Origin of the sequence: Streptomyces sp. NPDC048419, from assembly GCF_043200415.1 — a bacterium.
In the GTDB taxonomy this organism is placed as follows: Bacteria; Actinomycetota; Actinomycetes; order Streptomycetales; family Streptomycetaceae; genus Streptomyces.
Genome location: NZ_JBICXT010000001.1, coordinates 171,969 through 284,860 on the forward strand (window position 1 = coordinate 171,969; position 112,892 = coordinate 284,860).

The 112,892-nt window shown below is 71.3% G+C and carries 97 protein-coding genes and 2 pseudogenes (2 of these 99 cut by a window edge); 40 read left to right on the forward strand and 59 right to left on the reverse strand.

Going from position 1 to position 112,892, the window contains the following annotated elements:
- From ACGFYN_RS00740 to ACGFYN_RS00750, 3 genes are all read right to left on the reverse strand, one after another.
- Positions 1 to 221, reverse strand: partial view of a beta-ketoacyl-ACP synthase III gene (locus ACGFYN_RS00740; RefSeq protein ID WP_393863529.1) — the 5' portion only. Its footprint begins 718 nt before the window's first position; the window shows 221 of its 939 coding nt (coding positions 1-221); the start codon lies at positions 219 to 221; its stop codon lies off the left edge, out of view.
- Positions 222 to 384: 163 nt separating this feature from the next.
- Complete coding sequence (locus tag ACGFYN_RS00745) at positions 385 to 519, reverse strand: hypothetical protein (protein WP_393863530.1); 135 nt, start codon at positions 517 to 519, stop codon at positions 385 to 387.
- Entirely contained in the window at positions 488 to 1,825 is a 1,338-nt protein-coding gene (locus tag ACGFYN_RS00750) for an OFA family MFS transporter (protein ID WP_393863531.1), read from the reverse strand. Before ACGFYN_RS00750 ends, ACGFYN_RS00745 begins: the two co-directional genes overlap by 32 nt.
- 214 nt (positions 1,826 to 2,039) lie before the next feature.
- Between ACGFYN_RS00750 and ACGFYN_RS00755 the strand changes: the two genes are divergently transcribed.
- Genes ACGFYN_RS00755 through fdhD form a run of 5 tightly spaced genes read left to right on the forward strand, consistent with a single transcriptional unit; the run spans position 2,040 to position 8,492 of the window.
- A complete protein-coding gene (locus ACGFYN_RS00755; RefSeq protein WP_393863532.1) occupies positions 2,040 to 3,011 on the forward strand; it encodes a 2-dehydropantoate 2-reductase in 972 nt (323 codons plus the stop codon).
- A 10-nt stretch (positions 3,012 to 3,021) separates the two neighbouring features.
- A complete protein-coding gene (locus ACGFYN_RS00760) occupies positions 3,022 to 4,941 on the forward strand; it encodes a molybdopterin oxidoreductase family protein (RefSeq protein WP_393863533.1) in 1,920 nt (639 codons plus the stop codon).
- A 4-nt stretch (positions 4,942 to 4,945) separates the two neighbouring features.
- Positions 4,946 to 6,778, forward strand: a complete 1,833-nt coding sequence (locus ACGFYN_RS00765; RefSeq protein WP_393863534.1) for an NADH-ubiquinone oxidoreductase-F iron-sulfur binding region domain-containing protein — start codon at positions 4,946 to 4,948, stop codon at positions 6,776 to 6,778.
- Positions 6,775 to 7,635, forward strand: coding sequence for a 2Fe-2S iron-sulfur cluster-binding protein (locus tag ACGFYN_RS00770; RefSeq protein ID WP_393863535.1), 861 nt, complete (start codon positions 6,775 to 6,777; stop codon positions 7,633 to 7,635). The genes ACGFYN_RS00765 and ACGFYN_RS00770 overlap by 4 nt, the downstream gene beginning before the upstream one ends.
- Before the next feature lie 8 nt (positions 7,636 to 7,643).
- A complete protein-coding gene (gene fdhD / locus ACGFYN_RS00775) occupies positions 7,644 to 8,492 on the forward strand; it encodes a formate dehydrogenase accessory sulfurtransferase FdhD (protein WP_393863536.1) in 849 nt (282 codons plus the stop codon).
- 170 nt (positions 8,493 to 8,662) lie between these two features.
- On the opposite strand, the gene ACGFYN_RS00780 is transcribed toward fdhD, so the two are convergent.
- Complete coding sequence (locus tag ACGFYN_RS00780) at positions 8,663 to 9,187, reverse strand: isochorismatase family protein (protein WP_393863537.1); 525 nt, start codon at positions 9,185 to 9,187, stop codon at positions 8,663 to 8,665.
- Positions 9,188 to 9,206: 19 nt separating this feature from the next.
- Positions 9,207 to 9,644 carry a MarR family winged helix-turn-helix transcriptional regulator gene (locus tag ACGFYN_RS00785; RefSeq protein ID WP_393864136.1) on the reverse strand — a complete coding sequence of 146 codons (438 nt, stop codon included), beginning with the start codon at positions 9,642 to 9,644 and terminating at the stop codon, positions 9,207 to 9,209.
- Between the two features lie 118 nt (positions 9,645 to 9,762).
- On the opposite strand from ACGFYN_RS00785, the gene ACGFYN_RS00790 reads away from it, so the two are divergent.
- Complete coding sequence (locus ACGFYN_RS00790; RefSeq protein ID WP_393863538.1) at positions 9,763 to 10,680, forward strand: zinc-binding alcohol dehydrogenase family protein; 918 nt, start codon at positions 9,763 to 9,765, stop codon at positions 10,678 to 10,680.
- Positions 10,681 to 10,731: 51 nt separating this feature from the next.
- On the opposite strand, the gene ACGFYN_RS00795 is transcribed toward ACGFYN_RS00790, so the two are convergent.
- A complete protein-coding gene (locus tag ACGFYN_RS00795) occupies positions 10,732 to 11,403 on the reverse strand; it encodes a GIY-YIG nuclease family protein (RefSeq protein ID WP_393863539.1) in 672 nt (223 codons plus the stop codon).
- A gap of 346 nt (positions 11,404 to 11,749) precedes the next feature.
- Here ACGFYN_RS00795 and ACGFYN_RS00800 point away from each other — a divergent pair, with 346 nt between their 5' ends.
- A complete protein-coding gene (locus ACGFYN_RS00800) occupies positions 11,750 to 13,651 on the forward strand; it encodes an exo-alpha-sialidase (protein WP_393863540.1) in 1,902 nt (633 codons plus the stop codon).
- 10 nt (positions 13,652 to 13,661) lie between these two features.
- Positions 13,662 to 14,897, forward strand: a complete 1,236-nt coding sequence (locus tag ACGFYN_RS00805) for a hypothetical protein (protein ID WP_393863541.1) — start codon at positions 13,662 to 13,664, stop codon at positions 14,895 to 14,897.
- On the opposite strand, the gene ACGFYN_RS00810 is transcribed toward ACGFYN_RS00805, so the two are convergent.
- Positions 14,833 to 15,855 carry a bile acid:sodium symporter family protein gene (locus ACGFYN_RS00810; protein ID WP_393864137.1) on the reverse strand — a complete coding sequence of 341 codons (1,023 nt, stop codon included), beginning with the start codon at positions 15,853 to 15,855 and terminating at the stop codon, positions 14,833 to 14,835. The genes ACGFYN_RS00805 and ACGFYN_RS00810 overlap by 65 nt on opposite strands.
- 188 nt (positions 15,856 to 16,043) lie before the next feature.
- Here ACGFYN_RS00810 and ACGFYN_RS00815 point away from each other — a divergent pair, with 188 nt between their 5' ends.
- The gene (locus tag ACGFYN_RS00815) at positions 16,044 to 16,913 is read left to right on the forward strand and encodes a LysR substrate-binding domain-containing protein (protein WP_393863542.1); all 870 of its coding nucleotides are present in this window, start codon (positions 16,044 to 16,046) and stop codon (positions 16,911 to 16,913) included.
- A 3-nt stretch (positions 16,914 to 16,916) separates the two neighbouring features.
- Here the strand turns inward: ACGFYN_RS00815 and ACGFYN_RS00820 are convergent, their stop codons facing one another.
- Positions 16,917 to 17,897 (reverse strand): Lrp/AsnC family transcriptional regulator, encoded by a 981-nt coding sequence (locus tag ACGFYN_RS00820; protein ID WP_393864138.1) that lies wholly within the window; start codon positions 17,895 to 17,897, stop codon positions 16,917 to 16,919.
- A gap of 112 nt (positions 17,898 to 18,009) precedes the next feature.
- Here ACGFYN_RS00820 and ACGFYN_RS00825 point away from each other — a divergent pair, with 112 nt between their 5' ends.
- Positions 18,010 to 19,509 carry an MFS transporter gene (locus ACGFYN_RS00825; RefSeq protein ID WP_393863543.1) on the forward strand — a complete coding sequence of 500 codons (1,500 nt, stop codon included), beginning with the start codon at positions 18,010 to 18,012 and terminating at the stop codon, positions 19,507 to 19,509.
- Positions 19,510 to 19,760: 251 nt separating this feature from the next.
- On the forward strand, positions 19,761 to 21,587 hold the full coding sequence (locus ACGFYN_RS00830; protein ID WP_393864139.1) for an AMP-dependent synthetase/ligase: 1,827 nt from the start codon (positions 19,761 to 19,763) through the stop codon (positions 21,585 to 21,587).
- Between the two features lie 7 nt (positions 21,588 to 21,594).
- Here the strand turns inward: ACGFYN_RS00830 and ACGFYN_RS00835 are convergent, their stop codons facing one another.
- The 7 genes and pseudogenes from ACGFYN_RS00835 to ACGFYN_RS00865 form a co-directional block, all read right to left on the reverse strand.
- A complete protein-coding gene (locus ACGFYN_RS00835) occupies positions 21,595 to 23,628 on the reverse strand; it encodes a PQQ-dependent sugar dehydrogenase (protein ID WP_393863544.1) in 2,034 nt (677 codons plus the stop codon).
- Positions 23,629 to 23,639: 11 nt separating this feature from the next.
- Positions 23,640 to 29,111 carry a glycosyl hydrolase family 28 protein gene (locus ACGFYN_RS00840; protein ID WP_393863545.1) on the reverse strand — a complete coding sequence of 1,824 codons (5,472 nt, stop codon included), beginning with the start codon at positions 29,109 to 29,111 and terminating at the stop codon, positions 23,640 to 23,642.
- A gap of 12 nt (positions 29,112 to 29,123) precedes the next feature.
- Positions 29,124 to 29,912 (reverse strand): heparin lyase I family protein, encoded by a 789-nt coding sequence (locus ACGFYN_RS00845; protein WP_393863546.1) that lies wholly within the window; start codon positions 29,910 to 29,912, stop codon positions 29,124 to 29,126.
- Positions 29,913 to 29,916: 4 nt separating this feature from the next.
- Positions 29,917 to 31,107: a glycoside hydrolase family 105 protein gene (locus ACGFYN_RS00850; RefSeq protein ID WP_393863547.1), complete on the reverse strand. Its 1,191-nt coding sequence runs from the start codon at positions 31,105 to 31,107 to the stop codon at positions 29,917 to 29,919.
- Positions 31,104 to 31,496, reverse strand: a complete 393-nt coding sequence (locus ACGFYN_RS00855; protein ID WP_393863548.1) for an SPASM domain-containing protein — start codon at positions 31,494 to 31,496, stop codon at positions 31,104 to 31,106. Before ACGFYN_RS00855 ends, ACGFYN_RS00850 begins: the two co-directional genes overlap by 4 nt.
- Positions 31,497 to 31,570: 74 nt before the next feature.
- A pseudogene (locus ACGFYN_RS00860) lies at positions 31,571 to 32,012 on the reverse strand (pyrroloquinoline quinone biosynthesis protein C); the annotation flags it as partial.
- 23 nt (positions 32,013 to 32,035) lie between these two features.
- Entirely contained in the window at positions 32,036 to 32,185 is a 150-nt protein-coding gene (locus ACGFYN_RS00865) for a hypothetical protein (RefSeq protein ID WP_393863549.1), read from the reverse strand.
- Positions 32,186 to 32,487: 302 nt separating this feature from the next.
- Between ACGFYN_RS00865 and ACGFYN_RS00870 the strand changes: the two genes are divergently transcribed.
- Positions 32,488 to 33,324, forward strand: a complete 837-nt coding sequence (locus tag ACGFYN_RS00870) for an aldo/keto reductase (protein WP_393863550.1) — start codon at positions 32,488 to 32,490, stop codon at positions 33,322 to 33,324.
- A gap of 81 nt (positions 33,325 to 33,405) precedes the next feature.
- Here ACGFYN_RS00870 and ACGFYN_RS00875 read toward each other — a convergent pair whose 3' ends face one another.
- Complete coding sequence (locus ACGFYN_RS00875; protein WP_393863551.1) at positions 33,406 to 34,017, reverse strand: hypothetical protein; 612 nt, start codon at positions 34,015 to 34,017, stop codon at positions 33,406 to 33,408.
- Positions 34,018 to 34,253: 236 nt separating this feature from the next.
- Between ACGFYN_RS00875 and ACGFYN_RS00880 the strand changes: the two genes are divergently transcribed.
- Positions 34,254 to 34,949: a glycoside hydrolase family 75 protein gene (locus ACGFYN_RS00880; RefSeq protein WP_393863552.1), complete on the forward strand. Its 696-nt coding sequence runs from the start codon at positions 34,254 to 34,256 to the stop codon at positions 34,947 to 34,949.
- A 49-nt stretch (positions 34,950 to 34,998) separates the two neighbouring features.
- On the opposite strand, the gene ACGFYN_RS00885 is transcribed toward ACGFYN_RS00880, so the two are convergent.
- Entirely contained in the window at positions 34,999 to 35,703 is a 705-nt protein-coding gene (locus ACGFYN_RS00885) for an SDR family oxidoreductase (RefSeq protein ID WP_393863553.1), read from the reverse strand.
- A 59-nt stretch (positions 35,704 to 35,762) separates the two neighbouring features.
- Positions 35,763 to 39,155, reverse strand: coding sequence for a hypothetical protein (locus ACGFYN_RS00890; protein ID WP_393863554.1), 3,393 nt, complete (start codon positions 39,153 to 39,155; stop codon positions 35,763 to 35,765).
- A gap of 112 nt (positions 39,156 to 39,267) precedes the next feature.
- Between ACGFYN_RS00890 and ACGFYN_RS00895 the strand changes: the two genes are divergently transcribed.
- Entirely contained in the window at positions 39,268 to 40,761 is a 1,494-nt protein-coding gene (locus ACGFYN_RS00895; protein ID WP_393863555.1) for a glycosyltransferase family 39 protein, read from the forward strand.
- A gap of 12 nt (positions 40,762 to 40,773) precedes the next feature.
- Here the strand turns inward: ACGFYN_RS00895 and ACGFYN_RS00900 are convergent, their stop codons facing one another.
- Positions 40,774 to 41,697 (reverse strand): class I SAM-dependent methyltransferase, encoded by a 924-nt coding sequence (locus ACGFYN_RS00900; RefSeq protein ID WP_393863556.1) that lies wholly within the window; start codon positions 41,695 to 41,697, stop codon positions 40,774 to 40,776.
- Positions 41,698 to 41,834: 137 nt separating this feature from the next.
- Here ACGFYN_RS00900 and ACGFYN_RS00905 point away from each other — a divergent pair, with 137 nt between their 5' ends.
- Entirely contained in the window at positions 41,835 to 42,605 is a 771-nt protein-coding gene (locus tag ACGFYN_RS00905; RefSeq protein ID WP_393863557.1) for a phytanoyl-CoA dioxygenase family protein, read from the forward strand.
- 26 nt (positions 42,606 to 42,631) lie between these two features.
- Here ACGFYN_RS00905 and ACGFYN_RS00910 read toward each other — a convergent pair whose 3' ends face one another.
- The gene (locus tag ACGFYN_RS00910; protein ID WP_393863558.1) at positions 42,632 to 44,362 is read right to left on the reverse strand and encodes a glycoside hydrolase family 6 protein; all 1,731 of its coding nucleotides are present in this window, start codon (positions 44,360 to 44,362) and stop codon (positions 42,632 to 42,634) included.
- Between the two features lie 28 nt (positions 44,363 to 44,390).
- Positions 44,391 to 45,866: a cellulase family glycosylhydrolase gene (locus tag ACGFYN_RS00915; RefSeq protein WP_393863559.1), complete on the reverse strand. Its 1,476-nt coding sequence runs from the start codon at positions 45,864 to 45,866 to the stop codon at positions 44,391 to 44,393.
- A gap of 275 nt (positions 45,867 to 46,141) precedes the next feature.
- Here ACGFYN_RS00915 and ACGFYN_RS00920 point away from each other — a divergent pair, with 275 nt between their 5' ends.
- The 3 genes from ACGFYN_RS00920 (at position 46,142) to ACGFYN_RS00930 (ending at position 52,217) form a co-directional block, all read left to right on the forward strand.
- A complete protein-coding gene (locus ACGFYN_RS00920) occupies positions 46,142 to 49,060 on the forward strand; it encodes a glycoside hydrolase family 48 protein (protein ID WP_393863560.1) in 2,919 nt (972 codons plus the stop codon).
- 120 nt (positions 49,061 to 49,180) lie between these two features.
- Complete coding sequence (locus ACGFYN_RS00925) at positions 49,181 to 51,841, forward strand: cellulose binding domain-containing protein (protein ID WP_393863561.1); 2,661 nt, start codon at positions 49,181 to 49,183, stop codon at positions 51,839 to 51,841.
- 100 nt (positions 51,842 to 51,941) lie between these two features.
- Positions 51,942 to 52,217: a hypothetical protein gene (locus ACGFYN_RS00930; RefSeq protein ID WP_393863562.1), complete on the forward strand. Its 276-nt coding sequence runs from the start codon at positions 51,942 to 51,944 to the stop codon at positions 52,215 to 52,217.
- Between the two features lie 50 nt (positions 52,218 to 52,267).
- Here ACGFYN_RS00930 and ACGFYN_RS00935 read toward each other — a convergent pair whose 3' ends face one another.
- Positions 52,268 to 54,145: a rhamnogalacturonan lyase gene (locus tag ACGFYN_RS00935; RefSeq protein WP_393863563.1), complete on the reverse strand. Its 1,878-nt coding sequence runs from the start codon at positions 54,143 to 54,145 to the stop codon at positions 52,268 to 52,270.
- Between the two features lie 38 nt (positions 54,146 to 54,183).
- Positions 54,184 to 55,134, reverse strand: a complete 951-nt coding sequence (locus tag ACGFYN_RS00940; protein WP_393863564.1) for a helix-turn-helix transcriptional regulator — start codon at positions 55,132 to 55,134, stop codon at positions 54,184 to 54,186.
- Between the two features lie 39 nt (positions 55,135 to 55,173).
- Between ACGFYN_RS00940 and ACGFYN_RS00945 the strand changes: the two genes are divergently transcribed.
- On the forward strand, positions 55,174 to 55,653 hold the full coding sequence (locus ACGFYN_RS00945) for a hypothetical protein (protein WP_393863565.1): 480 nt from the start codon (positions 55,174 to 55,176) through the stop codon (positions 55,651 to 55,653).
- Positions 55,650 to 56,128: pseudogene (locus ACGFYN_RS00950) on the forward strand (hypothetical protein). Before ACGFYN_RS00945 ends, ACGFYN_RS00950 begins: the two are co-directional and overlap by 4 nt.
- On the opposite strand, the gene ACGFYN_RS00955 reads toward ACGFYN_RS00950, so the two are convergent.
- Complete coding sequence (locus ACGFYN_RS00955; RefSeq protein ID WP_393863566.1) at positions 56,094 to 56,840, reverse strand: class I SAM-dependent methyltransferase; 747 nt, start codon at positions 56,838 to 56,840, stop codon at positions 56,094 to 56,096. The pseudogene ACGFYN_RS00950 and the gene ACGFYN_RS00955 overlap by 35 nt on opposite strands.
- Before the next feature lie 4 nt (positions 56,841 to 56,844).
- The gene (locus ACGFYN_RS00960; RefSeq protein ID WP_393863567.1) at positions 56,845 to 57,150 is read right to left on the reverse strand and encodes a 4a-hydroxytetrahydrobiopterin dehydratase; all 306 of its coding nucleotides are present in this window, start codon (positions 57,148 to 57,150) and stop codon (positions 56,845 to 56,847) included.
- Positions 57,151 to 57,287: 137 nt separating this feature from the next.
- Between ACGFYN_RS00960 and ACGFYN_RS00965 the strand changes: the two genes are divergently transcribed.
- Positions 57,288 to 58,118: a helix-turn-helix domain-containing protein gene (locus tag ACGFYN_RS00965; RefSeq protein WP_393863568.1), complete on the forward strand. Its 831-nt coding sequence runs from the start codon at positions 57,288 to 57,290 to the stop codon at positions 58,116 to 58,118.
- Here the strand turns inward: ACGFYN_RS00965 and ACGFYN_RS00970 are convergent.
- A complete protein-coding gene (locus tag ACGFYN_RS00970) occupies positions 58,100 to 58,525 on the reverse strand; it encodes a hypothetical protein (protein ID WP_393863569.1) in 426 nt (141 codons plus the stop codon). The genes ACGFYN_RS00965 and ACGFYN_RS00970 overlap by 19 nt on opposite strands.
- A gap of 267 nt (positions 58,526 to 58,792) precedes the next feature.
- Between ACGFYN_RS00970 and ACGFYN_RS00975 the strand changes: the two genes are divergently transcribed.
- The 6 genes from ACGFYN_RS00975 (at position 58,793) to narI (ending at position 67,147) form a co-directional block, all read left to right on the forward strand.
- On the forward strand, positions 58,793 to 59,656 hold the full coding sequence (locus tag ACGFYN_RS00975; RefSeq protein WP_393863570.1) for a helix-turn-helix domain-containing protein: 864 nt from the start codon (positions 58,793 to 58,795) through the stop codon (positions 59,654 to 59,656).
- A 53-nt stretch (positions 59,657 to 59,709) separates the two neighbouring features.
- Positions 59,710 to 60,522 carry an SAM-dependent methyltransferase gene (locus tag ACGFYN_RS00980; RefSeq protein ID WP_393863571.1) on the forward strand — a complete coding sequence of 271 codons (813 nt, stop codon included), beginning with the start codon at positions 59,710 to 59,712 and terminating at the stop codon, positions 60,520 to 60,522.
- A gap of 94 nt (positions 60,523 to 60,616) precedes the next feature.
- A complete protein-coding gene (locus ACGFYN_RS00985) occupies positions 60,617 to 64,300 on the forward strand; it encodes a nitrate reductase subunit alpha (RefSeq protein WP_393863572.1) in 3,684 nt (1,227 codons plus the stop codon).
- Positions 64,300 to 65,934 carry a nitrate reductase subunit beta gene (gene narH, locus ACGFYN_RS00990; protein ID WP_393863573.1) on the forward strand — a complete coding sequence of 545 codons (1,635 nt, stop codon included), beginning with the start codon at positions 64,300 to 64,302 and terminating at the stop codon, positions 65,932 to 65,934. The genes ACGFYN_RS00985 and narH overlap by 1 nt, the downstream gene beginning before the upstream one ends.
- Positions 65,934 to 66,428, forward strand: a complete 495-nt coding sequence (gene narJ, locus ACGFYN_RS00995; RefSeq protein WP_393863574.1) for a nitrate reductase molybdenum cofactor assembly chaperone — start codon at positions 65,934 to 65,936, stop codon at positions 66,426 to 66,428. The genes narH and narJ overlap by 1 nt, the downstream gene beginning before the upstream one ends.
- Complete coding sequence (narI, locus tag ACGFYN_RS01000; protein WP_393863575.1) at positions 66,425 to 67,147, forward strand: respiratory nitrate reductase subunit gamma; 723 nt, start codon at positions 66,425 to 66,427, stop codon at positions 67,145 to 67,147. The genes narJ and narI overlap by 4 nt, the downstream gene beginning before the upstream one ends.
- Here the strand turns inward: narI and dnaK are convergent.
- The 6 genes from dnaK to ACGFYN_RS01030 form a co-directional block, all read right to left on the reverse strand.
- The gene (gene dnaK / locus ACGFYN_RS01005; protein ID WP_393863576.1) at positions 67,144 to 69,039 is read right to left on the reverse strand and encodes a molecular chaperone DnaK; all 1,896 of its coding nucleotides are present in this window, start codon (positions 69,037 to 69,039) and stop codon (positions 67,144 to 67,146) included. The two genes, narI and dnaK, sit on opposite strands and share 4 nt — an antisense overlap.
- Before the next feature lie 108 nt (positions 69,040 to 69,147).
- The gene (locus tag ACGFYN_RS01010) at positions 69,148 to 69,573 is read right to left on the reverse strand and encodes an OsmC family protein (RefSeq protein ID WP_393863577.1); all 426 of its coding nucleotides are present in this window, start codon (positions 69,571 to 69,573) and stop codon (positions 69,148 to 69,150) included.
- A 64-nt stretch (positions 69,574 to 69,637) separates the two neighbouring features.
- A complete protein-coding gene (locus ACGFYN_RS01015; protein WP_393863578.1) occupies positions 69,638 to 71,437 on the reverse strand; it encodes a hypothetical protein in 1,800 nt (599 codons plus the stop codon).
- Positions 71,434 to 72,495, reverse strand: coding sequence for an ATP-binding protein (locus ACGFYN_RS01020; RefSeq protein ID WP_393863579.1), 1,062 nt, complete (start codon positions 72,493 to 72,495; stop codon positions 71,434 to 71,436). Before ACGFYN_RS01020 ends, ACGFYN_RS01015 begins: the two co-directional genes overlap by 4 nt.
- A gap of 93 nt (positions 72,496 to 72,588) precedes the next feature.
- Positions 72,589 to 74,613, reverse strand: coding sequence for a phage holin family protein (locus ACGFYN_RS01025; RefSeq protein WP_393863580.1), 2,025 nt, complete (start codon positions 74,611 to 74,613; stop codon positions 72,589 to 72,591).
- Between the two features lie 135 nt (positions 74,614 to 74,748).
- A complete protein-coding gene (locus ACGFYN_RS01030) occupies positions 74,749 to 75,150 on the reverse strand; it encodes a hypothetical protein (protein WP_393863581.1) in 402 nt (133 codons plus the stop codon).
- A gap of 84 nt (positions 75,151 to 75,234) precedes the next feature.
- Between ACGFYN_RS01030 and ACGFYN_RS01035 the strand changes: the two genes are divergently transcribed.
- Positions 75,235 to 76,008, forward strand: a complete 774-nt coding sequence (locus tag ACGFYN_RS01035) for an MBL fold metallo-hydrolase (RefSeq protein ID WP_393863582.1) — start codon at positions 75,235 to 75,237, stop codon at positions 76,006 to 76,008.
- Entirely contained in the window at positions 76,005 to 76,622 is a 618-nt protein-coding gene (locus tag ACGFYN_RS01040; RefSeq protein ID WP_393863583.1) for a DedA family protein, read from the forward strand. The genes ACGFYN_RS01035 and ACGFYN_RS01040 overlap by 4 nt, the downstream gene beginning before the upstream one ends.
- Before the next feature lie 72 nt (positions 76,623 to 76,694).
- On the opposite strand, the gene ACGFYN_RS01045 is transcribed toward ACGFYN_RS01040, so the two are convergent.
- From ACGFYN_RS01045 to ACGFYN_RS01060, 4 genes are all read right to left on the reverse strand, one after another.
- The gene (locus ACGFYN_RS01045) at positions 76,695 to 77,765 is read right to left on the reverse strand and encodes an MBL fold metallo-hydrolase (RefSeq protein ID WP_393863584.1); all 1,071 of its coding nucleotides are present in this window, start codon (positions 77,763 to 77,765) and stop codon (positions 76,695 to 76,697) included.
- Positions 77,762 to 79,012 carry an aminotransferase class I/II-fold pyridoxal phosphate-dependent enzyme gene (locus ACGFYN_RS01050; RefSeq protein ID WP_393863585.1) on the reverse strand — a complete coding sequence of 417 codons (1,251 nt, stop codon included), beginning with the start codon at positions 79,010 to 79,012 and terminating at the stop codon, positions 77,762 to 77,764. The genes ACGFYN_RS01045 and ACGFYN_RS01050 overlap by 4 nt, the downstream gene beginning before the upstream one ends.
- A 97-nt stretch (positions 79,013 to 79,109) precedes the next feature.
- Positions 79,110 to 79,907 (reverse strand): hypothetical protein, encoded by a 798-nt coding sequence (locus tag ACGFYN_RS01055; protein ID WP_393863586.1) that lies wholly within the window; start codon positions 79,905 to 79,907, stop codon positions 79,110 to 79,112.
- A 198-nt stretch (positions 79,908 to 80,105) separates the two neighbouring features.
- Positions 80,106 to 80,900: an RNA polymerase sigma factor SigF gene (locus ACGFYN_RS01060; protein WP_393863587.1), complete on the reverse strand. Its 795-nt coding sequence runs from the start codon at positions 80,898 to 80,900 to the stop codon at positions 80,106 to 80,108.
- 257 nt (positions 80,901 to 81,157) lie between these two features.
- Between ACGFYN_RS01060 and ACGFYN_RS01065 the strand changes: the two genes are divergently transcribed.
- The 5 genes from ACGFYN_RS01065 (at position 81,158) to ACGFYN_RS01085 (ending at position 85,280) form a co-directional block, all read left to right on the forward strand.
- Positions 81,158 to 82,948: a thiamine pyrophosphate-requiring protein gene (locus ACGFYN_RS01065; RefSeq protein WP_393863588.1), complete on the forward strand. Its 1,791-nt coding sequence runs from the start codon at positions 81,158 to 81,160 to the stop codon at positions 82,946 to 82,948.
- A gap of 289 nt (positions 82,949 to 83,237) precedes the next feature.
- A complete protein-coding gene (locus ACGFYN_RS01070; protein ID WP_393863589.1) occupies positions 83,238 to 83,636 on the forward strand; it encodes a DUF2795 domain-containing protein in 399 nt (132 codons plus the stop codon).
- Positions 83,633 to 84,082, forward strand: coding sequence for a CBS domain-containing protein (locus tag ACGFYN_RS01075; RefSeq protein ID WP_393863590.1), 450 nt, complete (start codon positions 83,633 to 83,635; stop codon positions 84,080 to 84,082). Before ACGFYN_RS01070 ends, ACGFYN_RS01075 begins: the two co-directional genes overlap by 4 nt.
- Positions 84,079 to 84,732 carry a diguanylate cyclase gene (locus ACGFYN_RS01080; protein ID WP_393863591.1) on the forward strand — a complete coding sequence of 218 codons (654 nt, stop codon included), beginning with the start codon at positions 84,079 to 84,081 and terminating at the stop codon, positions 84,730 to 84,732. The genes ACGFYN_RS01075 and ACGFYN_RS01080 overlap by 4 nt, the downstream gene beginning before the upstream one ends.
- 5 nt (positions 84,733 to 84,737) lie before the next feature.
- Positions 84,738 to 85,280, forward strand: a complete 543-nt coding sequence (locus ACGFYN_RS01085) for a type 1 glutamine amidotransferase domain-containing protein (RefSeq protein ID WP_393863592.1) — start codon at positions 84,738 to 84,740, stop codon at positions 85,278 to 85,280.
- 19 nt (positions 85,281 to 85,299) lie between these two features.
- Here ACGFYN_RS01085 and ACGFYN_RS01090 read toward each other — a convergent pair whose 3' ends face one another.
- The 3 genes from ACGFYN_RS01090 to ACGFYN_RS01100 form a co-directional block, all read right to left on the reverse strand.
- Positions 85,300 to 85,578, reverse strand: a complete 279-nt coding sequence (locus tag ACGFYN_RS01090) for a DUF6158 family protein (RefSeq protein WP_393863593.1) — start codon at positions 85,576 to 85,578, stop codon at positions 85,300 to 85,302.
- 122 nt (positions 85,579 to 85,700) lie between these two features.
- Positions 85,701 to 87,320, reverse strand: a complete 1,620-nt coding sequence (locus tag ACGFYN_RS01095; protein ID WP_393863594.1) for an ATP-binding cassette domain-containing protein — start codon at positions 87,318 to 87,320, stop codon at positions 85,701 to 85,703.
- A 42-nt stretch (positions 87,321 to 87,362) separates the two neighbouring features.
- Complete coding sequence (locus ACGFYN_RS01100) at positions 87,363 to 88,007, reverse strand: histidine phosphatase family protein (RefSeq protein WP_393863595.1); 645 nt, start codon at positions 88,005 to 88,007, stop codon at positions 87,363 to 87,365.
- A 72-nt stretch (positions 88,008 to 88,079) separates the two neighbouring features.
- Here ACGFYN_RS01100 and ACGFYN_RS01105 point away from each other — a divergent pair, with 72 nt between their 5' ends.
- Both ACGFYN_RS01105 and ACGFYN_RS01110 read left to right on the forward strand, forming a co-directional pair.
- A complete protein-coding gene (locus ACGFYN_RS01105; protein ID WP_393863596.1) occupies positions 88,080 to 89,573 on the forward strand; it encodes a bifunctional phosphatase PAP2/diacylglycerol kinase family protein in 1,494 nt (497 codons plus the stop codon).
- Positions 89,574 to 89,672: 99 nt separating this feature from the next.
- Positions 89,673 to 90,494 carry a class I SAM-dependent methyltransferase gene (locus tag ACGFYN_RS01110; protein WP_393863597.1) on the forward strand — a complete coding sequence of 274 codons (822 nt, stop codon included), beginning with the start codon at positions 89,673 to 89,675 and terminating at the stop codon, positions 90,492 to 90,494.
- A gap of 41 nt (positions 90,495 to 90,535) precedes the next feature.
- Here the strand turns inward: ACGFYN_RS01110 and ACGFYN_RS01115 are convergent, their stop codons facing one another.
- The 13 genes from ACGFYN_RS01115 to ACGFYN_RS01175 are packed head-to-tail and all read right to left on the reverse strand — an operon-like array spanning position 90,536 to position 101,257.
- The gene (locus ACGFYN_RS01115; protein WP_393863598.1) at positions 90,536 to 90,820 is read right to left on the reverse strand and encodes a gas vesicle protein K; all 285 of its coding nucleotides are present in this window, start codon (positions 90,818 to 90,820) and stop codon (positions 90,536 to 90,538) included.
- Position 90,821: 1 nt separating this feature from the next.
- Complete coding sequence (locus tag ACGFYN_RS01120; RefSeq protein WP_393863599.1) at positions 90,822 to 91,007, reverse strand: gas vesicle protein; 186 nt, start codon at positions 91,005 to 91,007, stop codon at positions 90,822 to 90,824.
- Positions 91,004 to 91,798: a GvpL/GvpF family gas vesicle protein gene (locus ACGFYN_RS01125; RefSeq protein WP_393863600.1), complete on the reverse strand. Its 795-nt coding sequence runs from the start codon at positions 91,796 to 91,798 to the stop codon at positions 91,004 to 91,006. The genes ACGFYN_RS01120 and ACGFYN_RS01125 overlap by 4 nt, the downstream gene beginning before the upstream one ends.
- Positions 91,795 to 92,145 (reverse strand): gas vesicle protein, encoded by a 351-nt coding sequence (locus ACGFYN_RS01130; RefSeq protein WP_393863601.1) that lies wholly within the window; start codon positions 92,143 to 92,145, stop codon positions 91,795 to 91,797. The genes ACGFYN_RS01125 and ACGFYN_RS01130 overlap by 4 nt, the downstream gene beginning before the upstream one ends.
- Positions 92,142 to 93,284, reverse strand: coding sequence for an SRPBCC family protein (locus ACGFYN_RS01135; protein WP_393863602.1), 1,143 nt, complete (start codon positions 93,282 to 93,284; stop codon positions 92,142 to 92,144). Before ACGFYN_RS01135 ends, ACGFYN_RS01130 begins: the two co-directional genes overlap by 4 nt.
- Entirely contained in the window at positions 93,284 to 94,087 is an 804-nt protein-coding gene (locus ACGFYN_RS01140) for a DNA primase (RefSeq protein WP_393863603.1), read from the reverse strand. Before ACGFYN_RS01140 ends, ACGFYN_RS01135 begins: the two co-directional genes overlap by 1 nt.
- The gene (locus ACGFYN_RS01145; RefSeq protein WP_393863604.1) at positions 94,084 to 94,347 is read right to left on the reverse strand and encodes a gas vesicle protein GvpG; all 264 of its coding nucleotides are present in this window, start codon (positions 94,345 to 94,347) and stop codon (positions 94,084 to 94,086) included. The genes ACGFYN_RS01140 and ACGFYN_RS01145 overlap by 4 nt, the downstream gene beginning before the upstream one ends.
- A gap of 5 nt (positions 94,348 to 94,352) precedes the next feature.
- A complete protein-coding gene (locus ACGFYN_RS01150) occupies positions 94,353 to 95,123 on the reverse strand; it encodes a GvpL/GvpF family gas vesicle protein (RefSeq protein ID WP_393863605.1) in 771 nt (256 codons plus the stop codon).
- Positions 95,120 to 95,554 (reverse strand): gas vesicle structural protein GvpA, encoded by a 435-nt coding sequence (locus tag ACGFYN_RS01155; protein WP_393863606.1) that lies wholly within the window; start codon positions 95,552 to 95,554, stop codon positions 95,120 to 95,122. Before ACGFYN_RS01155 ends, ACGFYN_RS01150 begins: the two co-directional genes overlap by 4 nt.
- Before the next feature lie 43 nt (positions 95,555 to 95,597).
- Positions 95,598 to 95,954, reverse strand: coding sequence for a gas vesicle protein (locus tag ACGFYN_RS01160; protein WP_393863607.1), 357 nt, complete (start codon positions 95,952 to 95,954; stop codon positions 95,598 to 95,600).
- Positions 95,955 to 96,000: 46 nt separating this feature from the next.
- On the reverse strand, positions 96,001 to 96,930 hold the full coding sequence (gene ligD, locus ACGFYN_RS01165) for a non-homologous end-joining DNA ligase (RefSeq protein ID WP_393863608.1): 930 nt from the start codon (positions 96,928 to 96,930) through the stop codon (positions 96,001 to 96,003).
- Entirely contained in the window at positions 96,927 to 98,774 is a 1,848-nt protein-coding gene (locus tag ACGFYN_RS01170) for a transketolase (RefSeq protein ID WP_393863609.1), read from the reverse strand. Before ACGFYN_RS01170 ends, ligD begins: the two co-directional genes overlap by 4 nt.
- The gene (locus ACGFYN_RS01175) at positions 98,771 to 101,257 is read right to left on the reverse strand and encodes an FAD-dependent oxidoreductase (protein ID WP_393863610.1); all 2,487 of its coding nucleotides are present in this window, start codon (positions 101,255 to 101,257) and stop codon (positions 98,771 to 98,773) included. The genes ACGFYN_RS01170 and ACGFYN_RS01175 overlap by 4 nt, the downstream gene beginning before the upstream one ends.
- Positions 101,258 to 101,422: 165 nt before the next feature.
- On the opposite strand from ACGFYN_RS01175, the gene ACGFYN_RS01180 reads away from it, so the two are divergent.
- Both ACGFYN_RS01180 and ACGFYN_RS01185 read left to right on the forward strand, forming a co-directional pair.
- A complete protein-coding gene (locus ACGFYN_RS01180; protein ID WP_393863611.1) occupies positions 101,423 to 102,382 on the forward strand; it encodes a TIGR03557 family F420-dependent LLM class oxidoreductase in 960 nt (319 codons plus the stop codon).
- A gap of 10 nt (positions 102,383 to 102,392) precedes the next feature.
- The gene (locus ACGFYN_RS01185; protein ID WP_393863612.1) at positions 102,393 to 103,484 is read left to right on the forward strand and encodes an enolase C-terminal domain-like protein; all 1,092 of its coding nucleotides are present in this window, start codon (positions 102,393 to 102,395) and stop codon (positions 103,482 to 103,484) included.
- Between the two features lie 77 nt (positions 103,485 to 103,561).
- Here ACGFYN_RS01185 and ACGFYN_RS01190 read toward each other — a convergent pair whose 3' ends face one another.
- Positions 103,562 to 104,599 carry an SDR family oxidoreductase gene (locus tag ACGFYN_RS01190; RefSeq protein WP_393863613.1) on the reverse strand — a complete coding sequence of 346 codons (1,038 nt, stop codon included), beginning with the start codon at positions 104,597 to 104,599 and terminating at the stop codon, positions 103,562 to 103,564.
- A 6-nt stretch (positions 104,600 to 104,605) separates the two neighbouring features.
- Positions 104,606 to 105,133, reverse strand: coding sequence for a phage holin family protein (locus ACGFYN_RS01195; RefSeq protein WP_393863614.1), 528 nt, complete (start codon positions 105,131 to 105,133; stop codon positions 104,606 to 104,608).
- A 130-nt stretch (positions 105,134 to 105,263) separates the two neighbouring features.
- On the opposite strand from ACGFYN_RS01195, the gene ACGFYN_RS01200 reads away from it, so the two are divergent.
- Positions 105,264 to 105,611 carry a VOC family protein gene (locus tag ACGFYN_RS01200; RefSeq protein WP_393863615.1) on the forward strand — a complete coding sequence of 116 codons (348 nt, stop codon included), beginning with the start codon at positions 105,264 to 105,266 and terminating at the stop codon, positions 105,609 to 105,611.
- Between the two features lie 5 nt (positions 105,612 to 105,616).
- On the opposite strand, the gene ACGFYN_RS01205 is transcribed toward ACGFYN_RS01200, so the two are convergent.
- Positions 105,617 to 107,581 (reverse strand): DUF5107 domain-containing protein, encoded by a 1,965-nt coding sequence (locus ACGFYN_RS01205; RefSeq protein ID WP_393863616.1) that lies wholly within the window; start codon positions 107,579 to 107,581, stop codon positions 105,617 to 105,619.
- Positions 107,582 to 107,762: 181 nt separating this feature from the next.
- Between ACGFYN_RS01205 and ACGFYN_RS01210 the strand changes: the two genes are divergently transcribed.
- Positions 107,763 to 108,110 (forward strand): DUF6204 family protein, encoded by a 348-nt coding sequence (locus ACGFYN_RS01210; protein WP_393863617.1) that lies wholly within the window; start codon positions 107,763 to 107,765, stop codon positions 108,108 to 108,110.
- On the opposite strand, the gene ACGFYN_RS01215 is transcribed toward ACGFYN_RS01210, so the two are convergent.
- From ACGFYN_RS01215 to ACGFYN_RS01230, 4 genes are all read right to left on the reverse strand, one after another.
- Entirely contained in the window at positions 108,082 to 108,657 is a 576-nt protein-coding gene (locus ACGFYN_RS01215) for a GNAT family N-acetyltransferase (protein WP_393863618.1), read from the reverse strand. The two genes, ACGFYN_RS01210 and ACGFYN_RS01215, sit on opposite strands and share 29 nt — an antisense overlap.
- A 20-nt stretch (positions 108,658 to 108,677) precedes the next feature.
- Positions 108,678 to 110,450, reverse strand: coding sequence for a CocE/NonD family hydrolase (locus ACGFYN_RS01220; protein ID WP_393863619.1), 1,773 nt, complete (start codon positions 110,448 to 110,450; stop codon positions 108,678 to 108,680).
- A 131-nt stretch (positions 110,451 to 110,581) separates the two neighbouring features.
- Positions 110,582 to 111,517, reverse strand: a complete 936-nt coding sequence (locus ACGFYN_RS01225) for an LD-carboxypeptidase (protein ID WP_393863620.1) — start codon at positions 111,515 to 111,517, stop codon at positions 110,582 to 110,584.
- A protein-coding gene (locus ACGFYN_RS01230) for a prolyl oligopeptidase family serine peptidase (protein ID WP_393863621.1) crosses the window boundary here: on the reverse strand, positions 111,514 to 112,892 show its 3' portion. The gene runs 613 nt beyond the window's last position; only the last 1,379 of its 1,992 coding nucleotides appear in the window; its start codon lies beyond the right edge, outside the window; the stop codon is at positions 111,514 to 111,516. Before ACGFYN_RS01230 ends, ACGFYN_RS01225 begins: the two co-directional genes overlap by 4 nt.

Here is a 112,892-nt window from a genome sequence, read left to right on the forward strand (position 1 = left end):
ATGTCGCCCGGCGTGAGGCCCGCCGCGGCGAGGGCCTTGGCGGCGGCGTGGCCGGCCAGCTCGTCGACCGGCTCGTCCGGCCCGGCGATGTGCCGCGTACGGATGCCCACCCGCGACATGATCCACTCGTCACTGGTGTCGACCATGCCCGCCAGGTCCTCGTTGGTGAGTACCCTGGCGGGCTGGTAATGGCCGACGGCGGCGATGCGTGAGCCGTTCATGCGGTGGTCCCCCTCGTTGCCTTGGGTTGCGGATCCACCAGTCTGATCAGTGACTCACGGGTACGGCGGCAGCCAAGCTGACAGGATTACGGCGTCCGGGTTGTCGGATTCTGTCAGGCTCTCGGACACCCGGACACCTGCCGAACGGTCACCCGGCGTCGTCTCACCCGGTGAACAGCTGGGTCGCCTTCTGGACGAGCTCGTAGAGGCCGTAGACGAGCGGTGCCCCCACCCACAGCCAGGAGAAGGCGATCAGCAGGCGCCGGTCAGGCGGACTCTGGCTGCTGTCGTGCGACATCGGCGGCCTCCCTCTGGGCGGGGATGTGGTGGCGGGCACTGACGGGGCGGACGAGCTCGTTGGCGACGAAGCCGACGACGAGCAGCCCGATCATGATGAGGAAGGACAGGCTGTACAGGGCGGAGCCGTGCTTGCCCGCGCTCTCCTGCCGGTCGGCGATCCAGTTCACGATCAGCGGTCCGAGGACGCCGGCCGTGGACCAGGCGGTGAGCAGCCGGCCGTGGATGGCGCCGACCTCGTAGGTGCCGAAGAGGTCCTTGAGGTAGGCGGGGACCGTGGCGAAACCGCCGCCGTAGAAGGAGAGGATCACCAGCGCGCACAGGACGAACAGCGGCTTGGAGGAGTCGCCGAACAGCGCGATCAGCGCGTACATCAGCGCGCCGACGCCCAGGTAGACGCGGTAGATGTTCTTGCGGCCGATCAGGTCGGAGGTCGAGGACCAGCCGATGCGGCCCGCCATGTTGGCGGCGGACAGCAGCGCGACGAAGCCGGCCGCGGCCGAGACCGACACGGGTGTGGAGGTGCCCGCGAAGAAGTCCGTGATCATCGGGGCGGCCTTCTCCAGGATGCCGATGCCCGCGGTCACGTTCATGCAGAGCACGAGCCACAGCAGCCAGAACTGCGGGGTCCGCACGGCGCTGCGCGCGGAGACCTGCGGGCCCTGCGGGGCGCTCGGCGCGCCCGCGGTGCCCGTGCGGTCCACGGTGCGCGGGACCCGCACCAGCAGCACGCCCAGGGACATGAACACGGCGTACGACAGCCCGAGCACCAGGAACGCCAGCGCGATCCCGGAGCTGTCGCTGCCGAACGACTCCAGCATCTGCGCCGACCACGGCGAGGCGATGAGCGCGCCGCCGCCGAAGCCCATGATCGCGATGCCGGTGGCCATGCCGGGCCGGTCCGGGAACCACTTGATCAGGGTGGAGACGGGCGAGATGTAGCCGATGCCGAGGCCGATGCCGCCGACGAAGCCGTAGCCGAAGACGATCAGCCAGTACTGCTCGGTGTAGGCACCGAGCGCGGAGAGCAGGAAGCCGGACGAGAAGCAGATCAGGGCGACGGTCATCGCCCAGCGCGGGCCCCTGCGCTCCACCAGCGTGCCGCCGAACGCGGCCGACAGGCCCAGCATGACGATGCCGAGCTGGAAGGGCAGCGCGCTCTGCGTGCCGCTGAGACCCAGCGCGGACTCGAGCGGCGGCTTGAAGACGCTCCAGGCGTAGGCCTGGCCGATGGAGAGGTGGACGGCGAGCGCGGCGGGGGGAACGAGCCAGCGGCTCCAGCCGGCGGGTGCGACGGGGGGACTCATGATCCCGAACGGTAGGCAGCCGCACGGTTGTTGAAAAGGCGACGGGTCGACCGTATGCGGTGAACGGTATGCAGGACGCGACGAACGGTCGGACCGACCGGTTTTCCAAAGCGTGCGCGAACCCTTGCTGGCCCCCGCACCATACTGTAGACAATATTCAGTCGACGAAGTTCGACAACTCCTCGGTACCCTCGACCGAACGGAGCTCCCTCGCATGAAAGTCGCAGTCCTCGGCGCCGGTGCGATCGGCGCCTACGTCGGAGCCGCGCTGCATCGCGCCGGCGCCGACGTGCATCTAGTAGCCCGTGGACCGAACTTGGCGGCCATGAGGCAGCACGGAGTACGGGTGCTGAGCCCGCGCGGAGACTTCACCGCGCGCGCCCACGCCACCGACGACCCGGCCGAGATCGGCCCCGTCGACTATGTCTTCCTCGGCCTGAAGGCCAACTCGTACGCGGCGTGCGGGCCGCTGATCGAGCCACTGCTGCACGGCACCACGGCGGTCGTCGCCGCCCAGAACGGCATCCCCTGGTGGTACTTCCACCGGCACGGCGGACCCTACGACGGCCACCGCGTCGAGAGCGTGGACCCGGACGGCGCGGTCAGTGCCGTGCTCGCGCCCGAACGGGCCGTCGGATGCGTCGTCTACGCGGCGACCGAGCTCGAAGAGCCAGGAGTCGTACGGCACTTGGAAGGCACCCGGTTCTCCATCGGCGAGCCCGACCGCAGCATGTCCAAGCGCTGCACGCAGTTCGGTGAGGCCATGGTCGCCGGCGGGCTGAAGTGCCCGGTGGAACCGGATCTGCGCAACGACATCTGGCTCAAGCTGCTCGGCAACATCTCCTTCAACCCGATCAGCGCGCTGGCCCGCGCCACCATGCGGCAGATGTGCCTGCACGGCGGCACCCGCAAGGTCATCGAGACCATGATGGCCGAGACGCTCGCCGTCGCCGAGACGCTCGGCTGCGAGGTCGGCATCTCCATCGAACGCCGGCTCGCGGGCGCCGAGAAGGTCGGCGACCACCGCACCTCCACGCTCCAGGACCTGGAACGCGGCAAGCCGCTCGAACTCGACGTACTGCTCGCCGCCGTCGTCGAGTTGGCGGAGATCACCGGCGTCGACGTGCCCACCCTGCGCACCGTGCACGCCATCTCGGACCTGCTCGCGCTGAGGAGCGCCGCATGAGGAGTCTCGTATGAGGAAGCGGCAACCGAAGACCTACACCCGACTGACCCACCCCCTCGTGCGCGACTCCCGCGACGAGCCGCTCCGGCGGGCCACCTGGGACGAGGCCCTGGACCGGGTGACGCGGGGCCTCGAGCGCAACCGCGGCGCGTTCGGCTTGTTCGCCTGCGCCCGCGCGACCAACGAGATGAACTACGTGGCCCAGAAGTTCGCGCGGGTCGTCATGGGCACCAACAACGTCGACTCCTGCAACCGCACTTGCCACGCCCCGAGCGTCGCCGGGCTGTCGGCCGCGTTCGGCTCGGGCGGCGGGACCTCCTCCTACGAGGAGATCGAGCACACGGACGTCATCGTGATGTGGGGCTCCAACGCCCGCTTCGCGCACCCGATCTTCTTCCAGCACGCGCTGAAGGGGATCAGGAACGGCGCCCGGATGTACGCCGTCGACCCGCGCCGCACCTCCACCGCGGAGTGGGCGGAGAGCTGGCTCGGCCTCAACGTCGGCACCGACATCCCGATGGCGCACGCCGTCGCCCGCGAGATCATCCACGCGGGCCTGGCCAACGAGGCGTTCATCGCGCGGGCCACCACCGGCTACGAGGAGTACAAAAAGCTCGTCGAGCCGTGGACGCTCTCGCTCGCCGAGAAGGTGACGGGCGTACCGGCCAAGGCCATCAAGGAACTGGCGCACGCCTACGCCCGCGCCGAGCGCGCCCAGTTGTGCTGGACCCTAGGCATCACCGAGCACCACAACGGCACGGACAACGTCCGCGCGCTGATCAACCTCTCGCTGCTGACCGGCCAAGTCGGCCGCTACGGCGCCGGGTTGCAGCCCCTGCGCGGCCAGAACAACGTGCAGGGCGGCGGCGACATGGGGGCGATCCCCAACCGCCTGCCCGGCTTCCAGGACATCCTCGACCCCGAGACCAGGCTGAAGTTCGAGTCGGCCTGGGACACCGTCATCGAGCCCCACTACGGGCTGAACCTGACGGAGATGTTCGAGGCGATGGAGGACGGCTCGCTCCGGGCCGTCTACTGCATCGGCGAGAACCCGGCGCAGTCGGAGGCGGACAGCGATCAGGCGATCCGCCGTATGCAGGCGCTCGACTTCCTCGTCGTCCAGGACATCTTCCTGACCAGGACCGCCGAGCTGGCGGACGTGGTGCTGCCCGCGACCGCGGGCTGGGCGGAGACCGACGGCACGACCACCAGCAGTGAGCGGCGGGTGCAGCGGGTGCGCAGGGCGGTCACCCCGCCCGGCGAGGCCCGCGAGGACGTCGACATCATGTGCGAGATCGCCGAACGCCTCGGCCACGACTGGAAGTACGCCGACTCCGAGGCCGTCTGGAACGAGCTCAGGTCCGTCTCCCCCGACCACTACGGCATGACGTACGACCGCCTGGAGGAGCACCAGGGCATCCAGTGGCCCTGCCCCAGTACCGACGCGCTCGAACCGACCTATCTGCACGGCCGGTTGTGGGAGAAGGATCCGGACCGGCGGGGAATGCCCGCGCCGTTCGGGCTCGTCCAGCACGATCCGCCGGTCGACCTCACGGACGAGGAGTACCCGCTCCGGCTGACCACCGGCCGGCGCCTGGACTCCTACAACACCGGTGTGCAGAGCGGCGGTTTCGCCTCCCCGCTGCGGCGCGGCGAGTACGTCGAGCTGAGCCCCGAGGACGCCGAGCGGTACGGGGTCGTGGTGGGCGAGGAGGTGCAGGTCTCCTCCCGGCGGGGTGCGGTCGTGGCCCCGGTGTGGGTCGAGCCGGCGCTGCGGCCCGGGCTCGCCTTCATGACCATGCACTTCCCCGACGAGGTGGACACCAACAGCCTGACGATCGAGGCCAATTGCCCGATCGCCGGCACGGCGGAGTTCAAGGCGTCGGCCATCCGGATCGAGAAGCTTCCCGTCGCGACCATCGTGAGGTGACCTGGTGGATCTGCACTTCGGCGACAGCAAGCCGACGAACGAGGAGCGGGCGGCCGTGGATGCGCTGCTCGGCCCTCCGGAGTCCTCCTGGGAGGGCGCCGCCCGCGACGAGATGAGGGCCGCCGACCTCAGGTGGGCGCGCGGCGGCCGCGAGGCCAGGGACCGGCGCGACCTGCTGCTGCCGGGGCTGCACGCGATCAACGACCGGATCGGCTGGATCGGCGAGGGCGCCCTCGACTACCTGTGCCGGCGGCTTACCGTGCCGCCGGCGGAGGCGTACGGCGTCGCCACCTTCTACGCCATGTTCTCGGTGAAGCCACGTCCGGCCACCGTCCTGCACGTCTGCACCGACCTCGCGTGCGCGGCGGCCGCCGCGTCCGCGCTGTGCGACGGCGTGGAGGCCCGGCTCGGCCCCGGCAGCGGCGTCCATGTCGAGCGCAGCCCCTGCCTCGGCCTGTGCGAGCGGGCCCCGGCGGCGCTCGCGATCAAGGCCGGGGACCCGGCGCGTACGGCGGTGTCGGCGCCCGCGACGGTCCACGAGGCCGTACTGGCCGCGAGCTCGCCGGACTCGGCGCCCGAGGAACCGGCGGCGGCGATGGCGGTGCCCCAGGCCGGGGACCCCGGCCTGACACTCCTCGGCCGCGTCGGCGTCGTGGACCCGTCGTCGCTGGACGACTACCGCTCCCACGGCGGCTACGCCGCCCTGCGCCGGGCCTTCGAGCTCGGCCCCGCCGGAGTCATCCGCGAGGTCACCGACTCCGGCCTGGTCGGGCGCGGCGGCGCCGCCTTCCCCACCGGCCGCAAATGGCAGGCCACGGCGTCGCAGCCCGACCACCCCCACTACCTGGTGTGCAACGCCGACGAGTCCGAGCCGGGTACCTTCAAGGACCGCGTGATCATGGAGGGCGACCCGTACGCGCTGGTGGAGGCGATGACGATCGCGGCGTACGCGACCGGCGCGCACCAGGGCTACCTCTATCTGCGCGGTGAGTACCCGCGCGCGCTGCGGCGCACGGAGCACGCGATCGCGCAGGCACGCGCGCGTGGCTTCCTCGGCGACGACGTCCTCGGTCAGGGCTACGCCTTCGACATCGAGATCCGGCGCGGTGCGGGCGCCTACATCTGCGGCGAGGAGACCGCCCTGTTCAACTCCATCGAGGGCTACCGGGGCGAACCGCGCTCCAAGCCGCCCTTCCCGGTGGAAAAGGGCCTGTTCGGCAGGCCGACGGTCGAGAACAACGTGGAGACGCTGGTCAACGTCCTGCCGATCCTCACCATGGGCGCTCAGGCGTACGCGGCGATCGGTACGGAGAAGTCGACCGGACCGAAGCTGTTCTGCGTCTCGGGCAGCGTGGCGCGGCCCGGCATCTACGAGCTGCCGTTCGGCGCCACGCTCGGTGAGCTGCTGGACCTGGCCGGGGTGCGCCCGGACTTGCGGGCCGTGCTCCTGGGCGGGGCCGCCGGCGGCTTCGTACGGCCCGACGAGACCGACATCCCGCTCACCTTCGAAGGCACCCGCGAGGCGGGCACCACGCTCGGCTCGGGCGTGGTGCTGGCCTTCGACGGCACCGTCCCCCTGCCCCGGCTGCTGCTGCGCATCGCGGAGTTCTTCCGCGACGAGTCCTGCGGGCAGTGCGTGCCCTGCCGGGTCGGGACCGTACGCCAGGAGGAGGCGCTGCACCGGATCGTGGAGCGCTCCGGCGCGGCCGCGGCCGACGACATCGCCCTGCTCCGGGAGGTCGGCCGCGCGATGCGGGACGCCTCGATCTGCGGTCTGGGACAGACCGCGTGGAACGCCGTGGAATCCGCCATCGACCGTCTGGGGGCGTACGAATGACCGTGACACCGCTGGGGATCCCGCGCCGGCTGCTGGAGTTCACCATCGACGGGGAGGCCGTGCGCGCGCCCGAGGGCGCGACGATCCTCGACGCCTGCCGGGCCGCCGGGAAGGACGTCCCGACCCTCTGCGAGGGCGACACGCTGCGGCCCAAGAACGCCTGCCGCGTCTGCGTCGTCGAGGTGGAGGGCGCCCGGACCCTGGTCCCGGCCTGCTCGCGCAGGGCCGAGCCGGGCATGGAGGTCAGGACCGACACGGAGCGGGCCCGCCACAGCCGCAAGATCGTCCTCGAACTCCTCGCCTCCTCGGTCGACTTGTCGACGACTCCACAAGTCGCCGAATGGATCAAGGAGTACGAGGCGAAGCCGGACCGATTCGGCCCGGACGCGGCCCGGCTCAACGAGGGACCGAAGGTCGACAACGATCTGTACGTGCGCGACTACGACAAGTGCATTCTCTGCTACAAGTGCGTGGACGCCTGCGGCGACCAGTGGCAGAACACCTTCGCGATCTCGATGTCCGGGCGCGGCTTCGACGCGCGGATCGCCGTCGAGCAGGACGCCCCGCTGACCGACTCGGCCTGCGTGTACTGCGGCAACTGCATCGAGGTCTGCCCCACCGGAGCGCTGTCGTTCAAGTCGGAGTTCGACATGCGCGCCGCGGGTACGTGGGACGAGGCGGCCCAGACGGAGACGACGACCATCTGCGCGTACTGCGGAGTGGGCTGCAACCTCACGCTCCATGTGCAGGACAATGAGATCGTCAAGGTCACCTCCCCGCACGACAACCCGGTGACCCACGGCAACCTCTGCATCAAGGGCCGCTTCGGCTACCAGCACGTACAGAACCGGGACTGAGACACGACATGGGACGAGTCACGGAACGACGCAAGGTGATCCGCATCCGGGACGGGGCGGTCTCCACCCGCCCGGACACGCTCGTCGCCGAGGAACCGCTGGAGATCAGACTGAACGGCAAGCCGCTCGCGATCACCATGCGCACCCCGGGCGACGACTTCGCCCTGGCCGCGGGTTTCCTGGTCAGCGAGGGCGTCCTGGCCGAGCAGTCGGACCTGCAGAACATCGTGTACTGCGCGGGCGCCACGGCCGACGGCTCGAACACGTACAACGTGGTGGACGTGCGGACCGCCCCGGGCGTGGCGATCCCCGACATCACGCTCGAGCGGAACGTCTACACGACCTCGTCCTGCGGCCTGTGCGGCAAGGCGAGCCTGGACGCGGTGCGTACGACTGCCCGGTGGCCGATCGCCGACACTCCCCCGGTCCGCGTCGAGCCCGAGCTGCTCGCGAGCCTCCCCGACCGGCTCCGGGCGGCCCAGCGGGTCTTCGACCGGACCGGGGGCCTGCACGCCGCGGCCCTCTTCAGCGAGGACGGCGAGCTGCTGGACATACGGGAGGACGTGGGCCGGCACAACGCGGTCGACAAGCTGGTCGGCCGCGCGCTGCAGAACGGCGACCTGCCGCTGTCCCGCGCGGTCCTGCTGGTCTCCGGCCGTGCCTCCTTCGAACTGGCCCAGAAGGCGGTCATGGCCGGCATCCCGGTCCTGGCGGCCGTCTCGGCACCGTCCTCGCTGGCCGTCGACCTGGCCGCGGAGACCGGGCTGACCCTGGTGGGATTCCTGCGGGGCAGCTCCATGAACGTGTACGCGGGCGAGGACCGCATCGCCCTGCGGACCGCGGCCGCCCAAGGGTGACCGCCTCTCCGCGACACGGCGGCGGGGCCCTGACCGGCGGGGAGCGCCCCCTGCGCCGCCGGGGCCCCGCCTCAGACCAGGGCCTGCGCCGCCTCGGCGAAGGCGGCGATCAGGGGTGAGCGACGAGCCGCCTCCCAGGCCAGGAACACCGTGCGCACGGCGTCCGCGCCTCACCCCACGAACCGCACCTCCCGCACCGTCACCACCGTCCCCAGCCGCGGAAAGTCCAGCCGCACCGACGCGTCGTGCTCGGCCGACGTGAACGCCGACATGGCGTCCTCGACGAAGACGAGGTCGTAGCCGAGGTCGCCGGCGGCGCGGGCGGTGGATTCGACGCCGAGATTGGTGGCGATGCCGCCGAACACGAGCGTGCGGACGCCGTGTTCGCGCAGCCGCTCGTCCAGGCCGGTGCTCTGGAAGCCGCCGATGGTCCGCTTCACGATCTCGAGATCGCCGTCCCGGGCCAGTCCGGCGACCAGCCCGCTGCCGGGTGGCTGCTCGGCGACGCCGGTGCGTTCGACGCGAATCAGGACGACGGTCGCGCCCGCCGCACGGAACGCGGCCGCCAACTCCTGGGCGGCGGAGAGGACTTCGGTGCCCTTGTGAGGCTCCAGCGGCAGCGCGACGATCCGGTCCATCAGATCGACGAGGACCAGGGCGGTGCGCGCGGGGTCGAGGGCGAGAGGTGCGGTCATGACGGAACGTTATCCGTCATCAGCCCTCCGTGCCCGAGATCCGGATCAACAAGCCCGTGAACTGGTCACGTTCGGCCGCCGAGAGCGGGGCGAGCAGCTCGTCGTTGGCCGCACGCGCCGCCCGCTCGCAGCGCTCGAGCAGCCGCGCGCCTTCCCCGGTGAGGGACACGGCGTTCTTGCGGCGGTCCTTCGGGTCCGGCTCGCGCACCACCAGCCCGGCGGCCTGAAGGTCGTTGAGGACGCCGACCAGGTCCTTGGGATCGAGCCGCACGCCGCGGCCGAGGTCGGCCTGGGCGACGGGCGCGAGGTCGCGGACGGCAGAGAGCACCACGTGGTGCCACATCTTCAGCCCCTCCGTGGCCAGCGCCTCGGCCACCAGGGCCCGGCCGCGGGCGGCGGCACGGCCGAGCAGCCAGCTGGGCAGGGAGCGAATCGCGGCGAGGGGCGCTTCGGACAGGGGCGCTTCAGACATGGCGACAGCCTAGCGACAAGTCGTTGGACTTCCCAATGAATGACGGATACCGTTGGGGCCCCCAACGATTTTCTCGATAGGCCCTACGAGCCGTGGAGGTGCCATGCGCCGCGTCCGCTACGAATCCCCGGGCGGCCCTCTGTTCCTGGAGGAGGCCCCGGTCCCCGAACCCGCCCCCGGTGAACTCCTCGTCCGCTGCGAGGCCGTGGGCGTCACGCTCCCCGTCGTACGCAAGGTCACCGAGGCCGCCGAGCCGATCCCGCTGGGCGGCGAGATCGCCGGGGAGGTCGTGGCCGTCGGCGCGGGCGTCAGCCGCTTCCGGACCGGCCAGCGTGTGACCGGCCTGTGCTTCGGGCACGGTTACGCCGACTTCGCGCCCCTGCACGAGGCCATGGCCTCACCCGTCCCGGACGGCGCCACGGCCGTGGACGCCATCACCCTCGTCCGCAGCGGCCTGGTCGCCCTCGGCGCCCTGACCGCGGCGCGCCCCGGTCCGGGCGAGTCCGCCCTGGTCACGGCCGCCGCGAGCGGCGTCGGCCACCTCGCCGTGCAACTGGCGAGGACCCGGGGCGCGGCCCGGGTGGTGGGCGCCGTGTCCGACCCGGACAAGGCCGATTTCGTACGCTCCCTCGGTGCCGACGAAGTGATCTCGTACGGCGACGAGGGCTGGGGCGAGCCCGTCGACTACGCCCTCGACGCCGTGGGCGGCGACCTCCTCACCCCGGCGATCGCCGCACTCGCGCCCGGCGGGCGGCTGGTGGCGTACAGCTCGGGCGGCGGGACCGTCCAGGCGTACGACCTGCTCGTGGGCGCCAAGTCGGTGATCGGCTTCCAGATGGCGCGGATCGCGCGGGGCGAACCGGAGTTGTACGAGCGATGGCGGCAGGAACTGTGGCGCCTGTTCGCCGAGGGAGCCCTGCGACCGGCGCTGCACGGCGAGTTCACCCTGGAGGAGGCGGCGCGGGCACACGCGGTGATCGAGTCACGGGGCAACCGGGGCAAGGTGGTGCTCCGGCCCTGAAATACGCATCCATGCGTCCACGTCGGCACCCCAAGGACTGCGGTCGATACGTCAGGCTTCCAGGGCGACCCAGCGCGTCTCGCGGGCGATCGACAGCACCTCGGCAGGGTTGGTGCGAAACCACTCCGTACCGACGGCAGCCGTGACCCGTCGCCCTCGGCCATCGAGGACCGAATGCAGGTAACGCTCGAGGTCGCGATGGTGATCGGTGCGAATGAGCAGAGCGCACACCGGCTTCTCGGGCACGTAACCCTGCTCCGCGACGCGGCGGGCGGCGCTGTAGGCGCTCATGCCCACCTTGCACTCCCAGTGCTCAGATCTGGCCGAGCGTGCGCGATCGCGGTACGCGGGGAGGTACCAGACGTAGACACTGCCACTCCCCCTGCCCACGGCCGCGTCGAATCCGTCTGCAGGATGCCCCAGAACGGCCTCCTGTGACGCCTCCGGGTCGGCCATCGCGCTCGCTTGCATGTAGTAGCCCTGACGGGGATGGGCCAGCACTCCCGTCGCCTTGCCTGTCCGCAGAGCCTTCTTGACCGCCCCGAGGAGGTGTCCGGGCTCCTTGAACGTTCCCCCTCGCTCCGCGTGCAGCCTCTCGAGCAGGAGAACGATCTGTCCGCGCGTCAACGGTTGATCCCCCGCGTGCTGAAGCAGCAGGTCAAGGCAGGATGCCGGGCTGAGCGGCATGCCGCGATACAGGTAGGTCTGATCCACTACTGGCATGGGTTGAACGCTAGTTGGCCCCAAGGGAGGGAACGGCCCGAACGGCGACGTTCGCTCCAAGGGGTGAAGTGGCCCCCTGCCCCGACGGCCACACCCCTCCAGATCCCCGCCGGCGATCCGGACGCCCCGATCTGCCGCAACGCCGGCGGCGCGCCCGCACCGAGTCCCGGCCCCGCGGCCGCACTCCCCGTCCTGCCGGCCGTTCTGCGGCGCCGGGAACACACCGATTGAACAAGTCAGGCGCACGGTCCTTGTGGGGCCCGGGAGACCACAACTAGCCTCAGTGACACGGACGTTGGACGTGGGATGTCCAGATGTCCAGACCTCTGAAGGGCAGGTTCGCACCATGCCGTCACGTCTTCGCGCACGTCTGAGATCAGTGGTCACCGCGGTCGCCGTCCTGGTGGGCGTGGCCGCGCTCCCGAGCCCCGCGCACGCCCAATCCCCGGCCGAGTCCCCCTTGTTCGAGCAGCAGATCATCTTCAAGGCCGCGCAGGACCCCGGCTACGCGTGCTTCCGCATACCGGCGATCGTGAAGACCGACGACGGCACGCTGCTGGCCTTCGCCGAGGGCCGCGTCCTCAACTGTGGGGACGCCTCCGACATCGACATCGTCCTCAAGCGCTCCACCGACGGCGGCCGCAGCTGGGGCCCGCTCCAGGTCGTCAGCGACGGCGGCGGCGACACGCACGGCAACCCGGCGCCGATCGTGGACCGCAGGACCGGCCGCGTCCTGCTCGCCGAGACGTACAACACCGGCCGTACGGACAGCGCCAGTTGCTCCGTCCCCTGCGACCGCACCCCGCACATGCAGTACAGCGACGACGACGGGGTCAGCTGGTCCCGGCCACGCGACCTCAGCTCCGAGATCCTGCCCGCGGACTGGAACTCCTGGTACGCCACCGGCCCCGTGCACGGCATCCAGCTCACCCGCGGCAAGCACGCCGGGCGGCTGGTCTTCGGCGTCAACACCGAGACGTGGAACGGCAGCCGGGTCACCGCCAACCACGCGGCGCTGATCGTCAGCGACGACGGCGGCGACCACTGGAAGATCGGCGCCACGGACTCCTGGCCCATCGCCGACGACGGCACCTTCCGGCAGAAGCCGTCCGAGGTGACGCTCACCGAGCGCACCGACGGCTCGGTCCTGGTCAGCGGCCGTGAGACGGACGGGACCGACCTCGGGCACCGCACCCAGGCGGTCAGCCGCGACGGCGGCAGCAGCTTCACGGCGCCCTTCCGCGCCCTGGCGGACCTCTACACGCCCCAGGTGCAGGGCTCGATGCTCCGCATCGGCGACCGCATCCTGCTGGCCTGCCCCGGCGATCCCGACCGCCGCCGGACCATGATGATCCGCTCCTCCTACGACGGCGGCCGCACCTGGGACAGCGTGGACCGCGGCACGGTCGTCACCACGGACTGGTCGGGCTACTCCGACATGGCTCGCGTCGGCCAGGACACGGTGGGGCTGATGTACGAGGGCGGCGCCGTCGACGCGCGCGACGAGATCCGCTTCGCCCGCTTCGACGAGGACTGGCTGCAACCGCGCCGCGGCCCCGATCCCACCAGCACCGACCTCGCCCGGCACGCGCGTCCCGCGGCGGTGCTCGGCGGCGCCGGGACGACGGACGGCGTGTACGGCCGGGCGCTGGAGTTCGACGGTGTCGACGACGCCGTACGACTGCCGTATCGCGAACAACTCCCGCTGGGGACTGGTGACTTCACCGCGTCGCTGTGGTTCCGCTACACGGCCACGACCGGTGAGCAGCCGCTGCTGTGGATGGGCGGGATCGGCACCACGCAGCCCCAGGTGTGGCTGCGCGGCGAGCCCGCGAGCAACCGCATCCAGGGCCTGATCACCGTCCGCAACGGCGCCGCGCCCCCGCAGTCGGCGTCCGTGCGCACGAACGGCGCCTACAACGACGGCCAGTGGCACCGTCTGACGCTGCGCCGCGAAGGGGGTACCTCCCACGCGAGCGAAGCCGAGCGTGGGGGAGGGCAGCTGACCATCGCGGTGGACGGCGTGCGGACCACGGCGGCGGACGTGCCGGGGTCGGTCAGCCGCAACTCGCCGTTCGGCGTGCACATCGGCCAGCGCATGGACAGCCGGGCCTTCTTCACCGGCGCGATCGACGACGTCCATGTGTGGGACCGGGCGCTGAGCGACGAGGAACTCGCCGGCCGCGCCGCCTCGCCGAAGGACACCGTGCTGTGGCTGCCCATGGACCATGTGAGCGGCAGCCACTAACGTCCCGTGCGTGCCCGAGGACGCACGAGCACGAAAGCGGACGGGAACCGGCCTCGGCCTGCTGCTGGCCCTGGTTCTCGGTGCCGTGCTGCTCACCGCCCTCCCGGACCACCACGGCCGGGAGGGCGGCGGCTGCGCACCGCACAAGGTCTCCTCGTGGTCCGCCGACAAGCCGCTCACCGGCGAGTTCGCCCGCTACGGCGACGACGCCACCCGCACCGACGACTGGACCGGCGGTGACGGCACCCACTCGGTGCGGCTGCCCGACGGCCGGGTGCTGTGGCTGTTCTCGGACACCTACCTCGGCCGGGTGCACGGCCCGCCCAACCCGGTCGGCGAGTCGTACGCCTGGCGGGACCGGACGGCTCCGCTGGTGCGCAACTCGGCCGTGGTGATGGACGGCAGCAACCGGCTGAGGACCACGCTCCCCACCCCGCTCTTCCCGGACCCGGCCCCGGACCAGTGGCGCTGGCCCGTCGCCGCCCGCGTCGAGCCCCGCTCCCCCGGCTCTTCCGAGAAGGTCGTCCGGGTGCTGCTGTGGGTGCGGACGGCCGGGCAGTCGCCGTGGATCTACGGGGTGCCCACCGCCACCGAGGTCGCCACCCTGTCGCTGCCCGATCTGCGGGTCGAGTCGGTCGTGAAGGTGCTCGACCAGAGCCTGGTCCAGGATCCCTCCCGGCGGGTCCTGTTCGGCACCACACTGGTCGAGAAGGACGGCTGGACGTACGTGTTCGGCGGCGACGACGGACAGGCCGCGTCCCGGCCGGCGTCGTCGGCGTACGTGGCGCGGGTGCCGCGGGGGCGGCTCGGGGAGCCGTCGGCGTGGCGGTACCGGAGCGGCTCCCGATGGGGCCTGGAACCGCGGCCGCTGCGCGGCGCCAAGGTGGGCAGCGCCTTCTCGGTGGTGCGGGTGGACGGCACGTACGTGCTGTTCACGATGGCCTCGGGCCCGGCGGCCCTGACCACCGTGACCTCGTACTGGTCCTGCTCCCCCGCCGGGCCCTGGCACGGACCGGCGAAGGGCTTCAGCCCGTCGCTGCCGACGGCCGGGGTCGCCGCGTACAACCCGCAGGCGCACCCCGCTGTGTCGAACAGCGCCTCCGGCGCGGGCGGCGGCGACGGACGGCTGGTGCTCAGCTACGACGTCAACTGGCTGGCCACGACCGGCGCCTCGGCGAGCATCAACGCCAACGTGACCCTGTACCGACCGCGGTTCGTGACGGTGCGGCTGACGCGCGCGGGGTGACCGGCGCCGCCTTGTCGTCGGCGTCGCGGGCACGGCGCTTGGCGATCACCGCGCACACCATCAGCTGCATCTGGTGGAAGAGCATCAGCGGCAGCACGGCCAGCGAGGCGTGGGCGCCGAACAGGACGCTGGCCATGGGCAGTCCGGAGGCCAGGGACTTCTTGGAGCCGGCGAACTGGATGGCGATGCGGTCCTCGCGGCCGAAGCGGAGCGCCTTCGAGCCGTACCAGGTCAGAGCCAGCATCACGGCGAGCAGCACGGCCTCCACGATCAGCAGGCCGCCGAGCCGGACCGGGCTGACCTGGTGCCAGATGCCCTTGACCATGCCCTCGCTGAACGCGGTGTAGACGACGAGCAGGATGGAGCCGCGGTCGACCAGGCCGAGGACCTTCTTGTGGCGGGCTATGAAGCCGCCGATCCAGGGGCGCAGCAGCTGCCCCGCGACGAACGGCACCAGCAGCTGGAGCACGATCTGCACGAGCGAGTCGGCGGAGAACCCGCCGGCGCTGCTGCCGAGCACGGCGGCCGCGAGCAGCGGCGTGACGACGATGCCGACGAGGGAGGAGAAGGAGCCCGCGCAGATCGCGGCGGGCACGTTGCCGCGGGCGATCGAGGTGAAGGCGATCGACGACTGGATGGTCGACGGCACGAGCGTGAGGAAGAGCAGGCCCTGGTAGAGCGGCTGGTCCAGCAGCACCGGGACGAGGCCGCGGGCGGCCAGGCCCAGCAGCGGGAAGATCAGGAACGTACAGGCGAGGACCGTGGTGTGCAGCCGCCAGTGCTTGAGCCCGTCCAGCGCCTCACGGGTGGACAGCCGGGCGCCGTACAGGAAGAACAGGAAGGCGATCGCGGCCGTGGAGGCACCCGAGGCCACGTCGGCCCCCGCCCCGCGCGCCGGGAGCAGGGCCGCGAGCCCCACCGTCCCGAGCAGTAGCAGGATGTACGGGTCGATCGGCATCCAACTCGGCCATCGCAGGCGTTTCACGGTGCTCCACTTACTGATCTCTGTGTTCTCGCTGATCTCTGTCTTCGGTCCCGGGGCCGGAGGACCCCCGTTCATCGTCCTCCTCCGGAGGCCGATCGGGAATCCGTCATACCGCTCTGACTGCCATCGCGATTCATGATGAGCGGCTACCGTTGTTCCTTATGTACGACCCCTCCCACCTGCGTACCTTCCTGGCGGTCGCCCAGACCCTGAGCTTCACCCAGGCCGCCCGGCGGCTCGGGCTGCGCCAGTCGACGGTCAGCCAGCACGTACGGCGGCTCGAGGACGCGACCGGGCGGCAGCTGTTCTCCCGGGACACCCACTCGGTGGAGCTCACCGAGGACGGCGAGGCGATGCTCGGGTTCGCGCGGCGGATCCTCGAGGTGCAGGAGCAGGCGGCGGCGTTCTTCACGGGTACCCGGCTGCGCGGCCGGCTGCGCTTCGGCGCCTCCGAGGACTTCGTGCTGACCCGCCTGCCGGAGATCCTGGAGGGCTTCCGCCACGAGCACCCCGAGGTGGACCTGGAGCTGACGGTCGAGCTGTCGGGCACGCTGCACGAGCAGCTGGCGGCCGGGAAGCTGGACCTGGTGCTGGCCAAGCGGCGGCCCGAGGACCGGCGCGGCGATCTGGTCTGGCACGACGAGCTGGTGTGGATCGGTGCGGAGCGGCTGCGTCTGGAGGCGGACCGCCCGGTGCCGCTGATCGTCTTCCCGCCGCCCGGCATCACGCGGGCCGTGGCCCTGGAGTCCCTGGAGCGCGAGGGCCGGCCCTGGCGCATCGCCTGCACCAGCGGCAGCCTGAGCGCCCTGATCGCGGCGGCCCGCGCGGGCCTGGGCGTCATGGCCCACTCCCGCGGCCTGATCCCCCCGGGCCTGGTCCGTCTCCCCGACCGCCTCGGCCTGCCCGAACTCGGCCGCGTCGACTTCGTCCTGGTCCACGGCCACCGCCCCGGCACCGCCCAGGAGGCGGCGGACGCCTTGGCGGCGACGATCCTGGCGGGCGGCGACAGGTTGCAGCGCAGGCGTCCGTAAGGCTCACCGAGGCCGAGGCCGGTAGGTCAGCTGCTTCACCCGCCGCAGGAACGGCGTCGCCTCCACATGCTGGACCCCCTCCAGGCGCCCGAGCGGCCCGCTGAGGTACGCGTACAACTCCGCCGTGTTCCGCAGCACCGCCGTAGCGGTCAGATTGGTGGGTCCTGCGGTGGCGGCCGCATGGGCGATCTGGTCGTGCGTGGCGAGCGCCTCGCCGACGGAGTGCAGCGCCGCGGGCGTCGTGGTGAGCCAGAGCGCCGCGGCCACCTGGTAGCCGATGGCCTCGGAGTGGTACTCCACGTCCAGATAGACCGCGCCGGAGGCGAGCAGCGTGCCGAGGCGGCGCTTGACCGCGGACTCGGATCGGCCGGTGGCGCGCTGCAGCTCGGGGTAGCCGGCGCGTCCGTCGCGCTCCAGGACCGCGAGCAGCGGCTCGTCCTCGGGGTCGATGCGGGCGGGCCCCGGGTCGGGCACGGGGTCCGGGGTGAGTGCCTGGATCTGGTCGGGGGTGATGGCCTCGAACTTGTGCAGCCAGCCGCTCGGGCCGCCGTAGAAGCGGTGCAGCAGCTGGTGGGCGCGGATCTCCAGGACGCGCGGGGTACGCGGCAGTTTGCCGAGCAGCAGGTCGTCGCGGTCACCCGGACTGCGCGGCCGGGTGCCGAGGACGATCTCGGTGCCGCCGGAGGCGAGCCCGACCCAGTTGGTGTCGGGCCGTTTGGCCAGCGCCTCCGCGATGGTCTGGGCACTGTCCGGGACGCAGCGCAGCCGCAGCGTCCACTGGTCCTGCCCGAGGGCGTCGGCGTCCCGCACCGCGACGACCCTGAGGCCGCCCTGTGCGCACAGCCGCCGGTAGCGGCGGGCGACGGTCTGGTCGGAGACGCCGAGCACGGCGGCGAGCCTGCTGAAGGAGGCCCGGCCGTTGACCTCCAGCGCGTTCAGCAGCTGCAGGTCGAGCTGGTCGAAGACGTCGGATTCCATCTGCATCACGGCTGCTCCTGTCGAATTCCGTCGGCAGGCGGCTCCGTGCCACTGCGATCGGCCGCTCGAGGCCCATCGTACGGAGCGTAAGGACCAGAACCGACAGGGAGTTGAGGACATGCGTACATGGGGGACGCTCACGGCCGTGTGCCTGGGCACGTTCATGTTGTTGCTGGACGTGACGATCGCGGTGGTCGCACTGCCGGACATGGCCAGGGCGCTGGACGCGTCGCTGAGCGATCTGCAGTGGGTGATGGACGGGTACGCGCTGGCGCTGGCCGCGCTGCTGCTCGGCATAGGCGCCGCGGCCGACATCCTGGGACGGCGGCGGGTGCACGTCGTGGGCGTGGTGGTGTTCGCGGGCGCCTCGCTCATGTGCGGTCTCGCGAGCGGGCCGGGGATGCTGGTCGCCTCGCGCGCGGTGCAGGGTCTCGGCGCGGCGGCGATGTTCGCGACCACGCTGCCGCTGCTCGGCTCCGTCTACCAGGGCAGGCAGCGGTCAGTCGCACTCGGCGTGTGGGGCGCGGTCAGCGGCGCGGCGGCGGCGGTGGGCCCGGTGGTCGGCGGGCTGCTGACCGACGGCCCGGGCTGGCGGTGGATCTTCTACGTCAATCTGCCGGTGAGCGTGGTCGCGGTGTGGCTGACCCTGAAGGTCGTGCCGGAGTCGCACGGCTCGCGCGAGCGGCGCGTGGACTGGGCGGGCACGGTGACGTTCGCCGCGTTCGCGGGCGCGCTGACGTACGGGGCCGTGCGGTCCGGACAGCACGGCTGGGGCGAGACGGGCACGCTGCTCACGTTCGCGGCCGCCGTCGTGGCCCTGGTGTGCTTCCTGGTGGTCGAGCGGCGCGGCAGCGACCCGCTGCTGGACCCTCGGCTGTTCCTCAAGCCCGCCTTCTCGGGCGTCATGGTGGGCGCGCTCGCCTTCAACGCGGCGGCGTTCAGCCTCATGGCGTACGACTCGATCTGGCTCCAGACGCTGCTCGGGATGAGCCCGGTGCGCGGCGGGCTGGTCTTCCTGTGGCTGTCGCTGTCGTCGTTCGCGGTGGCCGCGGCCGGCGGCCGGCTGCTGCACGGGGTGCCGGCGCGGATCACCGTCGGCGGCGGGCTGCTGCTGATCGGCACGGGCCAGTTCTGCATGACCGGGCTGGACGCGGGCTCGACGGCGTCCGCGCTGGTGCCGGGGCTCATCCTGATGGGCGTCGGCACGGGACTGGTCGCGCCCGGCATCGCGGGCGCCGCGCTGGCTGCCGTACCGCCGGAGCGGTCCGGGATGGCGGGCGGCGCCGTGAATACGTTCCGGCAGCTCGGGTACGCACTGGGCATCGCGATCTACGGCACGGTGGTGACGTCCCGGATGAACGACACGCTGCCGCACGACGCGGCCCACGCGCTGGCGGGCGGTGCGGCCGGTGTGCTGCGGGGATCCTTCCCCGAGCACACGTTGCGGGCGGCGTTCGCGTCCGGCCTGAACACCGCCGCGGTGGTGGCCGGGCTCACCGCGACGGTCGCCGGGGCACTGGTCGTGACGCTGGTCCGGACGCCTCGTGCCACCCGGACCGGAGTGACGAATTCCACCCCCCGTACGCTGACGGAGGAGACGGCCGCACCGCGCCGGTGAGGTCGTTGACCAGCGGTCAAGGGCGGGATTCAGGTCGTACAGATTCGGTGGAGATTACGGCGCCGAAACTTACTCAACCGTCAGCTTTCTGTCCGACCCTTCCGGATGTGAGCGCATTTTCCGGCCGCTGACCTGGCTGAGGCTGAGGGTTTCTCGCTTTTGACCCCCCTCCCGCCCTGTCTCCGGGTGGGGTAGCTTTCACGGCGCTTGCGGAGTACTGGAATACAGCGCTGAGGGAGCGGGGAGTGAGTTTGCGCGAGTTCACCAGCCCTGCGTTGACGCTGGCGCCGACAGTGGGCGGTCTGGCCGACGTGGTGTTCGAGCGTGCCCAGAAGGACCCGCTGCACATCTCGCTCGGCCGCAAGGACGACGGCGGGCAGTGGCGCGACGTGACCGCGGCCGAGTTCCGGGACGAGGTGCTGGCCCTCGCCAAGGGGCTGCTCGCCCGGGGCATCCGGTTCGGCGACCGCGTCGCCCTCATGTCCCGCACCCGCTACGAGTGGACCCTGTTCGACTTCGCGCTGTGGTCGATCGGCGCCCAGGTGGTGCCGATCTACCCCACGTCGTCGGCCGAGCAGTGCTTCTGGATGCTCTACGACGCCGAGTGCACGGCCGCGATCGTGGAGCACGAGGACCACGCGATGACGATCGCCACCGTCATCGACCGGCTGCCGCAGCTGCACCAGCTGTGGCAGCTCGACAACGATTGCCTGCACGAGCTCTACGACGCCGGCGCGCACCTCGACGACGAGCTGGTGCACCGGCACCGGCAGGCGATCACCCCGGACTCGGTCGCGACGATCATCTACACCTCGGGCACCACGGGCCGCCCGAAGGGCTGCGTGATCACCCACGGCAGCTTCATGTACGAGTCGGACACCGTCATCGAGCGCTGGGAGCCGGTGTTCCACACCAAGAAGGGCGACGAGGCGTCGACCCTTCTCTTCCTCCCGCTCGCGCACGTCTTCGGGCGCATGGTGGAGGTCGCCACCATCCGCGGCGGCGTGCGCCTGGGCCACCAGCCGCAGCTCAACGCGGCCGCCCTGCTGCCCGACCTGCAGGCGTTCCGGCCGACGTTCATCCTCGCGGTGCCCTACATCTTCGAGAAGGTCTTCAACGCCTCCCGCCGCAAGGCCGAGAAGGAGGGCAAGTCCGGGCCCTTCGAGAAGGCCGTCGACATCGCCGTGAAGTACGCGGACGCCGTCGAGGCGAAGGCCTGGGGCATCGGGCCCGGACCCTCGGCCGGTCTGCGCATGCAGCACCAGCTCTTCGACAAGCTCGTCTACTCCAAGGTGCGCGCAGCGATGGGCGGCCGGATCCGCAACGCCATGTCGGGCGGCTCCGGGATGGACCGCAGGCTGGGCCTGTTCTTCGCGGGCGCGGGCGTGCAGATCTACGAGGGCTACGGCCTCACCGAGTCGACGGCGGCCGCGACCGCGAACCCGCCCGAGCTCACCCGCTACGGCACGGTCGGCCAGCCCATCCCGGGCGTCACCGTGCACATCGCGGACGACGGCGAGATCTGGCTGCACGGCCCGAACGTCTTCGCGGGGTACCTCAACAACCCGAAGGCCACCGACGAGACCCTGCACGAGGGCTGGCTCGGCACCGGCGACCTCGGGTCCCTGGACGAGGACGGCTACCTCACCATCACCGGCCGCAAGAAGGAGATCCTCGTGACCTCCGGCGGCAAGAGCGTCTCGCCCGGTGTGCTGGAGGAGCGGGTCCGCGACCACCCGCTGGTCAACCAGTGCATCGTCGTCGGCAACGACCGCCCCTACATCGCCGCCCTGGTCACGCTCGACCAGGAGGCCGTCGAGCACTGGCTGCAGATGCGCGGCAAGCCGCAGATGGCCCCCGCCCAGCTGGTGCGCGACGCCGACCTGGAGACGGAGGTGCGGCGTGCGGTGGTCGCCGCCAACACTCTCGTCTCCCAGGCCGAGTCGATCCGCACCTTCCGGATACTGGCCCAGCCGTTCACCGAGGAACACGGTCTGCTGACCCCGTCCCTGAAGCTGAAGCGGAAGGCCATCGAGAACGCCTACGGCAACGAGGTCGAGGCCCTGTACCAGGCCTGACGGCCCGTCAGCTGATGTTCACCCGGAAGACCTTGTCCGAGCCGTCCGGCTGGTTGCCGTTGTTGTCGCAGTTGGTGGTCGACAGCCACAGCTGGTCGGCGCCCGGCACCTTGGTCACGGTCCGCAGCCGCCCGTAGGTGCCCACGTAGTACGCGGTCGGCGTGCCCACGCTCTCGTTGTCGCCGTTGATCGGGATGCGCCACAGCCGCTCACCGCGCAGGGACGCCATGTAGACGACGTTGCGCACGATGGCGATGCCGCTCGGCGAGGCCTCGTTGACGTTCCAGGTGGCCTTGGGGTTGGTCATGCCTGAGACGCTGCAGTTGCCCTCGCACGTGGGCCAGCCGTAGTTGGCGCCCGGCTTGATGAGGTTCAGCTCGTCCTTGGCGCTGTTGCCGAACTCCGCCTCCCACAGGCGGCCGTTGCGGTCGAAGGCGAGGCCCTGCGGGTTGCGGTGGCCGAGGCTGTAGACGTAGTTGCCGAACGGGTTGCCGGGGGCCGGCTTCCCGTCCGTGGTCATGCGCAGGATCTTGCCGTTGAGGGAGTTCCTGTCCTGCGCCAGGTCCGGCGTCTGGGCCTCCCCGGTGGAGACGTACAGATAGCCGTCGGGGCCGAAGGCGAGGCGGCCGCCGTTGTGGTAGCGGTTCTTCTTGATGCCCTGGAGCAGCACCTTGTAGCCGCTCAGCCCGGTCCCGTCGTACGTCATGCGCACCACGCGGTTGCCCTCGGCGGCGGTGTGCATGAAGTAGACGTAGTGGTTCGTCTCCCACTTCGGGTCGGCGGCGACGCCGAGCAGACCGCCCTCGCCGTTGGTGGTGACGGCGTTCGGGACGGTTCCCACCTGGGTCCTGGTGCCGTCCTTGGTCACCTTCCAGACCCGGAAGTCGTCCCGCTCGGTGACCAGTGCGGTCTTGCCGTCGGGCATCCAGTAGGTGCCCCACGGGATGGTCCAGCCCGAGGACAGCGTGGCGATGGAGGACGGGACGCCGCCGTCGGTGGCGCAGGCCCTGGTGGTGAAGGTGACGGTGTTGCTCGGCTCGGAGACGTTGCCGGCCGCATCTCGCGCGACGACGTTCAGGCTGTACGGGCTGTTGCAGGCGAGCCCGGTGAGCGTGGTCGACGTGCCGCCCGTGACCGTCTTGTAGACCGTGCCGCCGCTGCGCACGTCGTACGCGGTGACCGCCCTGTCGTCGGTCGAGGCGCCCCAGGAGAGCTCGGCGCTGTCAGCGCTCACGGCGGATTCGGCCAGCGTGCCCGGCCGGCTCGGCGGGGTGGTGTCCGAACTGGGCTTCGTGGTGCAGTCCACGACCGGGCTCGCCGAGGAGGTGTTGCCGGCCGCGTCCCGTGCGATGACGGTCAGGTCGTAGGTGGTGGCGGGGGCCAGACCGGTCAGCGCCTTCGAGACCGAACTGCCGGGCGCCTCACCGATCTTGTTGCCGTGCTCGTAGATGTCGTACGCCGCGACGCCCACGTCGTCCGTCGCGGCGCCCCAGGCCAGGGTGAGCCCGTCCTCACCGACGTCGGAGCAGCTGGGCTGCCCGGGGCGGGTCGGGGCCTGGGTGTCGCCCCGCGCGGTATTGACGCTGATGCGGTCCAGGTTGGGGCCTCCGTCGGCGGTGGTGGCGGTGGCCCGGATCCTGTCGGTGCCCGCCTTCAGCGGTACGTCGACGGTCTTGGTGGTCCAGGTGTTCCAGTCGGCGGTGGTCGGGAAGGACACGCCGGAGGCGACGACCGTACCGCCGACGGAGATGTCCATGGGCCGGTCGGCGGCGGTCCCGTTGGCGAACCGGAAGGTCACCGCCGAGGTGCCCGCGGCGGCCGCGTTCACCGTGAACTCCACATAGGAGCCCTTGATGTTGGTGTAGTCGACGAAGCCGCTGCCCGAGAAGCCGCTGTGGTTGGTGGCCACGGTGCCCTGCGAGATGGTGGCGTCCTCCGCCTGGTAGTCGGTGGCGGCGGCCGCGCTGCCCTGCCCCAGGCCCACGAGGGGCAGGGCGAGGGCCGCGGCGACGCCGTACGGCAGAACTCTCTTCAGCTTCATGGAGGTTCCCCTCAACCTGTGTACTGGGTGAAGACCTTGAGGTAGTCGTAGGGCTGCTGCGAGACGCCGCTGCAGGCATCGCCGTCGGTGCCGGAACCGCAGGGGCGGTCGCGGTTGACGGACCAGAAGGTGAGGCGCCCGATGTGGTGCTCGCGGGCGTAGGCGAGCATCGTTTTGAAGTCGGCGAGTCGGACGCGTTCACCGGAGTCGTCGGTCCTGCCGTTCATCGACGACAGGCCGATGTGCGCGTAGGCGGTGGCGTCGCTGTAGCCGTACGCCGCCTTGACCTTGGCCTTGAGGCCCTCCATGGCCTGTGTGGTGAGTGTGCCCATGTTGGTGCTGCCGCCGCCGAAGTCGAACGGCATGATGCACCAGATGTCGTTCGCCAGCCCGGAGTTCGCAGCCCGCTTGATCATGTCGGCGCCGGTGGAGTCGGGGCCGCCGGTGGTGGTCCCGAAGGTGATGACCGTCTTCAGGCCGGGGTTGGCGGCTTTCACGGTCTTCAGCGCGTCGACCACCCGCTGCCGCACGGTGGCGCTGGACCACTCGGTGTTCTCGATGTCGATGTCGATGACCTTGAGGCGGTAGGCGTCGATCACCTTCTGGTAGGCGCCGGCGAGCTTGGCGGCGCTGGAGCACTTCTCGCCGAGTTTCGCCCCGCTCCAGCCGCCGACGGAGACGACGACGTCACCGCCGGCGGATCTGATCGCCTTGATCGCCGATTGGTCGCTGCCGCCCGTCAGCGGGCGCGAACCGTCCCACTTCGGGTTGCAGGTGCCGTCGGAGAGGACGAAGGCCAGGGTGAACCATTTGACACCGGTCGCGGACATGACGGAGGCGGGGTTCTGCGGGCTGCCCCAGCCGAGGTACTCGTAGGGGGCGACAGCCATGCCGGGCGAAGCAGCCGCCCGCTGAGAGGAGTCGGCCCCCTTGGCGGAGTTGACCGGCGTGACCCTGATCAGCCGGGTCTCCCCCGGGCGCAGGGTCGCGCCGTATGTGCCGGCGACCGTTCCCTTGTGGGCGCCGGACCACAGGTCGGTGACGTCGCCGGATCCGGTGAAGCCGACCTGCGACCAGTTCACGCTCACCGTGGAGTTGCCGGAGGTGCCGGTGTTGAACAGCGCGACCACGTAGTCGCCGCTGCCCTCGCGCTTGCTCCAGACCTGTTTGACGCCGCTGTTCACGATCCGCTTCGCGGACACGCCGTCCTGGTCTACGCCGATCAGCCGGTCGTTGGTGAGCATCGCCTTGTCGACCGGGTCGAGACGAGTGAGGTCGGTGCCGAGCAGCAGGGGTGAGGCGGCCATCGCCCACAGAGTGAAGTGGGAGCGCCGCTGGTCGGCGGTGAGGCCCGCCTGATCGCCGTTGCCGACCTCCAGGGAGTCCAGGTCGTTCCAGCCGCCGGGTCCCGCGTACTGCTGCCAGGAGGCGGCCGAGTCGAACCGCTTGGTGACATGGGACCAGTCGGTGAGCGGATAGCCGCTGCCGTCGGGGCCCGGTCCGCAGTAGCACTCGACGTCACCCTGGGTGCGCCAACTGTTAGACAGTTTGCGCCAGTTGGCGGCATCGGCAATCGCGAGGTTGTTCGAGAGCGCGAAGTTGACGGGTCGTCCGCTCGCCCGCAGCGCCTTGTCCCAGGCCTTCACGTCGGAGATGTCCTGGCTGCCCACCCCGTCGATCTTCAGGTAGTCGACCCCCCACGAGGCGAACTGCTTCGCCCACGAGTTCACGAACTCCTGAGCTCCCGGCTTGGAGTAGTCGATGTAGTACATGCTCTTGCAGTTGTAGTTCTTCTCGGTCTTCGAGGTGTCCGCGATGTCCTTCGCGTGGTACGAGGTCCCCTCGATCGGCGTGTTCCTGGTGACGGCGTTCTTGGCGATGCCGGGCGTCACGTAGAAGCCGAACTTCAGGCCCTTGGAGTGGACGTAGTCGGCGAGCGCCTTGATGCCGCCGGGGAACTTGGCCGTGTCGACGGTCCAGCGGCCGTAGTTGTCGACGACGAAGCCGTTCGAGTCGCACTTCTGCCAGAAGTCGTCCAGGTTGACGTACACGAACCCGTGGTCCTTGAGGCCGCTCGACGCCAGCGCGTCGGCCTGGGCCTTGAGCTTCGCCTCGGTCGGCTGTCGGCGCACGAAGCTCCAGCTGCTCCAGCCCATGGCGGGGCGCAGGGACTGCCCGTTGTCCGACATGGGGGCGAAGCCCGCAGGTGTCGCGTACGACGTGCCGATCCACGCCTCGTCGATCCGCAGCCGCTTGTAGCGGGTGGTGTCGGTGGAGGCGGCCCAGGTGGTGTCGACCTCCAGACGGACGTAGCGGGCGTCGGTCGCGGTGACGTCAATGCCCTGGATTCCGCGCCGACTTGGGAGCTGCCCGGCCTTGACCGCACTCCCCCAGGTCGAACCGTCGTTGCTCAGATAGACCTTGTAGTCCTTGATCCGCGCCGACTGCTCGGTGGCCGAGCGGGCGTAGGCGACGGAGTCCTCGCGCTGGTTGAGCCCGATGTACTGGACCTTCTTGGCCGAGCCGAGGTCGAAGGTGAGGTTCACGGGCAGCGTCTTGTTGTTGTCCCAGTAGGTCAGGTGGTCGCCGTCGCCGGCGGCCGGCCCGGCGTGCCCGCCCGCGGAGGCGCTCGCGCTCACCTTGACGCCGGTGAGGATGCCCTGGCGGCCGCCGGTGGTGACCTTGAGGACCGTGTCGTACGGGTCCCAGTCGCCGAGGCCGGAAAGGGTCAGCACACCACCTGACTGCGACCACGAAACCGCCTTGCCCGTACGGAGGTTGGTGACCGAGGCGATGCGGTAGCCGTTGTCGCGGATGCGCAGGGTGGTGGTACTGGGCGGGGTCAGGACGTGGATGTACTGGAGGTTGGCGTCGCTCTTGCTGATCGTGGTGACGCCGTGCGCGCCGTCGTTCCAGAAGCCGGGCTTGAGGCCGCCGTACATGTAGCCGCCGCCCTCGGTGCCGTGCAGGGACTCCCAGATGGGGTCGAGGTAGGAGGCGGCGAAGGTGTTGAAGGAGGCCTGGTTGGAAGGAAACTTGCCGTTGACCTCAGCGGTCTCGGCCATCAGCGATTTCACCGAGGAGCCCGCGTCGGTGATCAGCCTGCCGAGAGTGAGCTTCTTGTCCACGGACGGGTCGGAGCCGTCGTACCACCAGGCTCCGGTCGAGGGCAGTTTGAAGTCGGCTTCGGTCAGGCGGGGTTGGGCCGTGTAGACCGCCTGCGGGTAGTCGTAGGCGGGCGTCATCCCCGTCTTCTGCTCGTTGCTGATCATGTCCATGATCGGCGTGTCTTCGTTGTTGTTGCTGAGCGTGTAGTTGGGGCGCTTCTGGTAGATCTGCTGATAGAGGTCGTGGCTCTCCCAGTACGCGTTGTCGTTGTCGATCCAGAAGCCGCCGAGATCGGGATAGCGGTCCATGACCTCGAAGAAGTTGTCGTAGCTGAACTGCCCGAAGCCGTCGCGGGTGGTCAGGTCGACGTTCTTGCCCTTGTGGGCGGAGTAGGCCGCCGAGTCGAGCCACTCGTGGCCGCCCTCGTCGTGCCACTGGGGGTCGTCGGTCATGTAGAGGATGACCTTCATGCCCTTGGCCTTGGCCGCGCTGATCAGTTCACCGAGGAAGTCCCGCTCGGTGGAGCAGGAGCCGGGAATCTTCGAGGGCCAGGGGCGGGCGTAGCCGAGGCGGCTGTGGAAGGTGGCGAGGACCAGGTACTGGGTGTGCAGCTTCTGCGCCTCCTTCACCCAGTAGTCCGGGGTCCAGCCGCCGTCCGTGACGTCCTTCTCCCAGGCGGAGCAGCTGGTGTGGGCCGGGTCGGTGCGCAGGCCCCAGTGCAGGAAGAGACCGCCGACGGAGTTGCGGAGGAAGTCCTGGCGCGGATTCTCCAGGTCGAGCGGCTTCACCGCGCCGGCCGCCGGCTTCACCGAACTCGCCGCCGGCTTCACCGAACCCCCCGCCGGTTCTGCCGTACCGCAGTCCTGACTGCCCGAGACCCGCAGCACACCCCCGGACGTGTTGTGACTGCCCGTCAGGCAGGCGCCGGTGGTGTCCTGGAAGCCCACGTCGAAGGGCGAGTTGCTGCCCTTCTGGGCCGTGAAGCGGGTGAAGTGGATGTCGCTCGCCGCGTTGGCGATGACCGCCGGGCGGCCGTCGTTCGCGGCGAACTTGACCGAGCTGTCGGCGAATTGGACGTCGTCGGCGTTGTGCAGGTACCAACCGTAGGCCGGGCGGGTGCCGATCGCCTTCGGGTTGTAGTCCTTCGGATCGTTGCTCGGCACTCCCGTGGACATGGTGCCGTTGCCGCCGGGGACCGTGATATTGACGTTGTTGAACGTGACGCCGCTGATGCGGTGACCGCTCTCGCCCCACAGGGTCGGGCTGAAGGAGGGGCTGTTGCCGGTCGCCGTGATGTCGTCGTACGTGATGTCGCTGATCGACCCGACGCCGGGGCTGTTTCCGCACCGTTTCCGGGTGCCGATCTTCTGCATGATCGGCGAGTGGACGTTCGTCATCGTGATGTCGCGGTAGTGGACGTCGGAGATCTTCGCGCCGTCCATGGAGACCATGCCGAGGCCGGACTTGTCGGAGCCGTCGATACGGATGTTCTCGAACTGGTAGTCCGAGAAGTCGCCGCAGGTCTCGGAGCCGAACATCAGGGCGTTGCAGCACTTCGCCGACAGATCCGAATCGCTCACCCGCACATGGCCGTTGGGGAGTTTCGCGCCGAGGGCGTAGTCGCTCTTGAAGACGAGCGCGTCGTCGTTGGCCTTGATGTTCGCGTTCGTCACAGTGACGCCGGTCGTGGAGATGACGTTCCAGCCGTCGCGATCGCTCGCGGTGTCGATGGTCAGATGGTCCGAGGTGACGTTCTTGCAGCCGTTGATCAGCGCGGCGAAGTGACCGCCCCGGCGCAGGGTGAGTCCGTCGCCGATCCGCAGCCCGTCGCAGCGCGTCAGCGAGATGATCTTGTCTGCCTCGCCGGACTTGGGATTGCCGGTGATCAGGTTGCCCGCGCCGTCGATGACGCCCTGGCCGGTGAAGCCGATGTCGGTCAGCCGGTCACCGTAGATCATCGCGTCGTGGAAGTGGCTGTGCCCGTAGTCCTGGTAGGCGTCGTACGGGTTGGCCTCGGCCTTGTCGTAGGTGTCCGCACTGGAGCCCTGGAGGGTGGCGCCCTTGTCGAGCTGGAGGGTCACATGGCTCTTCATGTGGATGGTGTTCTTGGACTTGTAGTCGCCGGCCGGAAAACGGACGATGCCGCCCCCGTCGGCCGAACTCGCCGCAGTGACGGCCTTGTTGACGGCAGGTGTGTCATTGGCGGAGCCGTCGCCCTTGGCTCCGAAGTCGCGTACGTCGAAGACGGCGGCGGCACGTGGGGCGTTGCGCGCGGGTGTTGCGACCGCAGCAGGGTGGGTGAGTCCGAGGACGACGGCCACGACGAAGAGGACGATGGCCGCGGCTCTGGACTGCGAAAGAGCGGGGGGTTTCATACGGACGGCTCCTCACACCAGCTGGTAGCCACGGAGATTCGTGAGCAGGAGGTAGGTGTCCTGCAAGGACCCGGAGGTGTCGCCGAGCGAGCGGTAGATGCCCCACTTCGGACGCACACGGTCGGCCAGGAAGGTGTCGACGCCGGTCTTCGACTTGTCGACGACGGTCGTGCCGCCGGACTTGAGGATCCAGCGGACGGAGCCCGCGGAGCCGTTGCCGACCTTGATCTGGAAGTCCACGTCGGTCCACCGGTCGTGCAGGGGGTCGAGGTCGGCGCGGCCGACGAGGGTGCCGTCGACGGGGAGTTGCAGCTCGATGGTCTGCTTGCCGTTCACCCGGCGCAGCGACTGCACGACGATCGGGGACGTGCCGCTGCCGGGCTGCTTCATCTGCATGATGTGGGTGAAGGTGGTGGTCGCTTTGAGCGAGCTCGGGATGTACATCGAGTATGTGAGCCGCCACGTCTGGCCCTGCGTCCACTTGAGGTAGTTGCTGCCGTTGCCGTTGCGCAGGCCGGTGACCTCCTGGCGCTGGCGGTCGGTCGAGGTGTCGCGGTCGACCTTGTGCATGTTGAAGCGCCAGTTGTCGCCGGTGGCGAAGATGTGCGGATGCCCGGCGGGGTGCGAGTCGGCGCGGTCGTCCTCGATGGTCTCGAAGGCGCCGAGGCCGTCACTACTCGCGGACGGGGCCCACTTCTGCTGCCAGGAGGCCGCGTGGGCGGTGGTGGCCGGCAGACCCACCGCCGCTCCCACAGCGCCTCCCAGCGCGGCGCCCAGCAGCGCCCTTCTAGACGTGCTCATGACACTAATCACCTCGCAGCTGTTCGTTCATGATCAGGAAGGCGCCCAGGCCGTGGAAGTCGTTGGTGGCCCGGGTACGGGCGACGTAGTACGCGTAGTCGCCGACGTTGGTGCCGATCGAGATGTCGGCGAGCTCGGTCCGGCCGTCGGAGCCGACCGACAGCTTCGCCAGCACGCCCTGGTAACCGCGACGGGCCACGGCCTTGTAGTGCGGGTCGAGATAGCCCTGCTGGACACCGCGCGAGAGGGCGTAGGTGAACATGCTGGAGCAGGATGTCTCGGTCCAGTCGTCGCTCCGGCCGCCCTTGTCCATCACCTGGAACCAGCGTCCGGTCGCCGGGTCCTGGTACTTCTCCAGACCGGCCGCCAACTTGCGGAAAATGGACAGGAGTTGAGGACGACGGGGCTGACTCGCCGGGATGGCGTCCAGGACGCCCACGACCGCCATCGCGTACCAGCCGACCGCGCGGCACCAGTGCTCGGGTGCGAGCCCGGTCCGCGGGTCGGCCCAACTCGCCTTCCCGGACTCGTCGTAGGCGTGCTTGAGCAGTCCGTTCGCCACCTGGAGGTGGCTGCCGTAGACGGAGAGCTGCTTCGCCGCCTCGTCGTCGGTGTACGCGCCGTCGCCGAACTCCTTGCCGTACTCGACGAGGAACGGGTTCACCATGTAGACGCCGTCCGCCCAGAGCTGGTGCGCGCGGCTGGAGTTGTCCGCGTGCCAGAAGCCGCCGTCGCCGGTGCGCGGGTAGGTGTCGAGGCGGTCGCGGATCTTCCGCGCGGCCTTGCGGTAGCGGTCCTGTCCCGTCTCGTGGTGCAGGATCACCAGCAGCCGTCCGGCCTGCATGCTGTCAAGGCTGTTGAAGGACTGGTCGATGGAGCCGTCGCTCTTCACGAAACGGTCGACGTACTGCTTGATGTAGGTGAGGTAGCGGGCGTCGTGGGTGCGCTCGTACGTGAGGTACTGGCCGTAGAGATAGAGGCCGACGGGGTAGGACCAGCCTCCGATGGTGCTCGGCGTGTAGCGGGCCATGGTGGAGTCGACGACGGCCACGGACCAGTCGGTGGCGGCCGCCGGTCGGTGCGCAACCGCGTTCGTGGCAGCGGCCGTCGGGGGTGCGGCGGCCGGCAGTGCGGCCAGGGTGGCGGTGACGGCGGCGAGGGCCGTCAGTGCCGTCCGCAGGCGTCCCGGTCTCATGTTCCTCCCTCTCGGTGGGCCTCTCGACAGGCCTCTCGGTAGGCGTACGCGGGCTCGTCGCGCGGCCCCTGCACGAGGTCGCGTACGAGGTGGTGGTCGGGGGCCCACCGGCAGGCCGGGTCGGTGCGGGCCGCGTCGTCGGTGAGCGCGTACGCCTGGCAGCGGCAGCCGCCGTGGTCGGTGGTGCGCAGGGCGCAGCCTCGGCAGGGTTCGGGCATCCAGGACTCGCCGCGGTAGGCGTCGAACGCCTTCGGCTCCCGCCAGATCAGGCCGAGTTCGTCGTCGCGCACGTTCGGCGCATCGAGGCCGGGCCGGACGGCCGCGGCCGGGCACGGCAGGGCCGTGCCGTCCAGGGCGAGGGTGAGCGAGCCCGTGCCCCGACCGCTCATGCAGGGCTTCGCGGTCTCCTCCATCCAGTCCGGCGCCACCCACGCCAACTCCGGCGACCCATCGAGGAGTTGACGTCCAGAGCCGGGCGCAGCCGGCAGAAGCTGACGTATCCGTCGACCGCGAGGCGCACGCCGGGCAGCACGAGGGAGCCGTCCCACAACTCGTCCCGGCGCAGCCCCGCCGCCTCGCCGAGCCGCAGCCGGCGCTCGATCCCGCCCTCCCCGTCGGCCGTGCCGTCGTGATCCTGGATGCGGCGCAGCCAGGACCTGCGCAGCTCGGGCCGGTCCAGCTTGGCGAGGATCAGGGCCGTCCTTGACGGGGATGTGGCGCTGGCGGTGGAAACGGTTGGCGCTCCAGCGGCGCAGCTCCTCCCGCCTCAGATCGCCGCTGTGCATGCGCAGGTTGAAGGGATGGCGGTCGTGGTGGCGCTCCACGGCGACGGCGCGCAGCCGCTCGGTGAGACGGGCTCTCGCCCGGGCGGCGGCGCCGTCGGCCCGGAGGGGCGTGACGGTCACGGGTGTGCTCGCCGCGGGGCCGGTCAGCGGTCACCGAGGGCGTAGGCGGTCCCTTCGAGCGCGGTCTCCACGACCGCATGGCCAAGGGTTTGCCAGACCTTTTCATCGGATGTCTCGTTCGGCTCCTCGACGGGCTGTTCCGTCGGAAAGGCGCGCAGAAGCGTCTCGTTCATGGGGGTGTACCTGCTTTCCTGAGAGGTGGGGGATCTCAGATGCCCAGACAGGGCGCAAGGTGTTCACATGCATGCACCGAGTTCACGAACTCGTTCGGTGGCGCGATCCAGAGTTGCGGGAGGACGGGCCGCGGTCAATGGTCCGGACCGAAGACGTCGGATGCATTTCCGGCCAATCTCGGGTACCTGTCACTGACTCATCGGTCAGTTCCGGTGGATTCTCCTGTCAGGAATGCATCACGGCCCGTGATCGTTGACGATGGGGAGTACCACCTGACGACAACCGTAAGGATCAAGAGCTCGTGAGCAGCAAGGTCCCCCCGATCATCCTCAACAACGGCGTCGAGATGCCCCAGCTGGGCTTCGGCGTCTGGCAGGTGCCGGACGACGAGGCCGAGCAGGCGGTCGCCACCGCGCTGGAGGCCGGGTACCGCAGCATCGACACAGCGGCGATCTACGGCAACGAGGAGGGCACCGGCCGGGCGATCGCCGCCGCCGGCGTCCCCCGCAAGGACATCTTCGTCACCACCAAGCTCTGGAACGGCGACCACGGGTACGACTCGACCCTGCGCGCCTTCGACACGTCGCTGCACAAGCTCGGTCTGGAGTACGTCGACCTGTACCTGATCCACTGGCCGACGCCGGCCCGGGACAAGTACGTCGACGCCTACAAGGCGTTCGAGAAGCTGCACGCCGACGGCCGCGTCCGCGCGATCGGTGTCTCCAACTTCGAGCCGGAGCACCTGCGCCGGCTGATCGACGAGACCTCGGTCGTCCCGGCGGTCGACCAGATCGAGCTGCACCCGCACCTTCAGCAGCGTGCCGCCCGCGAGTTCCACGCCGAGCAGGGCATCGCCACCGAGGCCTGGTCGCCGCTCGGCTCGGGCAAGGGCCTGCTGGAGGTTCCGGCGATCGTCGCCATCGCCCAGAAGCACGGTCGTACCCCGGCCCAGGTCGTCCTGCGCTGGCACCTCCAGCTCGGCAACATCGTGATCCCCAAGTCCGTGACGCCGTCGCGGATCAAGGAGAACATCGAGGTCTTCGACTTCAGCCTGGACACCGAGGACCTGGCGGCCATCAGCGCGCTGAACGAGGACCGGCGCCTGGGCCCCGACCCGTCCACCTTCAACGCCGGCTGACACCGGCCCGGACGAGCCTCCGCCCCGCCGCGCGACCTCCGCGCGGCGGGGCGGACGCGGTGTGTGCCGTAGTCTCCCGCTTCACTCGCCCCGTACGTCCGTGAAGACGGTCTCGAATTCCTCCAGCGAGGTCACACGGACACGCGCCTTGGCCGCGCCCTCGTGCCGGAGCGCCGCGTGCGCCCCGCGGGAGGCCGCGAGGGAGGCGCGGTCGGTGAACAGGGCGCCGACCATGCCGCGTCCGCGCTCGCGGTCGACGAGCAGGGACGTCCTGGCCAGCCCGGCGAGGTGCTCGAGAGCGGGGGCCACCGACGCACGGAACGTCTCGGCGAGCAGATCCGCGTCCGCGGGGTCGAAATCCAGCCTGCTGAGGCGCAGGCCGCCGCCCATCTCGGGCCGGCGGACCTGGTGGAAGACCACCGCCTCGTAGTTCTCGACCAGGGTCGTCCCGGCGAACGGCTCCAGCATCGCCCCGCGCCGCTCCCGCATGACCTCGTCGCTGTTGCTCCGGGCCTCCTCGGACGTCCACCAGCTGACCGCCAGCAGCTTGCCGATCGTCCGGTCCACGAAGATGCCCGACCCCCGGTAGCCGGGACGGTCCTCCAGCAGGTCCCGCCCCTGCGCGTTCAGCGCCCTCACGGCGGTGTCGATCTTCGAGGGGTCGCCGGTCGAGTACACGGTCCGGACAAACATGACGCCTCGCCTCCCAGAGTCGGGCGGTATCCGGATGGTGCGACGTCGCCAAGTCTTCTCCTGCTCCCGGGGCGCTGCAATCAGGGTGCGGACCCGTCGCCCTCGCCGGTTCACCCTTCTGACCCCAACGGCCGCTTCACACACCTTCGTTCATGGACTTGACGCGAGCATGCTCCTGGGTCCACCTTGTACGGCAACCCGGTCAGGAAACTTTCCTAACAGAAGGGTCCCCCACAGTGCGCATACGAACACTGACCCTCGCCGCGGCCTCCGGGGCCGCCCTGCTCGCCGCCGGCGTGCTTCCCGCGAACGCCTCCGGCCCCTCGGGACCGGCGTCCACCCAAGAGGGCTCGGTCAGCGCGTCCGACCTGCTCTCCAAGGTGACGTCCTGCTCCCAGATCTCCCACGGCAAGTACAAGACCGACGACGAGACCTCGGCCACGATTCCCGTGTGCGGCAAGAACGGTGCCGTGTTCTGGAAGGCCGACATGGACGTCGACTGCGACGGCCGGCGCACGTCGAAGTGCAACGAGAACACCGACCCCTGGTACCAGGACGACACGGCCTTCCATCAGTCCAACGGCAGCCCGCTGAAGGCGGATTCACTCCCGTACGTCGTCGTGCCCAGCTCCAGCAGCATCTGGAACTACTCCGGCGCCGGCATCAAGGGCGGCGGCGTGGTCGCCGTGATCTACAACAACAAGGTCGAGTACGCCGTGGTCGGCGACACCGGCCCCACGAAGATCATCGGTGAGGCCTCCTACGCCACCGCCAACGCGCTCGGCATCAACCCCGACCCCGAGAACGGCGGCGCCGACTCCGGGGTGACCTACATCCTGTTCAAGAACTCGCAGGTCTCCCCCATCGAGAGCCACAGCGCGGCCGTCACGCTGGGCGACAAGCTGGCCAAGCAGTTCCTGCAGAACAACTAGAGCCGCCCGGGGAGGGCGCAGGGCAGCCCGGCCGGCCTTCGTACGGGGGTCAGTTGGGCTGCCCGATCGGCCGTACGACGACGGTGTTGACGTCCACTCCGGCCGGCTGGCGCAGCGCCCAGACGACGGAGTCCGCGATCTGGGCGGCGGTCAGCAGCTGACCGGGCGGCAGGCTGCCGTCCCAGAACGGGGTCTCCACGCGGCCGGGCGCGATCAGCGTGACACCGATGCCGAACTCCGTCACCTGACGGCGTGTGTTCTCGGCGAGGCCGGTCACCGCCCATTTGGTCGCCCCGTAGAGGTTGCCGGGCGTGTTCACGAACCCGGCGACGCTGCCGACCAGCACGATCCGGCCGCGGGTCTCCTTGAGCGCGTCGACGGAGGCCCTGATGAGCAGCGCCGGGCCGAGGACGTTGGTCAGCACCATCTCGGTCCAGCCCGCCGGGTCGCCGTCCGCCACCGAGTCGTGGGTGGCGAACCCGGCGTTGGCGACGACCGTGTCCAGCCGCCCGTACGCCTTGAGCGTGGCGTCCACCGCCGACTGCACCTCCGCGTACTCGGCCGCGTTGCCTGCGGCCGTCAACAGCCCCTCGGGGTTGCCGAGTTCGTCGGCGAAGGCGCGCAGCCGCTCCTCCCGGCGGCCGGTGACGGCCACCCGCTCCCCCGCATCGAGCAGGTGCCGTGCGACGGCGGCGCCGATGCCGGTGGCCCCGCCGGTGATCAGCGTGACGGGCGATTCGGTGGTCGTGGACATGAGTACCCCCTGCGGTGTCGTCGGACGGAGGGAGTGAATCAGTTGGAGCATTCTCGAAGTCAAGTGCCGCAGGTGTCGCGGTACGGCACGGACGGCAGGTACTGGTGCCACTCGGCCTCGGTAGCGCCGCCTTCGGCCCGCGCGCACACCTCGGCCGCGGCCGCCTTCGGCCTCGACGGGCTGACGCGGTCCGGCAGATGGGGTGTGGCGATGTGCAACTCCCCTTGTCCCGAACCGAATCCGAGCGCGAGAACAGGGCCGTCACCAGCCGGTACGGTCGCTGCGGGCAGCCGGGTCCGGGCGGTCTCCCACACCTGCACGGTTCCGTCGCCGCCGCTCGCCGCGAGCAGCGAGCCGTCGGCGGAGAACGCCAGGGCCGACGTCACCAGCGTGGAGCCGGTCGGCCTGAGGACCGCGATCATCCGCCAGGTGCGGGCGTCCCACAGGGTGAGGCGGCCGACGGAGTCCTCTGCGGCGAGGTAGCGGGAGTCCGGGCTGAAGACACCCGTGCGGAGCAGGTCCTCGCCCTTGACTCCACCCGGACGCCCGCCGCCCGTCGCCACGTCCACCAGAGCGCCCTCGGAGGTCAGCGCGGTGCGGCCGGTGGGGTCGGCCCCGACGGTGCTGTCCCTGTTGACGACCGGGGGCTGTTGGACGGGAACGGTCCGGCCCCGTGTGTCGAAGGCGGCGTGGGCGGCCGCCTTCGCGCGCCAGGCCCGGCCCATGAGCCCGTGCAGCGACACCGTGTGCACGACGCTGGTCCGCCCCTCCTCCAGGTAGCTCAGCACGTCCGCCTCCGGGTCCAGCCGGAAGTCACCGACCGACCGGGCCGGCACCGCATAGGTCAGCAGCGGTGCGCGCGGGCTGTCGTCCACGGGGTCCGGGAGATCCGTACGCCACAGGGAGACGGAGCCGGGGGTCCAGGCCAGGGCGTACGGGCCATGGAAGACCACGTCGTTCGCGCCGTCGCCGACGGGGAGCCGCGGGCGCTCGCCGCCGGTGCGGAAGTTCCAGGTCACGACGCCCACGGAGGTGGCCGCGGCGACGGCGTCGCCGTCGGGGGTGAAGTAGACCTCCTCGCCCTGGCACAGCAGCCGTTCGGTGGAGCGGGGCGGACGGGTGGCGACCAGGCGGCCCGCCGCGAGGTCGAGGACGCGCAGCCGGGTGTCGTCCCGCCCGCACCAGGCGAGGTGACGTCCGTCCGGGCTCGGCAGGGGCAGCGGGCCGTCGTCCTCGCCGCGGTCGTAGCGATGGCGGACGCGCTGCTTGGCGACGTCCCACAGCTCCAGGATCATCCGGTCGCTGTCGTGGTCGTGTGCCTGGCGGCCGGCCAGGTAGGTGTGCCCGCCGGGCCCGAACCGGCCGCCGGAGTCCGCCCGTTCACCGGTCGCCAGCCGCCGCACGCTGCCGTCGGCGAGTCCGCGGATGAGCGTGTCGCTCCCGCCTGGGGCCTGCTGGGCGACGTACCGGCCGTCGCTGCTGACGTCGACCACGCCCTCCGACAGACCCGGGACACGCACGGAACGGATCTGCCGGTGCGAGCGCACGTCCCACTGCACGGCGCGGTCGTGCGCGACCTTGGTCAGCACCCGGCCGTCGGTGCTGAGCCAGGACGGCGCGTTGAGTGCACGGCCGCCCTCCTCGGGCTGGGTGAACGTGTCCTGCTCGCTCTGCGCGGCGGCGGTACGCAGCGCCGACCGCGTCTCCGGCAGGTCGGCGGTCCGCCAGGCGGCGAGGGCGAGCCGCATCGCGGTGCGCGGCTGCGACGGACGCAGGGTGTCCGCCAGCGCGGCGACCCGGCGGGCCTCGGACGCGTCACGCTGGCGCGCGTTGACCGCGCCCTGCCGCCAGGCGGCCGCCCCCGCGACGACGGCCAGGCACAGCAGCACGGCGAGCGCACCGGTGAGGGCGCGCAGCCGTCGTGCCGCCCGGGCCGCGGCTCGTCGGCCCTGCTCGTGAGCGGCCAGGGCGGCGGTCAGGAAGTCGCGCTCGACGCGGTTCAACTCACCTCCATCAGCTGTCAGTTCGCACTCGAAAGCCCCCAGTGCCTCCGTCAGCCGTATGCCCCGGTACAGCGCGCCCGGGTCGCGGCCCAGCTCCTCCCAGGCCAGGGCCGCGTCGGTGAGGCGCCGGTGCAGACGCAGGCGTGCGCGGTCCTCGTCGATCCAGGTGCGCAGACGCGGCCACGCGCCGAGAAGGGCCTCGTGGGCGAGGTCGACCGTGTCGCCGTCGACGGTCAACAGACGGTCCCGGACCAGGCGTTCGAGGACCCGGCCGGTGGTGGCGTCGGCGTCGAGCTCCGCGCGGCCGACGGGGCGGCGGGTGTCCTCGGTGCCGTCGCCGGGGTTGACCAGGCGGAGCAGCAGGGCGCGGACCGCGGCGGCTTCGCCGGGGGTGCACCGGGCGTAGGCGGCCTCCGCCGTGTGCGCGACGGCGCCCCGGATGCCGCCGACGGCCTCGTACGCGGCGAGGGTGAGCGTCTTGCCGGTGCGCCGCCGCCAGACCTCGCGCAGGGCGTGGGCCATCAGCGGAAGCCCGCCCGGTTCGCCGGCGACGTCCGCGACGATCCGGGAGGTCAGCGCGCGTTCGACGACGAGCCGTCGCGCGGCGGCCGGCCGGACCACCGCCTCACGCAGGCTCCGCGGCGGCATCGGCCCGACCAGCAGCGTGGCGTCCCTCAACGCCTCGGCCAGCGGCCCGTGTTCGGCACAGCGGCCGTAGAAGTCGGCGCGTACGGCGATCAGGACACGCAGCCGGGACGCGGGCCGGGTGGCGGTGAGCAACCGGTCCAGGAAGCGGGCGCGTTCGGCCGGATCGGTGCAGAGCGTGAAGACCTCTTCGAACTGGTCGACGACGAGGAGGGTGTCGCCGGGCGCCGAGTGGGGCGTGAAGAGGGCTTCGTGGGTGCGGGCGGGGTGCGGGCCCGGGGTGAGGAGACGGATGGCGGACGGGCGTAGGACCGTGTCGGGGCTCTGTCTCAGGGCGGGTATCAGCCCCGCCCGCAACAGCGACGACTTCCCGCTCCCGGAGGCGCCCACCGCCGCCGCGAACCTCGCGCGGCCCGTCAGCGCCAGGAGCTCGGCCGTCAGGTCGTCGCGGCCGTGGAAGTGCTCACCGTCGCCGGGCTCGAAGCGGGCGAGTCCCGGGTACGGGCTGTCGCCCGCGTCCTCGGCGATCCGGGACCCGGCACTCTCGGCTGCGGCTTCGCGCAGGCGCTCCGCCCATTCCTCGGGGTCGCCGCCGCACACCGTGACGTAGGCCGTGAGGACCGGCGGGCTGGGCAGCCGTTCGCCGGCCGCGGCGGCGGCCAGGGTGGGCGCCGAGTAGCCGGCGCGGCGGGCCATGTCGCGGTAGGTCGGCGTGCCCGCCTCGCCGCGCAGTTTGCGCAGTTCGTGCGCGAACCGCTGCACCGCTCCCGCACCCGGATCCAAGGGTTTCTCGCGGCGCCCCATGCGCATCTCCCCCGTCGCTCTCGGCCCTCGCCCACGCCGGCAAGCCCCCGTCGGATTGTTGGGCGGCCCGGATCGGGGCTGCCCAACAATGCCCTGGCCTCTGGACTCGTCGGTGCACACCCATCACGACGCACCGGAGCCGACCATCGTTGCCCTCGCCCAAGCAACCCGCCGAGCCCTTCCGCCGACGCGCCCGGCAGACACGCCCGCCGCCTCGCCGGCCCGCACCGTTCTCCTGCCCGCGCTCCTCTCCCTGGCTCTCGGGCTGTGGGGCGTACGGCGCGCAGGCAGCATGTGGCGGGACGAGGCGGTGACGTACGACATGGCGCGGCGGCCGCTCCCGGACCTGTGGGCGACGCTGGGCCATGCGGACGCCGTGCACGGCCTCTACTACCTGCTGCTGCACGGCCTGTTCGGAATCTGCGGCGGCCTGGACCCGCTGCTCGTGCTCCGGCTGCCCTCGGTGCTGGCGACGGCCGCGGCGACCGGGACGCTGGCGCTGCTGGCACACCGCCTGGCGGGCCCGCGCGCCGCCCTGCCGGCCGGGATCGTCTTCGCGTGGCTGCCTCCCGTACAGCGCTACGCGCAGGAGGGACGCTCGTACGCGCTGGTGTGCGCGCTCGTCGTGTGGGCGACGTACCTGCTCGTGCGCGCGGTCCGCCTGCGTTCCCGCCGGGCCTGGACCGCCTACGGCGCCGTGGCACTGACGGCATGTCTGCTGCACGAGTTCGCCGTCCTGGCGCTCGTGGCACATGTCGTCGCCCTGCCGGGACGGGCCCGCCGCACCGGGGTGCGGGTACTGACCGCGGTCTGCGCCTGTCTGGCCCCGCTCGCGGCGCTCAGCATGGGCCAGTCCGACCAGGTGGCATGGATCGGCGGGGCGGGCGCCGGCGCGTCGGCGGGCTTCGGCGCAGTGGCCGCGCTGGGCATCGCGTGCGCGGCGCTGCTCCGGCGCTCGGGCAGCCGGGACCTGCCCGCCGTGGCGCTGCCCCTCCTCGTGCTGCCCCCGCTGCTGCTTCTGCTGCTGTCCCTGGCCAAGCCGCTCTACGTGGACCGCTACGTCCTCTACGCCCAGGCCGGAACGGCACTGCTGCTGGGCACGGCTCTCGACCGGCTGCTGCTCGCGGGCGGCCGCATACGCACTACGGCACTGCTGGCCGTGGGGGCGTCCCTGCTCGCCCTGCTGCCGGTGACGTTCACCCTGCGCACGCCGCCCAGCCGCACCGACGACGTCACCGCCGTCGCCGCCGCCGTCCGTGCGGCGGGCCAGGACGCTGACGGCATCCTCTACCTGCCGTCCCGCCGCCGAGTGTGGTCACTCCCCGACCCGGCACCCTTCCGCACCCTCGACGACCTGGCCCTGGACCGCACCCCGTCCGCCTCCCACACCCTCTACGGCACGGAGGTCCCGGCCTCGGTGATCCGCGCCCGCGTCCTCGCCTCCCGGCGCGTCGTGGCCCTGCGCGACCCGGCAGGCCGGCCCGTGGACCGGACACCGCGGGAGATCGCCAAGCGGCGGGTGCTGGCCCGGCACTTCGTGGAGTGTGCGACCCGGAACGTACTGGGCGCACGGGTCACGGTGTACGCGCGTCCGGGGCGCTGCTGAACGCCCGCTCCCTCACATCGCATGGACCGCCGTGTGCACCGTGTGCGCCGCCAGCACGAACACGTCCGGGCGGTGGTGGACGCTCGCCTTGTCGTCGGGGTCGAGGAGCCGGTCGAGTGTGGCGCGGTCGGTGGCGTCGAGGTGGTCCCCGAAGCCGTCGCGGAGGCGGCCGAGGGTGTCGGCGACGTAGGCGCGCGCCCGGTCCCTGGCCGGGGCGGGCAGGTCGAGCATGAAGGTGCGGGTGCCGGTGGCCCTGAGGCCCGCGGCGGTCATCAGGGCGGGCCAGTCCTCGGCCTCGGCGACCGAGCCGGGCAGGCTCGCGCGCATCTCGGCGAACCACTCCTCCTCCAGTACGTCGAGGCGTGCCTGCAGGCCGGGGCGGCCGATGCCGATGTCGCGCGGCAGGAAGCGCGCGGGCAGTCCGCCCTCCAGGATCGCCAGTGTGCCGCCGGGCGCGAGCCGGTCGGCGAAGGCGGCGAGGGCGGCCCGCTGGTCGCCGAGGTGGTGCAGGCTGCGACTGGCCCACAGCAGATCGACCGGGTAGTCCAACTGGTCCAGCACGCCCGGGAGTTCACCCGTGACCGTGCCGAAGCGGTCCCCGAAGCCGAGCCGGTCGGCCCGTGCGCGGGCCCGTTCGAGGAGCGGCTCGGAGCCGTCCACCGCGACGACCCGCGCCCCCGGGAACGCCTCGGCGAGCAGACACGCAACGACGCCCGGCCCGCTGCCCGCGTCGACGATCAGCCCCGGCTCGGTCTGCTTGTCGGTGAGCCAGCTCATGGCCCGCTCGTACAGGGGCGCGAACAGCTCCGCCTGTGACTCCAGCAGCGGGGCCATCTCGGCCCAGTCGATGTCGGTGTGGTCGTGGTGATGTCCCCCGTGGGCGCCGTACCCCCCGGGATGTCCGTCGTTCTGTCCGTCGTGGTGTCCGTGCGCCATGGTGGCCAGCCTCTCGTCCGGGTCCGGCCAGGGTGCGCCGACGCACCCCGCATCGGCAAGCACTGTTGCCGCCACGGCAAAAAGTGGCGCCGGAAAATGGGATGCACGACGCCGGACGCGTCGCCGACGATGGCCCGATGGACGACACCCTGGTGCAGGCCTTCCTCGAGGACGGCTTCGCGAAGATCGAGGGGGCCTTCCCACCGCGTGTCGCGGAGAGCTGCGCCCGGCTGCTGTGGCAGGAGACGGGCTACGACCCGGACGACCCCGCCGGCTGGAAGGACCCCGTGGTGTGGGTGGCCGGGATGGCGCAGGGCCCGTTCGCCGCCGCCGCCAACTCCCCCGTCCTGCATGAGGCGTTCGACCTGCTGGTGGGCGAGCGCCGCTGGGAGCCGCGCTACTCGCTGGGCAGCTTCCCGCTCCGGTTCCCGCACGAGGAGGAGCCCGCCGACGCTGGCTGGCACATCGAGGGGAGCTATCTCCCCGAGGGTGCGACGCTCTGGCACACCAACCTCCGCTCGCGGGAGCGCGCCCTGCTGATGCTCTTCCTGTTCAGCGAGGTCACCGAGGCGGACGCGCCCACCCGCATCCGGGTCGGCTCGCACCTCGACGTGCCGAAGGTCCTCGAGCCGTACGGCGAGGAGGGCGCCTCCTTCATCGAGCTCGGCCCGAAGGTCGCGGCGGCCTCCGCGGACCGGCCCGTCGCCCTCGCCACCGGCCGCCCCGGGGACGTCTACCTCTGCCATCCCTTCCTGGTCCACGCCGCCCAGCCGCACCACGGTGTCCGCCCCCGCTTCATGGCCCAGCCGCCGCTGATGCCGGCGGTTCCCTACGAGCTGGAACGTGCCGACGGCGACTACTCGGCGGTGGAGTTCGCGATCCGCCGGGGCCTGACCCAGGAGGCCTGACCCCGGCGGACCGTCACATCACCGCGTCAGCCCAGAGGCGGGTACGCGTTCTGCATCAGCTGCTGGAACTGCGCCGAGAACCAGTGCCCGGACAGCGGGGCGTTCGGCAGTGCGCCCGACATGTTGTTGCCGTTGCGGGCGTTGCCCGTGTACGTCGGGTCACACATCCGGTCGAAGCCCTTGCCCTCGTCGTTCGCGATGGCGGTGCTGGAGCCGTCGGACTCACCCGGCGGCTTCATCCACACGTAGGCGTCGATCCCGGCGGCGGGAGCCGCCTGCGGGCGCTCGCCGAGGCCGGCTCCGGACTGGTTGCACCAGTTGCCGATGTGGATCCGGCGGTCGTAGCGGCCGCCGTCGACATAGGTGTCCACACTGGTCGTGGCGCCGGGTCCGGTGGGCCGGGCGCTGCCGCCCCAGCCGTTCCTGGAGGTGTCGATCAGCATGCCGATGGTGGAGTTGAAGCCGGCCGAGACCAGCTGGCTGCGGAAGGCCTGCGCGTACGACTGCTCGTCGACGTACCGGTTCCAGTCGACCCACTTCGACTGGCGCACGGACGTACCGCCCACGGTGTCGTTGACGGTGAAGTTGTTCTCCTTCAGGGCGCTGTAGTTCGCCGTGTTGGTGATGAAGCCCTGGACGTCGTCGACGGTCGCGCCCTCACTGGTGGCCGCCTGGTGGAACAGGGTGGCCGAGGGGGCGAAGTTGTCGTCCCAGCCGAGCCAGCCGTGGTGGCCTGCGTCGATGTAGTTGTAGACGTTGGGGATCGCGCCGAGCTTGGCGAGCGCGTAGCCGACGCCCTTCACGTAGTTGCCGTTGGCGAGCATCGTGTCGCACTGCGGGGTCGCCGTCGCCCGGCTGCCGGTGTTGGTGACGAGGTTGGGCAGCGAGTCGATCTCGATGGTGGTGACGATCCGCAGCGAGCTGTACTTGCTGTCGGACAGGATCGCCGCGATCGGGTCGATGAACTGCGACTTGTACTTGTCGATGTCCGTCGGGCCGAGCTCGCCGTTGGAGGCGAGGGCCGCGCAGTCACGTCCGGGCAGGTCGTAGATCACCAGCTGGACGACCTCCTCGTTGCTGCCCTTCTGCTGCAGCGCCGCGTCGAGGTGGTCGCGCAGGCCCATGCCGCCGCCCACGCCGTCGATCGCGGCGATGCGGTCGAGCCAGACGCCGGTGGGCTGGTTGGAGACGCGACTGCCGCCCGGTTCGGCGGCGGCCTTCGCGGACCATTCGGGGTTCACGTACACCTTGGCGCCGCTGTAGGGGTTGTCGACCTTGGCGCCCGGCCCTGTCGGGTCGGTCGGATCGGTCGGGTCCGTGGGATCGGTCGGGTCGGTCGGGTCGACGTTGCAGGTCACGCCGTCGAGCGTGAAGGTGGCCGGTACCGCGTTGGTGCCGCTGTAGGTGCCGTTGAAGCCGAAGCTGACCGAACCGCCCGCGCCCAGTGTGGCGTTGTAGGTCTCGTTGGCCGCGGTGACGGCGGTGCCGCTCTGGGTGATCTTCGCGTTCCAGCCGCCGGTGACCTTCTGGTTTCCGGCGTACGACCACTTCACCGCCCAACTGCTCTTGGCGGCACTGTTGTTGGTGACGGTCACGGCGGCGGTGAAGCCGGTGTCCCACTGGTTCTGCACCTTGTAGTCCACCGTGCAGGGCACGGCGGCGAGCGCGGTGTCGGAGGGGACGACGGCCACCGCGGTGCCGGCGGACGCGGCGATCAGCGCCAGGGCGGCGAGTAACGCTGTTCTGGTACGACTCATGAGTGCGGGTTTCCTGTCCTGTAGAGGATCATCCGTTCAGGGCACGCAGGTGGTCGCGCAGCCCGATGCCGTACGACGTGGGAGTGCCGTCGTAACCGGAGATGAGCGAGGGACCGGCGGAGCAGTCCCAGGTGTTCCAGGTCCAGCCGAGGTAGGAGAGCCCCCGGTCGTCGAACCACTTCATGACCTGGTCGACGAAGGAGTGCGAGCAGGTGTTCTCACCGATCTCCCCGGCCACCAGCGGCACTTGGGCCGCGACGGGGGCGAGGGTGGACTTCCAGCAGCTCTCGTTCGAGCAGGTGTTGAAGTTGTAGACGTGGTAGGCGGCGACCAGATTGCCCGTCGGATCGCTGGGCCGGTACGTCAGCCACTGGCTCAGGTCGTTCGAGTACGCGAGACCACCGGCCATCACGACGTTCTTCGCGCCGGTGCCGCGCACCGCGTCGACGATGTCCTGCATTCCGGCCACCTCGTAACCGATGCCGGGACAGGTGCCGCCGTCCTTCCAGCACTTCCAGGCGTCGGTGGTGCTCGACGTCGCCCGGTCCGGGTACGGCTCGTTGAACAGGTCGAACACGACCGCCTGGTCGGCCTTGAAGGTGTTCGCCACCGACGACCAGAACGACGGCGTGTACTGCGCGTCCGGCATCGGCTTCTGGCAGGTGGCGTGCACGTCGGAGCAGCCCGCCGAGTTGCCGGTGTACTGCCCTTGGGTCCAGTGCAGTTCGACGATCGGCGTCATGCCATGAGCCTCGACCCGGGCCACCAGGTCCTGCACCGCGTCGACGTAGGCGGCACCGCCGTACTGCGACTGGATGCCGGAAAGACCCAGCCAGCACTCCTCGTTGAGCGGAATGCGGACCACGTTCGCCTTCCAGTCGGCGATCGCCTGGATCGCGGCGTCGTCGACCGGCCCGTCGAAGATGCCACGGCCCTGTACGCACATGAACTCGCCGCCGGAGCGGTTGACGCCGAGCAGCCGGCGCGTGGCACCAGCGGCGCCCACGAGCCTGTTGCCCACGACGTGCAGGGCGGGTGCCGCGCCGCTCGCGGGCGGATCGGTGGGCGGCGGCGTCGGCTCCGAATCCACGTTGCACGTCGTCCCGTTGAGCCTGAACGACGTCGGTACGGCGTTGCTCCCCGACCCCGGCCGGGAGGCGAGGAACCCGGCGCTGACGCTCGCGCCGGTGGCGAGCGAGCCGTTGTAGCTCTCGTTCGCCGCGGTCACCGCGGTCCCGGACTGGGACCATTTGGCGTTCCAGCCCTGGGTGATCTTCTGGCCGCCTCCGAAGTCGAAGCTCAGGCTCCAACTGCTCATGGCCGCGGTGTTGTTGGTGATTTTGACGGCGGCCTGGAAGCCGGTGTCCCACTGGCCGGTGACGGAGTACTCCACCGAGCAGGCGGGCGCGGCTCCCTGCGCCGTGACGACCGGAATGGTCATGGACCCGACAAGTCCGACCGCTCCGGCGACGGCTAAAAGTACTGAACGCGGGGGGTGTCGCATGAGCGACTCCTTGCAGCTCGGGCGCGCCGTGACGGACGCGTCGACTGATGGAATCGCTCCCACTGGTGCCACTGAAGCTAGCGCCAAGTGACGGCAAAGGACAGGGGAGTTACGAAAGTTCGCTGACTTTCGCCCAACTCATCGGTGTCGAATCTTTTCGACTCTTCAAGCACCTTGACCGCTCCCGCCCCCTTCCCCACTATGGGAGCGCTCCCACTGGTTCAAGGCTTGTTGCTCCGCCCCCACTTCTCCGAGCCGCAAGGAGGAACCAGCACATGCACCCCAGAATGAGACGCAGAGCCGTGCGGCGGCTCTGGACCGCGATCGTCGCGGCCCTGGCGCTTCCGCTCACCATGCTGAGCAGTGGCACGACTCCCGCCCACGCGGCGGCACTTCAGTGCAGTGTCGACTACAAGACGAACGACTGGGGCTCCGGCTTCACCGCGGACCTGACCCTCACCAACCGCGGCACCGACGCGATCGACGGCTGGACGCTGACGTACGCCTACAGCGGCAGCCAGAAGCTCACCAACGGCTGGAACGGCACCTGGTCCCAGTCCGGGCAGTCGATCAGCGTGAAGGACGCTAGCTACAACGCGAAGATCGCCGCGGGCGCCGCCGTCTCCACCGGTGCGCAGTTCACCTACAGCGGCACCAACACGGCCCCGACCGGATTCGCGGTCAACGGCACCACCTGCGCCGGCGCGCACCAGCCGCCGGTCACCGTGCTGACCAGCCCCACCTCGGGCGCGGTCTACTCGCAGGGCGAGGCGGTGCCGCTCGCGGCCACGGCCGCGGCGGCCGACAACGCCACCGTCAGCAAGGTCGAGTTCTACGACGACACGACCCTGCTGGGCACGGACACCAGCGCGCCCTACACGTTTTCGGCCACTGGCTTGACCGTGGGCAGTCATTCGCTGGTGGCGAAGGCGTACGACAGCCTCGGCGCGTCGGCGGACTCGACACCCGTCGGAATCACGGTCGCCTCGGGCCCCGCGGTGGTCGCCTCTCCCACTCAACTGGGCGTCCAGCAGGGCAAGTCGGGCACGTACGCGGTGAAGCTGTCGACGCAGCCTTCGTCGAACGTGACCGTCACGACGGCCCGCGCGAGCGGCACCGGCGGTCTGTCGGTCACCGGCGGCGCGACGCTCACCTTCACGCCCGCCAACTGGAGCACCGCGCAGACGGTGACCGTCACCGCGGACTCCTCCGGCACCGGCTCGGCATCCTTCGAGTCGACGGCGACGGGCCACAGCAAGGCCACCGTCACCGTGACCGAGCTGGCGGCCTCGAAGGCGTACGACGCCCGCTTCCTGGACCTGTACGGGAAGATCACCAACCCGGCGAACGGCTACTTCTCGCCCGAGGGCATCCCCTACCACTCGGTCGAGACTTTGATCGTCGAGGCCCCGGACCAGGGCCACGAGACCACGTCGGAGGCCTACAGCTACCTTCTCTGGCTGCAGGCGATGTACGGCAAGGTCACCGGTGACTGGTCCAAGTTCAACGGCGCGTGGTCGCTCATGGAGAAGTACATGATCCCGACCCACGCCGACCAGCCGACCAACTCCTTCTACAACGCCTCGAAGCCGGCCACGTACGCACCCGAGCTCGACACCCCGAACGAGTACCCGGCGAAGCTCGACACGTCGGTCTCGGTCGGTTCCGACCCGATCGCCGGCGAGCTGAAGAGCGCGTACGGCACGGACGACGTGTACGGCATGCACTGGCTGCAGGACGTCGACAACGTCTACGGCTACGGCGACACCCCCGGCGGCACCTGCGAGGGCGGACCCACGTCGCAGGGACCGTCGTACCTCAACACCTTCCAGCGCGGTGCGCAGGAGTCGGTGTGGGAGACGGTGCCTCAGCCGACCTGTGACGCCTTCAAGTACGGGGGGACGAACGGGTACTTGGACCTGTTCACGGGTGACTCGTCGTACGCGAAGCAGTGGAAGTACACGGACGCCCCGGACGCCGACGCGCGTGCGGTGCAGGCCGCGTACTGGGCCGACGTATGGGCCAAGCAGCAGGGCAAGGGCAGTGACGTCTCCGCGACCGTCGGCAAGGCCGCGAAGATGGGCGACTACCTGCGCTACGCCATGTACGACAAGTACTTCAAGAAGATCGGCAACTGCGTCGGGCCGTCCACCTGCGCGGCGGGCACCGGCAAGGACGCCTCGGACTACCTGCTGTCCTGGTACTACGCCTGGGGAGGCGCGACCGACACCAGCGCGGGCTGGGCCTGGCGGATCGGCTCCAGCCATGTCCACGGCGGGTACCAGAACCCGCTCGCCGCGTACGCGCTGAGCTCGTACGCCGATCTGAAGCCCAAGTCCTCGACCGGAGCGGCGGATTGGAGCACCTCGCTCACCCGGCAGCTGGAGTTCTACCGCTGGCTGCAGTCCGACGAGGGCGCCATCGCGGGCGGTGCGACCAACAGCTGGGCGGGCCGATACGCGACCCCGCCGGCCGGCACGCCCACCTTCTACGGCATGTACTACGACCAGCAGCCCGTCTACCACGACCCGCCGTCCAACCAGTGGTTCGGCTTCCAGGCGTGGTCGATGGAGCGGGTCGCCGAGTACTACCAGCAGACGGGGAACGCGCAGGCCAAGGCGGTCCTCGACAAATGGGTCGACTGGGCGCTGTCCAAGACCACGATCAACCCGGACGGCACGTATCTGATCCCCTCGACGCTCCAGTGGTCGGGCCGGCCCGACACCTGGAACGCGTCAAGTCCCGGCCCCAACAGCGGACTTCACGTCACGGTGGCCGACTACACCAACGACGTCGGTGTGGCCGCCGCGTACGCCAAGACCCTGACGTACTACGGCGCCAAGTCCGGTGACACGGAGGCGAAGACGACCGCCAAGGCGCTGCTGGACGGCATGTGGGACCACTACCAGGACGGCCTTGGAGTCGCCGTCCCGGAGACCCGCGCCGACTACAACCGCTTCGACGACGGCGTGTACGTTCCGAGCGGTTTCAGCGGCAAGATGCCGAACGGCGACGCGATCAACTCCTCGTCGACCTTCGCCTCGCTCAGGTCCTTCTACAAGAACGACCCGGCCTGGTCGAAGATCCAGGCGTATCTCGCGGGCGGGGCGGCGCCCTCGTTCACGTATCACCGGTTCTGGGCCCAGGCGGACATCGCCCTGGCCATGGGCTCGTACGCGGAGCTTCTCGAATAGCCCCGTCGACGCTCCGCGTACACGGTCCTGACACCTGACGTCGGGGCCACAGCCGGGCGGCCCCTCCCGCACGGGGGCCGCCCGGCACTCGCGCGTCTCCCCACACGGAAGGACCCCATCGTGCGAAGAACCCGTATCCTCACGGCTGTTCTGGCGCTCGCCGCCGGGTTGCCGGCGGGCGGCGCGCCCGCTCTTGCCGTGAACGCCCCGCGGACGACCCTCGCCGCCGACACGTACACCTGGAAGAACGCCCGGATCGACGGCGGCGGCTTCGTCCCCGGGATCGTCTTCAACCGCAGCGAGAAGAACCTCGCCTACGCCCGCACCGACATCGGCGGCGCCTACCGCTGGCAGCAGTCGACGAAGACCTGGACTCCGCTGCTGGACTCGGTCGGCTGGGACGACTGGGGGCACACCGGTGTCGTCAGTCTGGCCTCCGACTCCGTGGACCCGGACAAGGTGTACGCGGCTGTGGGCACGTACACCAACAGCTGGGACCCGACGAACGGCGCCGTGCTCAGATCCGCCGACCGGGGCGGCAGTTGGCAGAAGACCGATCTGCCTTTCAAGCTCGGCGGCAACATGCCCGGGCGGGGCATGGGCGAGCGGCTGGCGATCGATCCGAACAAGGACAGCGTGCTGTATCTGGGCGCGCCGAGCGGGAAGGGACTGTGGCGGTCGACGGACTCCGGGGTGACCTGGTCGCAGGTGGCCGACTTCCCCAACGCCGGGAACTACGTGCAGGATTCGACCGACGCGAGCGGCTACGCCTCCGACAACCAGGGCATCGTGTGGGTCACCTTCGACGAGTCGACGGGGACCGCGGGTTCGGCGACGAAGACGATCTATGTCGGGGTCGCCGACAAGGACAACGCGGTGTACCGGTCGACGGACGCGGGCGCGACCTGGACGCGGCTGGCCGGGCAGCCGACCGGCTACCTGGCCCACAAGAGCGTGCTGGACGCGAAGCACGGCTACCTCTACCTCGCCTACAGCGACAAGGGCGGCCCGTACGACGGCGGCAAGGGCCAGTTGTGGCGGTACGCGACGGCGACCGGCACCTGGACGGACATCAGCCCGGTCGCGGAGGCCGACACCTCCTACGGCTTCGGCGGGCTGACGGTCGACCGGCAGCACCCGGGCACGGTGATGGCGACGGCGTACAGCTCCTGGTGGCCGGACACGCAGATCTTCCGGTCCACCGACAGCGGGGCGACCTGGACGCGGGCGTGGGACTACACGTCGTACCCCGACCGCTCGAACCGCTACACGATGGACGTCTCGTCGTCGCCGTGGCTGACCTTCGGCGCGAACCCGTCGCCGCCCGAACAGACCCCCAAACTGGGCTGGATGACCGAGTCACTGGAGATCGACCCGTTCGACTCGGACCGCATGATGTACGGGACCGGCGCGACGCTCTACGGCAGCGAGGACCTCACCAAGTGGGACAGCGGGGGTCAGTTCACCGTGCGGCCCATGGTGCAGGGGCTGGAGGAGACGGCCGTCAACGACCTCGCCGCTCCCCCGTCCGGCGGCGCCCAGCTGTTCAGCGCCCTCGGTGACATCGGCGGGTTCCGGCACACGGACCTCGCCAAGGTCCCGTCGATGATGTTCACCTCCCCCACCTTCACCACGACCACGAGCCTCGACTTCGCGGAGACCGACCCCGGCACCGTGGTCCGGGTGGGCGATCTGGACTCGGGCCCGCACATCGCGTTCTCGACCGACAACGGCGCCAACTGGTTCGCGGGGACCGACCCTTCGGGCGTCAGCGGCGGAGGCACGGTCGCGGCGGCCCCGGACGGCAGCCGGTTCGTCTGGAGCCCCGTCGGCACCGGCGTGCAGTACACCACCGGCTTCGGCTCGTCCTGGTCCGCGTCGAGCGGCATCCCCGCGGGCGCGCGGGTCGAGTCCGACCGGGTCGACCCGAAGACCTTCTACGGCTTCAAGTCCGGCAGGTTCTACGTCAGTTCGGACGGCGGCGCGACCTTCACCGCCTCCTCCGCCGGCGGACTCCCGGGCGGCGACAGCGTGCGCTTCAAGGCGCTGCCCGGCGCGAAGGGGGATGTCTGGCTCGCGGGTGGCGCTTCGGACGGCGCCTACGGCCTGTGGCACTCCACGGACGGCGGGGCGAGCTTCACCAAGCTCGCGAACGTCGAGCAGGCCGACACCATCGGCTTCGGCAAGGCGGCCACGGGAGCCTCGTACCAGACGCTCTACACCAGCGCGGAGATCGGCGGTGTCCGCGGCATCTTCCGCTCCACCGACAAGGGCGCGAGCTGGACCCGCATCAACGACGACGCCCACCGGTGGGGCTGGACGGGCGCGGCGATCACCGGCGACCCGCGGGTCTACGGGCGGGTGTACATCTCGACGAACGGGCGCGGCGTCGTCTACGGCGACACCTCCGACGCGAGCGGAGGCGACGGCGGTGGGGGCGGCGGCGATCCGGCGCCCACCGGCGCGTGCACGGTGACGTACAGGATCACCAATCAGTGGTCGGGCGGCTTCCAGGCCGACGTGCGGGTGACCAACACCGGATCGAGTGCCTGGAGCGGCTGGTCACTCGGCTGGTCCTTCGCCGACGGCCAGCAGGTCACACAGCTGTGGAACGCCGGCTACACCCAGTCGGGCGCGGCGGTGACCGCGAAGAACGTGAGCTGGAACGGCACGGTCACGGCCGGTTCGTCCGTGGGCTTCGGCTTCACGGGGAGCAGGTCGGGGGCGAACACGAAACCCTCGTCGTTCACGCTGGGCGGTCGGAGCTGCACGGTCACCTGACGACCGGGCCGTCACAGTGGGTCATCCTCGAGTTGCGGAGCGTACGGGGCGGCGTGAGGCTGATCAAGAAAGTTCTCCCCTAGCTGTCGAAAGGCCAGATATGTCGCAGCGCACCAGCAAGGTGACCCGCGCCCGCGTCGCGGCGGTCCTCGCCGCTCCCGTACTCGCTCTGACCCTTATGGCGCCGTGCGCGTCTGCGGCTACGACGACCGACACCCCCGCCGCGTGCGCGGGGACCACCCATGTGTCCCTGATGGGCCACGAGGCCTGTCTCACGCCCTCCTCGGACGACGACTCGTCCTCGTCCGACCCGGTCGGCGGTCTCCTCGGAGTCGTGACCGGTCTCCTCGGCGGGCTGCTGGGCGGTCTCCTCTGACCAGCCGGTGAGGCGGCCGTCCGCAGCCCGCGGCCGGCCGCCTCTGCGTGTCACGGGGTGTGGACCGCCGGCCTCGGCGGTGTCGCCATCCCGTCGCCGATGAAGAAGCTCGGGTGCGGCGGCTGGTTGTAGGCGGTGTTCTGCCAGGCCAGTGCCGTGCGGTACTGGGTGTCGTGCAGCAGGGTCGTGATCCTCGTGCCCGTCTCGTACGGCGTGGAGTAGATCCGCAGCGCCGTGTTGTCGCCGGTCGGCCAGACGACCTCCTCGCGCCAGTCGCCCAGGATGTCCCCGGACAGGGACGGGGTCGCCTTGGTGCCGTTGTTCGAGTGGACCCCCGAGCCGGTCAGCAGCCGGGTGTCGGCCGAGGTGCCGTACTTGTCGATGTGCGTGTCGTCGAGGAGTTCGCGCACGGTGTCGCCGTCCCACCAGGACAGGAAGTTGATGCTGCCCGGCTTGCGGCTCGCGACGACCGTGCCCTTGGGGTTGCGCACGCCGTCCGCGTGCGACGACCACGACTCGGCGCCCGCGCTGCCGGCCCAGATGTCGCCGGAGACGCCCCGGCCGTTGTCACCGTTGGCGGCCGTGGACCAGATGATCCGGCCGCTCTTCGCGTCGGCCATCCAGGAGGACGGCTTCGAGGAGTCCTCGTCGACCTTGAACTCCTCCAGGCCGGCGCGGGAGGGGTCGAGGTCACCCACGTGCATGGCGTCGCCGTGGCCGTTCTTGGTGGTCCACAGGCCGTTGCCGTTGTCGTCGACCGCCATCGAGCCGTACACGATCTCGTCCTTGCCGTCCCCGTCGACGTCCGCGACCGACAACTGGTGGTTGCCCTGGCCGTCGTACCCCTTGCCGGAGTTGGTCGAGGAGTCGGTGTCGAAGGTCCAGCGGCGGGTGAAGGCACCGCCCCGCCAGTCCCAGGCGGCGATCACCGTACGGGTGTAGTAGCCGCGGGCCGTGATCAGCGACGGACGTGAGCCGTCCAGGTACGCCGTCCCGGCGAGGAAGCGGTCCACCCGGTTGCCGTACGAGTCGCCCCAGGACGACACCGTGCCGCGCGCCGGGACGTGGTCGACGCTCTGCATCGCCTTGCCGGTCTGCCCGTTGAACATGGTCAGGTACTCGGGGCCGGAGAGCACGTATCCGCTGGAGTTGCAGTAGTCGGCCGACGAGCTGCCGATCACCGCGCCGGTGCCGTCGACGGTGCCGTCCGCGGTCTTCATGGCGACCTCGGCCTTGCCGTCGCCGTCGTAGTCGTACACCTGGAACTGCGTGTAGTGCGCGCCGGAGCGGATGTTGCGGCCCAGGTCGACGCGCCACAGCCGGGCGCCGTCGAGCTTGATCCCGTCGACGATCGTGTCGCCCGTGTAGCCGGACTGGGAGTTGTCCTTGGCGTTGGTGGGCTGCCACTTGAGGACGAAGTCGAGCTGTCCGTCGCCGTCCAGGTCGCCGACGGAGGCGTCGTTGGCCTCGTAGGTGTAGGAGACGCCGTCGGGGGTGGTGCCGCCGGCCGGGGGCGTGATCGGGACGTCCTTGTAGCCGGTGCGGAACTGGATGGCGTGTTCGGAGTCGGCCTGCTCGACGCCGTTCACGACCGCGCGGACCGTGTAGTCGGCCTGGGCGGGGGCGCCGGAGTGGAAGTAGTTCGTGGAGCCGGTGATCGGGGCGGAGTTGACCTTGGTGCCGGCCCGGTAGACGTTGAAGGAGACGTCGTTCGGGTCGGTGCCGAGCCAGCGCCAGCCGACCAGGTTGCCGCTGTCGGTGTGGACGCTGACCACGCCCCGGTCGAGCTTCTCGACCTGGCGCGACGTCGCGGCCGCGGCCGTGCCGGTCGTGGTGAGTGCGGTGAGCCCGGCGGCGATCAGGGCCGCGGCCGTGGTCACCGCCGAGAGAAGGGCTCGGCGTCTGCGGTGCCGGTGGGAGTGCTGCACGGGACGAACCTCCAGGAAGGACGGACGGGTTGCGCCCCTCAGTCGCCGCGGTTCTGCGCCGAGTTGCCGTACCTTTCGGCCAGTTCGGCCACCGTGCGCGCGATCCGCGCCCGCAGTTCCGGCGGTTCGAGGACCTCGACCGCCGACCCGAGGCGCAGGAACTCGCCATGGGCGTGCTCCACCGACTCGACGGGGACCCGGACAACGGTCCAACCGCCCTCTTCCGTACGGGTGTCGACCGCTCGCGGCAGTGTCACGCCCGGCGCGAGGCGGACGAGCGCCTCCGCGCGGTACAGCCGGTCGTGGAAGTCGCGCTGGTACGCCGTCCAGTACGCGGCCAGGTCGAACCCGTCCGGGCGCGTGAACTCCTCGTCGCCGGCGGCGAGCCGGAGGATCTGGTCGACCCGGAAGGTGCGCGGTCCGGGACCGGCGACGACGTACCAGCGGCCCGCCTTCAGCACCAGTCCGTACGGCTCCAGTCGGCGCTCGACGTCGGTGGGCTCGGCCCAGCGGCGGTAGAGGACGTCGAGCACGCGGCTGTTCCACACCGCGTCGGCGACCGCCGGCAGGAACGGCGCCTCCTCGTCGTCCGCGTACCAGCCCGGTGCGTCGAGGTGGAAGCGGCCGCTGACCCGGTCCGCATGGGCGCGCAGCTCCTGCGGCAGGGCGGCGCGCACCTTGAGCTGGGCGGCGGCCAGGACCGAGCCGAGGCCCAGCTCGGCGGCCGGGCCGGGCGCGCCGGCAAGGAAGAGGGCCTCGGCCTCGTCGGCGTTGAGGCCGGTCAGACGGGTGCGGTAGCCGTCGAGCAGCCGGTAGCCGCCGGCATGGCCCGCGTCGCCGTACAGCGGGACGCCCGCCGCGCCCAGCGCCTCCACGTCCCGGTAGACGGTGCGCACGGAGACCTCCAGCTCCTCGGCGAGCTGGGCGGCGGTCATCCGTCCGCGGGTCTGGAGGAGGAGCAGTATCGAGACGAGTCGGCCAGCCTTCACTGACACATGGTGTCAGTGAAGGCCTCCTAGCGTCACCCCATGCCCTTCACGGAGAAACTCCTGACCGTGCCGCCCCCGATCGAGGTGGCAGGCAGGCACATCAAGCGCTACCACGTCACCGCCGACCCCGCCGGGATCGCGCCGGACGTCGAGAAGGCGGCGTACGAGATCCTTCCCGAGCTGCTGCCGGCGGCGGACGGCACGCCGCCGGTGACCTTCGTCGTCGTTCACCGGGGAAACGACGACGGCGCCTACGTCAACGCCTACAGCTGGGTCTGGGACAACGTCCTGCACTACGCGAACGCGGCCGCCGGCCAGCCGGTCGTCGGCTGCCCCGACCACGACCCCACGCACTTCGTCCGGCCCGAACTGCCCTGGATCGGCTGCGTCTTCGAGCTGCCGCCGCTCCAGCACGAGCGGGACGCCTGGGTACGGCACATGCTCGTGCCCGAAGTCCCGGACCTGGACGCCTACTTGACCGACTCCCTGCCCGAAGGAATAACCGGAGAACGCCGATGAGCAGCCCGCACGACTTCGACTTCCTGCCCGGCGAGTGGCAGGTCGCCCACCGCCGCCGCACCGACTTCCTCGACCCGGACAGCGACTGGCTGGAGTTCGCGTCCACCAGCTGGTGCCGGTCGCTGTTCGACGGCACCGCGAACATCGACGAGATCGACCTGCCGCAGCTGGGCGCGAAGGGGCTGACCCTGCGGCTCTTCGACGCCGAGCGCGAGCAGTGGTCGCTGAACTGGTCCTCCAGCCGCACCGCACGCTGTTCCCGCCGGTGACCGGCCGCTTCGACGGCGACCGCGGCGAGTTCTACGGCGACGACGTGCACGACGGAAAGGACGTGCGCGTGCGGTTCGTCTGGGCGGACGTGTCCCCCGCCGCCGCGCACTGGGAGCAGGCGTTCTCCACCGACGGAGGCGCGACCTGGGTGACCAACTGGACGATGGACTTCACGCGCCCGGCTTCCGATAGGACCGCAGGCTGAAGACCGGGTCGGCGCGTGGCCGGTCCTGGTCCGGGAGCGCGGCGAGCCCGGCGGCGAACCGCTCGGTGAGCGGATCGCCGGGCGGCAGCGTGGTGAACCAGCCGCGGCCGAGGTCCGCCGCGGTGCGCCGCGGGCTGCGGCCCTGGCCGTGACCCCGGAAACCGGCCCGTCCGGCGGGGACCAGCCCGCAGGCGGCCGCGCTCGCCTCGACGAGTGGCGCGGCGTCCCGGGCCGCCCGTCGCGGGCGCCCGGCGAGCACGGCGTCGATGTCGCTGCCGACGTCGTGCGCGGCGGCCTTGTCGACGGTGGTGACGTACACCCCGCCGGGGCGCAGCACCCGGGCGCACTCGGCGACGGCACGGCGCACGGTCTGGGCGTCCTCGAGGAGGTGCAGCAGCCAGACGCTGGTGACGGCGTCGAAGGTGCCGTCGGCGAAGGGCAGCCGGCGGCTGTCGCCGAGCACGACGGCGCCGGGCAGCCGTACGGCCGCCATCCGGGCCATGCCGTAGGTCAGATCGGCGCCCGTCACCCTGAGGCCGGGACGTGCCGAGGCGAGCCTGCGGGTGACGATGCCGGTGCCGCAGGCGACGTCGAGGAGCCGGCCGGTGCCCGCGGGTATCAGACCGAGGACGGCGTCGGCGGCGGCCGCCGCGCGGGGCTCGCCGCCACGAAGGGCGTCGTAGGCGCCGGCCTCCTTGTCGTAGTCGAGCACGGTGTCACTGGGCTCCGTGGCCGGGCGCGAGCGCCTCCACCTTCTGCGCCAGCTCGAAGTCCTTCTCGGTGACGGCCCCGCCCGCGCTGTGCGTGTGCACGGACAGCGAGACGGTGTTGTATCCGAGGGTGAGGTCGGAGTGGTGGTTCAGCTCCTCCTGCACCTGCGCGATGTGCACGACCAGCGCCGTCGCCCCGAAGTGCGAGCCGAGGCGGTAGAGACGCGTGAGGCGGTCGCCGTCGAGGGACCAGCCGGGCAGCTCCGCGAGCCGTTCCTCGACATCCTTCTGCGACAGCGGTTCGACGGACATGACCTCGCTCCTTCCGGGACACCGGGTTCCCCTTCAGCCTGCCACATGCGAGTGACTACGGCCCTGGTCAGACGGGTGCCCGGCCGTCGGCGTCGTACGTATCGGTTCGGCACGCGTCCTCGACTACCGTCGTACGTATGACCACTGCCGCTACCGGATCCTCAGCCTCCGTAGTCACCCCCGCCGACAAGGGCGTCGGTCCGCTGCTGCGGGCCTGGCGGGAGCGGCGGCGGGTCAGCCAGCTGGAGCTGGCGCTGCGGGCCGACTCCTCGGCCCGGCACATCAGCTTCGTCGAGACGGGCCGCTCCCGGCCGAGCGAGGAGATGATCCTGCGTCTCGCCGAGCACCTGGACGTGCCCGTGCGTGAGCGCAACGCCCTGCTGCTGGCGGCCGGTTACGCCCCGCACTACCCCGAGACCCCGCTGGACTCCCCCGAGCTGGAGACCCTGCGCGAGGGCATGGAGCGCCTCATCCAGGGCTACGAGCCCTACCCCGCGCTGGTCGTCGACGCGATGTACCACGTGGTCGCGGCGAACCGGGGCGTGGTGATGCTGCTGGAGGGCGTCCCCGAGCACCTGCTGCGGCCGCCGCTGAACGTGATGCGGCTGACCCTGCACCCGGAGGGGCTGGCGCCGCGCATCCACAACCTGCGCGAGTGGCGCGGCCATCTGCTGGCCCAGATGGAGCGGCAGATCGCGCTGTACCGCTCCGGTCCGCTGCGTGCGCTGCACGAGGAGGTCGCGGCGTATCCGGTGCCCGAGACGGCCACGGACCGCGAACCGGCCGAGCCCGTCCCCTACTTCGCGCTGCCGATGCAGATCGAGCACGAGGGCCGGGTGCTGTCGTTCATCTCGTCGATCTCCACGTTCAACACCCCGATGGACGTGACCGTCGCCGAGCTGGCCATCGAGACGCTGCTCCCGGCCGACCCGGCGACGGTCAAGTACCTTCACTCACTGATGTCCTGACGGGCCTTGAGCGCCAGGTGCTGCAGGGCGGCGAAGCCGGCGACCGTCAGCGCCTGGAGGACGGTCCACACCGCACCGGCCGTCGTCGGCGACAGCCACAGGGCCAGGGCGAGCAGACTCAGCACCGTCCAGGCGAGGTTGGTCTCGATCACCGCCCGGACCGGCAGCGCGGCGGGCCGGGCCCGTGCGGCGAGCAGGCCCACGGCGGCGCCGTAGAGCGCGAGGACCGCGCCCAGGGCGAGCAGCAGGTCCCGGTCGACGCCGAGGAACCGGCCGAGCGGCCCCGAAGCGGCAAGGTAGGCAAGGCCGTTCACGCCCGTGACCATCGCGTCGAGCGTGAGGAAGCGGCGCAGTGCGGCGTGCGGGTCACTGGTGCGCGCGAGCGCGGTGAGCTGGGTCGCGGACATGGCGTGTCACCCTCCGTCGGGGTCGTGTTGCGGCAGGCGGGACCGGGTCGCGGAGCCGAGTGAGCCGGCCCGGAACCCGGTGTCACAACGTTCCCGCGCCCGGCCGAGGGGGTCGATTACCCCGGGGGTAATGCCCGGTGCGCCCGGGGAGTGGTGATCCCGCGGAGGGTCCGCGTGGCGAACGACTCGTCACCGACCCCGTGAGAAGGTCACCGGAACATGGCACACTGCTTCGCGCAGACTTGGGTGCGTATGGGGAGGCGTGGCGTGAGTGAGCGGCGTCCCGCGCCCACCGTGGGCCAGGTTGTGCTCGGCAAGCGTCTGCAGGAGCTGCGGGAGGCGGCCCGGCTCAAGCGGGAAGAGGCGGCGCGCGTCCTGCGGGTGGCCCCCGCGACCGTCCGGCGCATGGAGATGGCCGAGGTCGCGCTGAAGATCCCGTACGTGCAGGTGCTGCTGGATACGTACGGCGTCCCGGACGACGAGGCGGCCGCGTTCGTCGCCCTCGCCGAGGATGCGAACCAGCCGGGCTGGTGGCAGCGGTTCCACGACGTGCTGCCGGACTGGTTCAGCCTGTATGTGAGCCTGGAGGGCGCCGCCACCCTGATCCGCTCCTACGAGCCGCACTTCGTGCCCGGGCTGCTGCAGACCGAGGACTACGCGCGTGCCGTGCTGGAGGCGGGCACCATAGGGCAGACGGGGCCGGAGACCATCGAGCGCCATGTGTCCCTGCGGATGACCCGGCAGCAGCTCCTGGAGAGACCGGACCCGCCCCACCTGTGGGTGATCATGGACGAAACGGTCCTGCGGCGCCCGGTGAGCATCCGCGGCGAGGTGATGCGCGAACAGCTCGACAAACTGCTGGAGCTGGCCGAGCGGGACCGGGTGACCCTGCAGCTGGCCGAGTTCAAGGACGGCCCCCACCCGGGGACGTACGCGCCCTTCACGCTGTTCCGCTTCGGCGAGCCCGAGCTGCCCGACATGGTCTTCACCGAGTACCTGACCGGAGCCCTCTACCTCGACTCGCGCACGGAGGTCTCCGCGCATCTGGAGGTCCTCGACCACATGACGGCGCGCGCCGCGTCCGCCCAGCGCACCAGAAAGATCCTGCGGGAGTTCCGCGAGAACTTCTGAGCAGTGCACGGCACCTTGTCCATCCCCTGCCCCCCATGAGGAGAAGACACCGCATGCCCGGATCCGACGCCTTGCCGCAGATCGACACCAGCCGTCCGCACCCCGCCCGCGTCTACGACTGGTGGCTGGGCGGCAAGGACAACTACCCGGTGGACGAGGAGCTGGCCCGCAAGATCCTCACCCTGGACAACACCGCGGTACGCGGGGCGCGGGCCAACAGAAGGTTCATGCACCGGGCCGTGCGCACCGTCGCCGAGGCGGGCGTACGCCAGTTCCTGGACATCGGCACGGGCATCCCCACCGAGCCCAACCTGCACCGGATCGCGCAGGACGTGGCACCGGAGTCCCTGGTGGTGTACGCGGACAACGACCCGATCGTGCTGCGGCACGCGCAGGCGCTGCTGCGCGGCACGGCGGAGGGCTCCACGGACTACGTGCACGCGGACGTGCGGGACGTCGGCACCCTGCTGGCGCGGGCCGCGGAGTCCCTGGACTTCACACGGCCCGTCTCGCTGTCGCTGGTCGCGCTCACCCACTACCTGGGCGGCGAGGCCGACGGCGACGACGTCCACGGCCTGCTGCGCGAGTACGTCGCGGCCCTCGCCCCGGGCAGCCACCTGATCCTGTCGCAGGTCACCCCCGACCTCAATCCGGAGGCCGTCGCGAAGGCGGCGGCCGCCTTCAAGGCCGGCGGCACCCCCTTCTTCCCGCGCTCGATCGTCGAGTTCCAGCGCTTCTTCGAGGGGCTGGAACTGCTCGGTCCCGGTGTGATCCCGGTGACCGGCTGGCGTCCGGAGGCCGAGGACGTGGCGGCCCAGACGGAGGGTGTCGTGCCCGTCTACGCGGGGGTCGCCCGCAAGCCCTGACACCGTCGCCCGTGCACCCGTACGGGTGCCGTGAACGGGTGCCCTCCCACGCTCGCCCCTAGCGTCGAAGCACAGGGCGAGCAAGGGAGCGCACGTGACCGACACGCGGACACCGCCCACCGAGCCGGGAGCGGCGCTGCTGCGCGCCGGGCGGTTCTTCCGTCCCGGCACGGCCGCCCCCGACCTGCACGGCATCGGGCTCGTCGGCGGCCGCGAGGCCGACGCCTTCTACCGGGACCGCTGGAGCCACGACAAGGTCGTGAACTCCACCCACGGCGTGAACTGCACCGGCTCCTGCCGCTGGAAGGTGTACGTCAAGGACGGCATCATCACCTGGGAGACCCAGCAGACGGACTATCCCTCGGTGGGCCCCGACCGCCCCGAGTACGAGCCCCGGGGCTGCCCGCGCGGCGCCGCCTTCTCCTGGTACACCTACTCGCCGACCCGCGTGCGCTACCCGTACGTCCGCGGCGTGCTGCTGGAGCTGTACCGCGAGGCCCTCGCCCGGCTCGGCGACCCGGTGCTGGCGTGGGCGGACATCCAGAACGACCCCGAGCGCCGCCGCCGTTACCAGCGGGCGCGCGGCAAGGGCGGCCTGGTGCGGGCCACTTGGGACGAGGCGGTCGAGATCGTCGCCGCCGCGCACGTCCACACCATCAAGACCCACGGCCCCGACCGCATCGCCGGCTTCTCCCCCATCCCCGCGATGTCGATGGTGTCGCACGCGGCGGGCGCCCGCTTCCACTCCCTCATCGGCGCCCCGATGCTGTCCTTCTACGACTGGTACGCGGACCTGCCCGTGGCCTCGCCGCAGGTCTTCGGCGACCAGACCGACGTACCGGAGTCGGGCGACTGGTGGGACGCCGCGTATCTGATGATGTGGGGCTCGAACGTCCCCGTCACCCGCACCCCGGACGCGCACTGGATGGCGGAGGCCCGCTACCGCGGCCAGAAGGTGGTCGTGGTCGCGCCCGACTACGCGGACAACGCCAAGTTCGCCGACGAGTGGCTGCACCCGCACCCCGGCACCGACGGCGCGCTGGCGCTCGCGATGGGGCACGTCGTCCTCAAGGAGTTCTTCGTCGACCGCGAGACGCCGTTCTTCGCTGACTACGTACGGAAGTTCACCGACCTGCCCTTCCTGGTCACGCTCACCGAGAAGGAAGGCGGGTACGTCCCGTCGAAGTTCCTGCGCGCCACCGACCTGGGGCACGACGGCGAGGGCGCCGACTGGAAGACGGTCGTCCTGGACGGGGCGAGCGGCCGCGCCGTCGTCCCCAACGGCTCCCTGGGCTTTCGCTGGACCGACTCCGGCAAGGGCCGCTGGAACCTCGAACTCGGGGCGATCGAACCGCTGTTGACCCTGCACGGGCATGCCGCCTCCGGCAACGTCGAGGTGCTGCTCCCCCGCTTCGACACCGAGGGCGGCACCCACGGGCAGGGACGCGGGGACGTCGTACGGCGCGGGGTGCCCGCGACCCGGCTGGGCGGGCCGGACGGGCCGCTGGTGACCACGGTCTTCGACCTGCTGCTCGCCCAGTACGGCGTGGGCCGCCCCGGCCTGCCGGGCAGCTGGCCCGCCTCCTACGAGGACGCCGGGGCACCCGGCACGCCCGCATGGCAGGAGGTGCACACCTCCGTCCCGGCGGCCAAGTGCGTGAAGATCGCCAGGGAGTTCGCGCGGACCGCCGAGCGGTCCAAGGGCCGCTGCATGATCCTCATGGGCGCCGGCACCAACCACTGGTTCCACTCCGAGACGATCTACCGCGCCTTCCTCGCGCTGCTCCAGCTCACCGGCTGCCAGGGCCGCAACGGCGGCGGCTGGGCGCACTACGTGGGCCAGGAGAAGTGCCGCCCGGTCACCGGCTGGGCGACGCTGGCCGCCGGCTCCGACTGGTCGCGGCCGCCGCGACAGATGATCGGCACCGCCTACTGGTTCCTCAACACCGACCAGTGGCGCTACGACCGCTTCACGGCCGAGGTGCTGGCGTCGCCCCTGGGCGAGGGTCGCTTCGAGGGGATGACGGGCGCGGACTGCCTCGCGCTGTCGGCGCGTACGGGCTGGATGCCGTCGTATCCGACCTTCGACCGCAACCCGCTGGAGCTCGGCGAGGCGTTCGGGGACCCGGTGGCCAAGGCGGTGGCCGAACTCCGCGCCGGGACACTGAAGTTCGCCTGCGAGGACCCGGACGCCCCGGAGAACTGGCCGCGCGTCCTGACGCTGTGGCGCGCCAATCTGCTCGGCTCCTCGGCGAAGGGCGCCGAGTACTTCACCAGACATCTGCTGGGCACGCACTCCTCGCTGAACGCCGAGGAGGCCGCACCGGACGAGCGGCCGCGGGACGTGACCTGGCACGACGAGGCACCCGAGGGCAAGCTCGACCTGCTGCTCTCCCTGGACTTCCGGCAGACGTCCTCCACGCTCCTCTCGGACGTCGTCCTGCCCGCCGCCACCTGGTACGAGAAGCACGACCTGTCCTCCACCGACATGCACCCCTACGTGCACTCCTTCACCCCTGCGGTGAACCCGCCGTGGCAGGCGCGCACCGACTTCGACACCTTCAAGGTGCTCGCGGAACGGCTCAGCGAGCTGGCCGAAGGTCATCTCGGGGTGCGCAAGGACCTGGTCGCGGCCGCGCTCCAGCACGACACCCCGGGCGAGATCGCCCAGCCCGGCGGGGTGGTCCTGGACTGGAGGCGCGGGGACTGCGATCCCGTGCCCGGCAGGACGCTGCCGAACCTGACCGTCGTGGAGCGTGACTACACCGCGATCGGCGCGAAGTTCAAGGCTCTCGGCCCGCTGGTGGAGCAACTGGGGCTGCCCGCGAAGGGAATCGTCCTCGAGCCGGACGAGGAGGTGGAGCATCTGCGGGAGCTGAACGGCACCGGGTACCAGGGCCGACCCGCCCTCGACACGGCGGTGAAGGCCGCGAACACGATCCTCGCCCTGTCCGGCACCACCAACGGCCGCCTCGCCACCCAGGGCTTCCGCACTCTTGAGGCGCGCACCGGGCAGGAGATGGCGCACCTGGCGGCCGAGCACGAGGGCAGGCGCGTCACCTACGCCGACACCCAGGCCGCGCCGGTGCCGGTGATCACCTCGCCGGAGTGGTCGGGCAGCGAATCCGGCGGCCGCCGGTACACCGCGTTCACGCTCAACACCGAGCATCTCAAGCCCTGGCACACCCTCACCGGGCGCCAGCACTTCTTCCTCGACCACGACTGGATGCACGAGCTGGGCGAGGCGCTCCCCGTCTACCGGCCGCCGCTCGACATGAACAAGCTGTTCGGCGAACCGCAGCTCGGCCCGGACGGGCAGCGGGAGGTGACGGTCCGTTACCTCACCCCGCACAACAAGTGGTCCATCCACTCCGAGTACCAGGACAACCTCTTCATGCTGGCCCTCTCCCGCGGCGGCCAGAGCATCTGGATGTCCCCGCAGGACGCGGAGGCCATCGGTGTCGGGGACGACGACTGGATCGAGGCGGTCAACCGCAACGGCGTGGTCGTCGCCCGGGCGATCGTCTCGCACCGGATGCCGCCCGGCACCGTCTACATGCACCACGCGCAGGAGCGCACCGTGAACGTCCCGAAGACGGAGACCACCGGCAGGCGGGGCGGCATCCACAACTCGCTCACCCGCCTGATCCTCAAACCGTCCCATCTCGTCGGCGGCTACGCCCAGTTGTCCTGGGCGTTCAACTACCTGGGCCCGACGGGCAACCAGCGCGACGAGGTGACGGTGATCCGCCGCCGCGGCCAGGAGGTCGAGTACTGATGCGTCCGATGGCCCAGATCGCCATGGTCATGAACCTCGACAAGTGCATCGGCTGTCACACCTGCTCGGTCACCTGCAAGCAGGCGTGGACCAACCGGCAGGGCATGGAGTACGTCTGGTTCAACAACGTCGAGACCCGTCCCGGACAGGGCTACCCCCGCCGCTACGAGGACCAGGAGAAGTGGCGCGGCGGCTGGGAGCTCAACCGCCGCGGCGCACTGAAGCTCAAGGCGGGCGGCCGCCTCCAGAAGCTCGTCGGGATCTTCTCCAACCCCAAGCTGCCGGAGATCAAGGACTACTACGAGCCCTGGAGCTACGAGTACCGGAACCTCACCGACGCCCCGCTCGGCGACGACTACCCGGTGGCCCGGCCGGTCTCCCAGCTCGACGGCAAGCCGATGAAGATCGAGTGGTCATCGAACTGGGACGACAACCTCGGCGGTGCCCCCGCCTACGGCGACCTCGACCCGATGGTCGAGCGCACCCGTCAACAGGCCGCCGACAAGGTGCGGTTCGAGTACGAGCAGACCTTCATGTTCTATCTGCCGCGCATCTGCGAGCACTGCCTCAACCCCAGCTGCGTGGCCTCCTGTCCGTCCGGCGCGATGTACAAGCGCTCGGAGGACGGCATCGTCCTCGTCGACCAGGACCACTGCCGCGGCTGGCGTATGTGCGTGACCGGATGCCCGTACAAGAAGGTGTACTTCAACCACCGCACCGGCAAGGCCGAGAAGTGCACGATGTGCTACCCGCGCGTCGAGGTGGGACTGCCGACGGTCTGCTCGGAGACCTGCGTCGGCCGGCTGCGCTACCTCGGAGTGATCCTCTACGACGCCGACAAGGTGACGGCGGCGGCCTCCGTGCAGGACGAGAAGAAGCTGTACGAGGCCCAGTTGGACGTCTTCCTCGACCCGGACGATCCTTCGGTGCGGCGGGCGGCGGACGAGGCCGGGATCCCGTACGACTGGATGGAGGCAGCCCGCCGCTCCCCCGTGCACGCGCTGATCAGCAGGTACCGGGTGGCGCTTCCCCTGCACCCGGAGTACCGCACCATGCCGATGGTCTGGTACATCCCGCCGCTGTCGCCGGTGGTCGACGCGCTGACGGAGACCGGGCACGACGGGGAGGACGCGCAGAACCTGTTCGGCGCGATCGACACGCTGCGCATTCCGCTGGAGTACCTGGCGGAGATGTTCACCGCGGGCGACGTGGGGCCGGTTCGGGCGTCGCTGGAGAAGCTCGCCGCGATGCGCTCCCACATGCGGGCAGTCAACCTCGGTGAGGAGCCCGACGGTTCGGCCGCCGCGGCGGTCGGCATGGAGCCGGCCGACATCGAGGCGATGTACCGGCTGCTGGCGATCGCCAAGTACGAGGACCGGTACGTGATCCCGACGGCCGCGGTCGGCGACGCGCAGCGTCTTGAGGAGTCCGCGCTCCCCGAGGGCTGCAGCCTCGACTACGAGGGCGGACCCGGCATGGGCGGCGACGGCCCCTTCGGACAGGACTCGGGACGCAGGCAGCTGCCGCTGGTGTCGGTGGAGAACTTCCACCTGCTGCGCAGACGCCAGACGGCCGACGAGACGGCCGCGGCCGCCGACGACCCGGTCGGCCCGGCCGACGCGAAGGAGTCCTGATGCCCTCGGACGCCGTGCTGTACCAGGCCGCCGCGCTCTGTCTCACCTACCCGGACGAGGACTTCCGCGCCCGGTTGCCGCTGCTGCGCGAAGCCGCCCCGCAGCTACGGGAGTTCGTCGACCACGCGGCCGTGACACCGGCCCGGGAACTGGCCGAGCACTATGTGCGGGTCTTCGACCTCAAGAACCGGCACAGCCTCTATCTGAGCTGGTGGCGGGACGGCGACACCCGGCGGCGCGGCATGTCGCTGGTGCGCTTCAAGGAGGTCTACCGGGCCGCCGGGCTGGAGTTCACCGGCGAGGAGCTGCCGGACTTCCTGCCCGCGGTCCTGGAGTACACGGCCCGCACCGGCGACACCGACCTCCTCACGGAGTACCGCGCCGCCCTGGAACAACTCCGTTCCCGGCTCACCGACTTCGGCACGCCGTACGCGTCCGTCCTGGACGCCGTGTGCGCCGCGCTGCCGACCGCTCGCACCGGAGTGCGCTCATGACGACACTGCTGTGGGGCGTACTGCCGTACGTCGCCTTCGCGTTGCTGATCGCGGGTCTGATCTGGCGCCACCGCTACGACAAGTACGGCTGGACGACCCGCTCGTCCCAGGTCTACGAGTCGAAGCTGCTCAACATCGCCTCACCGGCCTTCCACTACGGCATCCTCTTCGTGCTGGCGGGCCACCTCATCGGCCTGTTCGTCCCGCTGTCCTGGACCGGCTCCATCGGCGTCAGCGAGCACACCTACCACCTGTTCTCGCTGTACGGCGGAACGGCGGCCGGCACGCTGGCGGTCGCCGGCATCCTGCTGCTGGTGTACCGCAGGCGGACCAACGCCCCGGTGTTCCGGGCGACCACGGCGAACGACAAGGTCATGTACCTGGTGCTGCTGGCCGCGATCGTCCTCGGCATGGTCGCCAAGCTCACCCACGCCTCCGGCAACGGCTACAACTACCGCGAGACCATCGCCCCTTGGGCCCGCAGCCTGTTCACCCTCCAGCCCGACACGGACCGCATGGCGGGCGTGCCGGTGCTGTACCGGGTCCACGCCGTGATCGGCATGATCCTGATCGCCCTGGTGCCCTACACCCGCCTGGTCCACATGTTCAGCGCGCCGCTGCAGTACCTGTTCCGCCCGTACGTGGTCTACCGCAGCCGCGACCCCAGGCAGCTGGGGCCGCGGCCGGAGCGGCGGGGCTGGGAGAAGACGCGGCTCTAGGCGGCGCCGCCCTTCTCGTCCCGTTCCTCGTCGACGATCTCCGCGTCGACCACGCCCTCCTCGTCCTGCGGTGAGGTGTGCTGTTCGGTGCCGGCGCCGGCGTCTGTGCCGGTGCCGGCGCCGCCGTCCGGCTGGGGCTGTTCGGCCTGGGCGTACATCGCCTGCCCCATCTTCTGGCTGACCGAGGCGAGTTTCTCGACGCCCGTGCGGAGTTCGTTCGTCTCCGCGTTCCGCTCCAGCAGACCTTTCAGCTCGGTCGCCGCGGCCTCGACCTCCGACCTCGTCTCGGCCGGGATCCGCTCCTCGTTGTCCCGCATGAACTTCTCGGTCTGGTAGACGAGTTGCTCCGCCTGGTTCCGGGTCTCGGCGGCCTCGCGGCGCCCCCGGTCCTCCTCCGCGTACTGCTCCGCCTCCCGCATCATGCGGTCGATGGCGTCCTTGGGCAGGGCCGAGCCACCGGTCACCGTCATCTTCTGCTCGCGGCCGGTCGCCAGGTCCTTCGCCGAGACATGCATGATGCCGTTCGCGTCGATGTCGAAGGCCACCTCGATCTGCGGCACCCCGCGCGGCGCGGGCGGCAGCCCCGTCAGGTCGAAGACGCCCAGCTTCTTGTTGTACGCGGCGATCTCCCGCTCACCCTGGTAGACCTGGATGCCCACCGAGGGCTGGTTGTCCGCGGCGGTGGTGAAGATCTCCGAACGCCGGGTCGGAATGGTCGTGTTGCGCTCGATCAGCTTCGTCATGATGCCGCCCTTGGTCTCGATGCCCAGGGACAGCGGCGTGACGTCGAGCAGCAGGACGTCCTTGACGTCGCCGCGAATCACACCGGCCTGGAGCGCCGCGCCGACGGCCACGACCTCGTCGGGGTTGACGCCCTTGTGCGGGTCCTTGCCGGTGAGCTCCTTGACCAGGTCGGTCACCGCCGGCATCCGGGTGGAGCCGCCGACGAGGATGACGTGGTCGACCACGGACAGTTTGATGCCGGCGTCCTTGACCGCCTGGTGGAAGGGGGTCTTGCAGCGGTCGAGGAGATCGGCCGTGAGCTCCTGGAACTGGGCGCGGGTCATCTTCTCGTCGAGGTGCAGCGGCCCCTCGGCGGAGGCGGTGATGTAGGGCAGGTTGATCGTCGTCTCGGAGGAGCTGGAGAGCTCGATCTTGGCCTTCTCGGCACCCTCCCGCAGCCGCTGGAGGGCCATCTTGTCCTTGCCGAGGTCGATGCCGTACTGCCCCTGGAACTTCTTCACCAGGTGCTCGACGATCCGCTGGTCCCAGTCGTCGCCGCCGAGCCGGGTGTCGCCGTTGGTGGCCTTGACCTCGATGACGCCGTCGCCGATCTCCAGCAGCGACACGTCGAAGGTGCCGCCGCCGAGGTCGAAGACGAGCACGGTCTGCTCCTCGCCCCGGTCCAGGCCGTAGGCGAGCGCGGCGGCCGTCGGCTCGTTGATGATCCGCAGGACCTTCAGGCCCGCGATCTCGCCGGCCTCCTTGGTCGCCTGCCGCTGCGAGTCGTCGAAGTACGCCGGTACGGTGATCACCGCGTCCGTGACGTCCTCGCCGAGATAGGACTCGGCGTCCCGCTTGAGCTTCTGCAGCACCCGCGCGGACAGCTCCTGCGCCCGGTAGCGCGTGCCGTCCACGGACCCCTGCTCGGGGAAGCGCCAGTGCGCGTCACCCATGTACCGCTTCACCGAGCGAGCGGTCCGCTCCACGTTCGTCACGGCCTGCCGCTTGGCGACCTCGCCGACCAGCACCTCGCCGTTCTTGGCGAAGGCCACGACCGACGGCGTGGTCCTGGCTCCCTCCGCGTTGGCGACGACCGTGGGCTCGCCGCCCTCCAGAACGGCCACCACCGAGTTGGTGGTCCCGAGATCGATCCCGACCGCACGTGCCATGTCCGTCCCCTTCCGCCAGGGCACTTACCACACACCAGCACAAAACTTGAGTGCAGGAATGTCAATGCCGCGCCCGTTTCCGGACGCGGCATCGCGAAAAGGGCGGGGTCAGGCGAGCTTCGCCGACAGGGTGATGGTCGTTCCGGTGAGTGCCTGGCTGACCGGGCAGTTCTTCTTCGCGTCCTCGGCCGCCGCGACGAAGCCGTCGTTGTCGAGACCCGGCACCGTGCCCTCGACCGTGAGGTGGATACCGGTGATGCCTTCGCCGGGCTGGAACGTGACGTCGGCGTTGGTGATCAGCTTGGTGGGCGGGGTGCCCGCGCCCGCGAGGGCGTGCGACAGCGCCATGGAGAAGCAGCTGGAGTGGGCGGCGGCGATCAGCTCCTCGGGGCTGGTCCTTCCGTTCGCGTCCTGCGCCCGCGACGCCCACGTCACCGGCTGCTGGCCGATGCCGGAGGAGTCGAAGGTGACGACACCGTTGCCCTCGAGCAGGTTGCCTTCCCACACGGTGTGTGCGGTGCGCGTGGTAGCCACGATGATTCCTTTCGACGCGGTCCCATGGAGTGGGTCCCTGTGCACCATCCGATCACAATCCGTCTCAGCGCACCCGGAAGACCGGCCCACGTGCGGTGAACGGCAGCCGGGCGCCCTGCGGGATCAGATACGCGTGCTCGCGCCGTACCCGCAGCACGTCGCACCAGCCGTCCGTGATCACCAGGACCGGCGCGCCCGGCGGGAAGTCGTCCGCGCGGTGCAGCAGGTCGATGCCGGGCTGCAGGACCGTGCCGCCGCGGCCGTGCACCCGGACCCGGCCGGCTATCTCGGCGACCGGCACATAGCCCGCGTCGTACGGGCCCGCGTCGCAGAAGACGACGCGGGCGGCCGGTACGTCACGGGCCTCGGCGTAGGAGGCGATGGCGCCGAGCGCCTTGCCGAGCAGGGTGCGCTCCATGGAGCCGGAGGTGTCCAGGACCACGCCGAAGGTGCAGCGGGCGATCTCCTGGGGCGGGAACCAGCGGCCCGCGCGCGGGATGTCCGGCGTGGAGGACTGACGGCGCGCGGGGCGGGCGTAGGAGCGTACGGGTTCCGGGCGGGGTACGAACTCGTCGAACCAGCGCGCCAGTTGAGCGTCCCAGGGCAGCGGCGGATGGCTGAGCGCGCGGATCTCCTCCACCAGGCCGCCGGGCAGGAAGCCGCGTTCCTGCCGCTCGTGCAGGTCCAGGCCCTGGCCGAGGCCCCGGCGGTAGAACTCGTCGAGGTCGACGGGGTCGCGCGGGCTGCCGAGCGGGGCGCCGAGCACGTCGCCCAGGCCCTTGCCGCGCAGGGTGGCCAGGCGGCGCATCCGGCGCAGGTCGCCGGCGATGCGGTCGTAGACCTCCTCGGCGGACAGGCTCGCGAGCCCCGGGTCGTGCAGCAGTCCTTCGGGCATCGTGCCGATCTGCATCTCGCACAGCCAGCCGTTGATGACGTAGTCGCAGGCGACGTTGAACAGATACGGGTCGCGGGTGCCGCAGCGGTCGCCATGGCGCAGGGCGGCGTGCAGCATCTCGTGGGCGAGGATGAACCGCCACTCCTCGTCCTCGTACCGGCGCAGCGGGTTGACGTAGATCTCGCCCGCCTCCGGGTTCACGGCGGCGACGGAGATGCCGTGCGCGCGGGCGAGTTCGGCGTCGGCGACCAGCGTGATGCCCGCCGCGATGCCGCCGAGCAGCGGGTAGGAGGTGATGAACCAGCTCAGCGCCTTCTGCCAGGGCCGCCGGGGCTCCAGCGTCCCGTCGAGGGTGTCACGGCGGCCGCCCGCCAGGTCCATCGCCGCCGACACCGTCCGGGTCAGCGCCGCGGCGAACGCCAGCTGGTGGTCCGGGGGCCGGCCGATCCAGTGGGGCGCCGGCAGCAGCAGCTGGTCCGGCTCGGCACCCGCGGTGCCGCAGTGCTCGTAGGCGGCCGGGAGCCCGTCCCGCCGCCAGCGCGCGGCGAGTTGCTCCTCGTCGCCGTCGGGATAGGAGGCGGGCAGGTCCTCGGGGATGGTGCCGATGGTGAAGGTCAGCAGGAAGCGGTCGACGACGACGCAGCGGGCGGCGAGGTCGAAGCGGTCCGGCTGGGTGCGCTCGCCCTTCGCCGCCGGGACGTGCCCGAAGCCGAGGTGCAGGATCGCGTGGGCGAGGGCCCAGGCCCAGGCGGCGGGCTCGGCGAGCCGGTGCGGGTGCACGTGCAGGTCGGCGTCGGAGTCGACGACCACGAGGCCCTCGCGGGGCGCGACCCTGCACTCCTCCTGCCGGCAGACGTCGAACTCCACTGCCGCGAGCGCCGGGTTGGCCTTGACCAGCCGCAGTCCCCCGGCGAACGCCTCGGCCGCGGGGTCCCGCTTCTTCTGCCCCTTGCCGCGGGTACGGCTCATCGGCGCGCCTCCACCAGCCGCGGCATGTCCCGGGCGGCCTCGATGAGAAACCACGAGGGCAGCACGGGGTTGCCGTCGGCGTCGGAGGCGATGACGGTCTGCGCGACCTCCACGGAGATCTCGGCGAGCTGCACCAGCAGCGACTTGGCGCGGTACGCCGTCTGCCGGCCGTTCGCCGACATGTGCTCCTTGCTGACCGGGAGCTCCTTGATCAGCCGCCCGCGGAAGGACTCGGCGAGGTAGTAGAGCAGGTCGCGGTCCTCCAGCCGGTTCGGCCAGCGGGCGTCCCCCTTGATGACCGCCTCGATGCCGAACCGGCTGCGCACGATCTTGACGTAGCCGCAGAACGCGGTGGCGTGCCGCGGCGTCAGCGTGCCGTGCGCGAGGATCTTCAGCGTCTCCTCGTCGAGGTCGCGGCCGAAGGAGTGCAGCGCGTCGGAGAGCATGTGCCAGGAGCGGGGCGTGGAGAAGGGCTCCTCGGTCTTCGGCGGTTTGGACCACAGGTGGTCGGGCCGGTCGGTGAGGTGGTCCACGATCCACGGGTGGATGCCGTTCTTCCCGGCCCAGGTCAGCCAGTCCGTCGCGGACGCCTCCAGATGGACGTGGGTGAGGCGGTTGACGAGGGCGGAGGCGATGGGGCGGGCGAGCGCGTTGTCCGTGGAGCGGTTGCCCGCGCCGATGACGATCGAGCCCTTCGGCAGCTCGTAGTTGCCGATACGGCGGTCCAGGATCAGCGAGTAGAACGCCTTCTGCACGTCCGGGGTGGCCGCGTTCAGCTCGTCCAGGAACAGGCAGTACGGCTCGTCGCGGGCGATGGCCTCGGGCGGGCAGAAGACGGACCGGCCCTCGCGGATCTGCGGGACGCCGATCAGGTCCTCGGGAGCGAGCTGGGTACCGAGCAGGCTCACGCACTCCAGCCCCAGCGACTCGGCGAAGTCCCGTACGAGGGAGGACTTTCCGATGCCCGGGGCACCCCAGATGAAGACCGGCCGCACGGTCGCGAGACCGAGCAGCAGCTCCGGTATCCGGGCGGGCGTGACGGTGACGGCTGCCTGCACGCAGCGGCTCCCAAGGGGTCGAGAAGGGCGCACAGGGGCGCGATGTCCGATACGGACAGTGTGTGCGTACGGATCAGCGGGCGCAGCCGATTTTCACGCGGCCCGCTCCTGCGGCTCCGTGTCGAGCGGCACCTGGGGGCCGTTGGACTCGCGCAGCCAGCGGCGCAGGACGCGGTGCATCTGCTCGGCGCCCATGAGTTCGCGACCGTCCTCGGCCGGCTCGGAGTAGGCGAGCGGTGAGAGCAGGAACGGCCGGGCCTGCGCGCCGCCGAGCCCGCCGTGCGAGCCGATCTGCTCCTCGAAGGCGAGCACCTCGCCGTCGGCCGGGTCGTGGAAGGAGTTGACCATGATGTCGGCGGTGTGCGGGAAGGAGTGCGTGCGCCGGACGGCGTCGGCGGCGCCGGGGCCGAACACCTCCAGCGGGCCCGGCTTGTCGTCGAGCATGCCGAGCGGTATCTCCGCGCCGTACGCGCCCAGCACGACCCCGCCGTGCTCCTCGCTGCGCACCAGCAGGAAGCCGATGCCGGGGTGGTTGGCGAGCGTCGTCAGCAGCGCCGGGTGGCGGGCGTCGATCTCCTCCTTGCTCATCCGGTGCGGCACGTCCGGGAACGAGACCAGGCCGAGGTTGCCGGAGGCCAGCACCAGCGGCTCCGAGCGGTGGTGGACCGGGTGCTGCTGGTCGCCGCCCGCCTCGACGGGGCGGCGCAGCGCGGCCCGCACGGCGGCGCGGGCCTCGGTCCCGCTGTGGGTGCGCCGCGCCCGCCGCGGCACGGGCAGCCCGCAGCCGGCCCGCACCAGGTCGCCGAGGCCGAGGCCGTAGCGGGCGCGGAAGGTCTCGCCGGGGCTCTGCCCGTGGTCGGACAGGACGACGATCCGGTACGGCCGCGGGGCGTGCTCGGCGACGTGCGCGATCAGCGCCAGCGCGCGGTCCAGGCGTTCGAGGACCTTCTCGGCGTCGCGGCTCATCGGCCCGGAGTGGTGCGCCACCTCGTCGTAGGCCACCAGGTCGGCGTAGACGGCGGTGCGGCCGGCGAGCATGTCGCCCATCACCGCGGCGACGACGACGTCCCGTTCGACGACGGTCGCGAAGGCGCGGACGAGGGGGTAGAGGCCGCCGCGGCCGACGCGCGGGCGCTGCTTGCGGACGACGGCACGGATGGACTGGCCGATCTCGCGCCCGACTTCGGCGACGAAGGACATCGCGGTGCGCACCGCGTTGGCCGGGTCGCAGAAGTACGCGAAGTAGCCCGCCCGGGAGCGGTTCTCCCGGCCGCGGCGGCGGGTGGCGATGGACAGCACGAGGGCCTGCTCGTCGGCGCCGCCGCTGAAGAGGTTGCCGCGGCTCGCGCCGTCCGCGCCGAGCAGGCCGCCGTCGCCGGTGCGCTCGACGGCACGGCGCTGGAGCTCGGCGGCGCTGGTCGGCCGGTTGCAGACCATCACCTCGCCGGTGTCCTTCTCGTACCAGCGGAAGGCGGGGATGTCGTGGTTGCTGCCGTGCAGGATGCCCAGCTGGCTGGCGCCGGTCTGGCTGGACCAGTCGGTGCGCCAGGGGGTGAGCCGGTGGGTGCCCTCCAGCCACCGGGCCACCGTGGGCATCACGCCCTTCCCGGCCGCCGCCACGAGCACGTCGTGGCCGACGCCGTCGAGTTGCAGGAAGACCGTGCCCGGGGTGGACGGGCCCGGGGGCCCGTGTCTGCGGCGGCGGTCGGAGAGGCGGTAGAGACGGCGCCGGTAGGCGTCGTCGTCGCGCACCGTGAGGGCGGCGCCGGTCGCGGAGGCGACGGCGGACATGACGGCTGCCACCACCACGGCCGTCTCGGGGGCCGCTTCCGCGCTGCTGGCGGGGTTGAGCCGCAGGGCGACCAGGAGCAGCGAACCGTTCAGGACGAAGACGAGCAGTCCCAGCACGAGCGCGGGCACGAGCAGCAGCAGCCGTACCAGCAGCGGCCAGACCAGGGCCGACAGCACACCGAAGGCCCCGGCGCCGAACGCGGCGGTGACGGCGATATGGGTGGCGCTCTCGCCGTCGGGGGACTGGAGGCGGAAGTCCGGCAGGATGCCGGCGAGCACGAGCATGGTGAGGGTGGAGACCGCCCACACCGTGATGCTCCGCCCCATCTGACTGGCGATACGCCGCCACCGCCCGCCACGCACGCCCAGTCCACCTCACGTCCTGACCCGTCGTCGGTGCGGGCCTGCAATCAGACTGTCATACGGGCCGGGCAGCCTGTTCCGGCCGCGGGGGCGGCCGGCTCAGCGCCCGTCGTACCCGGCGGTCGGCATCGACAGGCGCCGGTGCACCCGCGCCTTCATCTGTGCGTCGTAGCAGGGCTCGGCGGAGCCCACGGTCTCCACCCGCACCCCGCGCCGGGCGCACTCCGCGGTGAACTCCTCGACGGACGACAGCGCGCTCTCCAGCACCCGGCGGCTGGGCGCCACGAACAGATCGGCCCCGGGCCGGACGCCGTCCCACAGGACGCAGTGGTCCGCCCGCAGTCCCCGTACGAGGAGTTCCCTGCTGACGATGTAGCCCCGCTCGGCGGCCCAGCGCGCACACATCGCGTGCTGGCTGCGGGAGTCCACCAGGAAGGGATCGGCGTCCAGTTCCTCGAGCGGCGTCAGACTCGCGATCGCCGTGACACGCACCGGTCCCATGGCGTCCCCCTCACCTCTGGGTTTCGGCGCCGACCATACTCCTGCCCGTAGGCTTCGGGGGAGTCGCGCGAAGGAGGCAAAGAGGTGCCGGTGGAGATCACCTGGTGGGGCCATGCGACCTGCACGGTCACCGACTCGGACGTACGGCTGCTCACCGACCCTCTGTTCGCCCGCCGCCTCGCCCACCTCCGGCGCCGGCGCGGGGCGCTGCCGCCACCCGGCGCCTGGCGCGCCGACGTGGCCCTGGTCTCGCATCTGCACGCCGACCACCTGCACGTTCCGTCTCTGGAGCGGCTCGCCGAAGGCACGCGCCTGCTGGTGCCCCGGGGCGCACCACGGGCGGTCCCCGCACTGCGCCGGCTCACCCACCTCAGGGTGAGCGAAGTGGCGCCCGGGGACCGGGTGACGGTCGGTGAGGTCGTCGTCCGGGTCGTCCCCGCACGGCACGACGGACGGCGGCTGCCGCTCGGGCCGCACCGCTCCCCCGCGCTCGGCTACGTCGTCGAGGGCGAGGCGCGCACCTACTTCGCCGGGGACACCGGGCTCTTCGACACGATGGCGCGGGAGGTCGGCCCGGTCGACGTCGCGCTGCTGCCGGTGGGCGGCTGGGGCCCGTTCCTCGGCGAGGGGCATCTGGACGCGGGGCGGGCGGCCCGGGCGCTGGCCCTGCTTGCGCCGCGCAGCGCGGTCCCGGTGCACTACGGCACCTACTGGCCGGTGGGGATGGACGCCGTACGGCCGCACGAATTCCACTCCCCCGGCGAGGAGTTCGTGCGCCTGGCGGCCGAGTACGCCCCGGACGTCGCGGTGCACCGGCTCGGGCACGGGGAGAGCATACGGCCGGAGGTCGCGCGGTGACCTGGCTCGCCGTGCCGACGACCGTGCCGCCGGAGTCCACCCAGCAGGCCCTCGGCTATCCGTCGCTGTTCCTGCTGGTGCTGTTCGGGGCGCTGGTGCCGATCATCCCTACGGGGGCGCTGGTGAGTTCGGCGGCCGTGGTCGCCTTCCATCAGACGGCGCCGTTCTCCATGGCGCTGGTCTTCGTCACGGCGTCGCTGGCCGCGTTCTTCGGGGACGCGGCGCTGTACTGGCTCGGCCGGCGCGGCATGAAGTCGAAGAACGGGTCGCGGTGGCTGAAGGCGATCCGGGCGCGGGCGCCGGAGGATCGGCTGGAGCAGGCGCAGGGGAAGCTGGCCGAGCACGGGGTCGCCGTGCTGGTGCTTTCCCGGCTGGTGCCGGCCGGGCGGATTCCGGTGATGCTGGCCTGTCTGCTGGCGGAGTGGCCCATGCGGCGGTTCGTCCGGGGGAACCTGCCGGCGTGTGTCGCCTGGGCCGTGACGTATCAGGTGATCGGGATTCTGGGGGGCTCGCTGTTTCCGGAGCCTTGGGAGGGTGTGGTGGCGGCGGTCGCACTGACCGTGCTGGTCAGCGCGGCGCCCAGTGTCTGGAAGCGGGTTCGCTCCGCGGGTTGAGGATCGTTGTGGGGTGCGGGTTCGTTGTGGGGTGCGGGTTCGTTGTGGCTCGTCGCGCGGTTCCCCGCGCCCCTAGAAGCCCTGCAGTTGCCGGGATGCTCCGATCGGGAGGTCCCACAGGTCCTCGCGGTTCAGGCCTGCCTTCTGCCACGCCTCGCGGACTCGGGTGAGGGGTTCCAGGACCGGTTCCGCGGAGAGGACGAAGGTGGCCCAGTGCATGGGGGCCATGCTCTGCGCGCCCACGTCCTGGGCGGCGCGGACCGCCTCCTCGGGATCGCAGTGGACGTCGCTGAGCCACCAGCGGGGGTCGTAGGCGCCGATGGGCAGGAGGGCCAGGTCGATGCCCGGGTAGCGGCGGCCGATCCGGGAGAACCAGTGGCCGTAGCCCGTGTCGCCGGCGAAGTAGACGCGCCGTCCGTCGGGGGCCGTGAGGACCCAGCCGCCCCACAGGGAGTGGCAGGTGTCGGTGAGGGTGCGCTTGGACCAGTGGTGGGCGGGGACGAAGTCGAGCCGCACGCCGTTGAGTTCGGAGGCCTCCCACCAGTCCAGCTCGGTGACGGTGGTGAAGCGGCGGCGGCGGAACCAGGGGCCGAGTCCGGCGGGCACGAACACCGGGGTGTCCCGCGGGAGACGGCGCAGCGTGGGGGCGTCCAGGTGGTCGTAGTGGTTGTGGCTGATGACCACCGCGTCCACGCGCGGGAGGCTGTTCCAGTCGATGCCGACCGGGGTGATGCGCGCCGGGGTGCCGAGGATGCGGCGGGACCAGACGGGGTCGGTGAGGACGGTCAGGCCGCCGATCTGCACGACCCAACTGGCGTGTCCCGCCCAGGAGACGGCGACGGTGCGGGAGTCGACGCGGGGCACCGGAGCGGGTTCGCAAGGGAGCCGGGGGATGTCGGCGAGGCCCTCGGGCCCGGGGCGGATCGAGCCCTCGCGGGCGAAGCGGGCCATGGACTTCAGGCCGGGCAGCGGGGCGGTCAGGCGGTCGTGGAAGGTCCGCGGCCAGAACCTGCGCTCGCCCATCGGGCGCGGCTCGGCGAGCGGCGGGAACGGCGGCGCGAACCTCCGTGTGGGAACAGGACCTTCGGCTCCCCGGGCGGACGTGCTCGTGCTCGTGGTGGTCGACTCGGACTGCTGCGTCATCGAGGAGGCTCCCATCGCTGAGCGTCGTCGCGAAGGTCGTCGAAGACCGACTTCACATGGATCAACGCGCGTTGCACGTGTGGCAGTTCCAACGGCGTGGGTGATGTGAGGCATTCCGCGCGTTCCTCGTCCGTATGCCCCAGAAGCGGGCCGGTGGACAGCCGTACGCGCAATGCGCCGAGTTCGTCGCCGAAGCGGTGGCCGCCGGGAGCGGGCATGCCGAGCCGGGCGGAGAGGAAGTCCTCCAGTTCCTGCGCGTCGCCCACGCCGTGGGCGGTGAGCGCGGAGCGCAGCGGGCCGAGGTCGGCGTAGAGGTGGCGGCCGGCCTGCGGGGGCCGGGACAGGGTGCCCGTCGCGACGATCTCCTGGTGCACGGCGGCGGCCACGCGCGCGTGCAGGCGTACGGTGGCGGCCACCCGCGCGGTGACCGGCTCCGGCTCGCCCAGCGCGTAGGCGGCGGGGGCGGCGACCGGCCCCGCGATCCGGGCACCGAGCGCGGTCAGCACGTCGAGCACGCGCGCGTGCAGGGCGCGGCCGGACACGTCGTCCGCCGGGAACCGGGCGACCGCGGCCGGCCAGCCCGGCGGCAGCAGCGCGCCCGCCAGGTCGGTGACGACGGTGACCCGGTCGGGCAGCATCTCGGCGGGGCTGACCAGCACGGTGTCGTGCGGGGCGTGCACGGTGTCGCGCCAGGTCTCGTCGCTGACCAGGTGCAGGCCCTCGCCGGCGGCGGCCTCGACGCACTCGTGCAGCACGTCGGGCGGGGCGACGGTGGCGGTGGGGTCGTCGGCGACCGACAGCACGAGCAGCCGCGGGTCACCGCCCTCGGCGCGCACCCGGCGCACGGTCTCCAGCAGCGCGTACGGGTCCGGGACGCCGCCGCTCTCGGCCGGCGTCGCGACGTGGAAGGCCGGTCTTCCCAACAGGCGGGCGTACGGCGCCCACCAGGCCGCGCAGGGCCTGGGCACCAGGACGTCGCCGCCGAGCGCGGCGGTCAGTGCGAGCAGCAGGGCGGGTGCGCCGGGGGCGGCGGCCACGAGGTCCGGCTCGGTGGCCAGGCCGCGCCGCTCCCAGTAGCCGCAGGCGGCCCCGATCAGGTCGGGTCCGCCGCCGATGGGTTCACCGTCGGTCCGGGTCGCGGCCGCGGCCAGTGCGGCGGCGAGTTCGGGCGGCACGGGCAGCCCGTCCTCGGGGAGCGGGGGCCCGTATCGGACGGGGCCGCGGCCTTCCGGGTCCGTCCGCCGCATGCGTACCTCCGCGCAGTCGTGGCCCCTCGGGCCCCGGGTACCCAGGGTGCCGCCGGGCCATGGGCGTCCGCCGGCGTGGCGCCCGTCGCACGCGGGGTCAGCCGCGCAGGACGGAGCCCCGGTGGCACAGCCGGTACACGGCCGCGCCCAGCGCTCCCGCAATCAGGATGCCGCCACCCACCAGAGCCGGCATGGAGTCGGTGAAAGTGCCGCCCTCACCGGCCTGTACGCCGTGCTCGGCCGGGGCGTCGGCGCAGGGTCCGGCACTCGGCTCCCTGCAGGGCCGGCCCGCGCCGTCGCCCCCGGGGACGACATCGCCGCCACCGCCACCGGGGACCACGCCGCCGGTGTCGCCACCGGGAGCGACACCGCCATCGCCGCCACCGGGAACGACGCCGCTGCCGTCGCCGCCCGGCACCGCGCTGCCGTCGTCGCCGGGCACCGCCCCGCCGCTCCCGCCGCCGCCGTGGTTCGCATGGAACGTGGCGCGCCACGGCTTGCCCTTGCCTCCCGGTGCCGCCGGGCAGGTGCCGTCGACGGTCGAGGCGGCGTCCTGGGCCGCCGCGCCGTCGGGGCCGTCGTCCGCCGCGAAGTCGTCGGCGGAGGAGATACGGGCGGTGCCGCGGTAGGCGGGGCCGGCGGCCTTGTCGTCGTTGCCGGGGACCCGCTGCAACTGGACGGTGCCCTCGTCGAAGGCGTCGGAAGTGGCGTCGATGGTGGCGGGCGCCTCGCCGTCGGTGGCTTCGCAGGAGACGGAGACGGTGACGCTGCCACCCGGGGAGACGGTGCTCGGACTGACCTCCGCCCCGGGGTCCGCGAGGGCGGCCGAGGCGGCGAAGCCGAGCGTGGCACTGGCCAGGGCCGCCACGGACAGGACACGGGCGGTGGAACGCATGGGTGGAGCTCCTTCGACCGACGGGTTCTCAGGAGCACGGTGCTCGTGCCCCATAGCCCATCACAGCCCGCCCCGCCCCGAGGCGCGCGCGGCCGAGCCCCATTCGCGCGACAAGGACGCCCGGGCGGGTGAAAGAACCCGCCCGGGCGTCCGAGGTGCCGAGTGGCGACGGTGGCGACGGCCGGGCTCCGGCCGCGCCTAGGCCGACTCGCGCATGATCTGGTCCCGCATCCGGTCGCAGCAGCGGCTGATCAGCCGCGAGACGTGCATCTGCGAGATGCCTAGCTGCTCGGCGATCCGGCTCTGCGTCATGTCGCCGAAGAAGCGCATGTACAGGATGGCCCGCTCCCGTTCGGGCAGCGCGGCCAGCCGCGGCTTGACGGACTCACGGTCCACCACGGTGTCCAGCGCGGGGTCGGGCGAGCCGAGGGCGTCGCTCAGGGAGTAGCCGTCGTCGCTGCCGGGCAGCTCGGCGTCGAGCGAGAGCGCGGTGAAGCTCTCCAGCGCCTCCTGGCCGACCTTGACCTCCTCCTCCGTGAGGTCGGCGTACTCGGCGATCTCCGCGACGGTGGGCCTGCGGCCCGGGATGGTCTGGGAGAGGTCCTGGGTCGCGAACCGGACGCGGTTGCGCAGGTCCTGGACCCGGCGCGGCACGTGCAGCGTCCACATGTGGTCGCGGAAGTGCCGCTTGATCTCGCCGGTGATGGTGGGCACGGCATAGCTCTCGAAGGCGTTGCCGAGCTCGGGGTCGTACCGGTCGACGGCCTTGACCAGGCCGAGGGAGGCGACCTGCCGCAGGTCCTCGTAGCTCTCGCCGCGGCTGCGGAAGCGCCCCGCGAGCCGTTCGGCCATCGGCAGCCAGGCTTCGACAATCCGCTCGCGCAGGGCGTCGCGCTGCTGACCCGGGGGGAGCCCGGCGAGCTTGCGGAATGCGTCGGCGGTGTCGGGGGCGTCGTCATGCGGGTGGTGCTTCGCGCTCACTTTGGTGGGCATGGTGCGTCGCAACTCCCTTGGTGGTGCTCTGGCTTGGACGGTCACCGTGGGAGGTCGAACGCAAGTTCGGACAGGCGCGACCGGGGCGGCGCCATGCCGCACCCACGGACGTGCCTCCTGTCCGAAGCACTGACCTTCGCCTGCCCAGGAGCCGAAGCCGCAAACACCCCCGTGATGTTTTCCGGCGGCGCGGCGGGTGACTCGTCGGGCAGACGAACTGCTGCCCTTTCACGTCAAAGGCCCGGGAGGACCCGCACATGAGCATCAAGGTCTCCGACTACATCCTTCAGCGACTGCGCGAGTGGGGTGTGGACCACGTCTTCGGCTATCCCGGTGACGGCATCAACGGCCTGCTCGCCGCATGGGGCCGTGCGGAGAACCAGCCGCGCTTCGTCCAGTCCCGGCACGAGGAGATGTCCGCGTTCGAGGCGGTCGGCTACGCGAAGTTCAGCGGTCGTCTCGGCGTCTGCGCGGCGACCTCGGGGCCCGGCGCGATCCACCTGCTCAACGGCCTCTACGACGCCAAGCTCGACCATGTTCCGGTGCTGGCCATCGTCGGCCAGACGCACCGCACCGCGATGGGCGGCTCGTACCAGCAGGAGGTGGACCTGCACACCCTCTACAAGGACGTCGCCTCGGAGTTCGTCGAGACGGTGACGGTCCCGGAGCAGCTGCCGAACGTCATCGACCGGGCGATCCGCACCTCCCTCGCCCGCCGCTGCCCGACCGCGATCATCGTCCCCGGCGATGTGCAGGAGCTCGACTACTCGGCGCCCACGCACGAGTTCAAGATGGTGCCCTCCAGCCTGGACCGCAGCTCGTGGACGGCGGTCCCGTCCGAGGAGTCCGTGCAGCGGGCGGCCGAGATCCTCAACTCCGGTGACAAGGTGGCCATCCTGGTCGGGCAGGGCGCCGCCGGGGCACGCGCCGAGGTGGAGCAGATCGCCGGGCGGCTGAAGGCGGGCGTGGCCAAGGCGCTGCTCGGCAAGGACGCCCTCAGCGACGAACTCCCCTACGTCACCGGCTCGATCGGGCTGCTCGGCACCCGTCCGTCGTACGAGCTGATGCGGGACTGCGACACCCTGCTGACCATCGGCTCGTCCTTCCCGTACTCGCAGTTCCTGCCGGACTTCGGCCAGGCGCGGGCGGTGCAGATCGACATCGATCCGCAGATGGTCGGGATGCGTTATCCGTACGAGGTGAATCTCGTCGGCGACGCGAAGGCGACCCTGCAGCGGCTGCTCCCGCTGATCGGCGAGGACCGCGGGCCCGAGTGGTACGACACCGTGTGCGCGAACGTGAAGCGCTGGCACGAGGTGATGGAGCGGCGGGCGCAGCAGTCCGCCGACCCGATCAACCCGGAGTACGTGGCCCGCGCGCTGGACCCGATGCTCCCCGACGACGCGATCGTCACCTCCGACTCCGGTTCGACGGCCAACTGGTACGCCCGCCACCTGACGATGCGGCCCGGCATGCGCTCCTCGCTCTCCGGCACGCTCGCGACGATGGGTCCCGGGGTGCCGTACGCGATCGGCGCGAAGTTCGCGCACCCGGACCGGCCCGTGATCGCGTTGGTCGGTGACGGCGCGATGCAGATGAACGGCCTGGCGGAGATGATCACGGCGGCCAAGTACCGCGATCTGTGGGAGGACCCGCGGCTGGTCGTCGCCGTCTGGAACAACCGCGACCTCAATCAGGTCACCTGGGAGATGCGCGCCATGGAGGGCGCCCCGTCCTTCCTGCCCTCGCAGCAGCTCCCGGACGTGCAGTACGCCGCGTTCGCCCGCTCGCTCGGGCTGACCGGTGTGCGGGTGGAGAAGCCCGAGGACGTGGAGGCCGGCTGGCGCGCGGGTCTGGAGGCGGACGGCCCGGCGGTGATCGAGTTCCTCACCGACCCGGCGGTCCCGCCGATCCCGCCGCACGCCACCTGGGAGCAGATGGAGGCCACGGCCGCCTCGATCCTCAAGGGCGACGCGGACCGCTCCGGGATGGTCAAGCAGGGCATCAAGGCGAAGGTGCAGGAGTTCCTGCCGCATCGCGGGAAGTGACACCGCGGACGGTGAGCGGGGACGGAGGGGGATCGGGAGGCTCCAGGGCCTGTCGGTCCCCCTTCTCCCGTCCGCTCGGCAGCAGGAGTTCCTCGTAGCGGCCCAGCGCCAGCACCACACCCAGCATGAGGATCGGAATGATCACTGCGAGAACGGCCATGGCACGTCCTTCCCCAGGTGATGTCCGTGGGGGGCCTCGTCCGGGTCTCCCCGCGCCGGACCCGCAAACCCTGTGTCGGCGTCCGGTGTCCGGGTACGCGGTGCGGACCCTGAAGATGTGGAGGGAGTCATGCAGCGAGGCAACGACCGGCTGAGCGTCCACCGCGACGAGGAGATGAAGCACGAATTGCAGGGACTGCTCCGTTCCGGGCACCCCACGCGGACCGAGGAGTGGCACGACCCGGAGCCGACCGCCGACGACGACCCCGAGGTGGCGGGAGGCCCTGTGGCGCCGGGAAGCTCCGGAGCCTCGTTCGAGACGGTCCGGCTGGAGCTGGCCCGGCTCCTGGGACGCAGCTCGTTCCCGGCCGGTCCCGGTGAGCTGACGGCCGTGCTGCGCCGCAAGAACGCGCCCGACGTCCTCGTCGAGGCGCTGGAGCGGCTGCCCCGCAAGGACCGCTACGCGAACGTGCAGGAGCTGGCCAAGACCCTGACCCGTCCCGAGAACGCCGGGAAGGGATCACGGTGACGGCGGATTTCGTCAGGGAGGTCATGACCCCGGGCGTGGTCGCCGTCCGCCCGGACGCCTCGCTCGTCGAGGCGGCACAGCTGATGCGCGCACAGGACATCGGCGATGTGGTGGTGGCCGACGGCCGGCGGGTCGTCGGCATCCTCACGGATCGTGACATCACCGTACGGTCGGTCGCCGAAGGCATCGATCCGCTGACCGTGAGCGCGGGGTCGATGTGCAGCACGCAGCCGCTGCTGGTGGCACCGGACGACCCCGTCGCGGCGGTCTCGGCGCTCATGCGCGCCCATGCCGTACGCCGGCTGCCGGTCGTCGAGGACGGGCTGCCCGTCGGCATGGTGAGCCTCGGCGACCTGGCCGGGGCGCAGGACCCCGGCCCGGCGCTCGCCGAGATCAGCCGCGCCGAACCCGACGGACAGGACGCCTATGGACAGGACACCTTATGAGCCGCGGCCAGGCCGCCGAGATCAGCGCCACCGACGCCGGCGTCGACGTCGGGGACGTCACGACCCGCTATCTCCTCTACGGGCTGCTGCCCGGCTGGTTCGTGCCCGGTCTCGCCGACTGGGTGATGCACCGGCGCAGCCGGATCGAGAACACCGCGGGCACCAAGGAGTCCCTGATCCACGCGCTGATGATGACCGAGGTGGGCATCCCCATCGCGCTGACACTGCGCTACGAGGTCAACCCCCTGCTGCTCACCGTGCAGTCGGCCGGGGCCGTGGTGCACGAGGCCACGGCACTGTGGGACGTACGGACGGCCGTGCACAGCGACCGTGAGGTCACACCCCTTGAGCAGCACATCCACAGCTATCTGGAGGCCCTGCCGTACGGCGCGCTGTCGGCACTGATGTGCCTGCACGCCGATCAGGTCAGGTCGCTGCTGCGCGGCGGCCGCGGCGACCCGGACGCCTGGCATCTGGTGCCGCGGCGGCGGCCGCTGTCCCGCGCCTATCTCGCGGCCGTCGCGGCCGCCATCGGCACCTGTGTGGTGCTGCCGTACGGCGAGGAGCTGCTGCGCTGCCTGCGCGCGGACCGCCGAACCAGCAAGCGCGCCCGTGACCAGGCGAAGTGGCGCGCGAAGAAAGGACGTTGAACACCATGCGTATCGCATTTCTGACCGCACCCGAGGGCGTCGAGCAGGTCGAGCTCACCGAACCCTGGCAGGCCGCGAAGGACGCCGGGCACGAGCCGGTGCTGGTGTCGACCGAGCCGGGTGAGATCCAGGCCTTCAACCACCTCGACAAGGCGGACACCTTCCCCGTGGACGAGGTCGTCGGCGAGGCCTCGGCCGGCTCCTTCGGAGGGCTGGTCCTGCCGGGCGGCGTGGCCAACCCGGACTTCCTGCGCATGGACGGCAAGGCCGTGTCGTTCGTGAAGGACTTCTTCGAGCAGGGCCGACCGGTCGCCGCGATCTGCCACGCCCCGTGGACGCTGGTGGAGGCGGACGTGGTCCGCGGCAGGGTGCTCACGTCCTGGCCGAGCCTGCGGACGGACATCCGCAACGCGGGCGGCACCTGGGTCGACGAGCAGGTGAAGATCTGCGACCACGGCACCAGCAAGCTGATCACCAGCCGCAAGCCGGATGACCTCAAGGCGTTCTGCGACGCGTTCCTGCACGTGTTCTCGGAAGGTGCCGGCTGATCGGTTCGCCGGCACGCTCTCAGCTGTGGGGGGTCGCCGACTCCCCACAGCGGCGTTCCCGGGCGCCCTCGCGGGTGCGGCCCGCCGCCACCATGCGCCGCGGGTTGCGGCGCAGGAACTCGCCCTCCAGCTGGGCCATGCGATCGTTGTGGGCCCGCAGCGCATCGGTCGAGCCGTACAGCAGTGTGTCGTGGCGTGTGCGGTGGATCGTCTCCAGCTCTTTCATGAGCTGCTGGTCGTCCAGCCGGCTGGGGTCGACTCCGGTCATGGTGGTACCCCGCTCGTCGTGTTCGTCCATGTGGAAGCCATGGATCTCACCTTCAGCATCCACTCTACGAACATCCCGGCCCCCGGGCCTCCGCGTGTGCCGCCGGGCTTCCGCAGGTGCCGCCGCGACCTGCCGCCGCCCCCGGCCGGCGGCTACCGCGCCCGCTCCACCCGCCGCTCGTCCCACACGGCCTCCGCGCTCTCGCGGACGCGCCCGTCGCTGCCGAAGACCAGATACCGGTCGAAGGACCGCGCGAACCACCGGTCGTGCGTGACCGCCAGCACCGTGCCGTCGAAAGCCTCCAGCCCCTCCTGGAGGGCCTCCGCGGACTCCAGGTCGAGGTTGTCCGTCGGCTCGTCGAGGAGCAGGGCGGTGACGCCCTCGAGTTCGAGCAGGAGGATCTGGAAACGGGCCTGCTGCCCGCCGGAAAGACGGTCGAAGGTCTGCTCGGCCTGGCCGGTCAGTTCGTAGCGCCGCAGCCGCGACATCGCCGCGCCCCGGTCCTGCGCGTGCTCCTGCCACAGGATGTCCACCAGCTTGCGGTTCTGGAGCTCCGGGTGGGCGTGGGTCTGCGCGAAGTGCCCCGGCACGACCCGCGCCCCGAGCTTCCACTCCCCCGTGTGCGCCACGTCGTCGCCCGCCAGCAGCCGCAGGAAGTGCGACTTGCCGGAGCCGTTGGAGCCGAGAACGGCGACGCGTTCGCCGTAGAAGACCTCCAGGTCGAAGGGCTTCATCAGACCGGTGAGCTCAAGTCCCTTGCAGGTGACGGCCCTTACACCGGTACGGCCGCCCTTGATGCGCATGCGGATGTCCTGCTCGCGCGGCGGCTCCGGCGGCGGGCCTGCCTCCTCGAACTTGCGCAGCCGGGTCTGTGCGGCCTGGTAGCGGGAGGCCAACTCGTGGCTGATGCTGGCCGCCTGACGGAGGTTCAGCACCAGCTTCTTCAGCTGCGCGTGCTTCTCGTCCCAGCGCCTGCGCAACTCCTCGAAGCGCGCGAAGCGTTCGCGCCGCGCCTCGTGGTAGGTGGCGAAGCCGGCGCCGTGCACCCAGGCGTCGGCGCCCGCGGGCGAGGGCTCCACGGAGACGATCTTCTCGGCGGCGCGGGCGAGGAGTTCGCGGTCGTGGGAGACGAAGAGGACCGTCTTGCGGGTCTCCTTGAGCCGCTCCTCCAGCCAGCGCTTGCCGGGCACGTCGAGGTAGTTGTCCGGCTCGTCGAGGAGCAGCACCTCGTCGGTGCCGCGGAACAGGGCCTCAAGGACCAGCCGCTTCTGCTCACCGCCGGAGAGCGTGCGCACCTGCCGCCACTGCGCCTGCTCGTAGGGCACCCCGAGCGCGGCCGTGGTGCACATGTCCCACACCGTCTCCGCCTCGTAGCCCCGCGCCTCGGCCCAGTCGGCGAGCGCCTGCGCGTAGTTCAGCTGGGCCGCCTCGTCGTCGACGGTCATGATGGCGTGCTCGGCCCGGTCGACGGCCTGCGCGGCCTCCCGGATGCGGGGCGGCGCGACCGACACGAGCAGGTCCCGTACGGTCGTCTCGTCCCGTACGGAGCCCACGAACTGCCGCATCACGCCCAGGCCGCCGCCCACGGTGACGGTGCCGCCGTGCGGTTTCAGCTCGCCGGAGATCAGCCGCAGCAGCGTCGTCTTGCCCGCGCCGTTGGGTCCCACCAGGGCCACGGCGGCCCCTTCGCCGACCCGGAACGAGACATCGCCGAGCAGCGCCCTCCCGTCGGGGAGGTAGTACTCGAGGTGTGCTGCTTCCAGATGTCCCATGGGGTCGCATTCTGCGGGCCGCCGCGGAGGGCGGGCAAACGGTTATACGGGCCGGCCGGCGGGTCCGCCCTCGCCCGCGGGGGCCACCACGGCGCCCGCCCAGGACAGGGCCTTCCAGCCGTCGGAGGGCGAGCCCTCCAGGATCACCACGCCGGTGTTGTCCAGGGGACGGGCGGCGGCGAAGGGGACGTCGACGTTGCCGGCGCGGGCCGCCGTCCACATACGGATCGCCGCGCCGTGGCTGACCATCGCGACCGTCCCGGCGCCGCTGCGGGCGGCCTCGGCGACCACGGCGTCGTAGCGTCCGAGCGCCTCCTCGCCGCTCTCCCCGCCGGGCATCCGCAGCGAGGTGTCCCCGTCCGCCCAGGCGAACACGGTCTTCATGTAGAGGCGCCCCTGCTCCGTGTCGCCGGGCAGCATCTCCAGGTCGCCCGCGGCGAGCTCGCGGATGCCGTCGCGCACCTGGACGTCCAGGCCGCGGGCGGCCGCCAGCGGGGCCGCGGTCAGCTGGGTCCGCACCAGTGTGGAGGCGTACAGGGCCTCGATGTCCTCGCCGGCGAGCGCCTCGGGGAGGGCGGTTGCCTGCTGCTCGCCGAGTGCGGTCAGGCCCGGGCCCGGTACGGCTGTGTCGAGCAGGAAGTCGACGTTCGAGGGGGTCTGGCCGTGACGTATGAGGAGCAGACGCATACAGGGGCCCTCCAGGGTGTCGTCCACCGCCCGCGGGACAAGAAACGGGCACTTCAGGGTAACCGGCACCACATGAGCCCCGACGTCGACCTCACCCTGCCGAAGCCCGGTCTCCATCCCCTGCGCAAGCGGCTGCTCGCGCTCGACAGCCGCGTCTTCGAGTTCGCGGCGGAGCGGAGCTGGCCGGCCGCCAGGCCCGTACTGCCCCGGCTGAGCCGGAGCGCCAACCACGGCGTGCTGTGGTTCGCGACCGCGGCCGCCATCGCGGCCACCCGCACCCCACGGGCCCGCCGTGCCGCCGCCCGCGGCCTCGCCTCCCTCGGTCTGGCCTCGCTGACCATCAACACCCTGGGCAAGCGCTCGGTGCGCCGTCCCCGGCCCGTCCTGGATCCGGTACCGCTGGGGCGGCAGCTGAAGCGGCAGCCGATCACCACGTCGTTCCCGTCCGGTCACGCCGCGTCGGCGGCCGCGTTCGCGACCGGCGTCGCGCTGGAGTCGCCGGCCTGGGGCGCGGTGGTGGCCCCGGTCGCCTGGTCCGTCGCGCTCTCCCGCGTCTACACCGGGGTGCACTTCCCGAGCGACGTGCTCGCCGGCGCGGCACTGGGCGCGGGCGCCGCCTTCGCGGTACGGGGACTGGTGCCCACCCGCGCCCAGCTGGTCACGCCGGCCCGGCCGCGCGCCGAGGTCCCGGCGCTGCCCGACGGCGAGGGCCTGGTCATGGTGGTCAACACCGCCTCGGGCACGTCCGAGCGGGTGCGTGCCCTGAGCGACGGCATGCCGGGCACCGAGATCGTGGAATGCGAGCCGGCCGACGTGCGCGCCGAACTGGAGAAGGCGGCGGGACACGCGACGGTGCTCGGCGTGTGCGGCGGCGACGGCACCGTGAACACGGCCGCCCAGGTCGCCCTGCGGCACGACCTGCCCCTCGCCGTGCTGCCCGGCGGCACCCTGAACCATTTCGCCTACGACCTCGGCGTGGAGGACGTCCGCGACATGAGCCGGGCCGTCCAGCGGGGCGAGGCCGTGCGCGTGGACGTCGGCCGCTTCAGCAGCGGTGACACGGAGGGTGTCTTCCTCAACACCTGCAGCCTGGGCGTCTATCCGGAGCTGGTGACCGAGCGGGACCGCTGGTCGCGCCGGATCGGCGGCTGGCCGGCCGGCGTGCTGGCGGCACTGCGTGTGCTGCGCGCCGACCGGCATCCGCTGGAGGCCGAGTTCCGCGGCCGGGCGCGCCCGCTGTGGCTGCTGTTCGCCGGTAACGGCACCTACCACCGGATGGGCCTCGCGCCCGGCCGCCGGCTCGACCTCGCGGACGGGCAGCTCGACGTACGGCTGGTGCACGGCGGCCGCCGGCCCGCGCTGCGGCTGCTCGCCGCCGCACTGGCGGGCCCGCTGACCCGCTCCCCCGCCCACGCGGCGGTCCAGGTGGGCCGGCTGCGTCTGACGGGCGTCGCGCCCGGCACTCTTCTCGCCCACGACGGCGAAGTCACCGAGGTGGAGGGCGAGGTGACGCTGGAGAAGCTTCCCGAGGCGCTCACGGTGTACCGGCCCGGAGTCGGCGACTGACGCATCGTCAGTCCACATGGCAAAACACAGGTCTCATCATGCGACATGCCGGCGTAGCGTGATCCTCACCGACACGATGTCGAACGAGGGAGTTCAGCCATGTCGAAGCCGCAGGAGACCGCCGTCTACACGCACGGGCACCACGAGTCGGTGCTGCGCTCCCACACCTGGCGGACCGCCGCCAACTCCGCGGCCTATCTGCTCGGCTCCCTGAAGCCGCACATGAGGATCCTGGACATCGGCTGCGGACCGGGCACCATCACCGCCGACCTCGCGGCACTGGTCCCAAAAGGGCAGGTCACCGGCGTCGACCACGCGCCGGGCATCCTGGACCAGGCCCGTGCCACGGCAGCCGAACGCGGCCTGGGCAACGTCGACTTCGCGGTCGCGGACGTACACGCCCTGGACTTCCCCGACGACACGTTCTGCGTGGTGCACGCGCACCAGGTGCTTCAGCACGTCGGCGACCCGGTGCAGGCGCTGCGCGAGATGAAGCGGGTCACGAAGCCGACCGGGTTCATCGCGGTCCGCGACTCCGACTACGCGGCCATGACCTGGTACCCGGTGTCCCAAGGGATGGACGACTGGCTGGACCTGTACCGGCGGGTGGCCCGCGCCAACGGCGGCGAGCCGGACGCCGGCCGGCGGCTGAAGTCCTGGGCGCTGCGCGCCGGGCTGAGCGACATCACGGCGACGTCCAGCACCTGGACCTTCTCCACTCCCGAGGAGCGGGCGTGGTGGAGCGGGCTGTGGGCGGACCGGACGGTGGCGTCGGCGTACGCCGGCCGGGCCACCGAGGGCGGCCACGCCACCATGGAGCAACTGCGGGCCGTGTCCGACGCCTGGCGGGAATGGGGCGCCCGGGAGGACGGCTGGTTCGGTGTGCTGCACGGAGAGATCCTGTGCCGGAAGGCCGCCTGACCCTCTGCCGGCGGCTCACCCGGCGAGCTGAACCGGTGACGTCACTGCCGGGGAAGCAGCGGTCCCAGCGGTCCGAGGTCCAGATTCAGGTCCTCGGGCCGCAGCCCGTACCGGTCGCGCAGTTCGGCCATCCGGTCCTCCAGGAGCATGAGCGTGAGCCCGATCCGCTCCTCCTGGTCCTCCGTGAGGTCCCCGGTGTCGAAGCGGCGCAGCGCCTGGCGCTCCATGAGCTGGCGCAGCAGCTCGACGACGGTCAGCACCAGCTTGACCAGGTCGCGTTCGACGGTGTCGGGGTCCAGGTCCATCCGGTTGTTCCGGGCGGTCACGTCAGCTCTCCCAAGGTGATGGCACTTGCTCGTTGACCGAGCTGATCAGCGCGTTCAGGTCGATGCGGACGAGGTCGACGTCCGCGATGCGCAGCGTGATGTCCCCCGTGACGACCACCCCGCCGGCCAGCAGCCGGTCGAGCAGGTCCACGAGGGCGATGATCTCACGGCGTTCGACTACGGTCATGGCCGCTCCCCCGTGTCATGGACGTTCTCGACCTCCTCGACGAAGGAATACGCCGCCCACGGTCCGGTGAGTTCGACGCGCATTCCCGGTACGTCGTCCTTCGTGCGGTCCACCACTTCCACGAATTCCTCGGAATGGCCGCGCGGCACCAGATAGGCGGCGTTGAGCACATTCTGTCCGGAGGCGCCGGAAAGGGCGGAATTCTGCGGGGCGTGCAGCCGTGAATCCTCGGCGTACCCGGAAAGCGTCGTGTGCAGCCGGCTCGCGAACTGCTCGGCCCGCTCCCACATGTTCTCGTGCGCCCGCGCGTGCATGCGCCGCCGGCGCAGGTAGTCACGGCCCGACGCCGGCTTCCCCGCCGGCTGCTCCGCCGGTTCGGACTGCTCCGGCGGCTCGTTCTCGGCGTACACCTTGACGCCCCATTCGACCCGGCCGTCGAGCCGGTCCAGGGTGCGACGGAAGGCGTCCTCGCGCGCCTCCATCATGACGCGTACGCCGCTGTCGTCCCGGAAGACCGTGCCCAGCCGCAGGGGCAGCGGCGTGGTGACGGCGGTGAGCGCGTCGATCACGCCCTGGTGGGCGCGGGCGGTGCCGGTGAGCCAGTCCAGGTCCTCGAGATGCTGCCGGAGCGGGGCTTCGGCGAAGTCCCGCTCCGGCACGTGGCTGACGACGGCGACGAGACCGCGGTGGTTCAGCATTCTGGGCGGGTCGCCCGCCACCCCCGTCAGCTGGGCCTGCAGCGCCGCGTCGAAGGGACGGCAGACGGCGTAGACGTACCGCAGTCCGGTCATGATCCCTCCTCCTTGGCGCGGGTGCGGCCGGACTCCAGTTCGGGTTCCGGCTCCAGCCGGGCCAGCCGCTCCCGCAACTCGGCGTTCTCACGGGCGAGTTCGTCGCGGCGGGCACCGGAGGACAGCGCCGGGTCGGTCTCCCACCAGTCGATGCCCATCTCCTTGGCCTTGTCGACGGAGGCGACGATCAGCCGCAGTTTGATCGTGAGGAGTTCGATGTCGAGCAGGTTGATCCGGATGTCACCGGCGATCACTATCCCCTTGTCGAGCACCCGCTCGAGGATGTCGGCGAGGTTGGCGCCGCCGCTGTGTCCGTAGGGATCAGGCAGCCTGCTGGGCGTGCTCATCGACGGCTCCCGCCTCCGGCGTACTCGTACTCTTCCTCATCCTCTTCCTCGTACTCGTCCTCCGGCTCCTCCTCGTCGGCCTCCTCCTCGGGCTCCTCCTCTTCCTCGTCCCGGGGCTGCTCGTCCTCGTCGTACTCCTCCTCGGGCTCCTCGTCCTCTTCCTCCTCGTCGCGAGGCTCTTCGTCCTCGTCGTACTCGTCGGTCTCCTCGTCGCCCTCGTCCGCCGAATCAGCGGACTCCTCCTGGGAGTTCTCCTCCTCCTCGGCGACCGCGTCCTCGTGGCTCTTGACGACCTCGCCGTCGCGGATCTCGCCTCGCCAGCTGTCCTGCGCCTCGCCCTTGAGGGTGATGAAGCGGACGTAGTTCTTGAGGTCGAGCCGGGCCCGGCGGCCCTGGGCGCGCCAGATGTTGCCGGTCTTCTCGAACAGACCCTTGGGGTAGTACTCGATGACCAGCAGGACGCGGGTGAGGTTGTCGCCGAGCGGGTGGAAGGAGACGACACCCTTCGTCGTGCCCTTGGCGCCCTCCGACGTCCACAGGATCCGGTCGTCGGGAATCTGCTCGGTGGTCTTCGCCTTCCAGCTCCGGTTGGACCAGAAGATCTTCATCTGCCAGTCGGACTGCGTGTCGTCGGCGCGGTTCGCGCTCTTGACGCCCTTGGCGAAGGTGCTGAAGTCCTGGTACTGGGTCCACTGGTCGTAGGCCGTGCGCAGATCCACGCCGACGTCGATGGACTCGATGATGACGGTGGGCTTCTTGCCCGCGCCGCCCTTGCGCTTGCCCTTGCCGCCGCCCAGGTTCTTCAGGGCGCCCACGACGTTGTCCTTGGCCTTGGAGGCACCCAGTTCCAGTGCCGAGCGCAGGGGGCCCTTGCCCTCGGCCATCTTGCGGCCGCCGTCGAGTGCCAGCTTGGCGAAGCCTGGGCTGTTGCCCTCGGCTATGTCGTTCAGCTTGCCGGTGGTCTCGCCGAGTTTGCGTCCGACGCCGGTGAGCAGCTTGGTCGCCTGTGCGGCCAGATATTCCTGCACCTCGGCCTTGAGCCGGTCGGCGGCCTCGCTGCCCGCCAGTCCGCTCAGCGGTCCTGCTCCGTCCTTGGCGCTGCCTGCCGCCTTCGACGCGGATCCCAGTGCTTCGGTCATCACTCACCGCCTCCCTTCGGCAGACGGCCGCGCGCCGAGCGGGCGCCGCCCCTGGCCGTCTTGCGCGCCGTCGTCTTCTTGGCGGCGGACTTCTTCGCCGTCGTCTGCTTGCCCGCGGTCTTCTTGGCCGGAGCCTTCTTCGCGGGGGCCTTCTTCGCGGGAGCCCGCTTGGCGGCCTTCTTCGCCGGAGCCTTCTTCGCCGGAGCCCGCTTGGCGGCCCGCTTCGCCGGCCGCTTGTCCTCGGCCTCCGGCTCGTCGTCCTCGGAGCCCTCGTCCTCCGGCTCGCCGTCCTCGGAAGCCTCGTCCTCCGGCTCGCCGTCCTCGGAAGCCTCGTCCTCGGGCCCCTCGTCCTCGGAGCCCTCGTTCTCGGGTTCCTCGTCCTCCGGCTCCTCGTCGTCGTACTCCTCCCGGGGCTCCTCCTCGGTGTCCTCCGGCTCCTCGCCCTCTTCCTCGTCGTCGGAGAGGAGGCCGGAGGCCTTTCCCGCGACGCCCGAGAGCTCGTCACGGACCTCGGCGGTACGCCCGTGCAGGCGGTCGGCGAGCGCGCTCATCTGCCGCTCCACCATCGCCCCGGAGGCCGCCTTGCCCACGCCGCGCAGGTCCTCGCGCAGCTGGTCCCCGATCTCCTTGAACTGCGGGTTGTTCTGCAGCTGCTGGGAAGCCAGGTCCGCGAGCATCCGCGGGCTGAGGTGCATCCGCTTGCCGGCCACGAGCGTGCCCAGCGCGAACGCCATCTTCATCTTTTTCGTACGCCCCAGGAGATATCCGGCCCCTACCGCGAGGCCCAGTCCCACTCGGTTCATAGTGCCGTCCCGTCGCCTGTTGCCCCGCCTGAGCGCAGGCCGATCTCCAGTCGGTCCAGGAGTTCGTCCTCACGTTGGTCGAACTCCTCCTCGCTGATCTCGCCGGCCTCCAACTGCTCCTCGAGACGGGCGAGTTCGGCCCTCACTGTGGCGGGGTCGTAGTAGATCCGTTCCGCCTCGCGCAGTACCTGTCCGATCACCCAGCCGCTGCCGCGTACCGGGGCGAAGGGCAACAGGACCACTTCCTTGATCAGTCCCACGTGGCTCACTCCTGAGCGACGCCCTGACCCGCTCCGCCGATCGCGTGCTCCGCCGAGTCGGGCTCGACGAAGCTGTAGGGCGGCAACGGGCCGTTGACGCGCAGTTCGATGTGCGTATGGCCCTTGCGGAACTCCTCCACCGCACCCAGGAACTGCTCGGCAGTCCCGCGGTCCACGAGGAAGGAAAGATTGGCCAGCCACCCGCTGGACTCCGGGCCCACGCTGATGTCGGCGGCGGTCGGTTCCAGAGTGCGCCGCAGTTCGGCCCCATCCTCGATCTCGCGCGCCTGCACGGCGGCCACGACCATCTCGCCGAGCCGCAGCCGGTCGTCGTAACTCCCTCCGCCCGACTGCCGGTTGGCCTCGGTCATGGAGCGGACCTCGGGGTTCTCGGCCATCACACGGTGCAGGACGGCGTCTTCCTGGTGTGTGGCCTTGACGTTGTACTCGACCTTGCCGTCCAGCGCCCTGAGGCGCTCCTTGTAGTGGTCGGCGCGGTCCGCGAGCACGCCCGTGACCGCGTCGTCACCCTCCGCGACGCTGCCGAACCGCATGGGCAGCACGACGGCCGCCGCGCCCGCCTCGGCGAGCACGTTCTGGTGGGCGAGCAGGTCCTTGCGCTTGGGCCGCAGCCCCTCGGGGGCGTCGCTCACGACGGCCGCGAGGTCGCCCTCCTTGAGGATGCGCACCGGGCGCGGCGGGTCGCCGACACCCCCCATACCCTCGGGAAGCGCCGGGTGGGAGCTCTCGGTGATGCCGTAGACGTACGTACTCACTCCGACTCCTCCCTCCTGCGCGAGGACGTGGACTTACGGGCGCGCGGACGGGACTCGGTCTCCTTCTCGCGGCCCTCTCCACGTGCCTCCTTGAAGGCGCCGGAGATGGTCTCCGCGGCTCCGGAGAGTGCGCCCTTGGACTTGCCGCGGGCACCGGATTCGGTGACCTCGCCGACGATTTCGGGCAGGCCGGGGCTCTTGTTGGGGCCGGACTCGAGGTCGAGGCGGTTGCACGCCTCGGCGAAGCGCAGATAGGTGTCGACGCTGGCCACGACGACACGCACATCTATCTTGAGGATCTCGATGCCGACCAGGGAGACCCGCACGAAGGCGTCGATGACGAGACCCCTGTCGAGGACGAGTTCCAGAACGTCGTAGAGACCGCTGGAGCCGCCTCCACCGCCGGTCTGCTGTGCCGGGACAACGGTCATATCGACCGTTCCTCCTTTTCTGTATGAGTGGCGGGACGGCGGCCTAGCGGCCGCCGCCTCTGCGTGCGTCGGAACGCCCGCGTTCGTACCGGCGTACGCGCCGGTAACCGGTCAGCTGCCCCTCGGAGTCGAGGTCGACCTGATAGCTCGCCATCAGGCTCATCGTGTCCGGCACACGTGCCAGCTCGAGGACCTCGACCTCCAACGACCAGCCGTCCTCCGTCTGTTCGAAGGACGACACGGTCTCGGCGGCCATGCCGGTCAGCTCCGTGAGCTGACCGCGCGCATCGCGCAGGATCTCCATGGGGCTCGGCCGCTTTTCCGCCACGCCGTTTCCTTTGTCCGAATTCCGAGACTTCTGCGAATTCTCTGGATCTTGTGAGTTTTTGGTGTTGGACATGGCCACCTCTTGCTTGCGGGTGGCCGCTATGTCGGCGGTCAAACATTCACGCGGCACGCAACGCGTCCAGCCTGCGGCGGGCAGGCCCGAGAGCGCGGCCGCGGCCCATGACGCCGTCCCAGGGGTCGGACCGGGCCTGTGCCACGGCGTCGGCGATGGTCCAGCGGCGGGCGTGCAGGGCCGGGTCGTCCAGCTGGGACCAGGCGATCGGGGTGGCCACCGGGGCGCCGGGACGGACCCGGACGGTGAGCGGCGCGACCGCGGTCTGCGCATAGGCGTTGCGGCCGATGTCGAGGTAGAGCCGGTCACCGCGCTCCTTCTTGCGGGCGGCGGTGGTGAGCCGGTCGGGATGCGCCCCGGCCAGGGTGTCGGCGACGTCCCGGGCGAAGGCGCGGACCTCGTCGAAGTCGTGGTGCCCGTTCAGCGGCACGACCACGTGCAGCCCGCGCGAACCGGTGGTCATCAGCCCCGACGGCAGATTCAGCTCCCCGAGCAGGTCGCCGAGCAGGGAGGCCGCCTCGCGCACCGCCTCGAAGTCGTCCCCGGCCGGGTCGAGGTCGAAGACCATGCGGTCGGGCCGCTCGAGACTCCCGACGCGGGACAGCCAGCGGTGCAGGGTGACGGCGGCCTGGTCGGCGAGATAGAGCAGGGTGGGGGCGTCCTCGCACACGGTGTGGCAGACCGTGCCGCCCTCCTTGGTGACCTCGACCCGCGTGATCCACTCCGGGTAGCTCTCCGGGGTGTTCTTCTGCATGAAGCGCGGGCCGCCGAGCCCGTCCGGATGCCGCTCCAGCATCAGTGGGCGGCCGCGCAGATGGGGCAGCATCAGGGGCGCGGCGGACCGGTAGTAGTCGGCCAGGTCGCCCTTGGTGTACTCCTTCGCGTCGCCCTCCGCCGGGAAGAGCACCTTGCCGGTCCGGTGGACCCGAACCGTGCGGCGCCCGGCCCGCACGGTGCGTACGTCATCGTCACTCACCGCACGACCGCCTCCTCGACCAGCAGCTTCCCGGCTGCGGCGATCGCCTCGGCGTCGATGCCGGCCGCGTGCAGCTGCTCCTTGGGGGAGGCCGAGCCGGGCATCGTACGGACGGCCAGGCGCACCAGCCGCGGCACGGGCCGCCCGTCGAGGAACGCGTCCAGGACGGCGTCGCCGATGCCGCCCTCCTCGTGGTGGTCCTCCACGGTGATCAGGCAGCCGGTGTCCTCGGCGGCCGTGCGCAGGGTCTCCCGGTCGACGGGCTTGACCGAGTAGAGGTCGATCACTCGGGCCTGGATGCCGTCGCGGGCCAGCGCGTCGGCGGCGGCCAGCGCCTCGGGCACGGTGACGCCCGCGGCGACCAGGGTCAGCCGGTCGCCGGACGAGGAGCGCAGCACCTTGCTGCCGCCGATGGGGAACTCCTCGTCGGGGCCGTAGATCACCTTGCTCTCGCCGCGCGAGGTGCGCAGGTACCGGATGCCCTCGCAGCCGGCCATCGCGGCGACGAGCTGCGCGGTCTGGTTGGCGTCGCACGGGTACAGCACGGTCGAGCCGTACACGGCACGCATCATCGCCAGGTCCTCCACGCCCATCTGGGAGGGGCCGTCCTGGCCGATGGCGATGCCCGCGTGGCTGCCGACGAGGTTGATGCCGGCGCCGCTGACGGACGCCATGCGCACGAAGTCGTAGGCGCGGGTCAGGAACGCCGCGAACGTGCCGGCGTAGGGGACCCAGCCGCGGGAGGCGAGTCCCACGGCCGCCGCGACCATCTGCTGCTCGGCGATGTAGCACTCGAAGTACCGCTCGGGGTGCTCCTTGGCGAAGAACTCGGACCGGGTGGAGTCGCCGACCTCGCCGTCGAGGACGACGACGTCGCCGCGTCCGCCGCCGAGGGCGGCCAGCGCCTCCCCGTAGGCGTTACGGGTGGCGACCTCATCTCCCTTGTCGTAGCGGGGCAGTTCGACGTGCCCGGCGCGTACGGCGTGCAGCATGCGGGCGGCGGGCGGCTCCTGCACCCGGACGCGGAGGTCGCGCCGGCCGCCGAGTTCGGCGATCGCCTCGTCGGCGTCCGGCAGGGGCTTGCCGTGCAGTCCCTCGCGGTCCTGGACGGCCTCGACGCCCTTGCCCTTGAGGGTGCGGGCGATGATCGCGGTCGGCTGTCCGGTGGTGGACAGCGCCTCGCCGTACGCCCGGTCGATCGCGTCCACGTCGTGCCCGTCCACCTCGATCGTGTGCCAGCCGAAGGCCTGGAAGCGGCGGGCGTAGGCGTCGAGGTCGTGCCCGTGCCGGGTCGGGCCGCGCTGGCCGAGGCGGTTGACGTCGACGATCGCGGTGAGGTTGTCGAGACGCTCGTACGCGGCCTGCTCGGCGGCCTCCCAGATGGAGCCCTCGGCCATCTCGCTGTCGCCGCACAGCACCCACACGCGGTATCCGGACTGGTCAAGCCGCTTGCCGGACAGCGCGATGCCTACGCCGACGGGGAGCCCCTGGCCGAGCGAGCCGGTGGCCGTCTCGACCCACGGCAGCCTGCGCGGCGTCGGATGCCCTTCGAGTCGGCTGCCCAGCTTGCGGAAGGTGAGCAGCTCCTCGTCGTCGATGGCGCCGGCCGCCTTGTACGCGGCGTAGAGCAGGGGCGAGGCGTGTCCCTTGGACAGGACGAAGCGGTCGTTGCCGGGGTGGGCGGGCCGCTCGAAGTCGTAACGGAGATGGTGCGCGAGCAGAACGGCCATCAGGTCCGCGGCAGACATCGAGGACGTCGGATGCCCGGACCCCGCGGCCTGCGCCGCACGCACCCCGTCCACACGCAACTGCTGCGCGAGCTCGACGAGTTCATCGGTGTTCATGAGTCTCCCTCCGCGGGTATGTCGGTACGCCGGACGGGGCCGGGGGGTTCGGCCGGCTCAGCGCCCGGGAGTTTTTTGGCGGGGGTGGTGCCGCCGGGGTGATTCTTGGCGGGGGTGGTGCCGCCGGGGTGATTCTTGGCGGGGGTGGCGCGCGGTTGGTGCTTGGCGGGTGCGCCACCGGAAGAGTTCTTGGCGGGTGCGCCACCGGAAGGGTTCTTGGCGGAGGCGCCTCCGGGGTGGGGCTTGGCGGGGGCGTCGCCGGGCGGGGGCTTGGCAGGTGCGCCAGCGGGGTGGGGCTTGCCGGAAGCGCCGCCGGGCGGGGGCTTGGCAGGTGCGCCAGCGGGGTGGGGCTTGCCGGAAGCGCCGCCGGGCGGGGGCTTGGCAGGTGCGCCACCGGGGTTGCTCGTCGCGGGTGCGCCGCCCTCGGGCTGGTTCTTCGCGGGCTCACCGCCCGGCTGCCTCTTCGCGGACTCCCCACCCGGCTGCTCCTTCGCCGGCTCCCCGCCCGGCTGCCTCTTCGCGGACTCACCGCCCGGCTGCTCCTTCGCCGGCTCCCCGCCCGGCTGCCTCTTCGCGGACTCCCCACCCGGCCGCTTCTTCGCGGGCTCCCCACCCGGCTGCTTCTTCTCCGGTTCGCCACTAGGCTGCTGCCTGGCAGCTTCGGCGTCCGGCCGCCTCTTCGAGGGCTCAACGCCAAGCTGCTCCTTCCCAGCCTCCGCGCTCTGTCGGCTCTTCGCGGGCTCGCCACCGGATTGTTTCTTCGCGGCGTCGCCGCCCGGCGACTTGGTCGCAGCCGCGGCTCCCCCTTCCTCCTTCTCAACCTCGGCGTCCGCCTCCTTCTCGGCGGCCTCAACGCCCGCCTGCTTCTTGGCCTTTCTGCCACCCGAGCGGCGTTTCGCGGCCTGCCCGCCCGTCTGCTTCTTCGTGGTCCCATCGCCCGCGCGGCTCTTCGCCGACCTGCCGCCGGGCCGGTCCTTCGAAGGCTCCGTACCCGACCGGCTGGTTGCGGACTCCGTGCCCAACCGGCTCTCCGCAGGCCCCGTACCCGACCGGCTGGTTGCGGACTCCCCGCCGGGCGGGCTCTCAGCAAACTCGGCGCCCGACGGGCTCTTCCCGGGCTCCCCGGCGTCAGCCGGGCTCTCCGCAGGCTCGCCGCCGGGCGGACTCACCGCCCCCTCCCCCTCCGGTACCCGGGCCAGTTCCGGTGATGCGGTGTCCAGGGGGACCGACCAGGAGCGTACGAGGCCCAACTGGACGCCCTGGCGGGGCAGTACGGCGTCGAGGAGCCAGTCCGCGGCGACACGTATGCGGTTGGCGGGCATCGCCGCGAGGTGGTATCCGCGGGTGACCGCGCCGGCGAGCACGTCGGGCAGATGGATGCCGAGCGGGTTGGCGGCAGCCTTCGTGCCGCCCAGGTCGACGACGAAGCCCAGGTCGCGATGACTGTAGGTGCGCCGCTCTCCGGCGCCCAGGGACGCGGCGACGTTCTGCGCCACGACCTTGCCGTGCCGCCAGGCGTGCTGCGCGGTCATCGGCGTGTACTTCCCCGGGTCGTTCAGATCCGGCACCGCGGCGGCGTCACCGCACGCGAACACCTCCGGCCGCCCCGGCAGTTGGAGGTGCGGATCGACGAGCAGCCGCCCCCGCTCCAGCGGCTGCCCAATGCTCTCGACCAGCGGATCAGGCCGCACCCCGACGCACCACACGAGCGTGCGGGTTTCGACGAACTCGCCGTCGCTCAGCAGCACTCCGTCATGCGTGGCCTCCTTCACGGAGGTACCCATGCGCACCTCGACCCCGCGCTCCCGCAGCACCCGGTCGGCGGTGCGCGAGAGCCGCTCGTCCAGTTCGGGCAGGACGCGCGGCGCGATGTCGAGCAGCAGCCAGCGCGGCCGCATACCGTGCCGCAGCGGGTGCTTGCGGACCTGCGCCTCGGTGTACCGCTGCCCCTGCGCCGCGACCTCGGTGCCGGTGTAGCCCGCGCCCACCACCACGAACGTGCACCGGGCGGCGCAGCTCCGCGGGTCGTCGGCGACCGCGGCGAGCTCCACCTGCCGGGTGACGTGGTCGCGCAGGTACAGCGCCTCGGGCAGCCCCCTGAACCCGTGCGCGTGCTCGGCGACCCCCGGGATCGGCAGCAGCTTGTTGACGCTGCCGACGGCCAGCACGAGCCGGTCGTAGGGCAGCGTGCCGCGCCCGCCCTCGGGGTCGGTGTAGTGCACGACGCGCCCGTCGAGGTCGACGGAGTCCGCCTGCCCGAGCACCGGCCGGACGTGCGGCAGGGTACCGGACAGGGAGACCGCCACCCGGCGCGGTTCCAGGATCCCGGCGGCGACCTGGGGCAGCAGGGGCAGATACAGGAAGTAGTCGGTCGGGTTCAGCAGGGTGATGTCGGCCTTGCCCCGTGCCAGCCGCGAGAGGTCACGGGCAGTGCGGTACCCGGCGAAGCCGGCACCGACGATCACGATGCGGGGTCGAGCCACGGTTCGCCTCCGGCGCTGTCGCGTACGTCGTGCGGAGCCTTCCGCGTCCCCCTGGTCAGGGCGCCCAAACTGGTCACAGCACCCGAAGGTGGACCGGTTGCCGCCGCGGGCGCCGGGTACCCGGACGGCGTCCGCTCGGACCCGAACCCACCGGAGGTGCCCCCCATGCCCGAGTACGGCTATTTCCTCTCCTGTGAGGAGTTCGGTCCAGCGGACCTCGTCGAGCAGGCGAGGATGGCCGAGCAGGCCGGATTCCGGTCGCTGTGGATCTCGGACCACTACCACCCCTGGAACGACGCGCAGGGCCAGAGTGCCTTCGTGTGGTCCGTGATCGGCGCGCTCTCGGAGGCGGTGTCGCTGCCGATCGAGACGGCGGTCACCTGCCCGACCGTGCGGATCCACCCGGCGGTGGTGGCGCAGGCCGCGGCGACCACGGCCGTGATGACGAACGGCCGCTTCCGGCTCGGCGTGGGCACGGGCGAGGCGCTCAACGAGCACGTCCTCGGGCACGTCTGGCCGCCCGCGACCGTCCGCATGGAGATGCTGGAGGAGTCGATCCAGATCATGCGCCGGCTGTTCACCGGCGAGGAGGTCACCCACTACGGCACGCACTACAAGGTGGAAAACGCCCGCCTCTACACGATCCCCGACGAGCCCGTGCCGATCGACATCTCCGGCTTCGGCCCGGCCGCCACGAAACTCGCGGCCCGCGTGGGCGACGGTTACATCACGATGATGCCCGAGGAGCCGATGGTGGAGCAGTTCCGCAAGGGCGGCGGGGGCGGCAAGCCCGTCAGCGGCGGCACGAAGGTCTGCTACGGCACTGACCGCGAGGAGGCCCTGCGCACCGTCCGCAACCGGTGGTTCAACCAGTTCCTGCCGGGCGAGATGAGCCAGATCCTGCCCTCGCCGAAACACTTCGAGCAGCTGGAGCCGCTGGTCACCGAGGAGATGGTGCGCGAGAACGCGGTGTGCGGGGACGACGTCGACGAACACGTCTCGGCCCTCACCGCCTTCGCCGACGCCGGCTTCGACCGGGTCTACGTCAACCAGATCGGACCGGACCAGCGCGGCTTCTTCGACTTCTACCGTACGAAGGTGCTGCCGCAGCTCCAGCAGTCCTGAAGGAGCGCCGATGAAACTGCACCGTCCCGTCGTGTCCGTGTACACCGTGCCGACCGACGCACCCGAGGCGGACGGCACACTGGCCTGGTCGTCCACGACGATGGTGATCGCGGAGGTGACGGCGGACGAGACGACCGGCACGGGCTGGACGTACGGTCCCCCGGCGGTCGGGGAGTTCGTCCGCGACCAGCTCGCCCCGCTGCTGGAGGGCCGCAGCGCCCTCGACATCCCCGCCGCCCACGACGCGATGTGCCGCGCGGTGCGCAACGCGGGCCGCCCCGGGGTCGCCGCGTGCGCCGTCTCCGCCGTCGACATCGCCCTGTGGGACCTCAAGGCCCGCCTGCTCGAACTCCCCCTGGCCCGCCTGCTCGGCGTGTGCCGCGAGGAGGTCCCGGTCTACGGCAGCGGCGGCTTCACGACGTACCACGACACGCATCTGGCCGCGCAGCTCAACGGCTGGGTGCACGGGCAGCACATCCCGCGCGTCAAGATCAAGATCGGGGAGAGCTGGGGCCGGGAGGTCTCGCGCGACCTGGCCCGGGTCCGCGCGGCTCGCCAAGTCATCGGCCCAGAGGCCGAGTTGTACGTCGACGCCAACGGCGCTTACACCCGCAAGCAGGCGATACGGGTCGGCCGGGCGCTGGCCGAGCTGGGGGTCGGCTGGTTCGAGGAGCCGGTCTCCTCGGACGACCTGACGGGCCTCAGGCTGGTCCGCGACGCGCTGGTGTGCGACGTGGCCGCCGGCGAGTACGGCTACGACCTGCCGTACTTCGCCCGCATGATCACGGCGGGCGCCGTCGACTGCCTGCAGGCCGACGCGACCCGCTGCGGCGGCCTGACGGAGTTCCTGCGCGCCGCCGCGCTGGCGCAGGCGCACGGCCTGGAGATCTCCGCCCACTGCGCCCCGCACGTCCACGCCGCGGCGGCCGCCTCGGTCCCCAACTTCCGCCACATCGAGTGGTTCCACGACCACGTGCGCATCGAGGACATGTTCTTCGACGGGGCGCTGGACCCGACGGGCGGCACGGTACGGCCGCTGACCGGCCTCGGGCACGGTCTGACGCTGCGGACGGACGACGTGGAGGAGTACCAGGTGGCCTAGCGGGTCCGGCGGCACGCGCGCCCGAGCCGTGAGGGCCCGGCCGGTTTCCCGGCCGGGCCCTCACGGCTCGGAGTGGTTCAGGCCCGCACCTTGCGGGCCAGCCTGCCTGCCGCCAGCACTCCGGCCCCGACGGTGAGGGCCGTCCCGACCCGGCCGCGGTTGCGGGACATCCAGTCCTGGGCGCTGCCGTCGTGCGACTCCTCGTCGAAGCGGCCGTGCGCCCCGAAGTCCCGCCCGTGCGGTCCGTCCGCCGGGCTCCACAGATTGCCGAGCTCGCCGTGCTCGCCCTTGTCCTGCTGGGCGTCGAAGCCGGTGCGGGCGAGATAGCGGTCCAGCAGCCCGGGGACGACCGCGTTGGCGACCAGCGTGCCCACCGTCGAGCCGCCGACCCAGTACTCCCGCCGCCGCGCATGGGACGCCGCGTGCACGACCGCCCGGGCCGCGACCTCCGGCTGGTACACCGGCGCGACGGGCCGGGCCCGCCCCGGCATCCGGCTCAGCACCCAGTCGAACTGCGGGGTGTTCATCGCCGGCAGCTGCACCATCGTCGTACGCACCCCGGTGCCCGAGTGCAGCAGCTCGCACCGCAGCGACTCGTTGAACCCCTGGATCGCGTGCTTGGCCCCGCAGTACGCCGACTGCAGCGGAATCCCGCGGTAGGCGAGCGCGGAGCCGACCTGCACGATCGTGCCCCGGTCCCGCGGCAGCATGTGGTGCAGCGCGGCCCGGGTGCCGAACACGCAGCCCAGATACGTCACTTCGGTGACCCGGCGGAACTCGTCCGGGGTGACCTCGGTGAACGGTGCGAAGACTCCGGAGAAGGCGTTGTTGACCCATACGTCGATGTGCCCGAAGGTGTCGACGACCTGCTGGGCCGCGTCCTGCACGGCCTTGGCGTCGGCCATGTCCACGGGGACGACCAGGGCCTCGCCCCCGGATCGCTGCACCTCGTCAGCGGCCGCGGCGAGGCCTTCCCGCCCCCGGGCCAGCAGGGCGACCCGGTCGCCACGGGCGGCGAAGGCCTGGGCCGTGGCCCGCCCCACGCCGCCGCTGGCTCCGGTCACCACCACGGCCCTGCGGTGCTTGAGCTCCGGTCCGCTTCCACGCTTGCGCACTCGGCATCACGCCCGGTGGTGCGGCTGCTCGGGGTCGGTCTCGTCGCCGCGCGGCGCCGTCGTCCCGGTACCGTCGGGCGTGGCCGAGCCCGCCGTGGGCGCGACCGGCGGCACCGGCGGGTACAGCGTGCCCGCACCGGCCCCGGACGGGGGAGACGCGGGCGCCGAGCCGCCGACGACACGGTCGCCCTGGCCCGCGCCCGCCGCGAGGTGGGCGTCGCCTGCGGGGGTGGGCCGGGACGCGTGCGGCCGGGCCGCGCTGCGCAGGACGTAGGCGGCGACGCCCAGGATCGCCGCGGTGATGAGTGCGGCGGCCCAGTCGGGCAGTCCGATCGCCAGGGCCAGGCCCACGGTGAGCGCCACGGCCGCGCCCGCGTACAGGGCGACGGCTCCTGACGCTGCGTACAGCATCGCCGTACGACGCTGCTTGCGAGTCTGTTCGCGCAGTTCGTCACGCACGGCATCGCGCGCCACCTGCGCCAGCTCGTCGACCAGGTGCTTGTCCAGATGCTCCAGATGCTCCAAGCCTTCCATGGGTCGCGGGTACCCGTACAGGCGTACGCATAACGTGCTCCGGCACGCCGGGAGGGCGCCGGGCCGGCCAGGAGAAGGCCGATCGACCGAAACGATCACGTTCCCCGGTCGCCCCAACTAGGCTCGTCGCATGGACATTCTGGGAGCCACGCTGCGCATCTGCGTCGACGACCTGGAGACCGCGGTCCCGTTCTACGAACGGCTCGCGGGCGGCCAGGCCCTCCGCTTCGAACGCGGCGGCGTCCAGGTGGCCGCTGTCGGCTGCTTCCTGCTGATGAGCGGGCCCGAGGCCGAGATCGAGGTGCTGCGCAAGGTCGCCGCGACGATCGCCGTCAAGGACGTCGAGGAGGCCCACCGGGTGCTCACCGAGCTCGGCGCGCACATCGTCGCCGGCCCGGTGGCGACACCGGTGGGCCGCAACCTGATCGCCATGCACCCGGACGGTGCGGTGTACGAGTACGTGGACCGCAACTCGTAGACCTCTCAGGACTCGGGGGGCCGCATCCTGAAGTCGTAGTGCGCGGGGAGCGGTTCGTCGGCCAGCCGTGCCCACAGCCGGCTGATGACCTCCGCGCCCTCGCGCAGGTCCGCCACCTCGAAGCCGGCCCGGAAGACGTCCCGTGCGTCCTCCTGCCGCCCCTCCGCGAGCAGCAACTGGGCCTCCAGCAGCCGGAACCGGCCACGCTCACGGGTGGCCGGGTGCAGCCGCTCCCAGACGGCGCGCGCCTGGTCCGTGCGGCGCGCGGCGAGCAGGGTCTCGATCGCCTCGCGGCCGAGTGCGGCCGTCGCCGCCGTCCACCGGTCCCCGTTGTCGCGCCGTTCCTGGCACAGGTCGTCGAAGGCGTCGGTGTAGCGGTCCGCGGCCCGCTCGTGGTTGCCGGCCTCCCGGTCGGCGACGGCCAGGCAGCGCAGCAACGGCCAGAGGGACGGCGCCAGTTCGAGCGCCCGCTCCCAGCTGCGCACCGCCTGCGCAAGGTCGCCGGCGTGCCACTGGGCCACGCCCAGGTGGTACTCGGTGAGCGGGGTCGCGGGCGCGGTCTCCAGCATGTCCCGCCAGTGCGGGGCGACCAGCGTCTCGCCGGGCGGCCGCACCCGGCGCGGCTCGGGCAGGGCACCGGCGCGCAGCAGGTGCATCCAGGGCTCCTGGGGCTCGCCGAGCGTGCTCTCGTCGAAGGGCGTGCCGGGCAGCTTGAGGCCGGCGCGCAGCACTTCGAGCGCTCCCCAGCCGCAGCCGGTGGCGAGGATCTCGCCGGGTTCGGTGTCGGCGTGCGGGGCCCAGGCGGCGTGGGCGGCGTCGACGCCGGCGCGCGGCAGCGCGGCCTCCAGCCGGGCCTCGGCCCCGTCCACGACGGCCGCCCAGGAGGAACCCTCGGGCGCCGCCTCCAGCGGCCCGTACGCCTCCAACCAGCTCACCTCGCTCTCCGCCTCCAGCCGCACATGCTCCAGCTGGGTACGGGCGAGCCCCGCCTGGATCTCGCAGTAACCCCCGGTGCCCGGTTCGGTGAGCCAGTCCTGCCAGCGCCGCCCGCCGCCTCCGGTGCCCCAGACGAACAGCTTGCGGCCGCGCAGCCCGTCGGTGGACGTCTGCACCAGCCCGTGCCCGTCGGCGTCGAGGGCGGCGATCCAGCGGCGCCGGTCCTCGGGCAGCTCGTAGAAGTAGTCGGCGGCGTACGGGCTGTTGAGGGGATACGTGCGGTCGATGCCCTGGTACGACGGCACGGGCACGCGGCGCAGCCGGTGCTCGTAGCCGAAGTACCAGGCCTCCTCGGCGGGCGCGAGGACCCGGCGCTCCTCCGGCACGGCGATGTTGGACCACCAGTAGACCGGCACCGGCCGCTCGTGCGGGTTGCGGATGCGGACGCCGACGTGCAGGAAATCGGAGTGCCTCGGCAACCACAGGTCGATCTGGAAGGGCAGGTCGCGCAGCCGCTCCCACTCCCACAGGCGGAGCATCTCGCCGCCGTCGGGTGCGGGGACGCGGGCGGCGTGCAGCGGGGCGCAGGACAGGGTGGTGTGGCCGGTGGCGCCGATGTTCCACTCGATACCACCGGAGTACCAGGCGCCGTTGAGCGCGAAGTTGGCGGGCTGGAACACGGGGTTGCGGTAGAGGAGTTCGCGGCCGGTCGGCTTGTGCAGGAGGGAGGCGACCCGGCCGCCGAGGCCGGGCAGGACGGTGACGCGCAGCCGGTCGTTCTCCAGCACGAGGACCTCGAGGTTCCGGGGCTCGCGCGCTCTGCCGTAGCCGTCCCGTACGCGCACCGGGAGCAGGCTGCGCAGGGGCTCGTAGCCCGCCTGCCGCGCCATGTCGCGCGGCAGCTCCTCCAGGTCGCGGTCGTCGATGCGGTGTACCTCGTGGAGAAGCCTCAGCGGGGGCAGGGGGTTGTCCGGCCCCAACTGCGCCGCGGGCAGCGTCAGTACCTCACGTCGGATCGTCGTCACGATCACCATGGAAGCGGCTAGCCGGTGAGCTGACCAGGGGAGGTATCGGTCAGGATTACGCAAAGGTGCCCGGGGCGGGCGGGGGCAGGCGCGGGTCGGAGGGGGCGGCGAGCACCACGAAATTCCGCGTGCGCCTCGTCCTCGCCGACGTACAGTCGGGCCCTTGACGGAATAGGACACGGGAGCAGGAATGAGCGAGCAGCACACGTACCGGGTGATCGTCCGGGGCACCTGGGACGGGCTGACGGACGAGGCCCGGCAGCGGCTGCTCGCCGAGGCCGGCGAGCACGGCATGACGAGCATGCGGTTCACCGAGGAGGGATCGCTGTCGTACGAACCGGCGCCGCTGAAGCACTTCTCGATGCGCTACGTCGTGGTGTCCGACGCGGCGGACGGCGAGGAGATGGCGGCCGCGATCGCCGAGGACCGCGCCGAGAGCACGCTCACCGGCCTCGGCCACGGCTTCCGCGACCTCAGGTCGACCGTCACCGACCTCGACACCATGAAGATCAACCGGAAGTCCGCATCTCGACGGTGATCGCCCACCGCTCGTGGTCCCGCCAGTCGCCGTCGATGTAGATCATCTTCGGTGAGAAACCCTCGAGGCGGAAGCCGCAGGAGCGGGCCAGAGCGATGGACCCGGCGTTCTGCGGCTGCACGTTGATCTCGAGCCGGTGCAGCCGCATCGGGCCGAAGGCGTGGTCCACGACGAGGTTCAGCCCCTCGCGCATCAGTCCGCGCCCGGCGGCGTGCGCGAAGGCGCCGTAGCCGAGCGCGCCGCACTGGAAGCCGCCCTCGACGATGTTGTTGATGTTGATGAAACCGGCGATGGCCCCGTCGCCGTGCTCACCGCCCGTCCCGCCGCCCTTCTCGCAGACCAGGAACCCGGCCTTGGTCGGGTCCTCGATCAGCCGGCTCGCGTACGCGGTGTACGCGCTCGGCGAGTCCGGCGGGAACAGCCAGGGCTGGTGCAGCTCCTTGCTCTCGCGGGCGCGGGCGCTGAACTCGGCGCCGTCCTCGTAGCTGAAGTGACGTATGCCCACGCGGGGGCCTTCGGCGAGATAGCGGGATGCGGTGTGCGGCATCCCGCCACCCTACGGCGGGGTCATCCCCCCAGCACGGGCAATTCCAGCGCCCCGGCGTCCCCGGGCGAGCTGATCACCGTCACCGGCTTGATGCCCCGGTTGCCGAAGTACGCGTCGTCGCTGGCCGCGATCACGAACCGCAGCCGGTGCCCCTTCTCGTACCGGTGCACGATGCCCGGCAGCGTCACGGTGAAGCTCTTGCCGACGTCCGGCACCCGGACCGGCGCGACCAGCCGGTGCACCAGCGTCGTGCTGCCGTCGGGCGCGATGTCGTAGAGCTTGGCGAACAGCACGAGCCGGTCGGCGGCGTTGCCGGAGTTCTGCGCCCGCGCGGCCGTCGGGGAGAGGACCTTGAGGGTGGCCCGGGGCGCGCCGACGAGGTCGGTGGCGCGGGCGAGCGGTTCGCTGGTCCAGCCGAGATAGGTGCCCGCGGTGTCGTACGGCCCCGGGTCCGGCAGTCCCACCGTCCCGGCCAGCGAGCTCTCCGAATGGCTCGTGGGGGTCAACGCGTTGACGTAGGTGCGGCTGCCGCGGGCGACCTTGCGGCGGTTGTCGACGAGCTTGCCGTCGCCGGAGAGGTAGTAGGTCCGGCTGAGTGCGGGGAGCCGGCCGGCGGTGGCGTAGGTGTGCGCCGGGTCGGTGATCCAGTCGCGGTAGTAGGCGAAGGCCGGGCCGGTGTCGGTGTTCCGCCCGTGCAGATAGCGGTCGAACCAGGAGAGGATCCGCCTGCCGACGTAGGAGGACTCCAAGTTGCCCTTGGTGAGGTCGAGTTCACCGCTCGCCGGGTCGGTGATGCCGCCGCTGTGCCCCCACGACTGCCAGATCATCTTGGCGGTGGTGCCCTGCGCCGTGAGCGTCCGGTACGTCGCGGCCGCCTCGTTGAGGTTGAACAGGCTGTCGGCCTGCCCCTGGATCAGCAGGGTGGGCGCCTTGACGCGGCTCAGGTACGACACCGGGGAGACGCTGCGGGCGTAGGCGAGCATGGCGGCGGTCGGGGCGGCGCGGTAACTCCCGGAGTTCAGCGTGCGGATGGTGTCGCAGGCCTTGGTGACGAAGTGCAGGCAGGTGAGCGAGTTGTAGCGGGAGGGGTCCAGGTTCGGCCGGGTCAGCGGCTGGCCCTCGCCGATGAGGTAGAAGCCGTTGGTCCACTGCCACTTGAAGGCGCCCGGGACGGTGCTGGAGGCGTTGTTCGGGTCGAGCGAGTACGTGAGGTCGTGCCAGGTGATCAGGGGGACGAGCGCGTCGACGCGGTGGTCGACCGCGGCCGTCGCCATCTGGATGGCGCCGCCGTACGAACCGCCGATCATGCCGACCCGCGGGTCACCCGCGCGATCCAGGGTGACGTAGTCGGCGCGGGTGCCGTCGTCGGCGGCGCGCTTGCCGCCGAGGAAGTCGATGAGCCGTGAGGCGGCCGTGCCGTCGACACCGGGGTCGTCGAGCGAGATCAGGCAGCCGGAGTTGCCGAAGCCGAGCCCGGAGTAGATCAGGGACACGTAGCCACGCTCCGCGAAGGCCTTGCCGATGGCGTCGGTCGAGCCGTCGGACTTGCTGCCGCCGAAGCCGTTCGTGGCGACCACGGCCGGGGCGGGGCGAGCGCGGTCGACGCCCACGGGGCGGTACAGGTCGGCGTCGACCGTGCAGCTGCGGCCACCCGCCTGGACGGTGAACTGCAGCGCGGAGACGGTGTATTGGCCGGCCGAGGCCGCCGGCGCGGTGAGTGACAGGGGTGCGGCGAGCACCGCGCCCAGGGCGAGGGCGAGAGTCGCTCGGGATCTGGGCACGCGTCGGGACACTGAGACCTCCACACTCGGGACAGCCCTGCTTACCGACCAGTAAGTACCGGCCGGTTGTCATGGTGTGACACGTGTCAGACGAGGTCAATCGCCCAGTCGAGTGTTGTTGACGGACATTCAGTGAAGGTCGCTCAGCGCAGGGCGGGCTGATCGAGCGTCAAGGTGCACGCGTCCGCGTCCAGTTCGGCCCGCACGCCGAAGGGGACCGTCAACGCGCCCTCGCAGTGCCCGAATCCGAACTCCTCGACGACGGGGACACCGAGGCCGGCGAGCCGGTCGACGAGCACCGTGCGCACGGCGCCGTAGGGACCGCACTCCTCCCACGACCCGAGCGCGATCCCCGTGACGCCGTCCAGCCACCCGCTGCGCAGCAACTGGGTCAGCATCCGGTCGACGCGGTACGGGCGTTCGCCGACGTCCTCGAGCAGCAGCAGCCCGCCCCGGGCTCCGTCGCGGGCGTGCGGCGTGCCGACGTCGGTGGCGAGCAGGGCCAGGCAGCCGCCCAGCGTGACGCCCCGGGCCCGCCCCGGCACCAGGGTGGCGCCGGTGGACGCGATGGTACGGGCCTGCTCCGGCGCGAACAGCGTGGTCCGCAGGTGCTCCTGCCCCCGCGCGTTCTTGATGAAGTCGATACCGGCGGCGGCCGGGCCGTAGAGGGTGACCAGGCCCAGCCGGGTGGCGAACGCCTGGTGCAGCGTGGTGGCGTCGCTGAAGCCGACGAGCACCTTGGGCCCCGCGGCCCGCATCGCCCCCCAGTCGAGCAGATCGACCATCCGCTGCGCCCCGTAGCCGCCCCGCGCGTACAGCACGGCGTCCACCGACGGGTCGCACCAGGCGCGCTGCAGATCGGCGGCGCGGTCCGCATCCGTGCCCGACAGGTAGTCCAACTCGCCGTGCCGGCCGAGCACATGGGGTGCCACCACGGGGTCGAGGTCCCAGCCGCGCAGCACGTCGAGCCCCGCCTGCACCCTCTCCTCGGGCACGGGCCCGCTGGCGGCGACGACGGCCACGCGGGCGCCGGGCGCCAGCCGCGAGGGCCGCCGCAGTTCTTGGACGTGCTCGCTCACTTGGACAGCTCCAGGGTCGGGACGCCCTGCGGATTGAGGCCGAACACCTGGGCGTACAGGGAGAGTTCGGACTCCAGGACACGGATCATGGTGTCGGCCCGGCGGAACCCGTGTCCCTCCCCCTCGAAGGCGATGTACGCGTGCGGCACGCGGCGTCCCTCCATCCGTTCCAGGAACCGCTCGCACTGCGCGGGCGGGCAGATCACGTCGTCCAGCCCCTGGAGCAGCAGGAAGGGCGCGGTGATGCGGTCGGCGTGCTCGGCCGGCGAGCGCTCCGCGTACCGGCCGGGCACCTCGGCGAGCGGCCCGATCAGCGTCTCCAGGTACTGCGACTCGAAGTCGTGCGTCTCCCCCGCGCCCCAGCCGGCGAGGTCGAGGATGGGGTAGAGGATCGTGCCGCAGGCGTACACGTCGGTGACGGTGAGCGAGGCGGCCGACGTCCAGCCGCCCGCGCTGCCGCCGCGGATCGCCAGCCGCGCGCGGTCGGCGGTGCCCTCCTCGGCGAGCGCGAGGGCGACCGCCGCGCAGTCCTCGACGTCGACCACGCCCCACTGCTCGCGCAGCCGACCCCGGTACTCGCGCCCGTGCCCGGTCGAGCCGCCGTAGTTGACCTCGGCGACGCCGATGCCCCGGGAGGTGAAGTAGGCGATCTCCAGGTCGAGCACGAGGGGCGCCCGGCTGGTGGGGCCGCCGTGCACCCAGACGACGTAGGGCGGCAGCTCGTCACCGGGCGCGACACAGCCGGGGTTGTGGGGCGGGTAGATGTGCGCGTGGATGTCGCGTCCGGCGGGACCCGTGAAGGTGCGGATCTGCGGCTCGGGGTAGTAGGCGGGGTCGACGGCGTCGTCGTGCTCGGCGCCGATCACCCGGGCCCGTCCGGTCCGCATGTCCAGTTCCACGACCTCGTACGCGCTGCGCGGACTGGCCCCGACGGTGACGACCCTCCCCCACCCTTCGGGCGGGGGGACCCCCATCTCGCTTCGCTCGCCGTACACCGCGAGGGTGGGGGCGAACTCGGTCCAGGGACCGGCCGCGTCGACGACCTCGCCGGTCTCGGGGTCCAGTATCCCGAGCGCGGTGGCGCCGCGGCCGTGCACGACGGCGATCGGGCCGCCGGGCAGCGGGGCGAACCAGCGCTGGCCGAGCTTCCACAGCGGCCCGCCGAACTCCTCCTCGCGGGCGCAGAGCGGAACGCCGTCGCGGTAGAGGTTCCACCAGCCGGAGCGGTCGCTCGCGTACAGCAGCGCGCCGTCGGCGGCCCACTCCGCCTGGGCGATCGACTCGTCCGCTCCGCCGGCGACCGTACGCGCCTGGCGAAAGGTTCCGGCGTCGTCGATCCCGGCGACGATCAGCTCCGTGCCGTCCCACGGCATAC

What these genes read in the sequence shown, in the direction of transcription:
- ACGFYN_RS00745 (WP_393863530.1), bottom strand. Translation starts at nt 519, where the DNA reads ATGTCGCACGACAGCAGCCAGAGTCCGCCTGACCGGCGCCTGCTGATC.
- ACGFYN_RS00750 (WP_393863531.1), bottom strand. Translation starts at nt 1,825, where the DNA reads ATGAGTCCCCCCGTCGCACCCGCCGGCTGGAGCCGCTGGCTCGTTCCC.
- ACGFYN_RS00755 (WP_393863532.1), top strand. Translation starts at nt 2,040, where the DNA reads ATGAAAGTCGCAGTCCTCGGCGCCGGTGCGATCGGCGCCTACGTCGGA.
- ACGFYN_RS00760 (WP_393863533.1), top strand. Translation starts at nt 3,022, where the DNA reads ATGAGGAAGCGGCAACCGAAGACCTACACCCGACTGACCCACCCCCTC.
- ACGFYN_RS00770 (WP_393863535.1), top strand. Translation starts at nt 6,775, where the DNA reads ATGACCGTGACACCGCTGGGGATCCCGCGCCGGCTGCTGGAGTTCACC.
- fdhD (WP_393863536.1), top strand. Translation starts at nt 7,644, where the DNA reads ATGGGACGAGTCACGGAACGACGCAAGGTGATCCGCATCCGGGACGGG.
- ACGFYN_RS00780 (WP_393863537.1), bottom strand. Translation starts at nt 9,187, where the DNA reads ATGACCGCACCTCTCGCCCTCGACCCCGCGCGCACCGCCCTGGTCCTC.
- ACGFYN_RS00790 (WP_393863538.1), top strand. Translation starts at nt 9,763, where the DNA reads ATGCGCCGCGTCCGCTACGAATCCCCGGGCGGCCCTCTGTTCCTGGAG.
- ACGFYN_RS00795 (WP_393863539.1), bottom strand. Translation starts at nt 11,403, where the DNA reads ATGCCAGTAGTGGATCAGACCTACCTGTATCGCGGCATGCCGCTCAGC.
- ACGFYN_RS00800 (WP_393863540.1), top strand. Translation starts at nt 11,750, where the DNA reads ATGCCGTCACGTCTTCGCGCACGTCTGAGATCAGTGGTCACCGCGGTC.
- ACGFYN_RS00810 (WP_393864137.1), bottom strand. Translation starts at nt 15,855, where the DNA reads ATGCCGATCGACCCGTACATCCTGCTACTGCTCGGGACGGTGGGGCTC.
- ACGFYN_RS00815 (WP_393863542.1), top strand. Translation starts at nt 16,044, where the DNA reads ATGTACGACCCCTCCCACCTGCGTACCTTCCTGGCGGTCGCCCAGACC.
- ACGFYN_RS00820 (WP_393864138.1), bottom strand. Translation starts at nt 17,897, where the DNA reads ATGCAGATGGAATCCGACGTCTTCGACCAGCTCGACCTGCAGCTGCTG.
- ACGFYN_RS00825 (WP_393863543.1), top strand. Translation starts at nt 18,010, where the DNA reads ATGCGTACATGGGGGACGCTCACGGCCGTGTGCCTGGGCACGTTCATG.
- ACGFYN_RS00835 (WP_393863544.1), bottom strand. Translation starts at nt 23,628, where the DNA reads ATGAAGCTGAAGAGAGTTCTGCCGTACGGCGTCGCCGCGGCCCTCGCC.
- ACGFYN_RS00840 (WP_393863545.1), bottom strand. Translation starts at nt 29,111, where the DNA reads ATGAAACCCCCCGCTCTTTCGCAGTCCAGAGCCGCGGCCATCGTCCTC.
- ACGFYN_RS00845 (WP_393863546.1), bottom strand. Translation starts at nt 29,912, where the DNA reads ATGAGCACGTCTAGAAGGGCGCTGCTGGGCGCCGCGCTGGGAGGCGCT.
- ACGFYN_RS00850 (WP_393863547.1), bottom strand. Translation starts at nt 31,107, where the DNA reads ATGAGACCGGGACGCCTGCGGACGGCACTGACGGCCCTCGCCGCCGTC.
- ACGFYN_RS00855 (WP_393863548.1), bottom strand. Translation starts at nt 31,496, where the DNA reads ATGAGCGGTCGGGGCACGGGCTCGCTCACCCTCGCCCTGGACGGCACG.
- ACGFYN_RS00865 (WP_393863549.1), bottom strand. Translation starts at nt 32,185, where the DNA reads ATGAACGAGACGCTTCTGCGCGCCTTTCCGACGGAACAGCCCGTCGAG.
- ACGFYN_RS00875 (WP_393863551.1), bottom strand. Translation starts at nt 34,017, where the DNA reads ATGTTTGTCCGGACCGTGTACTCGACCGGCGACCCCTCGAAGATCGAC.
- ACGFYN_RS00885 (WP_393863553.1), bottom strand. Translation starts at nt 35,703, where the DNA reads ATGTCCACGACCACCGAATCGCCCGTCACGCTGATCACCGGCGGGGCC.
- ACGFYN_RS00890 (WP_393863554.1), bottom strand. Translation starts at nt 39,155, where the DNA reads ATGGGGCGCCGCGAGAAACCCTTGGATCCGGGTGCGGGAGCGGTGCAG.
- ACGFYN_RS00900 (WP_393863556.1), bottom strand. Translation starts at nt 41,697, where the DNA reads ATGGCGCACGGACACCACGACGGACAGAACGACGGACATCCCGGGGGG.
- ACGFYN_RS00905 (WP_393863557.1), top strand. Translation starts at nt 41,835, where the DNA reads ATGGACGACACCCTGGTGCAGGCCTTCCTCGAGGACGGCTTCGCGAAG.
- ACGFYN_RS00910 (WP_393863558.1), bottom strand. Translation starts at nt 44,362, where the DNA reads ATGAGTCGTACCAGAACAGCGTTACTCGCCGCCCTGGCGCTGATCGCC.
- ACGFYN_RS00915 (WP_393863559.1), bottom strand. Translation starts at nt 45,866, where the DNA reads ATGCGACACCCCCCGCGTTCAGTACTTTTAGCCGTCGCCGGAGCGGTC.
- ACGFYN_RS00920 (WP_393863560.1), top strand. Translation starts at nt 46,142, where the DNA reads ATGCACCCCAGAATGAGACGCAGAGCCGTGCGGCGGCTCTGGACCGCG.
- ACGFYN_RS00930 (WP_393863562.1), top strand. Translation starts at nt 51,942, where the DNA reads ATGTCGCAGCGCACCAGCAAGGTGACCCGCGCCCGCGTCGCGGCGGTC.
- ACGFYN_RS00945 (WP_393863565.1), top strand. Translation starts at nt 55,174, where the DNA reads ATGCCCTTCACGGAGAAACTCCTGACCGTGCCGCCCCCGATCGAGGTG.
- ACGFYN_RS00960 (WP_393863567.1), bottom strand. Translation starts at nt 57,150, where the DNA reads ATGTCCGTCGAACCGCTGTCGCAGAAGGATGTCGAGGAACGGCTCGCG.
- ACGFYN_RS00965 (WP_393863568.1), top strand. Translation starts at nt 57,288, where the DNA reads ATGACCACTGCCGCTACCGGATCCTCAGCCTCCGTAGTCACCCCCGCC.
- ACGFYN_RS00970 (WP_393863569.1), bottom strand. Translation starts at nt 58,525, where the DNA reads ATGTCCGCGACCCAGCTCACCGCGCTCGCGCGCACCAGTGACCCGCAC.
- ACGFYN_RS00980 (WP_393863571.1), top strand. Translation starts at nt 59,710, where the DNA reads ATGCCCGGATCCGACGCCTTGCCGCAGATCGACACCAGCCGTCCGCAC.
- narH (WP_393863573.1), top strand. Translation starts at nt 64,300, where the DNA reads ATGCGTCCGATGGCCCAGATCGCCATGGTCATGAACCTCGACAAGTGC.
- narJ (WP_393863574.1), top strand. Translation starts at nt 65,934, where the DNA reads ATGCCCTCGGACGCCGTGCTGTACCAGGCCGCCGCGCTCTGTCTCACC.
- narI (WP_393863575.1), top strand. Translation starts at nt 66,425, where the DNA reads ATGACGACACTGCTGTGGGGCGTACTGCCGTACGTCGCCTTCGCGTTG.
- dnaK (WP_393863576.1), bottom strand. Translation starts at nt 69,039, where the DNA reads ATGGCACGTGCGGTCGGGATCGATCTCGGGACCACCAACTCGGTGGTG.
- ACGFYN_RS01015 (WP_393863578.1), bottom strand. Translation starts at nt 71,437, where the DNA reads ATGAGCCGTACCCGCGGCAAGGGGCAGAAGAAGCGGGACCCCGCGGCC.
- ACGFYN_RS01025 (WP_393863580.1), bottom strand. Translation starts at nt 74,613, where the DNA reads ATGGGGCGGAGCATCACGGTGTGGGCGGTCTCCACCCTCACCATGCTC.
- ACGFYN_RS01030 (WP_393863581.1), bottom strand. Translation starts at nt 75,150, where the DNA reads ATGGGACCGGTGCGTGTCACGGCGATCGCGAGTCTGACGCCGCTCGAG.
- ACGFYN_RS01045 (WP_393863584.1), bottom strand. Translation starts at nt 77,765, where the DNA reads ATGACGCAGCAGTCCGAGTCGACCACCACGAGCACGAGCACGTCCGCC.
- ACGFYN_RS01050 (WP_393863585.1), bottom strand. Translation starts at nt 79,012, where the DNA reads ATGCGGCGGACGGACCCGGAAGGCCGCGGCCCCGTCCGATACGGGCCC.
- ACGFYN_RS01055 (WP_393863586.1), bottom strand. Translation starts at nt 79,907, where the DNA reads ATGCGTTCCACCGCCCGTGTCCTGTCCGTGGCGGCCCTGGCCAGTGCC.
- ACGFYN_RS01060 (WP_393863587.1), bottom strand. Translation starts at nt 80,900, where the DNA reads ATGCCCACCAAAGTGAGCGCGAAGCACCACCCGCATGACGACGCCCCC.
- ACGFYN_RS01065 (WP_393863588.1), top strand. Translation starts at nt 81,158, where the DNA reads ATGAGCATCAAGGTCTCCGACTACATCCTTCAGCGACTGCGCGAGTGG.
- ACGFYN_RS01070 (WP_393863589.1), top strand. Translation starts at nt 83,238, where the DNA reads ATGCAGCGAGGCAACGACCGGCTGAGCGTCCACCGCGACGAGGAGATG.
- ACGFYN_RS01080 (WP_393863591.1), top strand. Translation starts at nt 84,079, where the DNA reads ATGAGCCGCGGCCAGGCCGCCGAGATCAGCGCCACCGACGCCGGCGTC.
- ACGFYN_RS01085 (WP_393863592.1), top strand. Translation starts at nt 84,738, where the DNA reads ATGCGTATCGCATTTCTGACCGCACCCGAGGGCGTCGAGCAGGTCGAG.
- ACGFYN_RS01090 (WP_393863593.1), bottom strand. Translation starts at nt 85,578, where the DNA reads ATGGACGAACACGACGAGCGGGGTACCACCATGACCGGAGTCGACCCC.
- ACGFYN_RS01095 (WP_393863594.1), bottom strand. Translation starts at nt 87,320, where the DNA reads ATGGGACATCTGGAAGCAGCACACCTCGAGTACTACCTCCCCGACGGG.
- ACGFYN_RS01100 (WP_393863595.1), bottom strand. Translation starts at nt 88,007, where the DNA reads ATGCGTCTGCTCCTCATACGTCACGGCCAGACCCCCTCGAACGTCGAC.
- ACGFYN_RS01105 (WP_393863596.1), top strand. Translation starts at nt 88,080, where the DNA reads ATGAGCCCCGACGTCGACCTCACCCTGCCGAAGCCCGGTCTCCATCCC.
- ACGFYN_RS01110 (WP_393863597.1), top strand. Translation starts at nt 89,673, where the DNA reads ATGTCGAAGCCGCAGGAGACCGCCGTCTACACGCACGGGCACCACGAG.
- ACGFYN_RS01120 (WP_393863599.1), bottom strand. Translation starts at nt 91,007, where the DNA reads ATGACCGTAGTCGAACGCCGTGAGATCATCGCCCTCGTGGACCTGCTC.
- ACGFYN_RS01125 (WP_393863600.1), bottom strand. Translation starts at nt 91,798, where the DNA reads ATGACCGGACTGCGGTACGTCTACGCCGTCTGCCGTCCCTTCGACGCG.
- ACGFYN_RS01130 (WP_393863601.1), bottom strand. Translation starts at nt 92,145, where the DNA reads ATGAGCACGCCCAGCAGGCTGCCTGATCCCTACGGACACAGCGGCGGC.
- ACGFYN_RS01135 (WP_393863602.1), bottom strand. Translation starts at nt 93,284, where the DNA reads ATGACCGAAGCACTGGGATCCGCGTCGAAGGCGGCAGGCAGCGCCAAG.
- ACGFYN_RS01140 (WP_393863603.1), bottom strand. Translation starts at nt 94,087, where the DNA reads ATGAACCGAGTGGGACTGGGCCTCGCGGTAGGGGCCGGATATCTCCTG.
- ACGFYN_RS01155 (WP_393863606.1), bottom strand. Translation starts at nt 95,554, where the DNA reads ATGACCGTTGTCCCGGCACAGCAGACCGGCGGTGGAGGCGGCTCCAGC.
- ACGFYN_RS01160 (WP_393863607.1), bottom strand. Translation starts at nt 95,954, where the DNA reads ATGTCCAACACCAAAAACTCACAAGATCCAGAGAATTCGCAGAAGTCT.
- ACGFYN_RS01170 (WP_393863609.1), bottom strand. Translation starts at nt 98,774, where the DNA reads ATGAACACCGATGAACTCGTCGAGCTCGCGCAGCAGTTGCGTGTGGAC.
- ACGFYN_RS01180 (WP_393863611.1), top strand. Translation starts at nt 101,423, where the DNA reads ATGCCCGAGTACGGCTATTTCCTCTCCTGTGAGGAGTTCGGTCCAGCG.
- ACGFYN_RS01185 (WP_393863612.1), top strand. Translation starts at nt 102,393, where the DNA reads ATGAAACTGCACCGTCCCGTCGTGTCCGTGTACACCGTGCCGACCGAC.
- ACGFYN_RS01195 (WP_393863614.1), bottom strand. Translation starts at nt 105,133, where the DNA reads ATGGAAGGCTTGGAGCATCTGGAGCATCTGGACAAGCACCTGGTCGAC.
- ACGFYN_RS01200 (WP_393863615.1), top strand. Translation starts at nt 105,264, where the DNA reads ATGGACATTCTGGGAGCCACGCTGCGCATCTGCGTCGACGACCTGGAG.
- ACGFYN_RS01205 (WP_393863616.1), bottom strand. Translation starts at nt 107,581, where the DNA reads ATGGTGATCGTGACGACGATCCGACGTGAGGTACTGACGCTGCCCGCG.
- ACGFYN_RS01210 (WP_393863617.1), top strand. Translation starts at nt 107,763, where the DNA reads ATGAGCGAGCAGCACACGTACCGGGTGATCGTCCGGGGCACCTGGGAC.
- ACGFYN_RS01215 (WP_393863618.1), bottom strand. Translation starts at nt 108,657, where the DNA reads ATGCCGCACACCGCATCCCGCTATCTCGCCGAAGGCCCCCGCGTGGGC.